The sequence below is a fragment of the Mesorhizobium sp. IMUNJ 23232 genome (genome assembly GCF_044326205.1).
Taxonomy (GTDB): Bacteria; Pseudomonadota; Alphaproteobacteria; order Rhizobiales; family Rhizobiaceae; genus Kumtagia.
On record NZ_JBIRCY010000025.1, the window covers coordinates 1 to 108,822 of the forward strand.

The 108,822-nt window shown below is 63.9% G+C and carries 88 protein-coding genes, 1 tRNA gene and 1 pseudogene; 52 read left to right on the top strand and 38 right to left on the bottom strand.

Features of this window, described 5'->3' with window-relative positions; translation table 11 throughout:
- Positions 1-17 precede the first annotated feature (17 nt).
- The 3 genes from ACH196_RS18500 to dnaJ form a co-directional block, all read right to left on the bottom strand.
- Positions 18-769, bottom strand: a protein-coding gene (locus ACH196_RS18500) for an IS5 family transposase (protein WP_396648393.1) whose coding sequence is annotated in 2 segments (ribosomal slippage) — positions 18-448 and positions 448-769 — 753 coding nt in all. Because the reading frame shifts where the segments join, the coding sequence is not laid out codon by codon here.
- A gap of 44 nt (positions 770-813) precedes the next feature.
- Positions 814-1,473 carry an IS1595 family transposase gene (locus ACH196_RS18505; RefSeq protein ID WP_396648394.1) on the bottom strand — a complete coding sequence of 220 codons (660 nt, stop codon included), beginning with the start codon at positions 1,471-1,473 and terminating at the stop codon, positions 814-816.
- A gap of 581 nt (positions 1,474-2,054) precedes the next feature.
- Positions 2,055-3,188 (bottom strand): molecular chaperone DnaJ, encoded by a 1,134-nt coding sequence (gene dnaJ / locus ACH196_RS18510; protein WP_396648395.1) that lies wholly within the window; start codon positions 3,186-3,188, stop codon positions 2,055-2,057.
- A gap of 472 nt (positions 3,189-3,660) precedes the next feature.
- Between dnaJ and ACH196_RS18515 the strand changes: the two genes are divergently transcribed.
- Positions 3,661-5,733: a WecB/TagA/CpsF family glycosyltransferase gene (locus ACH196_RS18515; RefSeq protein ID WP_396648396.1), complete on the top strand. Its 2,073-nt coding sequence runs from the start codon at positions 3,661-3,663 to the stop codon at positions 5,731-5,733.
- A gap of 125 nt (positions 5,734-5,858) precedes the next feature.
- Here the strand turns inward: ACH196_RS18515 and ACH196_RS18520 are convergent, their stop codons facing one another.
- The 3 genes from ACH196_RS18520 to dnaK form a co-directional block, all read right to left on the bottom strand.
- Positions 5,859-6,806 carry a hypothetical protein gene (locus ACH196_RS18520; protein ID WP_396648397.1) on the bottom strand — a complete coding sequence of 316 codons (948 nt, stop codon included), beginning with the start codon at positions 6,804-6,806 and terminating at the stop codon, positions 5,859-5,861.
- Positions 6,807-7,441: 635 nt separating this feature from the next.
- Positions 7,442-7,825: a hypothetical protein gene (locus ACH196_RS18525; RefSeq protein WP_396648398.1), complete on the bottom strand. Its 384-nt coding sequence runs from the start codon at positions 7,823-7,825 to the stop codon at positions 7,442-7,444.
- A 73-nt stretch (positions 7,826-7,898) separates the two neighbouring features.
- Positions 7,899-9,812, bottom strand: a complete 1,914-nt coding sequence (gene dnaK, locus ACH196_RS18530) for a molecular chaperone DnaK (protein ID WP_396648399.1) — start codon at positions 9,810-9,812, stop codon at positions 7,899-7,901.
- A gap of 216 nt (positions 9,813-10,028) precedes the next feature.
- Here dnaK and ACH196_RS18535 point away from each other — a divergent pair, with 216 nt between their 5' ends.
- Complete coding sequence (locus ACH196_RS18535) at positions 10,029-11,147, top strand: zinc metalloprotease HtpX (protein ID WP_396648400.1); 1,119 nt, start codon at positions 10,029-10,031, stop codon at positions 11,145-11,147.
- Between the two features lie 479 nt (positions 11,148-11,626).
- Here the strand turns inward: ACH196_RS18535 and ACH196_RS18540 are convergent, their stop codons facing one another.
- From ACH196_RS18540 to ACH196_RS18560, 5 genes are all read right to left on the bottom strand, one after another.
- Positions 11,627-13,183 carry an ATP-binding protein gene (locus ACH196_RS18540; protein WP_396648401.1) on the bottom strand — a complete coding sequence of 519 codons (1,557 nt, stop codon included), beginning with the start codon at positions 13,181-13,183 and terminating at the stop codon, positions 11,627-11,629.
- The gene (locus tag ACH196_RS18545) at positions 13,180-13,872 is read right to left on the bottom strand and encodes a response regulator transcription factor (protein WP_396648402.1); all 693 of its coding nucleotides are present in this window, start codon (positions 13,870-13,872) and stop codon (positions 13,180-13,182) included. Before ACH196_RS18545 ends, ACH196_RS18540 begins: the two co-directional genes overlap by 4 nt.
- 10 nt (positions 13,873-13,882) lie before the next feature.
- Complete coding sequence (locus ACH196_RS18550; RefSeq protein ID WP_396648403.1) at positions 13,883-15,409, bottom strand: DUF4173 domain-containing protein; 1,527 nt, start codon at positions 15,407-15,409, stop codon at positions 13,883-13,885.
- Positions 15,410-15,834: 425 nt separating this feature from the next.
- Positions 15,835-16,059, bottom strand: a complete 225-nt coding sequence (locus tag ACH196_RS18555) for a hypothetical protein (protein WP_396648404.1) — start codon at positions 16,057-16,059, stop codon at positions 15,835-15,837.
- Positions 16,060-16,295: 236 nt separating this feature from the next.
- Entirely contained in the window at positions 16,296-16,865 is a 570-nt protein-coding gene (locus tag ACH196_RS18560) for a FadR/GntR family transcriptional regulator (protein WP_396648405.1), read from the bottom strand.
- Between ACH196_RS18560 and ACH196_RS18565 the strand changes: the two genes are divergently transcribed.
- Genes ACH196_RS18565 through ACH196_RS18575 form a run of 3 tightly spaced genes read left to right on the top strand, consistent with a single transcriptional unit; the run spans position 16,864 to position 19,259 of the window.
- Positions 16,864-17,751 carry a carbohydrate ABC transporter permease gene (locus ACH196_RS18565; protein ID WP_396648406.1) on the top strand — a complete coding sequence of 296 codons (888 nt, stop codon included), beginning with the start codon at positions 16,864-16,866 and terminating at the stop codon, positions 17,749-17,751. The two genes, ACH196_RS18560 and ACH196_RS18565, sit on opposite strands and share 2 nt — an antisense overlap.
- A 4-nt stretch (positions 17,752-17,755) precedes the next feature.
- Positions 17,756-18,166, top strand: coding sequence for a RidA family protein (locus ACH196_RS18570; RefSeq protein ID WP_396648407.1), 411 nt, complete (start codon positions 17,756-17,758; stop codon positions 18,164-18,166).
- Between the two features lie 4 nt (positions 18,167-18,170).
- Positions 18,171-19,259, top strand: coding sequence for an ABC transporter ATP-binding protein (locus ACH196_RS18575; RefSeq protein WP_396648408.1), 1,089 nt, complete (start codon positions 18,171-18,173; stop codon positions 19,257-19,259).
- 34 nt (positions 19,260-19,293) lie between these two features.
- Here the strand turns inward: ACH196_RS18575 and ACH196_RS18580 are convergent, their stop codons facing one another.
- The gene (locus tag ACH196_RS18580) at positions 19,294-19,686 is read right to left on the bottom strand and encodes a DUF3307 domain-containing protein (RefSeq protein ID WP_396648409.1); all 393 of its coding nucleotides are present in this window, start codon (positions 19,684-19,686) and stop codon (positions 19,294-19,296) included.
- Between the two features lie 821 nt (positions 19,687-20,507).
- Here ACH196_RS18580 and ACH196_RS18585 point away from each other — a divergent pair.
- From ACH196_RS18585 to ACH196_RS18600, 4 genes are all read left to right on the top strand, one after another.
- Positions 20,508-26,324: an FG-GAP-like repeat-containing protein gene (locus ACH196_RS18585; protein WP_396648410.1), complete on the top strand. Its 5,817-nt coding sequence runs from the start codon at positions 20,508-20,510 to the stop codon at positions 26,322-26,324.
- Positions 26,325-26,553: 229 nt separating this feature from the next.
- Positions 26,554-30,282, top strand: coding sequence for a FecR domain-containing protein (locus tag ACH196_RS18590; RefSeq protein ID WP_396648411.1), 3,729 nt, complete (start codon positions 26,554-26,556; stop codon positions 30,280-30,282).
- Position 30,283: 1 nt separating this feature from the next.
- Entirely contained in the window at positions 30,284-32,236 is a 1,953-nt protein-coding gene (locus ACH196_RS18595; protein ID WP_396648412.1) for a CHASE2 domain-containing protein, read from the top strand.
- Between the two features lie 99 nt (positions 32,237-32,335).
- Complete coding sequence (locus ACH196_RS18600) at positions 32,336-33,523, top strand: M24 family metallopeptidase (RefSeq protein WP_396648413.1); 1,188 nt, start codon at positions 32,336-32,338, stop codon at positions 33,521-33,523.
- Between the two features lie 7 nt (positions 33,524-33,530).
- Here the strand turns inward: ACH196_RS18600 and ACH196_RS18605 are convergent, their stop codons facing one another.
- The 3 genes from ACH196_RS18605 to ACH196_RS18615 form a co-directional block, all read right to left on the bottom strand.
- Positions 33,531-34,421, bottom strand: coding sequence for a DMT family transporter (locus ACH196_RS18605; protein ID WP_396648414.1), 891 nt, complete (start codon positions 34,419-34,421; stop codon positions 33,531-33,533).
- Between the two features lie 124 nt (positions 34,422-34,545).
- On the bottom strand, positions 34,546-34,965 hold the full coding sequence (locus ACH196_RS18610) for a cupin domain-containing protein (RefSeq protein ID WP_396648415.1): 420 nt from the start codon (positions 34,963-34,965) through the stop codon (positions 34,546-34,548).
- A 4-nt stretch (positions 34,966-34,969) separates the two neighbouring features.
- The gene (locus ACH196_RS18615) at positions 34,970-35,836 is read right to left on the bottom strand and encodes a phosphoenolpyruvate hydrolase family protein (protein ID WP_396648416.1); all 867 of its coding nucleotides are present in this window, start codon (positions 35,834-35,836) and stop codon (positions 34,970-34,972) included.
- 52 nt (positions 35,837-35,888) lie between these two features.
- Here ACH196_RS18615 and ACH196_RS18620 point away from each other — a divergent pair, with 52 nt between their 5' ends.
- From ACH196_RS18620 to ACH196_RS18655, 8 genes are all read left to right on the top strand, one after another.
- On the top strand, positions 35,889-36,515 hold the full coding sequence (locus tag ACH196_RS18620; protein ID WP_396648417.1) for a TetR/AcrR family transcriptional regulator: 627 nt from the start codon (positions 35,889-35,891) through the stop codon (positions 36,513-36,515).
- Between the two features lie 365 nt (positions 36,516-36,880).
- Positions 36,881-38,191 carry an extracellular solute-binding protein gene (locus tag ACH196_RS18625; protein ID WP_396648418.1) on the top strand — a complete coding sequence of 437 codons (1,311 nt, stop codon included), beginning with the start codon at positions 36,881-36,883 and terminating at the stop codon, positions 38,189-38,191.
- A 74-nt stretch (positions 38,192-38,265) separates the two neighbouring features.
- On the top strand, positions 38,266-39,171 hold the full coding sequence (locus tag ACH196_RS18630; RefSeq protein WP_396648419.1) for a carbohydrate ABC transporter permease: 906 nt from the start codon (positions 38,266-38,268) through the stop codon (positions 39,169-39,171).
- Position 39,172: 1 nt separating this feature from the next.
- The gene (locus ACH196_RS18635) at positions 39,173-40,132 is read left to right on the top strand and encodes a carbohydrate ABC transporter permease (protein WP_396648420.1); all 960 of its coding nucleotides are present in this window, start codon (positions 39,173-39,175) and stop codon (positions 40,130-40,132) included.
- Positions 40,129-40,335 (top strand): hypothetical protein, encoded by a 207-nt coding sequence (locus ACH196_RS18640; RefSeq protein ID WP_396648421.1) that lies wholly within the window; start codon positions 40,129-40,131, stop codon positions 40,333-40,335. The genes ACH196_RS18635 and ACH196_RS18640 overlap by 4 nt, the downstream gene beginning before the upstream one ends.
- Positions 40,335-41,441: an ABC transporter ATP-binding protein gene (locus tag ACH196_RS18645; protein ID WP_396648422.1), complete on the top strand. Its 1,107-nt coding sequence runs from the start codon at positions 40,335-40,337 to the stop codon at positions 41,439-41,441. Before ACH196_RS18640 ends, ACH196_RS18645 begins: the two co-directional genes overlap by 1 nt.
- 250 nt (positions 41,442-41,691) lie before the next feature.
- On the top strand, positions 41,692-42,777 hold the full coding sequence (locus tag ACH196_RS18650) for an ABC transporter ATP-binding protein (protein WP_396648423.1): 1,086 nt from the start codon (positions 41,692-41,694) through the stop codon (positions 42,775-42,777).
- A gap of 110 nt (positions 42,778-42,887) precedes the next feature.
- Positions 42,888-43,274 (top strand): MAPEG family protein, encoded by a 387-nt coding sequence (locus tag ACH196_RS18655; protein WP_396648424.1) that lies wholly within the window; start codon positions 42,888-42,890, stop codon positions 43,272-43,274.
- A 6-nt stretch (positions 43,275-43,280) separates the two neighbouring features.
- Here ACH196_RS18655 and ACH196_RS18660 read toward each other — a convergent pair whose 3' ends face one another.
- Together ACH196_RS18660 and ACH196_RS18665 are read right to left on the bottom strand one after the other, a co-directional pair.
- Positions 43,281-44,552 carry an RNA polymerase sigma factor gene (locus ACH196_RS18660; RefSeq protein WP_396648425.1) on the bottom strand — a complete coding sequence of 424 codons (1,272 nt, stop codon included), beginning with the start codon at positions 44,550-44,552 and terminating at the stop codon, positions 43,281-43,283.
- A 3-nt stretch (positions 44,553-44,555) separates the two neighbouring features.
- A complete protein-coding gene (locus ACH196_RS18665; RefSeq protein ID WP_396648426.1) occupies positions 44,556-44,906 on the bottom strand; it encodes a YciI family protein in 351 nt (116 codons plus the stop codon).
- A 269-nt stretch (positions 44,907-45,175) separates the two neighbouring features.
- On the opposite strand from ACH196_RS18665, the gene ACH196_RS18670 reads away from it, so the two are divergent.
- Positions 45,176-46,066 carry an NAD-dependent epimerase/dehydratase family protein gene (locus tag ACH196_RS18670; protein WP_396648427.1) on the top strand — a complete coding sequence of 297 codons (891 nt, stop codon included), beginning with the start codon at positions 45,176-45,178 and terminating at the stop codon, positions 46,064-46,066.
- Between the two features lie 63 nt (positions 46,067-46,129).
- Positions 46,130-46,384, top strand: a complete 255-nt coding sequence (locus tag ACH196_RS18675; RefSeq protein WP_396648428.1) for a DUF2087 domain-containing protein — start codon at positions 46,130-46,132, stop codon at positions 46,382-46,384.
- A 50-nt stretch (positions 46,385-46,434) separates the two neighbouring features.
- Here ACH196_RS18675 and ACH196_RS18680 read toward each other — a convergent pair whose 3' ends face one another.
- The 6 genes from ACH196_RS18680 to ACH196_RS18705 form a co-directional block, all read right to left on the bottom strand.
- Positions 46,435-47,532 carry an NADH:flavin oxidoreductase/NADH oxidase gene (locus ACH196_RS18680; RefSeq protein ID WP_396648429.1) on the bottom strand — a complete coding sequence of 366 codons (1,098 nt, stop codon included), beginning with the start codon at positions 47,530-47,532 and terminating at the stop codon, positions 46,435-46,437.
- A 223-nt stretch (positions 47,533-47,755) separates the two neighbouring features.
- Positions 47,756-49,696 (bottom strand): C1 family peptidase, encoded by a 1,941-nt coding sequence (locus tag ACH196_RS18685; protein ID WP_396648430.1) that lies wholly within the window; start codon positions 49,694-49,696, stop codon positions 47,756-47,758.
- 84 nt (positions 49,697-49,780) lie between these two features.
- Positions 49,781-50,764: an NAD(P)-dependent oxidoreductase gene (locus tag ACH196_RS18690; RefSeq protein WP_396648431.1), complete on the bottom strand. Its 984-nt coding sequence runs from the start codon at positions 50,762-50,764 to the stop codon at positions 49,781-49,783.
- A gap of 63 nt (positions 50,765-50,827) precedes the next feature.
- Complete coding sequence (locus tag ACH196_RS18695; protein WP_396648432.1) at positions 50,828-51,538, bottom strand: FadR/GntR family transcriptional regulator; 711 nt, start codon at positions 51,536-51,538, stop codon at positions 50,828-50,830.
- A gap of 1 nt (position 51,539) precedes the next feature.
- The gene (locus ACH196_RS18700) at positions 51,540-52,709 is read right to left on the bottom strand and encodes a mandelate racemase/muconate lactonizing enzyme family protein (protein ID WP_396648433.1); all 1,170 of its coding nucleotides are present in this window, start codon (positions 52,707-52,709) and stop codon (positions 51,540-51,542) included.
- A gap of 79 nt (positions 52,710-52,788) precedes the next feature.
- Positions 52,789-53,676: a sugar phosphate isomerase/epimerase family protein gene (locus tag ACH196_RS18705; protein ID WP_396648434.1), complete on the bottom strand. Its 888-nt coding sequence runs from the start codon at positions 53,674-53,676 to the stop codon at positions 52,789-52,791.
- Between the two features lie 374 nt (positions 53,677-54,050).
- Between ACH196_RS18705 and ACH196_RS18710 the strand changes: the two genes are divergently transcribed.
- The 6 genes from ACH196_RS18710 to ACH196_RS18735 all read left to right on the top strand — a co-directional run bounded on the left by ACH196_RS18710 (position 54,051) and on the right by ACH196_RS18735 (position 59,524).
- Entirely contained in the window at positions 54,051-55,109 is a 1,059-nt protein-coding gene (locus ACH196_RS18710) for a sugar phosphate isomerase/epimerase family protein (protein ID WP_396648435.1), read from the top strand.
- 1 nt (position 55,110) lies between these two features.
- Positions 55,111-55,881, top strand: a complete 771-nt coding sequence (locus ACH196_RS18715) for a hypothetical protein (RefSeq protein ID WP_396648436.1) — start codon at positions 55,111-55,113, stop codon at positions 55,879-55,881.
- Positions 55,875-57,062 (top strand): Gfo/Idh/MocA family protein, encoded by a 1,188-nt coding sequence (locus tag ACH196_RS18720; RefSeq protein ID WP_396648437.1) that lies wholly within the window; start codon positions 55,875-55,877, stop codon positions 57,060-57,062. Before ACH196_RS18715 ends, ACH196_RS18720 begins: the two co-directional genes overlap by 7 nt.
- 211 nt (positions 57,063-57,273) lie before the next feature.
- The gene (locus ACH196_RS18725; protein ID WP_396648438.1) at positions 57,274-57,627 is read left to right on the top strand and encodes a septal ring lytic transglycosylase RlpA family protein; all 354 of its coding nucleotides are present in this window, start codon (positions 57,274-57,276) and stop codon (positions 57,625-57,627) included.
- Between the two features lie 132 nt (positions 57,628-57,759).
- The gene (locus ACH196_RS18730; RefSeq protein ID WP_396648439.1) at positions 57,760-58,734 is read left to right on the top strand and encodes a complex I NDUFA9 subunit family protein; all 975 of its coding nucleotides are present in this window, start codon (positions 57,760-57,762) and stop codon (positions 58,732-58,734) included.
- Between the two features lie 19 nt (positions 58,735-58,753).
- Positions 58,754-59,524 carry a sulfite exporter TauE/SafE family protein gene (locus tag ACH196_RS18735; protein WP_396648440.1) on the top strand — a complete coding sequence of 257 codons (771 nt, stop codon included), beginning with the start codon at positions 58,754-58,756 and terminating at the stop codon, positions 59,522-59,524.
- Positions 59,525-59,529: 5 nt separating this feature from the next.
- Here ACH196_RS18735 and ACH196_RS18740 read toward each other — a convergent pair whose 3' ends face one another.
- The gene (locus ACH196_RS18740) at positions 59,530-60,336 is read right to left on the bottom strand and encodes an undecaprenyl-diphosphate phosphatase (protein ID WP_396648441.1); all 807 of its coding nucleotides are present in this window, start codon (positions 60,334-60,336) and stop codon (positions 59,530-59,532) included.
- 246 nt (positions 60,337-60,582) lie between these two features.
- On the opposite strand from ACH196_RS18740, the gene ACH196_RS18745 reads away from it, so the two are divergent.
- The 10 genes and pseudogenes from ACH196_RS18745 to ACH196_RS18790 all read left to right on the top strand — a co-directional run bounded on the left by ACH196_RS18745 (position 60,583) and on the right by ACH196_RS18790 (position 70,973).
- Complete coding sequence (locus ACH196_RS18745) at positions 60,583-61,275, top strand: glutathione S-transferase family protein (protein ID WP_396648442.1); 693 nt, start codon at positions 60,583-60,585, stop codon at positions 61,273-61,275.
- Complete coding sequence (queG, locus tag ACH196_RS18750; RefSeq protein WP_396648443.1) at positions 61,256-62,455, top strand: tRNA epoxyqueuosine(34) reductase QueG; 1,200 nt, start codon at positions 61,256-61,258, stop codon at positions 62,453-62,455. The genes ACH196_RS18745 and queG overlap by 20 nt, the downstream gene beginning before the upstream one ends.
- Positions 62,456-62,527: 72 nt before the next feature.
- A complete protein-coding gene (locus ACH196_RS18755) occupies positions 62,528-63,436 on the top strand; it encodes an SDR family oxidoreductase (RefSeq protein ID WP_396648444.1) in 909 nt (302 codons plus the stop codon).
- 105 nt (positions 63,437-63,541) lie between these two features.
- Entirely contained in the window at positions 63,542-64,633 is a 1,092-nt protein-coding gene (gene mepA / locus ACH196_RS18760; RefSeq protein ID WP_396648445.1) for a penicillin-insensitive murein endopeptidase, read from the top strand.
- A gap of 37 nt (positions 64,634-64,670) precedes the next feature.
- Positions 64,671-64,922 (top strand): annotated as a pseudogene (locus ACH196_RS18765) (methylglyoxal synthase); the annotation flags it as partial.
- Positions 64,912-65,928 (top strand): glucokinase, encoded by a 1,017-nt coding sequence (locus ACH196_RS18770; protein ID WP_396648446.1) that lies wholly within the window; start codon positions 64,912-64,914, stop codon positions 65,926-65,928. The pseudogene ACH196_RS18765 and the gene ACH196_RS18770, both read left to right, overlap by 11 nt.
- A 92-nt stretch (positions 65,929-66,020) precedes the next feature.
- The gene (locus ACH196_RS18775) at positions 66,021-67,907 is read left to right on the top strand and encodes an ABC transporter ATP-binding protein (protein ID WP_396648447.1); all 1,887 of its coding nucleotides are present in this window, start codon (positions 66,021-66,023) and stop codon (positions 67,905-67,907) included.
- Entirely contained in the window at positions 67,904-68,716 is an 813-nt protein-coding gene (gene dapB / locus ACH196_RS18780) for a 4-hydroxy-tetrahydrodipicolinate reductase (protein ID WP_396648448.1), read from the top strand. Before ACH196_RS18775 ends, dapB begins: the two co-directional genes overlap by 4 nt.
- A gap of 33 nt (positions 68,717-68,749) precedes the next feature.
- Complete coding sequence (locus ACH196_RS18785) at positions 68,750-69,370, top strand: 2,3-bisphosphoglycerate-dependent phosphoglycerate mutase (protein ID WP_396648449.1); 621 nt, start codon at positions 68,750-68,752, stop codon at positions 69,368-69,370.
- A 400-nt stretch (positions 69,371-69,770) separates the two neighbouring features.
- On the top strand, positions 69,771-70,973 hold the full coding sequence (locus tag ACH196_RS18790; RefSeq protein WP_396648450.1) for a polysaccharide biosynthesis/export family protein: 1,203 nt from the start codon (positions 69,771-69,773) through the stop codon (positions 70,971-70,973).
- A 346-nt stretch (positions 70,974-71,319) separates the two neighbouring features.
- On the opposite strand, the gene ACH196_RS18795 is transcribed toward ACH196_RS18790, so the two are convergent.
- On the bottom strand, positions 71,320-72,639 hold the full coding sequence (locus tag ACH196_RS18795) for an HlyD family type I secretion periplasmic adaptor subunit (protein ID WP_396648451.1): 1,320 nt from the start codon (positions 72,637-72,639) through the stop codon (positions 71,320-71,322).
- A 98-nt stretch (positions 72,640-72,737) separates the two neighbouring features.
- Positions 72,738-74,456 (bottom strand): type I secretion system permease/ATPase, encoded by a 1,719-nt coding sequence (locus ACH196_RS18800; protein WP_396648452.1) that lies wholly within the window; start codon positions 74,454-74,456, stop codon positions 72,738-72,740.
- Between the two features lie 295 nt (positions 74,457-74,751).
- Here ACH196_RS18800 and ACH196_RS18805 point away from each other — a divergent pair.
- A tRNA-Leu gene (locus ACH196_RS18805) sits at positions 74,752-74,836 on the top strand.
- Positions 74,837-75,273: 437 nt separating this feature from the next.
- Here ACH196_RS18805 and ACH196_RS18810 read toward each other — a convergent pair.
- The 5 genes from ACH196_RS18810 to ACH196_RS18830 form a co-directional block, all read right to left on the bottom strand.
- Positions 75,274-75,702 carry a DUF2721 domain-containing protein gene (locus ACH196_RS18810; protein WP_396648453.1) on the bottom strand — a complete coding sequence of 143 codons (429 nt, stop codon included), beginning with the start codon at positions 75,700-75,702 and terminating at the stop codon, positions 75,274-75,276.
- Positions 75,703-75,784: 82 nt separating this feature from the next.
- Entirely contained in the window at positions 75,785-76,444 is a 660-nt protein-coding gene (locus tag ACH196_RS18815) for a hypothetical protein (RefSeq protein ID WP_396648454.1), read from the bottom strand.
- Positions 76,445-76,533: 89 nt separating this feature from the next.
- Complete coding sequence (locus ACH196_RS18820; protein WP_396648455.1) at positions 76,534-77,541, bottom strand: HAD family hydrolase; 1,008 nt, start codon at positions 77,539-77,541, stop codon at positions 76,534-76,536.
- A 129-nt stretch (positions 77,542-77,670) separates the two neighbouring features.
- Entirely contained in the window at positions 77,671-79,161 is a 1,491-nt protein-coding gene (locus ACH196_RS18825) for a sulfatase-like hydrolase/transferase (protein WP_396648456.1), read from the bottom strand.
- Positions 79,162-79,264: 103 nt separating this feature from the next.
- Positions 79,265-80,974: an arylsulfatase gene (locus ACH196_RS18830; protein ID WP_396648457.1), complete on the bottom strand. Its 1,710-nt coding sequence runs from the start codon at positions 80,972-80,974 to the stop codon at positions 79,265-79,267.
- Between the two features lie 228 nt (positions 80,975-81,202).
- Between ACH196_RS18830 and ACH196_RS18835 the strand changes: the two genes are divergently transcribed.
- The 3 genes from ACH196_RS18835 to ACH196_RS18845 all read left to right on the top strand — a co-directional run bounded on the left by ACH196_RS18835 (position 81,203) and on the right by ACH196_RS18845 (position 84,199).
- Positions 81,203-83,086: an ATP-binding protein gene (locus tag ACH196_RS18835; RefSeq protein WP_396648458.1), complete on the top strand. Its 1,884-nt coding sequence runs from the start codon at positions 81,203-81,205 to the stop codon at positions 83,084-83,086.
- Between the two features lie 5 nt (positions 83,087-83,091).
- A complete protein-coding gene (locus ACH196_RS18840) occupies positions 83,092-83,763 on the top strand; it encodes a response regulator transcription factor (protein WP_396648459.1) in 672 nt (223 codons plus the stop codon).
- 61 nt (positions 83,764-83,824) lie between these two features.
- Positions 83,825-84,199 (top strand): response regulator transcription factor, encoded by a 375-nt coding sequence (locus tag ACH196_RS18845; RefSeq protein ID WP_396648460.1) that lies wholly within the window; start codon positions 83,825-83,827, stop codon positions 84,197-84,199.
- 51 nt (positions 84,200-84,250) lie between these two features.
- Here ACH196_RS18845 and ACH196_RS18850 read toward each other — a convergent pair whose 3' ends face one another.
- Together ACH196_RS18850 and ACH196_RS18855 are read right to left on the bottom strand one after the other, a co-directional pair.
- Complete coding sequence (locus tag ACH196_RS18850; RefSeq protein WP_396648461.1) at positions 84,251-86,884, bottom strand: DNA-binding protein; 2,634 nt, start codon at positions 86,882-86,884, stop codon at positions 84,251-84,253.
- On the bottom strand, positions 86,881-88,005 hold the full coding sequence (locus ACH196_RS18855; protein ID WP_396648462.1) for an exonuclease SbcCD subunit D: 1,125 nt from the start codon (positions 88,003-88,005) through the stop codon (positions 86,881-86,883). Before ACH196_RS18855 ends, ACH196_RS18850 begins: the two co-directional genes overlap by 4 nt.
- 212 nt (positions 88,006-88,217) lie before the next feature.
- Here ACH196_RS18855 and ACH196_RS18860 point away from each other — a divergent pair, with 212 nt between their 5' ends.
- The 7 genes from ACH196_RS18860 to ACH196_RS18890 all read left to right on the top strand — a co-directional run bounded on the left by ACH196_RS18860 (position 88,218) and on the right by ACH196_RS18890 (position 95,719).
- A complete protein-coding gene (locus tag ACH196_RS18860) occupies positions 88,218-89,258 on the top strand; it encodes a PotD/PotF family extracellular solute-binding protein (RefSeq protein WP_396648463.1) in 1,041 nt (346 codons plus the stop codon).
- 88 nt (positions 89,259-89,346) lie between these two features.
- On the top strand, positions 89,347-90,171 hold the full coding sequence (locus tag ACH196_RS18865) for an ABC transporter permease (RefSeq protein WP_396648464.1): 825 nt from the start codon (positions 89,347-89,349) through the stop codon (positions 90,169-90,171).
- On the top strand, positions 90,171-90,959 hold the full coding sequence (locus ACH196_RS18870; RefSeq protein ID WP_396648480.1) for an ABC transporter permease: 789 nt from the start codon (positions 90,171-90,173) through the stop codon (positions 90,957-90,959). Before ACH196_RS18865 ends, ACH196_RS18870 begins: the two co-directional genes overlap by 1 nt.
- A complete protein-coding gene (locus ACH196_RS18875) occupies positions 90,960-92,021 on the top strand; it encodes an ABC transporter ATP-binding protein (protein WP_396648465.1) in 1,062 nt (353 codons plus the stop codon).
- Positions 92,022-92,037: 16 nt separating this feature from the next.
- Entirely contained in the window at positions 92,038-93,360 is a 1,323-nt protein-coding gene (locus ACH196_RS18880; protein WP_396648466.1) for an amidohydrolase family protein, read from the top strand.
- 11 nt (positions 93,361-93,371) lie between these two features.
- Entirely contained in the window at positions 93,372-94,760 is a 1,389-nt protein-coding gene (locus ACH196_RS18885) for a M20/M25/M40 family metallo-hydrolase (RefSeq protein WP_396648467.1), read from the top strand.
- A gap of 41 nt (positions 94,761-94,801) precedes the next feature.
- The gene (locus ACH196_RS18890; protein WP_396648468.1) at positions 94,802-95,719 is read left to right on the top strand and encodes a nucleoside hydrolase; all 918 of its coding nucleotides are present in this window, start codon (positions 94,802-94,804) and stop codon (positions 95,717-95,719) included.
- Positions 95,720-96,009: 290 nt separating this feature from the next.
- Here ACH196_RS18890 and ACH196_RS18895 read toward each other — a convergent pair whose 3' ends face one another.
- The 3 genes from ACH196_RS18895 to ACH196_RS18905 all read right to left on the bottom strand — a co-directional run bounded on the left by ACH196_RS18895 (position 96,010) and on the right by ACH196_RS18905 (position 99,516).
- Positions 96,010-96,648 (bottom strand): NrsF family protein, encoded by a 639-nt coding sequence (locus ACH196_RS18895; protein WP_396648469.1) that lies wholly within the window; start codon positions 96,646-96,648, stop codon positions 96,010-96,012.
- Positions 96,648-97,175 (bottom strand): sigma-70 family RNA polymerase sigma factor, encoded by a 528-nt coding sequence (locus tag ACH196_RS18900; protein ID WP_396648470.1) that lies wholly within the window; start codon positions 97,173-97,175, stop codon positions 96,648-96,650. The genes ACH196_RS18895 and ACH196_RS18900 overlap by 1 nt, the downstream gene beginning before the upstream one ends.
- 697 nt (positions 97,176-97,872) lie before the next feature.
- Entirely contained in the window at positions 97,873-99,516 is a 1,644-nt protein-coding gene (locus ACH196_RS18905; RefSeq protein ID WP_396648471.1) for an ABC transporter substrate-binding protein, read from the bottom strand.
- Between the two features lie 97 nt (positions 99,517-99,613).
- Between ACH196_RS18905 and ACH196_RS18910 the strand changes: the two genes are divergently transcribed.
- Positions 99,614-100,510, top strand: a complete 897-nt coding sequence (locus tag ACH196_RS18910) for a LysR family transcriptional regulator (protein ID WP_396648472.1) — start codon at positions 99,614-99,616, stop codon at positions 100,508-100,510.
- Between the two features lie 335 nt (positions 100,511-100,845).
- Here ACH196_RS18910 and ACH196_RS18915 read toward each other — a convergent pair whose 3' ends face one another.
- Positions 100,846-101,718, bottom strand: a complete 873-nt coding sequence (locus tag ACH196_RS18915) for a phytanoyl-CoA dioxygenase family protein (RefSeq protein ID WP_396648473.1) — start codon at positions 101,716-101,718, stop codon at positions 100,846-100,848.
- A gap of 216 nt (positions 101,719-101,934) precedes the next feature.
- On the opposite strand from ACH196_RS18915, the gene ACH196_RS18920 reads away from it, so the two are divergent.
- The 3 genes from ACH196_RS18920 to ACH196_RS18930 are packed head-to-tail and all read left to right on the top strand — an operon-like array spanning position 101,935 to position 105,187.
- Positions 101,935-102,411 carry a MarR family winged helix-turn-helix transcriptional regulator gene (locus ACH196_RS18920; RefSeq protein ID WP_396648474.1) on the top strand — a complete coding sequence of 159 codons (477 nt, stop codon included), beginning with the start codon at positions 101,935-101,937 and terminating at the stop codon, positions 102,409-102,411.
- A 5-nt stretch (positions 102,412-102,416) separates the two neighbouring features.
- Positions 102,417-103,604, top strand: a complete 1,188-nt coding sequence (locus ACH196_RS18925) for an HlyD family secretion protein (protein ID WP_396648475.1) — start codon at positions 102,417-102,419, stop codon at positions 103,602-103,604.
- A gap of 47 nt (positions 103,605-103,651) precedes the next feature.
- On the top strand, positions 103,652-105,187 hold the full coding sequence (locus ACH196_RS18930) for a DHA2 family efflux MFS transporter permease subunit (RefSeq protein WP_396648476.1): 1,536 nt from the start codon (positions 103,652-103,654) through the stop codon (positions 105,185-105,187).
- A gap of 319 nt (positions 105,188-105,506) precedes the next feature.
- Here the strand turns inward: ACH196_RS18930 and ACH196_RS18935 are convergent, their stop codons facing one another.
- Positions 105,507-105,659 (bottom strand): hypothetical protein, encoded by a 153-nt coding sequence (locus tag ACH196_RS18935; RefSeq protein WP_396648477.1) that lies wholly within the window; start codon positions 105,657-105,659, stop codon positions 105,507-105,509.
- Here ACH196_RS18935 and ACH196_RS18940 point away from each other — a divergent pair.
- Together ACH196_RS18940 and ACH196_RS18945 are read left to right on the top strand one after the other, a co-directional pair.
- A complete protein-coding gene (locus ACH196_RS18940) occupies positions 105,645-107,555 on the top strand; it encodes a PatA/PatG family cyanobactin maturation protease (protein ID WP_396648478.1) in 1,911 nt (636 codons plus the stop codon). The two genes, ACH196_RS18935 and ACH196_RS18940, sit on opposite strands and share 15 nt — an antisense overlap.
- A 1,015-nt stretch (positions 107,556-108,570) precedes the next feature.
- Positions 108,571-108,747: a hypothetical protein gene (locus ACH196_RS18945; protein WP_396648479.1), complete on the top strand. Its 177-nt coding sequence runs from the start codon at positions 108,571-108,573 to the stop codon at positions 108,745-108,747.
- The last annotated feature ends 75 nt before the right edge of the window (positions 108,748-108,822 follow it).

Consider the following 108,822-nt stretch of genomic DNA (forward strand, 5'->3'; position numbering starts at 1 on the left):
CTAAGGCCTGTTGAGATTCATCGCGAGTTTAAGACTGCGGCGGCGAGATGGATGATTGCGGCGAAGGAGATGTCGGTTTTGTCAGCGCGCATGGCGATGCGCTTGAACTCCTTGAGCTTGCAGAAGAAGTTCTCGATGAGATGACGCCATTTGTACATCTCGGCATCGAGCGGCAGTGGCTTGGTCCGGCGCGGATGCTGGGAGATGACGATCTTGGCGCCACGCTCGTCGAGGTCGGCTACGATGGTGTTGCTGTCGAAGGCCTTGTCGGCGATCAGCGCACCGAAATCGATGCCGTCGAACAGCGTCGGCACGCCGACGGTATCGAAGCGGTGGCCGGGCAGGAGAACGAAGCGGACCAGATTGCCGAGCGCGTCGGTGAGTGCGAGGATCTTGGTGGTCATTCCGCCCTTGGAGCGGCCTATGGCCTGGCTCTGAGTCCCCCCTTTGCGCCCTGGCCATGGCGGTGGACCTTGACGATGGTGGCGTCGATCATGGCGTACTCCATGTCGGGCGCGTCCGAGCAGGCTTCGAAAAGCCGAATGAAAACATCGGCCTTCACCCAGTCGCGGTATCGCTTGAAGACTGTGTTCCAGTTGCCGAAGAAGGCTGGAAGGTCACGCCACGGGCTGCCCGTGCGCACCACCCACAGGACCGCCTCAATGAAGCGTCGGTTGTCGCCACCGCTGCGTCCCGGGTCCGTCGGCTTGCCCAGACAATGCGGTTCCATCCTCGCCCATTGGGCGTCCGTCAGTACGAATCGTTCCATCCGAGGCTTGAATCACGATCAAGCCTCAGACGGAATCCTGAATCTCAACAGGCCTTAGAGATTGAGAGTTTGATCCAGGTTCTGAGGATCTTCAAGAGCTCGGCTGGGCTCCCATAGTTGAAGCGCCATTCACATTCCTTGAGGAACAGATGGAAGTGATGGCGCGGGATTCCGTTGTAGCGGCGCATATGGCGTTTGGTCTGGCTCCAGAAGTTCTCGATGCCGTTGATATGGCTTCCTGGCCCGATCACGAATGACTTCTGGTGGTTGATCCGATGATGGCGCAAGCCGGCAACGTCGAGCACGTCATAGGCTGGGAAAGAGTCTGAAAAGACAATGGAATCTGGCTCGACCTTGGCCTTGATGATGGGAATGAGGGCGGTTTGCCGGGAGTTGAGGATCATCTTCGTGTAGACCCGGCCGCCGCGCTTAAGGATGCCGAAGACCGCGACCTTGCCTGCCGCGCCACGTCCGCGCTTGCCCTTCCGATGGCCGCCAAAATAGCTCTCGTCGCCCTCGATCGGCGACCCGTCCTCGATCTGCGCGGCAATGATCTCGCGAAGCCGATGATAGAAGAGGGCAGCAGAGTTTTTGTTCACACCGACCAGTTCGGCAGCGGTTCGCGCCGGTGTTCCCGCCACGAAATGTTCGCACAGCCGAGCCGTCTGAATTGTCGAGAGCTTTGAATACTTTAGACGCATCATGCCATCCTAGGAGCCTCAATCTCCTAGGACAGCCCCTTTATTTAACCCCCGACGGTGAGACGGAAATTGAAGGCTACAGATATGAACAGGCCGACTTTGGACGACCCCCCGCTGGAATTTCTCCTCGTCTCGTAGGTTTATCATTCATCATGTCGATCGGAGCGGCAGTAGCATCCTGGCTCGCCTCGGCGCAGGACGCAATCGCACCGGACACTGACAAGATTCTTGCAGCGATGACCGACAATCTCAAAAGCGCAACCGATGCTCAGCGCCGACTATGATGTTGACCACGAGATCGTCAACCTGGAGGGTCAGAAGATCGAGTACAATGCATCGGGCTCTCTCGCGCTTGAGCATGGCAAGGGGTTCCGCGTTACGCGTCGTGGGTCGCGAGGGATTCGAACTGGACCTCGAAAAGCTAGCCCGCTAACCGCGTAACAGACCCCTCGACCAATCGCCGGAATCGGGTGTTGCGTGCCCCCGCAACCAATCTTGCCGCAATCCTCCCCGCTATCGCCCGCCTCCCGCGCGCTTCTTGTTGTTTTGCGATCCTCTCGTGCCGAGGCGGATCGGCCTTAAAATCAATTGTCGCCGAACGACTCGAAGAAATCCTTCATGCGCGCGAAGAAGCCGCTCGACTGCGGCGAATTCTCCTTCGAGGAGAGTTTTTCGAATTCCTCCAGCAGTTCGCGCTGGCGCTTCGTCAGGTTCTGTGGCGTCTCGACCGCGGTCTGGATGTAGAGGTCGCCGATGGTGGGCTGGCGCAGCACCGGCATGCCCTTGCCCTTCATGCGGAACTGCCGGCCGTTCTGGGTGCCTTCCGGCACTTTTACGCGGGTCTGCGACCCGTCGAGGGTGGTCACCTCGAAGGAGCCGCCGAGGGCGGCCGTCGTCATCGAGATCGGCACCTTGCAATAGAGGTCGGCGCCGTCGCGCTGGAAGAATTCGTGCGGTTTGACCGACAGGAAAATGTAGAGGTCGCCGGGCGGCCCGCCGCGCAGGCCGGCCTCACCTTCGTTGGCGAGGCGGATGCGGGTGCCGTCCTCGATGCCGGCCGGAATGTTGACCGACAGCGAACGCTCCTCGGTGACGCGGCCCTGGCCGGCGCATTTCGGGCAGGGGTCCTTGATGGTCTGGCCGCGGCCGTGACATTGCGGGCAGGTGCGCTCTATCGAGAAGAAGCCTTGCGCGGCGCGCACGCGGCCCGAGCCGGAGCACAGCGAACAGGTCACCGGCTGGGTGCCGGGTTTTGCGCCGGAGCCCGAACATTCCGTGCAGGAGATGGAGGTCGGCACGCGCACCTGCGCGGTCTTGCCAGCATAGGCCTCCTCCAGCAGGATCTCCATGTTGAAGCGCAAATCGGCGCCGCGCTCGCGCCCGCTGGACGAGCGGCGGCGTCCGCCGCCCATCATCTCGCCGAAAATGTCCTCGAAGATGTCGGAGAAGCCGCCGCCGCCGCCGGCAAAACCGGCGCCGCCGCCCATGCCGCCATTCTCGAAGGCAGCGTGGCCGAAGCGGTCATAGGCCGCGCGCTTCTGCGGGTCCTTCAGCGTCTCGTAGGCTTCGTTGATTTCCTTGAACTTGTGCTCGCAGGCCGCGTCGCCGGGATTGCGATCGGGATGGAACTGCATGGCGAGCTTGCGAAACGCGCCTTTCAGTTCCTTTTCATCGGCGCCTTTTTGCACACCGAGCGTTTCGTAAAAATCAGCTTTCATTGTCGCTCAAGGCACATCTTCCTCGCGTTGCCCGCTATCGTCTCCGATGCACGCACAAAGCCCGATTTAGTAAGCCGAAGGGCAATTTGCTATAGGCATCTGCGGTATTGCCGAGTTTTTCCGTTTGAGCGTTGCTTTCCAGTCATTTTCCTACATGCGGTCTCGATCGCGATGAGACCACCTCCGGAGGACGATTGGGCCGTCCTTTCGCCAGGCAGTGCGCCGGCCAGCAAGCGCACAAGCCGTGCGAGAGCGGCCGCGGGATGGGAACCCTTGTCGACATGCCCGGGCAAAAAGGACTTGCGCTGGCCCGCTGCTTGGTCAGGCGCAGCACGCCTGAACCGCCACTCTTGCGGCCTTCAACGGAACCCTTTGAAGCGAATGTATAATTTACCATGCCCCCGAATGTTAAACATTCTTGATGGCCGGGAAGGTATGGTACCGTGAAACGATGATGGCCGCCGAGCGCACGATGACGTCAACCATCGATTACCTGGGATTCCGCTTGCTCGACGCCGACCTTTCCGGCGTTCGCGCTGCTCTGTCGGAAGAATTGAGCGGCAGTTCGTATGGCTATGTCGTAACGCCGAACGTCGACCATGTCGTATCCTATCATCGCGGTGGCAATCCCGAGCTTGTCGCCGCATATGACCGTGCCAGATTCCAGATTTGTGACAGCCGCATACTTGCGATCCTGGCCAGGCTGAGCAATCGCCGCCTGAAGCCATGTCCCGGATCCGACCTGACGGAGAGCCTGCTGCGAAAACCGCTTGCCAATGGCCGGCGGATAGCGGTGATCGGACCCGGTCTGGCGGATTTCGAGGTTTTGCGGCAAGGATTCCCAGACGCTTCCCTCAGCCATATCGAATCCGCCGCAAGGCTCGTGGTTGGCTCGGCCGAATGGCACGAAACCGTCAGCCGCGCCCGGGACGCGGAGTGGGATCTGCTCCTCATCTGCCTTTCATTTCCGAAGCAGGAGTTCTTCGCGCTTGAACTCGCAAGGCAAGGCCGCCAGTCGGGCCTTGCTCTGTGTGTCGGCGCCAGCGTCGATTTCCTCACCGGACGCCAGACGCGGGCGCCGTCGATCATGCGGCGGACGGGGCTCGAATGGCTGTATCGCCTGGCGAGCGATCCGAAGCGCATGGTCGATCGCTACCTGGTTCGCGGCCCGGCAATCTTTCCGATCGTCGCGAATGACCTGTTCAACCCGCTGCCGCCTGCTCCCCCGCGCGACGAGGGGCAACAGCAGACGCGCATCCTGTACCTTTCCACCGTCCTTCCGCATCGGCTGCAAGGCGGCGGCGAGATATGCTCGATGAATTTCATCGAGGCCCTGAAGCAGGCCGGCTGCGAGGTTGAAGTGGTGGCCTATCAGCGCTCCGGTGAAGGAAACGCGGGAGCTTTGCCGCCAGGCTTCCACTCGCCGCGCCCGCTGGTGATCGAGAGCGGCCAATCGCGGATGCGCACGGGCTACTGGATGCTGCGGTCGATCCTGCATCGCCGCGCGTTCTCCGTCGACAAATACGTCACGCGCGCCATGCGGAGCTTCGTGCAGGCATGTCTTCGCCGCAGCCGATGGGACCTTGTCGTGATCGATCACGCGCAGGCGGGCTGGCTGCTGCCTTTGGTGCCGGAAAGTCTTCCCGTGGTTCTCGTCGCCCACAATGTCGAGCATCGCCTGTACGATTCCTATGGCGCGATGCCGTCCGGCGCCGCACCGGGCGGATTGCGGGAGCGCGTCAGGAGCGCCGTCTACAGGCGCGAGGCCCGCAGGCTGCTGGCGATCGAGAGTGAGGCGGCGCGGCGTTGCCGGGAAATCTGGAGCCTGTCCGAAAGCGACGGCGCGGAGCTTCGCTCGCTGGCGCCGGCATCCAGGGTTCGGGTCTTCGGGGTTCCCGGCCAATCCTTTCCGGAGGCGGACCGGTTGCCGGCGCCGGCCGTCGATGTCGGGCTGCTCGGCAACTGGGCCTGGGATGTCAACCGGGCAGGATTGGACTGGTTCCTGCACAGCGTAGCACCCTTGCTTCCGTCCGGACTGGAGATCGTCGTGGGCGGCAAGAGCAACGTTGCTCCGGGCACGCGGCAGGCGAACGTCCGTTTTGAAGGATTCGTGCCGGACGCCGGCGATTTTCTGCGACAGTGCCGGGTCGTGGCGATCCCGAGCACGGTGGGATCGGGCATCCAGATCAAGACGATCGAGACTCTGGCGCTCGGCGTTCCCACGGTGGCGACGCCGGTGGCGATGAGGGGGATCGACGATCCGCCATCGACGGTCCGGATCGCTTCGGATGCAAAGGAGATGGCGACCGCCATCCAGGAAGCGCTTCGCGCCGAGCGTCCGGATGGCTCTGAGGGACGGCGATGGTGGGAACAGCGCCGCGACCGGTTTCGGGCGGATATCGCTTCAGCGGTCGAGCAGATCTTTTCAGCGCATCTGCCCTCTGAAATGCCGGCCAAACCTTCTTCGGCGAGCCCAGTGACGACGAAGAGTGCGTCTGTGGCTGCCGCCCCTATCAAGCCGGAGGCATCGCTTCTTTACGACTGAGCAGGTTGTGCCGGCATCGCCAACGAGCGGCAACGGCGCTTTCCGACAGCACGGATCGTCGCCGAGGGGCGGAAAAATCTGCGCCGGCCGCCGATGCTTCGATTATCGCGTCCGTCAGGCGGATGTCATGACGTGTCGCGTCGCGGGTGATCCAGCGCGTAGTGCGCCATCGCATTGGCATGCGCCAGAATCTCGTCGACCTCGCGGATGTTTTTTCGCCGCGGCGCGTCCGGGTCGAAGCACCGCAGCCGGCAACCGGGCGCAGGCCCGCGCCGGAGTGGGGAAAAACGCCGGAACCGCACCGGGCCATGCTTGCCGCCTGCCGCCGCCGCGTCGCGGGCCGCTTTGTCGCGTTGAAGCGCGGCGTCATTGCGCGCCTTCCATCGGGCGAAACGTTGCGCCTGGCCGGAAAGATCGTCGAGTACCCGGCCGAGTGCGTCCAGCCGCAAGGTCAGCTTCGCCGCACCGATTGGATCGTCGCGCGATGGCGGCGGCGGCGGGCGGTGATAGGGCGCATCGTCGGCGAACGACCGGATGCGCGGGGCGGCATGGGCCGGCACATACTTGCGGCGGATGCGGAACGGATATTTCAGAGGATCGAGCAGCGAAAGGTTTTGTCCACGCGACCTGGCGGCGCGCCGTTCGGCGGCCTTCCGCTCGGCTTCGTAGCGGGCAAAGTCCTGCTTCGACAGATTGACGGCAAGGCCGAGGCGACGCATGGCGGCCACCGTGTCGGATATCTTCAACTTCGGCTTTCGCGGGCGGAACCGCGGCAGCGTCACCACGATGCCGCGCGACGCCGCGATGATCAGGCGGCGGGCGGCGGATTCGGCGGGGCGCAGCAGCAGAAGAATAGCGCGGTAGAGGTGGCGGGGCAGGCAGAGGGCTGGGGACGGCTTTTTCCGCCCCGTCTTTCCCGGCCGTCCCGGTCTTGGCGCGACAGCGGCTTCCCCGAGCACCAGCGACAGCGGCCTGCCGAACCCCATCTCGGCCATGCCGACGAGCATCAGCAGGATATGCTTCAGCGCTTCCCGGTATCGCTCAATCGTTGCACTTCCGTCCATCAGGTCCATCGCCGCTTCCTTTCCAGCCGGCGAGGATTATCGCACCGATCGGGAGGGCGGGGATGAACTCCCGCAAAATTCCTGGCGCGCGGCAGTGGGTGGCCGGCCAAGGCATTGAAAAGACTGGAGCGGGATTCTCGGAAACAGAATATTTTGGGATGAAGCGGCTTTTTCCATCCCCGTTTTTTACGAAGTCTGATGACTCTTTCGCTCTCCAGGATGCTCACGTCGCACTCCGTCCAACACCCCTCATCCGACCTCGCTTCGCTCGGCCACCTTCTCCCACAAGGGGAGAAGGTGGGAGCGTTGCGCATCCGCCTCTGCCAATCGCTAACGTCGATGATTGGCGGTGAGGCCGACGCGAAACTCCACCTTCTCCCCTTGTGGGAGAAGGTGGCCAAGCGAAGCGAGGTCGGATGAGGGGTGTTGGACGGAGTACGATGCGGACTTTTTTGGTACACGGGCAGCTATCCGGTATGGAGCATACAGGGAGCACCTCCCAAAAGATAATCCTTGACGATGGCGGAAAGGCGAGGCTTCCGTTGCCGCCAACACAACACATTGGAAAAGCTTGATTTTTCGAGAAGTGGCCGGCGTGCTTCAAGGCCCTCCCGGCCTTCGTGAACGGCCGTTCGAAAAGCATGTCATGCTTGTAAAACCAAGCAGAACCAAAGAGTTGGTCGCAGCTCGCGTGGTTTTTTGCGAAACAAGCATGACCCAGGGACTGACAAGGCCGACAAAGCGGCGATCGGCACGATCATGACCCACTGATCAAAGCGGATAATGAGACCGACGCCTGCAATGGGCTCGGAGTGCCGGTGCCTAGCCATCGCCGACCCGGATGCCGACCATGGAAAAGGGCCGGAATCAGATCGCCTGATCAGCCTCACCGGCTGTTTCGATGTGATCTCCCGGTTTGCAGCGACGCGGTCCGCTCCGAAGCGGTCGAGGAAATAGTCGCAGACGCCGTTCAGCACCTGCTCCGAGACGTGGCGGGCGGATGATGCCGGCATTCCGTCGAGGATCATTCCACCTTGCCCCAAATGAAAAAGAGCCCGGCACGAGTGCCGGGCTCTTTGCTCAATTGATCTGTCGGGCTGATCAGGCCGACTTCTTCTTGTCGTCCTCGTCGATCTCTTCGAAGTCGGCGTCGACGACGTCGGACTCCTTGCCCATGTCGGCCTTGGCGTCGGCTTCCGCCGCTTCCTTCTGGGAAGCTTCGTACATGGCCTGGCCGAGCTTCATCGACACTTCGGCCAGCGTCTGCGACTTCGCCTGGATGGCATCGGCGTCGTCGCCCTCGGCAGCCGTCTTCAGGGCGGCGATGGCGTCGGCGATCGCGGTGCGATCGGCCTCCGAAACCTTCTCGCCATATTCCTTCAGCGACTTCTCGGACGAATGCACCAGAGCCTCGGCCTGGTTCTTCGCCTCGACCAAAGCACGCCGCTTCTTGTCAGCCTCGGCATTGGCCTCGGCGTCCTTCACCATCTTCTCGATGTCGGCGTCGGAAAGGCCGCCGGAAGCCTGGATGCGGATCTGGTGCTCCTTGCCGGTGCCCTTGTCCTTGGCCGTGACGTTGACGATGCCATTGGCATCGATGTCGAACGACACCTCGATCTGCGGCACGCCGCGCGGCGCGGGCGGGATGCCGACCAGGTCGAACTGGCCGAGCGCCTTGTTGTCAGCCGCCATCTCGCGCTCGCCCTGGAAGACGCGGATGGTGACCGCGCCCTGGTTGTCCTCGGCGGTGGAGAAGGTCTGGCTCTTCTTGGTCGGGATCGTCGTGTTGCGCTCGATGAGACGCGTGAACACGCCGCCCAGCGTCTCGATGCCCAGCGACAGCGGGGTCACGTCGAGCAGCAGCACGTCCTTGACGTCGCCCTGCAGCACGCCGGCCTGGATCGCCGCGCCCAGCGCCACCACCTCATCGGGGTTGACGCCCTTGTGCGGCTCCTTGCCGAAGAACTGCTTCACGATCTCCTGGACCTTGGGCATGCGGGTCATGCCGCCGACAAGCACCACCTCGTCGATCTCGCCTGCCTTGAGGCCGGCATCCTTGAGCGCCGCCTTGCAGGGCTCGACGGTGCGCTGGATCAGGTCGTCGACGAGCTGCTCGAACTTGGCACGCGTCAGCTTCATCGTCAGGTGTTTTGGACCGGTCTGGTCGGCGGTGATGAAGGGCAGGTTGATCTCGGTCTGCGAGGAGGACGACAGCTCGATCTTCGCCTTTTCCGCGGCCTCCTTGAGGCGCTGCAAGGCGAGCTTGTCGTTCTTCAGGTCGATGCCCTGTTCCTTCTTGAACTCGGCCGCCAGGTATTCGACCAGGCGCATGTCGAAATCCTCGCCGCCGAGGAAGGTGTCGCCATTGGTCGACTTCACCTCGAATACGCCGTCGCCGATCTCCAGCACCGAAATGTCGAAGGTGCCGCCGCCAAGGTCGTAGACGGCGATGGTCTTGCCGTCCTTCTTGTCGAGGCCATAGGCGAGGGCGGCCGCCGTCGGCTCGTTGATGATGCGCAGCACTTCGAGGCCGGCGATCTTGCCGGCGTCCTTGGTGGCCTGGCGCTGGGCGTCATTGAAATAGGCGGGAACGGTGATGACCGCCTTCTCGACCTTCTCGCCGAGATAGGCTTCCGCCGTCTCCTTCATCTTCTGCAGGATGGTCGCCGAAATCTGCGAGGGCGACTGCTTCTTGCCGGCGGCCTCGACCCAGGCGTCGCCATTGTCGCCCTTCACGATGTGATAGGGGACGAGCTTCTTGTCCTTCTCCGTCACCGGATCGTCGAAGCGGCGGCCGATGAGGCGCTTCACCGCGAAGATGGTGTTTTCCGGATTGGTCACCGCCTGGCGCTTTGCCGGCTGGCCGACCAGACGTTCGCCGTCGCCGGTGAAGGCGACGATGGAGGGCGTGGTGCGCGCGCCTTCCGCATTTTCAATGACCTTGGCGTCCTTGCCGTCCATGACGGCGACGCAGGAATTGGTCGTCCCCAGGTCGATGCCGATTACTTTTGCCATGTTCTAGTCTCTCCGTTTAGCAGGTTTTCAGGACCCATGAGGCGTTCCGACGAAAACCCCTGTCTTCAGGAAATTCGCCAAGCGGACCGTTGCAACGGCCGCCCGGCGGCTGTGGCGCGTATATAAGAAGAGCACTTTCGCCGCGCAAGCGTCGTCGGGGCGGCATGCGGTGGGAAAATATAGGCAAAACACCCTCGTGTTCCCCATATTGAGCGGATGACCGCAACCACCACGATCGATCCCGGCGCGCTGCGCCGGCACCGGCTGACCAACGCCCTGCACACCGGCCTGCTGGCGGGCGGCAGCCTGCTGCTGCTTGCCGTCACCGCCTGGGTTTTTGGCGGGTTTTTCGGCGTCGTGCTGGCGGTTGGCTTTGGTGCGGTGTCGCTGGCGGCGATGCGGCGCGTCAGCCCGCAGATGGTGCTTTCCATGTACAAGGCGCGGCCGGTCAGCGAGGCCGAATTCCCGGCCGGCCTGCGTATCGTTCGTGTGCTCGCCCAGCGAGCCAATCTGCCGGCAGTGCCAAAGCTCTATGTCATTCCGTCGCAGATGCTGAACGCTTTCGCGGTCGGTCGGCGCGACGATTCCGTCATCGCCATCACCGATGCGCTGGCGCGGCGGTTGACCACCCGCGAGCTTGCCGGCGTGCTCGCCCACGAGATCAGCCATATCGCGCATGAGGACATCAAGGTGATGGCGCTGGCCGATATCGTCTCGCGCTTCACCTCGGTGATGTCGACCGTCGGCCTGTTCACGCTGTTCATCAATCTCGGCGGCCTGTTCGGCGGTGTCGGCGAGCAGGTGCCATGGCTGGCCGTGCTCGTGCTTCTCGCCGCCCCCACCGTCGGCGGGCTGCTGCAGATGGCGTTGTCGCGCACCCGCGAGTTCGATGCGGATTTCGGCGCCGCGGTGCTGACCGGCGACCCCGATGGCCTGGCTTCGGCGCTGCAGAAGCTGGAACAAGCACGGGGCAGGCTGTGGGAGGGCATCCTGCTGCCTGGCGGCCGCATCCCCGACCCGTCGGTGCTGCGCACCCACCCGGCGACCAGGGACAGGCTGGAGCGGCTGGCGGCGCTGAAGGCCGAGATGGGCGCCCTGGCCGGCGAGGCGGCGATCGTCCTGCCTTCGTCATCCGAGCCGGCCAGGCCGATCCCGGTTCCGCGCCGCTCGATCGTTCCGCGCATCCATCAGCATGGCGGTCGCCACGGGCCGCTCTACAGTGCGCTGATGGCGCCGCTGGCGGTAATCGGCGACGGTCCGGGCTGCGAAAGCGCCCTGCATGCACCGGACGGCGCGCCACGCATTCGCCTGCTGCGCGGCGGCGTCTGGTGGTAGCGCGCCAACGCTCCGATCATCGCCTCGCATTATGCCAACGGCCGTTTAGACTGACCGTCTCGCCCCTCCGGCGCTTCGGGCCACCTCTCCCATCGCGCGGCTATCGGATTCACACATTTCAAGACGCCGGTTGCAGCCCACATCGGGATATTCTGCACCGGCTTTGGTGTCATCGAGTCCGAGGCATGGATTCCCGACACTCTCCGCTCGCTTCGCTCGCTCACGAGGCCAGGAATGACGACAATGATGGTCCGTCTTAGCTAATCTCCAGCTTTGACGACTAGCTGAAGCGGAACGTGAGTGTCGTCATTCCCGGCCTCGTGAGCGAGCGAAGCGAGCGGAGAGTGTCGGGAATCCATGCCTCGATAGTGGCGAAGCCAAAGCCGGCGAAGAACCGGCTGTGTCCGGCCGATCGGCAAGCCTGCGTCCAACATCCGAAATGTGTAAACACGATGGCATCAAGGGGGAGGAGAGTGGCGTTAACCGGCCCCCGGCAAGGTGATGACGAAGCGCGTACCGGATGGGCTGTCGGCGAGCGCGACGGCCCCGTCATGCGCCTTGACTAGTGCGGCGACGATGCCCAGCCCCATGCCGGTCCCGCCGCTGTCGCGCCGTGTCGTGAAGAACGGCTCGAAGATCCGCGTCCGGTTGTTCGGCGAGATGCCGCTGCCGTCGTCGTCGGCGAGGATCGTGACCGTGCCGGCGCCCGAGGCGGACAGCCAGAAATTCGCCGCGCCATGCCGCGCCGAATTGTCGGCGAGGTTCCTGAATACGATCGCGGCATTCTCCGCCGACATGCGGAAACGGATGTCCGGACCTGCTTCTACTTTGACCGCCAGCCGCTGCTCGGGACCAAGCGTTGCAAGCGCCTCGGTGAGCGAAGTCGTTTCGCCTGTCAGGACCGTGCTTTCGGCGCGCGCCAGTTCGATCAGCCGGCGCACCAGGCCTTTCAGCCTTTCCGTATCGGCGACGATATTGGCGTGAAAACGCGCCCGCGTCGCCTCGTCCATGCCTTCGCCCGCGTCCCTCAGCAATTCGGCGGCGCCCTGGATCGCCGTCAGTGGCGATTTCAGCTCGTGCGAGACATGGGTGGCGAAGGTACGGATCGTGTCGGAGCGCGCCTGCAGTTTTCGCGCCATGTCGAGGAAGGCGCCGGCAAGCTCGGCCATCTCGCGGGTGCCATGATGGCTGAGCGGACGGATCGCGTCACGGTCGCCGGCGGCGATGCGGGCGGTGCGGTCCATCAGCTCGTACATCGGCCGGCTGACGGTGCGGATGAAGACGAAGGCGATCATCAGCGTGGCGGCGAGGATGGTGACGGCCGCCAGCGCCAGCTTGCCGCGCTCGCCGTAGAGATGTTTTACGACATTGCTCGGCGTTCGCGACATGTAGACCACGCCGGCGACGCGGTCGTCGACCACGACCGGCATCGCGACGAAGATGCGCAGCATCGTGCCGCGGCTCACCGAATAGAGCGGCGGCGCCGGCCTGTCGCGGATGCGCGAGCGCAAGCGGCTGGCGTATTGGCCGGCGAGCGCGGCTCGAACCTCCTCGACATCGGACAGCGACCGACCGACCTCGCTGCCGCCGGCGATCACCACACCTGACGGATCGAGCAGCCGGAAGCCGGCCAGCGTCGATTGCTGCGCCGTATCGAGTATTCCCGAGAATTTCGGACCGAGCGCGGCGAGGAGGGGATAGGGGACGCCCGGCGCCGAGGCCGGCCGTGGCGGCAGGATGGGGTCGAGTGCCAGGTCGAGTTCCGGCTCGATCGGCCGCAGGCGTTCGGCGCGTTCGGATTCGGGTCTATCCGGCACCGCCGCCCCCAGCGACGAGGCCGGCACCGCCAGCCGCACCTCGGCGGCGAAGGCGGCGGCAATAACCGCGCCCTGCCCGATCAACTCGGCCTCGGTCTGGCGGATCAACTGGTTTTCATAAACCCGGAAGAAGAACAGCCCGGCCAGCGGCAGCGCCAGCACCGTCAGCAGGATGGCGAGCACCACGAACCCAAGACGCGGACGCCATTTGTCCCTCACGCCCCGCACCTGCCGAGCCGGAAGCCGACGCCGTGCACGGTCTCGACGGCATCGCTGCAGCCGGCGGCGGCGAACTTGGCGCGGATGTTGCGGATGTGGCTGTCGACGGTGCGGTCGGAGATGTGGATGTTGGCGGCGTGGCTGGCATCGACGATCTGGGCACGCGTCAGCACGTATGTCGGGCGGGCCATCAGCCGCTTGACGATGGCGAACTCGATCGCGGTGAAATCGAGGTCGATCTCGCCGAAGCGGACGGTACGCCGCGCCGGACGCAGCGTCAGCCGGCCAAACGCCATCGGCTCGTCGTCATCCGCCTCCGGTTCAGGGCGGGCGCGCCGCAGGATGACATTGACGCGGGCGATCAGCTCGCGCGGGCTGAACGGTTTCGTCACATAGTCGTCGCCGCCCATTTCGAGGCCGAGGATACGGTCGATCTCCTCGTCGCGGGCCGACAGGAACAGGATGGGCAGGCGCGAGGTCTTGCGCAACTCGCGGCAGACCTCAAGCCCGTCCATCTCCGGCATGCCAACGTCGAGGATCATCAGGTCGGCGGGCTTTAGCTGGGCCTGGCGCAGCGCCGCCGCGCCGTCGCCGACGGATTCGACGACCATGCCGGCTTTTTCCAGCGCGAAGCAGATGACCTCGCGGATATGGGGATCGTCGTCGGCGACAAGGATGCGATGGGCCATCGGCGGTCTCTCAGCGATCGAAACGGGGCGGCGGGTCCATTGGAAACGGCGACGCCGGGTTTCGTTCCAGATAGCGTGAAAGCCGCCAGCCGCGAAACGTCCATGCGCGCCATTCCGCGCTGCGCTCGCGATGACGGGCCGCCAGCGACCCGCGCTCGCGGCGAAGCCAAATCGCGTCGGCCACGCGCCCGAATTTAGCGTCCTTGAGCAACACGTCGATTGCCGGAACCGCCTCGGGACCGAGTGCGAAAAGATAGGATCGATCCAGTTGCTGCCCCCGACCGCTCATCTCGAAACTGTGGCGAACGTTGTAGTCCGCGATCAGCCCGGCGAAATTGACGAAACAGCACGCATAAAGCGTGAGAGAAAGCGTCAGAAGATTGGCGGCCATGAGCCATGAATTGGGCTTCTGCAGCGCGATGCGCGCCATGATCAGCGCGAGGCCGGCTGCGACCAGCATCATCCAGACGAACGCCGCCACGCGCCAGTAGGTCAGGGAGTAGATACCGACATAGAGATCGAGCCGCAGGATGGAGGACGCTACGAGCACGATGTTCTGCACGGTCCAGAGATAGACGAGGAGGCGGATCGGCCGATCGGCGGCGATCGTGCTGCCCGGACGCATTGCGGCAAGGACAAAACATGCGGCGAGAAGAGCGGTGACGATCAGCGGATAGGCGCCGCGATGTGCGTAGCCGGCATAGGTAAGCCCGTCCGGCAAGGCCACGCCGCCCCACAGATAGGCGCCATCGAGAACGGTCTGGACGGCGAAAATGAGATTGAAGACGAGCAAGGCGCGCAGGATCGCCTTCTTGCCGAAAAGCGCCTCATGCAATCGGTCCGGCGCAGCGACAGGTCTGGACAAGGGCGGCACTGTCATGAGCGAACGAACGCGGATATTCGGCGCGCGGGGCCGCAGGAAAGCCCAGATATAAAGAGCGGCAATGATCCAAAAGAGCGTTCGCCAGAACCCGAGCAGTTCAAGCAACGCCCAGGGATCGAGCAGCGACAGCCAGTGTTCGACGACCGGATTGGCGATGCCGAATAGCGCGACAAAGACGGCGGCGAGCGAAACCGGCATGATCCAGCCGATCATGCCGATCAGGCGTATCGTGGCGCGGCCCATGCGTTTCGATGCTCGTCGCCAGCGGCGGATGTCCATCGGGAAGCGGAACGGGGCGGCGAGCAGGAACGCCGGGATCTGCAACGTCCTATGCGCCAGGCCGGCGCGCAGCCGCCGTGCCGACGCGAGTGCGAACAAGGCGAGCGAAATCAGCGCCATTGACACGGACAATGCGCTTACATTCTCGGCCAAAGGCAGCAACCCGGCAGGGATAAGCAGGCACCTGAACAACAGCGACCGATCGTGATGTGGCGAATTGGCTACCGTGATCCCTGCAAACAGAAGCGCCGCGAAGAGCAGCAGCGACAGCCCGACCGGTCTATCGAACAGCAGAAAATCGGCAGCCGCCGTCAACAGCACGGCCAAGCCTGTGCGGACTCCAAAATTGGGAGCCATCGTGACCTGACGCATCATGATCAGGCCCTCGGTTCGGAAGGGACGTTGTATCCAGCGTTGGATCGCGAGGCTGGCTTTCGAAACGGCAATATTTTCGCATTCGGCCCGCGCCTCGACGGGGCGTCGAGCCACCAGCCGTCAAAGAGAATGGTGGTTGGAAGCCGTTCGGGCTGGACAGGATAAGAACTGTTTTTCATGCCACGTTTGTGGCCGCGGTTCATGGACAACCCGCGCCGCAAGCTGGCAGAGTCTCAGGGGTTGCGTGCAGAAATTGTGCAGTGCCCTTTGTCCACCTCCGTGGCGGAGGATGTCACGCTCCCTGACGGAGAATGTCGCAACGACAGGGCCATCATGAGCGGCGTGAGAAGCGAGCAAATCCCAACTCCGAACCGACCCCTCGCGAATCGAAACTTCGACCTGAGGATTAGCCGGTCGGGGGAAGGTTAGGTGGGCCTGCGCCTTATTTTCCCCTTGGCCGGGAGGGGGCTCTCCCCGGATCGCGATGGTCTAAGCCCTCGCAAAATATCGCCGGATTCAAGATAGGCCATGGCCAGCAGGTGGGTCAGCAGATCGCAGCGTTCCGCCTCCGCCAGATCCTTCAGTTCACGCAAAGCGGCATGGATGCGAGTCAATTGAGTTCGTGTGTGATCCTTGAGATGAATGTTCATCCGAGATCCCCCCGCTTCTGCGTTGCAGTTCCGCGGTCCTTAAATACCTCATGTACGCAGCGCAGGGTTCACCGGTTTCAGTCGGAGCGGGGCCTGTGCGGGCCAAACTGCTTCAATGGTGAAGATTGGCTTAATGCCCGCAAAGATCGGCACCATTCCCATGATGCGTTCAGCGCACCACCGCTGTTGCGAAGGGCTTTGCGGCGGGCGAGCCGGCCGCCCAAGGCCGTGGGTACCTATTGCCAGATATTGATGGTCGCCAGGGTCCGCATCAGGTGATCCGAGACCAGTTCCTCCGCGCGCTTGGCATTGCGCGCGTCGATGGCGTCGACGATGGCCTTCAGGTCCTTGTGCGTCTGCCGGCGCACCGCGTCAGGCGCCGGCTTATCCGTATCGTGGCCGTCGAACAGCACCGCGCGGCGGTCGTCAAGAATGCTCGCCATGATCTGCATCAGGAACTTGTTCTTGGTGCTGGCGAACATCTGCCGGTGCAGGGCGTAGATCTGCTCCTTGAAATCCTCCCAGGTCGGGGCCGTGAGGATCTGCTCGAGGATGCGCCGCATCTCGGCGATCTCTTCGTCCTGCACCCGCGTCACCACCAGATGCATCATCGCCGGCTCGAACAGCAGCCGGCCTTCGACGATCTCGGCGAAGGAGGGCACTGCCTCGTGGCTCCCAATGCTGGTCTGGTCCATGCGGTCGAAAACGAGGTCGGCGTCGTCGGTCAGATAGGTGCCGCTGCCGACGCGCCGCGACACCAGCCCACCCGCGCCCTGCACTCCGATCTGTTCGCGAGCGAATGACATGCAGGGTCGGCTCAATCCTTTCGCGACCTTCCTGTTTGCTTCGCTGATCCTGATCTTCACCGGCGGGCCGGTCATCCTGTCGCTGGTCGGCAGCCTTGTGCCGGACCGGGTGCTGCTGGATTCAAGCAAGCCGCTGTTCAGCGAAGGGCTGAATTTCGACACCTATCGCTACGTCTTCACCGGCCAGCTTCCCGATTCCTATCTGGCCGAGAACGCCAACCGCGCCATGATCTCGGATGCGGCGCGCCAGGTGCCGCGAAGCCTGCTCAACAGCGGCGTTATCGCGCTGTCCTCAATGCTGCTGAACCTGCTGCTCGGCGCGCCGGCCGCCTTCATCTTCGCCCGCTACCTGTTTCCGGGCAAGAAACTCACCTTCATGTTCCTGATCATGAGCCCGCTGGTGCCGGCGGTGGCGCTGGTCACCCCGATCTACATGATGCTCCAGGCATTCGGCCTAGTCGGCACGCAGGCCGGCATCATCCTGGTGCACACAGCCAAGGCTCTGCCCTTCACGGTGCTTATCCTGTCGGTGTTCTTCCGGAAAATGCCGGCGGAAATTTTCGAGGCGGCGGTGCTCGACCATTGCAGCCGGTTGCAAGCCTTTTTCCGCATAGCCCTGCCTCTGGCGCTGCCGTCGATCGGCGCGACGGGGCTGTTCGCCTTCATGCTCTCCTATTCGGAATACATGTTCTCCATGGTGCTTTCCGGCGACGCGGCGACACGGCCGGTGTCGGTGGTGATGGCGGCGCTCGCCCGCAACACCGACTTGTCCTGGAGCCTGCTCAACACCGCGATCTTCATCGCGATCGTGCCGACGCTGCTGCTGGTCGTCCTCGTCTGGCGGTTCGTCGTCGAAGGCCTGCTCAGCGGCGCCGTCAAGGGATAACATCATGGCTGACGGCGCATATCATCCGCTGAAGACCCGCCCGCGCGGCGCGACGCAGCATGTCACGGCCGGCCCCTATTCGCCGGTGCTCGAGGTCGATGCGACAAAGCTGGTCGTCATCTCCGGTCAGGTGGCGATCGACATGGACGGTGCGGTGCTCGGCGAGACCATCGAGGAGCAGACGCGTGCCACGCTCGGCAATTGCGCCCGGCAACTGGCGAGCGCCGACTGCTCGCTGGCGGATGTGTTCAAGGTCAACATCTACCTGACCGACCTCGGCCAGTGGTCGCGTTTCAATGCTGTCTACGACACGATGATGCCGGAACCGCTGCCGGTGCGCACCGCCGTGCAGGCCGTCCTGCTGCCGGGCTTCCTGGTCGAGATCGAGATGTGGGCGGTCAAGGCGAGGGACTGAGGAGTTGGCGTCTGTAGAACTCAGGAACCTCGTAAAATCCTTCGGCAAGGTCGAGGCCGTTCGCGACGTCTCGCTGACCGTCGAGGATCGAGAACTGGTCGTCTTCGTCGGCCCATCCGGTTGCGGAAAGTCGACGCTGCTGCGCATGATCGCCGGCCTCGAAGAAATCACTTCCGGTGAGCTTTTCATCGGCGGCAAGCCGATGAGCAAGGTCGCGGCCGCCGATCGCGGCATTGCCATGGTGTTCCAGTCCTACGCGCTCTATCCGCACATGAGCGTTGCCGAGAACATGGGTTTCGCGCTGAAGATGCTCGGCACCGACAAGGCCGAGATTAATCGCAAGGTCGCTGAGGCAGCCGCCATCCTGCAACTTGGCGAGCTGCTGGCCCGCAAGCCGAGGGAACTCTCCGGCGGCCAGCGCCAGCGCGTCGCCATCGGCCGCGCCATCGTCCGTAAGCCGGATGTCTTCCTGTTCGACGAGCCGCTGTCCAATCTCGACGCCGGCCTGCGCGCCCAGATGCGGGTGGAGATTGCGCGGCTGCACGAGCAGTTGCAGACGACGATGATCTACGTCACGCATGACCAGGTCGAAGCGATGACGTTGGCAGACCGCATCGTCATCCTCAACCAGGGCAGGATCGAGCAACAGGGTTCGCCGCTCGAACTCTATGAGCGGCCGGCCAACCGCTTCGTCGCCGGTTTTCTCGGCCAGCCGAAGATGAATTTCATCCCCACCTTCGCCAAACCTTCCCCATCGGGACCTGTCCTGTCGATATTCTCGACCGACAAGGCGGTTCTTTCGCTCTCCGCAAGCCCAGCCATAGCTCCCGGCATGGCGATCGACCTCGGTATCCGCCCGGACGCGATCTCGGTATCCGCGACGAATGCCGCCGATGCGCTTCCAGGCCGGATCGTCGTGGTCGAACATCTCGGCGGCTCAAGCCTCCTTTATGTCCAGGCCGCAGGCGTCGACGAACTGGTCACCGTCGAACAGCACGGTAAGACGCATTATGCTGTCGGTCAGACGGTGCATCTCGCCTTCGACCGCGGCGACGTGCACCTGTTCGGTTCGGACGGACGCCGCATCCCGTGACCGGCCTTCGCGGGTAAACCTCGCCGAGGCTTTCTCAAACGGCATTGCGCAAGACCATCGCGGCGTAGAGCATGGCGATGTAGGTGAGCTGGTGCAGCAACTGGTCGCCGCCATGCATGGCCCAGTAGAGCTGCGTCGTCGGATCGCAACGCATGCGCGCCGACAGCGCCGATTTGCCGTAGTCGATAACGTAATGCACCACGAGTTCAGCCGCGGCCAGCAGCAGCATGGGAAGCAGGCCGAGGCCGGCGATCGCCAGCACCGGAAGCGAGCACACCGCATGGATGCCGGCATGGACGTAGCCGCCGGGTGACCGGATGCTGCCCTTGCCGCGCAGTATCCATGTCGGCTGGAACAGATAGTCGGCGATGTAGTGCTTCAACTCGAAGCAGATCATCACCACGATCATCAACGTTTCCGTCTTCATGACCATCCCTCATGGCCGCCCCGGCGGCTGGGCACGGAAGCCGCGACAGCCGGCCTTCATACGCATGGTAATGGGAAGCGGACGCCTGTCCATCCTTCCTTGGTCAATCGTGGTTACGGCAACGTGCACGAAAGCTCATATCCCGCAGAGCGGAAAGCCGGGCGTGAACACCGAGCAACGCACCCCGCGTCCGCCGCCGCACCCTGCGAGGGCGACAACGACAACGATGACGAAAACGATCGGAACGGCTTTCACGGTCACCTCCCTGTCGCGTGGCCATCCGATCCCGCGCCGCGGCGTCCGGCCTTTTCGTCCGATCACGTTTCAGTCGGATGTCGTTCAGGCCATCGATGCTGTCCTTGGCGGTCATCTTTCATTTACCGCCGGGTGAAAAATTTTTGCCATGTCGGCTGTCGGTGCCTTGCGGAATCGACTACAACCCTTCCGGGCAGTTTCGGCCGGTTGGACCGGCCGACGAGGACGGGGCGGGCTCGGTCGGGCCGATGGGGCAGGAAATCCGGCGGGAGACCGGATTGTCTCATGGACAAAGCCGCAAGACCCCGCCGCATGTCCGGGCGCCGCGTTGCGTGAAAGCCGCGGTGCCCCGAGCTGTTTCTGTGGGAGGATTCAGTGAGCGAGCCGATCGTTTGTCATGCGCACGCCGGGCGACCGGCGCAAGTCCGGCTGTTCGCCGGCCGGCGTGCAGGCCGGCGCCGTGATGGCGCGGCTCCGCGATGCCTTCCGCACCATCACATTGCTGAACGCCGGCGATGAGCCGCACGCCGGCGTCGCTGGCCCATTAACCTCCGGAAGCAAACGACATGCCCCTGCTGACCGATCTGGAACCCAGCGTCACCTTCGGTGAGAACACCGTCAACGCGACGCCGCAGTTGCTCGATGTCGATGTCGCCTTCAGCGATCCCGAAGGCGATTTCGCCGGCGGCACCCTCGTCGTCTCGGGCCTGTTGGCGGAAGACATCGTGTCGATCCGCAACCAGGGCACCGGGGCTGGCGAGATTGCCTTGACCGGCGGCACTGTATTCTTCGAAAACACGGCCATCGGCACCGTGTCGGGCGGGTCCGGCAGCAGCCTCACGGTAACGTTCAACGCGTCGGCGACGTCGGCTGCGATCGAAGCGCTGATCGAGAACCTGACCTACGCCAATAGTTCGGACAACCCGACGGCCAGCCGCACGCTAAGCATTGCCGTTACCGACGCCGCCGGCGAGGTGACCGCGGTTCTAGCCGAACAGACCTGGAGCGAGGTGGTCGGTGCCGGCAGTCCGACCGCCGGGATCGACACCGGCGACGGCCGCAGCGCGCCGGCGGCCACCGACCTCAACGGCGACGGCCTGATCGATCTCGTGGTCGGCAGCCTCAACGGTGTGCGGGTCTATTACAACACCGGCACGGCCGCGGCCGCGCAGTTCACCGAACAGGTCGGCCCCGCCAATCCATTCTCCGGCATCGCCTTTCCGGGCTATCCGACCCCGACCTTCGGCGACATCAACGGCGATGGCACGACGGACCTCGTCTTCGGCGGCGGAACCGGCATAGCCCAGGCTTTCGTCAATCTGGGAACGGCGGCCAGCCCGAACTTCGTGGAACTGACTGGCGGCTCCAATCCTTTCGCGGGCATCGGGCTGACAGGCGGCACCGGTTCCGGGGCGGCACTCGGAGATCTCAATGGCGACGGGCTGCTCGATTTCGTTCTTGGCGGCGATCGCGGCGGCGAACAGATCCGCATCTTCCAGAACACCGGCACGGCGACCGCACCCGTCTTTACCGAACTCACCGGCGGTGCCGATCCGCTTGCTCCAGGCGGGCCGGCCGACGCGTTGCCAACGCTGGTCGACGTCAATGGCGACGGACGTCTCGACATCGTCAGCGGCGGTTTGAGCGGCATTCATACGTATCTGAACGTCGGCAGCGGCGGCACGATGCTGTTCGAGGAGGCGGTGGACAATCCGTTCGCGGGAATCGATGGTGGCCTTTACGTCGTTCCCGGCTTTGCCGATCTGAATGCCGACGGTCTGGCCGACCTCCTGCTGGGAAGCGAGAGCAACGTCGCCGGGCAGGTTCGCTTCTTCGAGAACACCACACCGCCACCCGAAATCGTCGTCAACGTCACGGCCGAAAACGACGCGCCGTCGCTCACGGCGACCGGCGGGACACCCACCTTCACGGAAGGCGGAACCGCCGTCGATCTGTTCTCGGGTGTCTCGGTCTCCACCGGCGAGGCCGGGCAGTCGATCGACCAGATCACGCTCACTGTTGAAAACCTCGCCGACGGAGCCGGCGAGCTTCTGGGCGTGGACGGCACCGCCGTGGCGCTGACCGAGGGCACGGCTGGAACGACGGTCGCGAACGGCATCGGCTACAGCGTTTCCGCCGTCGGCGGCGTGGCGACGGTCACCCTGTCGATGCCCGCGGGCATCCCGGCCGCGAGCGCCCAGACCCTGATCGACGGGCTGACCTATTCGAATACGAGCGAGGCCCCGGACACCACTGACCGCGTCGTCACGCTGACCGGCATCCGCGACAATGGCGGCACCGCTGGCGGCGGCGTGGACACGGCATCCGTCTCGATCGGCGCCACCGTGTCGATCGCCGGCGAAAACGACGCGCCGACGCTGTCGGGCGGACCGGTCGTGCTGCCGCCCACCGACGAGGATTTCCCCAACGCCGAAGTGACGGTCGCCGACCTGCTCGCCGGCACGAGTTTTGCCGACATCGATGGCGACGATGTCGGCATTGCCGTGACCGGCCTCACCGGCAACGGCGACTGGGAATATTCAACGGACGGCGGTTTCACTTGGCTCAGCTTCGGCTCGGTTTCGGACGGCCACGCGCTGCTTTTGTCTCCCGACACGCTGGTCAGCTACGCGCCCGACGGCATTGATGGCGAGACGGCGACGATCGATTTCCGCGCCTGGGACCAGACGACCGGCACGCCTTCCGACGATACGACGCGGCAATATGCCGACACGTCGGTGAACGGCGGCACGACTGCTTATTCGGGCGGTACGGCCCAGGCCTCGGTCGAGGTCGAGGCGGTCAACGACGCGCCGCTGTTCCGGCTCTCGCCCGGGCTCGATTTCGTCGTCACCTTCCCGGATGACGGCTTTGTCGACATCATCAGCGGCGACGGTGACGGCGATGCGGTCACCGGCTCCTCCGAAGACGGAGGCGACACTCCAACAAAGGTCGTGCTCGGCGACTTCGACAATGACGGCGACCTCGACGTGGCGGTCACCAACCCGACGACGAACACCGTCACTCTGCTGGAGAATGACGGCTGCGGCTGCATGACGCCGTTCGAATCATCGCCGATCCCGGTGATGCCGTCTCCCGTCTCGATGGTCAGCGGCGACTTCAACGGCGACGGAAACCTCGATCTGTTCGTCGGCAACACCAGCGGCATCATGGCCAACGTGCTGTTGGGCGCCGGGGACGGCTCGTTCACGACGAACTTCGTGCCCATGCCGTTCGCCCTCGGATTGACCGAAGTCGTGACAGGCGACTTCAACGGCGACAGCAAGCTCGACGTTGCAGCGGCCGTCGCGGGCAACGTGGTCATCGGCACCGGCAATGGCGCCGGCTTCGCCTTTGGCGGTTCGATTCCCACAATCGGCGTTCCCCAACCCGGCGCGCTTGCCGTCGGCGACATCGACGGGGTCAACGGCCTCGACCTTGTCGTCGCGGATGCGGCCACTGGTGTGCTGAGCCTGTTGGTGAACAACGGTCTGGGTGGTTTCACGTCCTCGATGCTGCCGGCGGGCATTGGGGCGCCGATCACGGATGTGCAGCTTGGCGACCTGAACGGCGACGGCAGGCTCGACATCGTCACCTCGAATTCCGGCCTCGACACTGTCGACTTCATGCTGGGCCTCGGCGGCGGCATGTTTCTGGCTCCGGCCGCTTATACGGTGGGACAGGATCCCGCGAGCCTGAAGCTCGCCGACATGAACGATGACGGGTCTCTTGACATCGTCGTCGTCAACAAGGGCAGCGAAGACATCCATGTCCTGCTCGGCAAGGGCGACGGCACGTTTTCGGCGGACGATACGCCGATCCCGACCTTCGGCGTGCCCGGCGACATCGCCATCGGCCAGATGGACACGGATGACGAGTGGCAATATCCGCGCTTCCTGACGTTCACCGAGGGCGACACGCTGGCGCTGGCGCCGCGCCTCGAACTTGAGGACGTCGATCCCGACGGTGGCACCGCCGTTGGCGCGACGGTCTTCCTCGACGATTCCGGCGGCCCCGGCGGGTTGCCGGGCGACGTGCTCTCGGCGGACACGACCGGAACCTCGATCGTCGCGGCCTACGATGCCGCCACCTTCACCCTGACGCTGACCGGCAACGACACGCTGGAGAATTACGAGAAGGTCCTGCGCACGGTCACCTTCACCTCCGGCGACGACCCGGACGGTTCGGTGGCCGACCCCGGCAACTACCTGCCGATTCGTGTTATCGGCATGACGGTCGACGACGGCAAGAAGGACGGCGTCGGCTTATCCGCGCCGATCTTCGTCCAGGTCATCGCCACCGGCGCGCAGGACGACGCCTTCGCCATCTGGGAAAATCGCACGCTCGGTCTCGGCGAAAACCTCTTCGACGACAATGGTGATGGCATCGACAGCGGCCCAGACTTCGATATTGCGGCCGTCAACGGCGACCCCGGCAATGTCGGCACGCAATTCACTTTGCCCTCCGGCGCGCTGCTCACGGTGAATACCGACGGCACCTTCAGCTACGATCCAAACGGCGCCTTCGATTATCTGCCGGGCGCCCTTTCCGGCGCGACCAATCTGACCGCGACCGACAGCTTCACCTACGCTCTCCTCGGCGGCTACACCGCGACGGTCACCATTACGATTACCGGCGTGGACAGCGACGGTGACGTGCTGATCGGTAACGCCTCCGACAACACGCTCAATGGCGGCTTCGGCGCGGACACGATGGAAGGCAAGGGCGGCAACGATACCTACATCGTCAACTCGTTGGGCGACGTGGTCGTCGAGGTCGCCGGCGAAGGCGCGGCCGACCGTGTCACCGCCCAGTCCAGCTATGCGCTGTCCGCCACCGCGGATATCGAATTGCTGACCACCACCAATTCCAAGGGCACCACCGCGATCGACCTGCAGGGCAACGCGCTCGCGCAGACCATCATCGGCAATGACGGCGATAACTTCCTCAACGACGGCGGCACGGCGGGGGTGGGCCTCGGGTCGTTGCCGGATATCCTGATCGGGCGTGGCGGCAACGACACCTACGCCGTCTACAATGCCGCGGACGTCATCGTCGAAGGCAAGGACGAGGGCACCGCCGACCGCGTTACCGCAGGTGTCGATTATGTGCTCGCCGCCGGTGTCTACGTCGAATATCTCAACACCACCTCCGGGCTGGCTACCACTTCGATCAATCTCACCGGCAACGCTTTTGCCCAGACCATCACCGGCAATGCGGGCAACAACGTTCTCGATAGCGGCAAGGGCGAGGCCGACATATTGAAGGGTCTCGGCGGCAACGACATCTACTACGTCCGCAACGCAGGCGACTACATCATCGAAAATGCCGGCGAAGGGTTCGACCGCGTGACGGTTTCGCTGAGCTACGTGCTGACGGCCGATGCCGAGGTCGAATCGCTGAACACCACCTCGCGCACCGCCACCTATGCGATCGACCTGACCGGCAACCGCCTGGCGCAGACGATCACCGGCAACCACGGCGACAACATCTTGAACGACGGCGGCAAGGGCGCGGCGGACAGGCTGGAAGGCCTGCTCGGCAACGACACCTACTACATCTACAATGCCGGCGATGTGGTGGTCGAGAACGCCGGCGAAGGAACCGACCGCGTCGCCGCCGGCGTCAGCTACAAGCTCACGGCGGGTTCGGAGGTCGAATATCTGCAAACGACTTCGGTCGGCGGCTCGACGGCGATCGACCTGACCGGCAACACACTCTCCCAAACCATCACCGGCAATGCCGGCGACAACGTCCTGCATGGCGGCGGCGTCGGTGGCGCCGATATCCTGCGCGGCTTCGGCGGCAACGACACCTACCGCGTGTTCAACAGTGGCGACCTGATCGTCGACGGCGCGCTGCAGGGAACCGACCGGGTCATGGCGGCGGTCGATTATACGCTCGGCAAGGGCGTCGAGATCGAACTGCTCACCACCAACGGTTCGGCGGGAACCACCGGCATAGACCTGACCGGCAATGCGTTCGGCCAGGAGATCGTTGGTAATGCCGGCGCAAACCGTCTCGACGGCAAGGACGGCAACGACACGCTGCGCGGCCTCGGCGGCAACGACATGTTCGTGTTTTCCACCGCGCTCGGCGCCGGCAATGTCGACACCATCGTCGACTTCAACCCGGCCGGCGACCGCGTCGAACTGCACAAGTCGGTGTTCGCGGCGCTGGCCGTGACCGGTCCGCTGCTATCCGGCTATTTCCGGGCAAATGCCGGCGGCACGGCGCAGGACGCCAACGACCACATCGTCTACGACACCATCACCGGCAATCTCTATTACGACGCGGATGCCAATGGCGCCGGCGCCGCGATCCAATTCGCGACGCTGACCGGACTGCCGTCGCTGTCGGCGAACGATTTCGTCGTGGTCTGAAGTCTGTCGGACGCCAGGCGGTCCCACGAGGTTCGCCCGGCTCGCCCACTTCTCCGAACTCGAATCAGCCATCTCGGGCAGTGCGGATGACCTAACGTAAGATTCCGCCCGAAAGCCTTCTGGAGGCGGCCGATGCGGCCGCTCCGGCGTCAAAACCGCGCTCGCAAGCTTGACACCGCTTTGCCTTTCTCACCATAACGCCTGGGGATTGGGGCGCGATAACGGTATCATGCGCAAGTTCGTGGGGGCACTGGCGGCAGGGTTGATGCTTGGCTGCGCCAGCATCGCAATCGCCGATCCGGTTCCCCGCAACGCCCCCGCCGCCGGGTCCGTCATCGCCCGCAAGACCGGCGAGGAAGTGCGTTTCATCGACGTCAGCTTGTGGCGCGGCGTCGACATTCATCAGGACCTGCTGGCCGGCGACGAACTGCGCACCAACGCACTGGGAAGCCTCGCCGTTCTCTTCGCCGACAACACCCAGGTCCGGCTCGGCCGCAACACCGTCATGGTGGTGAAGGAGATCAACCCCGGCGCAGACTCCCGCTTCAGCCTGGAGAGCGGCAGCATCTGGGCGCGCGCCGAGCGCGGCGGCGAGGGCCTCGTCATCGAGACGCCGGCGGCGGCAGCCGCTATCCGTGGCACCGACTGGACGATGACGGTCGTCGGCGACCGCACCTCGCTCACCGTGCTCGAGGGCAAGGTCGAACTGTCGAACGCGCTTGGCTCGGTCACTGTGGTGCCCGGCGAGGCGGCCTCGGCCAGGATCGGCCAGGCGCCGACCAAGACGGTGATCGTCGCGCCGGACGACCGCGAGCAGATGCTGTTTTATCTCTCGCTGCGCGACAGTTTTTTGATCCTCCCGGCCTCGCCGCTCTCCAGCCGCGAGATGCGGGAGGAGCGGTCGAAGATCGCCGAAATCCCGGAGGCGGCGCGCACGGGCGAGCAATGGCTGACGCTGGCCGAGGTGGCGCTGTCCTATGACGGCCGCGCCGCTGCAAAACGCGCCGCCGACCAGGCGCGGGCCTTCCGCCTGGCGCCAGCCCAGCGCGCCCGTCTCGACCTGGTCGACGCCATGATCGCGGCTTCGGAAAAGCGCTACGCCGACGCTATCCCATTGTTCTCCCGCGCCGCGCCAAGATTGTCCGGAAGCCGGCGAGCCATGGCAGACTATGGCGGCTATTTCTCGCGCGCGCTGGTCAATCCCGATCGCATCGAGCAGCCGCCGAGCGGTGAGGCCAGCGGCCCGGCCGGTGCCGTCGCCGCCGCCTGGACGGCGGGTTTCCTGCAGGACATTCCGGCCGCGATAAAGATCGTGCGCCGTGCCGAGCAGCGTTATCCCAACGACCCGACCCTGCCGGCGGTGCGCGCGCAGCTTGCTATCCTGGTCGACGACCGCCCGCAGACCGAGGAGGCGATCCAGCGCGCGCTGGCGCTCGACCCCGACGATCCGACCGCGCTGGAGGCCCGCGCCCGCTACCGCGTGGTGGTGCAGAGCGATCTCGAAGGCGCGCTGGCCGACGCCACCCGCGCCTCCGAACTCATGCCCGGCTCGACCTCTGCCTGGAACCTGCTCGGCCTTGTGCTGAGCGCCCGCGACGCCGAGCGTGAGGCCGAGGCAGCATTCCTGAAAGGTGTGGAACTCGACCCGCAGGACCCGTTGGCCCGCGCCAATCTTGCGCTGCTTTATCTCGACCAGGGCCGCGTTGCCGAAGCCAAGGCGGAGATCGACACGGCGATGGCGGAAGACCCATCCTTCGATATCGGGTTGGTGGCGCGCGGGCGCTACCACATTCAGACTGGCGAGATGGATAGGGCGGTGCAGGATTTGCTGGCTGCCTCGACCGCCAATCCAGCTTACGCGAATATCCTTCTCTTGCTAGCCGCCGCCTACTACGAGAAGGGTGACAAGGAACCCGCAGAACAGGCGCTGCAAAACGCCAACAGGCTCGACCCCAACGACCCGGTTACGGCGTCCGCCGAAGTTGCGATCGCGGCGAACGAATATGATTCCGACCGCGCCATCCGCGCCGCCCAGGAAGCGCTGAAGCGGGCACGGGCGCGCGGCGGCGACTACGCGGCGCTGAGCGCCAGCCGCGACCAGGGCTCGACACTGAATTCGGCCTATCGGCTGCAAGGGCTCGACGCTTGGGGCCGCTTTTATGGAGACGTGGTCTTCGATCCGTTTTCCGCCAGCGCGCTCGCCGATCAGGCGATCGCCGGCAGCCCGAATCCATTCACCACCAGCGGCGACTATGATGGGCAGACGGTCGGCGAGCCGGTCGTTGCCGATTCGGCGTTGTCCTCCTTATTTCAGGGCCTGTTGCTCGATCCGCAGATGCTTGCCGGCCGCTCCCGCGGCGCCAATTTGATCAACCGGCCTTTCATCGAAGGCGCGATCCAGGGCGGCGCTCTCGGGGGTGACGCCAGTGGCTGGACCGGCGAAGCCGAGGTGAAGGGCTATCTCGCCTACCCGTTCCCGATCAGCTTCTACGGCCAATTCACCAAGCGCGATACCGAGGAGTCGCGCGGCGAGATTCAGCCTGATGCGAGCCGAACTTCCACGGAGTTCGATCTGCTCGACAAGACGGTTGGCGGCTTCGGCTATCTGACGCTCAGCCCGACTCCAAACGACAACATCGTCCTCTTTGCCTCTGTCCAGGACAATGAGGATGATCTCAGTAACGGATTGACGGTCTATGTTCCGCCGATTGGGCTGCCAGTCACGCCCAACACATCCGGCTTGGATTCTCTCTCCTTACTCGGCTCCACATACGATCGCACCGTTGACGACCGCACTGGCGGCTATGGCGCTGCCTGGAGCCATACCTTTGGGTATCGGAATGTTGTGAGCGCAGGTGTGTTCGCGTCAGGCTTCAAACGTCGCAGCCTTGAGACGGCCAGGTTCCTTTTCCTTATCAACGACGAGTTCCTGCTATCTGGTCTCGGGGAGCAACAGGTTAAAACCGACAGCGATTCAGTACTCGGTAGCGTGAACCACACGCTGGGAATTGGCGACCTGACTTTGCGCTATGGCGCAGAGGGCGGAATGCTCAAGCAGAACCGCACTGTATCGGACCTGATATATATTCCGGGTGTATCGCGGGACCAGGTCACTACGGAAACCGATTACGACCTAACCACGGGCCGCATTTACGCCGACACTCTCTACGACATCACGCCCAACCTTAAGGTGGAAGCGGGTTTATTCGGTACAATGTTCGAGGGCGCGGCGCTCAACGAAATCCGCGCGGAGCCGCGCGTCGGTGCCGCCTGGGCGCCGTTCGAGGGTCACTGGCTGCGTGTCGGCTATATCGAGGAGAGCAGCGCGCTCAACGCCTTCACGCTGGCGCCGGTCGGGGTAATGGGTATGCAGGCGAACCAGGCGCCGCTGGACATCGGCGGCAAAAGCAGCACCTTCGCGGCGCGCTGGGAGGCGCAATGGTCGGATCATCTGTTCACCGCAGTCGACTACCAGCACCAGGAGCTCGACGATCTCGCCATTCCCGTCCCGCTCACGCTCGACCAGATCTCGCTCACCGAGGGTCGGATCGACCGCGTCAGCGCCACTGCAAACCTTTGGCTGACGCACGGCTTCGGCGCCTTTGCCACCTTCGCCTATGCGAATTCGGAGAACCGCGATCCGACGAGCCTGAGCTATGGCGGCCTGATACCGTACGTGCCGGAGCAGATGGCCAGGCTGGGCCTGACCTGGGTCAGCACGGCGGACGTCAAGGTCACCGTGGCAGCAAGCTATGTCGGTGAGCGCTCCGGCGGCGATTCCGGGATCATGCTCGATCCCTACTGGACCGCGGACGCCTTCCTCACCTGGGAACCGTTGGATAAGCGTTTCGAACTCGAGCTCGCCGCTTACAATCTGTTCGATGAGGAGTTCGAGGTGGCGCCCAATACGCCGGGCTGGGGCCGCGTCTTCACCGGCTCGCTGAAAATGCGGTTCTGAGATGGCGCCCGGCGACGCCAGGCGCCGGCTCCGGCAACTGGCCATCATCGTCCCGCTGGTCGCGGCGGTTGTCATCGCCGCTTCGTTCACCTCGCCCTGGCGGCTGATCGAACTGAAGATTTTTGACTATTTTTCCACGGTCGCCCCGCCGTCGCCGACCGAAAAGTCGCCCATCATCGTCGCCATCGACGAACCGTCCATGGCCGAGATCGGCCGCCGCTGGCCTTGGCCGCGCGACCTGCATGCAGCGCTGGTCCGGTCGCTGCGCGCGGCCGGCGCGAAGGCGGTCGGCCTCGACATCATCTTTGCCGAACCCTCGGCCGCGGCCGGTGATGCGGCGCTGGCCGCGGCGCTCGGGCCGGATGTCGTGCTGGCGGCCGACGAAACCATCATCCGCACGCCGCAGGCCGACCAGCGCATAAGGGTGGAACCGCTGCTTGCCCTTACCGAAGCCGGCGCAAGACCCGGCGTCGCCTCTGTCGTGCTGGACGGCGACGGCATCGTCCGTCGCATGCCGCCCTATGCCGACGGTTTTGCCACGCGCCTGCTGGCAGCAACGGGCGTGGCGCCCGGCCGTCCGCCGGCGGATGCGCTGATCCAGGCTTTCGGCCCAGCCCGCACTTTCCCAACGGTCTCCTACTACCAGGCGCTCGATCCGAAGAATTTTCTGCCGGAAAACATTTTTCGCGACCGCATCGTCATCGTCGGCCTCTCCATGCAGTCCGCCTCCGGCATCGATACCGGCGGCGCGGACGTCTTCGCCACCCCCTACACGGTGCGCAGCCGCACTCTGGTCGCCGGCGCCGAGCTGCAGGCGACCGTGCTCGACAATCTGGCGCGCGGCCTGTTCGTCGTGCCCGCCTCGGCCCTACTGGCTGGACTTGCAACCGGCCTCGCGGCGGTCCTTGCTGGCCTCGCCGTCTGGCGGGGCACCGGCTACGTCACGGGCGTGGTGTCCGTGGCGACGATCCTGTTGTTTTTCGGCTTGAGTTTCCTGGTCCTGCACTATGGCCGCTTCTATCTCGCTCCGCTGGCTCCCTCGCTCGCCTTTGCCGGCGTGGCCGCCATCCAGAGCGCGCGCGACTATGCCGCCGAGCGCCGCCGCCGCATGCGCGTCACCCGCGCCTTCTCGCAATATCTGTCGCCAGTGCTGGTCGAGCGGCTGGCGGAAGACTCCGCAAATCTGAAGCTGGGCGGCGAGCGGCGCGAACTCACCGTCCTGTTCTGCGACGTGCGCGGCTTCACCACCATTTCCGAAGAGATGAAGGACGATCCGGAAGGCCTGACGCGGCTGATGAACCGGCTGCTCAACCCGCTCTCGGACGTGATCCTCCAGGCCGGCGGCACCATCGACAAATACATCGGCGATGCCATCATGGCCTTCTGGAACGCCCCGCTCGACGATCCTGACCATGCTGTCCACGCCATAGAAGCCGCGCTCGCCATGCTGAAGGCGGTGGACGCGCTCAATGTCGAGCGCGAGGCCGAAGCCGACATTTTTGCCAAGAAGCCGCATCCGCTGAAGATCGGCATCGGCATCAACACCGGCGATTGCGTGGTTGGCAATATGGGCTCCGACTTCCGCTTCAACTATTCGGCGCTGGGCGACGCGGTGAACCTCGCCTCGCGGCTGGAGAGCGAGACCAAGGCGTTCGGCGTGTCGATCCTGGTTGGCGAGGAGACGGCGCGCCATGCCGGCGGAAAGATCGCGCTGGCCGAACTCGACAGTGTCCGTGTCAAGGGCAAGTCCGAGGCCGTCGGCGTCTCGACGCCGGTGCCCGAAGCCTCGCCCGAGGCGCTGGCCGAGCATGGGGCTTTTCTGGCCGATGTGCGCATGGGAAGGTCGACCAGCCTCGACCCGCGCTTCGAAAAACTGTCCAAAACCCTGCCGCGCGTGGAGGGGTTTTACCGGCTGTTGAAGCAGCGGTTTTCGGATCGAGGGGAAGTCGGATAAGGCGCGGCTGCAGTCGCCCGCATGAATCCCGCCGCCCGGCATCGCCGCCGTTGCGGACCACCGCCCCGCCGCGCTACGGTGAAGCCAGGGAGAGACATCATGAACATCAAATCGCAGACTGCCGGCGAAATCGCCATTCCGTTCGATCACGAAAAGCTCGACCGCCTGATGGAAGCAGCCGGGCTGGACATTCTGGTCGCCACCTCGAAGCACAACGTCCAGTATCTGCTTGGCGGCTACAAGTTCATCTTCTTCGCCGCCATGGACGCCATCGGCCACAGCCGTTACCTGCCGGTGCTGGTCTATGAAAAAGGCCGGCCGGAAAACGCCGCTTACATCGCCAACAAGATGGAAGGAGCGGAGCATGCCAACCGTCCGTTCTGGACGCCGACCTTCCAGCCCGCGACCTGGAGCAGCATCGACGCGGCCAACCTCGCGGCCGAGCACATCCGCAAACTGGCAAAACCCGGTGCACGCATCGGTATCGAGCCACCCTTCATGCCGTCGGACGCGCATGCCGTTTTAGAAAATCTCGGCAACAGCATTGCGCTGGTCGACGCCACGTCGACCTTCGAGCGCCTGCGCGCCGTGAAGACTCCCGAAGAACTGTCAAAGCTCAGAGCGGCCTCGGAACTGATCACGGATTCCATGCTGGCCACGATCGAATGGGCGAACGAGGGCTCGACCAAGACCGAGATCATCGAGCGGCTGCGCCGGGAAGAGACGAAGCGCGGCCTGCATTTCGAATATTGCCTGCTGACGCTGGGCTCCAGCCACAACCGCGCCGCCTCGCCGCAGGCGTGGAAGAAGGGCGAGGTGCTGTCGATCGATTCCGGCGGCAATTATCACGGCTATATCGGCGACCTCTGCCGCATGGGTGTGCTCGGCGAACCGGATGGCGAACTGGAGGACCTTCTGTCGGAAATCGACGGCGTGCAGCAGGCCGCCTTCGCGAAAATCCGTGCCGGTGCTTTCGGGGGCGACCTCGTCGCCGCTGGCGAGACGGCTCTCAAGGCTTCACCAAGTGCCGCCTTCACCGATTTTTTCGCCCATGGCATGGGTGTCATCACCCATGAAGCGCCGTTCCTGATGACCAATCATCCGGTCGCCTATGAAGGCGTCGACGCTGAAAAACCGCTGGAGGCCGGCATGGTGCTCTCGGTCGAGACCACTATGCTGCATCCCTCGCGCGGCTTCATCAAACTGGAGGACACTTTGGCCGTCACCGACACGGGCTACGAGATGTTCGGCGAGCGCGGCCGCGGCTGGAACAGGGGCGGCCGGTGACTCGCTCCTAAACCCGGTTCCGGTTCAAGGGATTCCACCGCACCTTGCCGAGGCGGATACGCTCGCGAGCAACCGTAAGCAGCCCCGATCCCGCGATCACGGCGAGCCCGGCCACCGCCCAGGCATCGGGCTCCTCACTGAATAGCAGCGCACCGATCACCACCGCCCAGACGATCTGGGAATACTGTGTGGAAGCGAGCTGGTTTGCGGGCGCAAAGCGCGTTGCCCGCAGCAGCACGATGTGGCCGCTCGCCGAAAACACGCCGGCAACCATCAGGACGGCCGCCTGCTGCAGTGTCGGCAGGGTGACGGAAGTGAAGGCCATCGCGGCAGCGTTGAACACGAGCACATAGACGATCAGGAAACCCAGCATCGTCGTCTGTTTCTCGTGGTTGGCGAGCGAACGCATCAGCACGACGGTGACAGCCCCGAGGAGCGCCAACACGATCGAGGCGAAATGCCCGAATTCCAGAGTGCGGAAACCGGGCCTCACGACCAGCAGCACCCCGGCGAAACCGGCGACAACGGCGAACCAGCGCCACGGGCCGACCTGCTCCTTGAGGAAGACGATCGACAGCACCGTCACGAACAGCGGAGCCAGGAAGATGATCGCATAGACCTCGGCCAGCGGGATCGAGGTGAATGCGACGACGCTTAGAACGCTGGAAGCCACGCCGAGAACGGCGCGCCCCTGCACCGCCCATGGGCGCCGCATCCGCCAGAACTCGGCCCATCGCTCATGTTTCGGCTTCGCGAGAAATATGCAGGTGCCGGACACGAGCGTCAGGAAGAAGCCGATCTCGAAGACGGAAAGCTTGCCGCCGAGCGCTTTGATCGCCGCATCGCTCCACGAATAGGTGGCGTAGGCGATGAGCGCCAGCAGAATACCATTGTTCACGGAGGTACTTTCGAGCGAACCGGCCACCGTCCGGAGGGGACAGGCCGAATCGAACTTTACAATCTCGCAACGTCCGGTGCTTGGTCCAGACGCAAACTTGTCCTTGAATTTCTGTTGCCGAGAGTCATTCGCCGCCGGGCGGCAGCAACCTGAAATCCGGCAGGTCGCGCAGCGCCAGTTCCGGGCCGACTGGCGAATACACGACGAAAAGCTGCATTGGCCCGTCGCCGGTGTTCAGCGTCGAGTGAAAACGGCTTTCCGGGACGAAGATTGTGCAGCCCGGACCGACCTTTTGCGTGACCGGATTGCCCTGTTCGTCCTCGACCATCTGTTCACCGTTTCCGGAGATAACGAAGATGATCTCCTCAGCGCCCGGATGGTTGTGACGGGAATGGCCCTGGCCGGACGGCAGGTCGACCACGCCGCCGGAGAAACGCTTTGCGCCATTGACCTCCGGCGCCACCGTCAGCGCCAATCTTCCCCAGTCGAAGCCGAATGCCGTCACGTCCTTCGGGTAGACGAACACCTTTGATCTATCGCTCATCGCCTCATCCCTTCTTTTTCTTTGCCGGCTTCGCGGCCTTGCCGACCGCTAGCGCCTTGAAGTCTGCGGTCTGCTTAGCAATCGCCGCCTCGGCCGGCAGGCGTTCCATGGAAGAAGCGCCGTAGAAGCCGTGCAGTCCCTCGACCCGCTCCAGCACGTAGCGCGCATCGTCAGGCATTGAGATCGGCCCGCCATGGCAAAGCAGGATCACGTCCTTCCGTACCGAGCGCGCGGCATCGGCGATAGCCTCGATCTCCCCGATGCAGTCGTCCAGCGATTTCGCCGACGTTGCGCCGATCGTGCCGCCGGTGGTGACGCCCATATGCGCCACTACGATGTCGGCGCCGGCCTTGGTCATCGCCTTCGCCTCGTCGGTGTTGAAGACGTAAGGCGTGGTCAGCAGATCAAGCTTGTGCGCCTCGGCGATCATGTCGACCTCCAGCCCAAAACCCATGCCGGTTTCCTCGAAACTCTGGCGCATGGTGCCGTCGAACAGGCCGATGGTCGGAAAGTTCTGCACGCCGGAAAAGCCGATGTCCTTCAGTTCCGCCAGGAAACGTGGCATCAGCACGAAGGGATCGGTGCCGTTGACGCCGGCAAGCACCGGCGTCTTCTTGACCACCGGCAACACCTCGACCGCCATCTCCTTCACGATCTCGTTGGCATTGCCGTAGGCGAGCAGGCCGGCGGCGGAGCCGCGGCCCGCCATGCGGTAACGGCCGGAATTGTAGATGATGATGAGGTCGATGCCACCGGCCTCCTCGGACTTGGCCGACAGGCCGGTGCCCGCGCCGCCGCCGACGATCGGCACGCCGTCGGCGATCATCTTGCGGAATTTTTCGAGGATCTTCTTGCGCGGGATGGCCGTCATTTTTCCCTCATACGACTGTTGTAATTTTTTGAGACGCACGTATCATATTGATATGGATATCTCGCGTCAATCGAGCGCCGAGGAGGTAGAGCGTGGTCCGCGCGCCCGCACGCGCCGGCTGATGCTGGAGACGGCAAGCCGGTTGATGCAGTCGGGCGTAACGCCCTCGGTGACCGAAGCGGCGGAGGCGGCTGGCGTGTCGCGCGCCACCGCGTATCGGTATTTTCCGAGCCAGGCCGCGCTGGTGCAGGCCGTGGTCGACGAGGGGCTCGGCCCGATCCTCACCTGGAAATCGGACGCAAAAGATGTCGAGACTCGCGTCGACGATCTCATCGGCACGTCGCTGCCGCGCATCGAGGCCTATGAGGCGACGTTCAAGGCGGCGCTGAAACTCTCGCTCGACCAGTGGGCGCGCCGCCAGGCCGGCACGCTCGGCGACGAGCCGCGCTTCACCCGCGGCCATCGCGTCGACCTGCTCAAGGACGCCATCGCGCCGCTGAAAGGCAGTCTGTCCGGGGCGCAGTTCGAGCGTTTGGCGCAGGCGCTCTCGCTGGTGTTCGGCGTGGAAGTGCTTATCGTGCTGAAGGACATTTGGGGGCTGGACGGGGAGGAAACGCAGTCCGTCGCCCGTTGGGCGGCGGCGGCGCTGGTGAAGGCGGCGATGGTCGCGGAAATGTGAGGGACGGACAACTCGGACGTCCAATCTGGTTCTACCAGATGGTCAGACTTATTGATAAGTCGGCATTGCTCTGACTTGCGTATTTCTGCGCTTTGATGGTGAAAATGAAGAAAATCGAATGGAAATGAAGAATTTTCGCGCGATGGTAGGGCGTTCAATGGTTTTAGGCCACTAAGAAAGCCCTTGACGACGAACTCTTGTTGGTACTACCAGATTGAGAGGAGGAGCAGCATCGGCCGGCAGGCCGTGCGGTTCGAAAACCGGCCGGGGAGGGTCGGCCCCGCGATGCGGCGGCGAAAAGGCAAACGGACCGGAGGGATCATCCGAGGGTCCGCGAAAATATATGCACAAGGGAGGAACTTGTAATGCGAAAGACACTGACCGGCATTCTTGCCGGTATCGGATTCTCGCTTGCCTGCGGAACGTCGGCGTTCGCGCAGGAACTGACGATCTTCTGGGCGGAATGGGATCCGGCGAACTATCTGCAGGAACTGGCCAACGAGTACGAGAAGGAGACGGGGGTCAAGGTCACCGTCGAGACGACGCCATGGTCGGATTTCCAGACCAAGGCCTTCACTGAATTCAACGCCAAGGGCAGCGCCTACGACATGGTCGTCGGCGATTCGCAATGGATCGGCGCGGCCTCCGAGGCCGGCCACTATGTCGACCTGACCGAATTCTTCGGCAAGCACAAGCTGGCCGAAACCATGGCTCCGGCTACAGTGAAATATTACGCCGAATATCCGGCCGCCTCCGGCAAATACTGGTCGGTTCCGGCGGAAGGCGACGCGGTCGGCTGGTCCTACCGCAAGGACTGGTTCGAGGACCCCAAGGAGATGGAGGCGTTCAAGGCCAAATACGGCTACGACCTCGCACCACCGAAGGACTTCAAGCAGTTGCGCGACATCGCCGAATTCTTCCATCGCCCCGATGAGAAGCGCTACGGCATCGCCATCTACACCGACAACTCGTACGACGCGCTGGTGATGGGCGTCGAGAACGCCATCTTCTCCTTCGGTGGCGAACTCGGCGACTACGCCACCTACAAGGTCGACGGCATCATCAACTCGGAAAAGAACATCCAGGCGCTGGAAGCCTACAAGGAACTCTACAAGTTCACGCCTCCCGGCTGGGCCAAGAGCTTCTTCATCGAGGACAACCAGGCGATCACCGAGAACCTGGCGGCGATGAGCATGAACTACTTCGCGTTCTTCCCGGCGCTGGTCAATGAATCGTCCAACCCCAACGCCAAGGGCACCGGCTTCTTCGCCAACCCGGCAGGGCCAAGCGGCGACCAGTATGCGGCGCTCGGCGGCCAGGGCATTTCGATCGTCAACTACTCGGAGAACAAGGAAGAGGCGTTCAAGTTCCTCGAATGGTTCGTCAAGGACGAGACCCAGAAGAAGTGGGCGGCGCTCGGCGGCTACACCTGCAACAAGGCCGTGCTTGAATCGGCCGAGTTCCAGAACGCCACACCGTACAACAAGGCCTTCTACGACACGATGTTCAAGGTAAAGGACTTCTGGGCGACGCCGGAGTATGCCGAGCTGCTGATCCAGATGAACCAGCGCGTCTATCCATACATCACCGGCGATCAGGGCACGTCCAAGGAGGTGCTCGACGCTCTCGCCGCCGACTGGAACGCGACCTTCAAGAAATATAACCGGATCAAATAAGCCGACTAATAAAAAGCTGGAGAGGGCGCAGCCCGCCCTCTCCATTTTCTTTTGAAAGCGAAGGAAACCCGGATTTGGCTACCGCCGTCATGACCCGGCTCGATCCGAGCACGCGCGCCGCCGCCCACGGCTGGAGCGACCTCACCATCCGCAATCTTTTCATCATCCCGACGATCTTGTTCCTGATCGTCTTCAACATATTCCCGCTGATCTATTCGCTGGGCTACTCCTTCACTGATTTCCGGGCCTCCACCAACGCGCCGGCGAATTTCGTCGGCTTGCAGAACTATCGCGAACTGTTGAACGACGATTTCATCTGGAGAAATTTCGCGATCACCGCTCAATATGTCATCGTCTCGGTGACTGGCCAGGTGCTGGTCGGTTTTGGCATGGCGATGCTGCTCAACCGCGACATTCCGCTGAAGGGCTTGCTGACCACTCTGCTGCTGCTGCCGATGATGCTGTCCATGGCGGTGGTCGGCCTGTTCTGGAAACTGCTCTACGACCCGTCCTTCGGCATCATCAACTATGCGCTCGGCCTTGGCACGTTCGAATGGCTGTCCAACCCCAACATGGCGCTCTACGCGGTGGCGCTGACCGACATCTGGATGTGGTCGCCCTTTGTCATGCTGCTGTCGCTCGCCGGCCTATCGGCCGTGCCGAAGCATCTTTACGAGGCGGCGGCGATCGACCGCGCCGGGCCGTTCTACACTTTCTTTCGCATCACACTGCCGCTGGTCGCGCCGATCCTGATGATCGCCATCATCTTCCGCACCATGGAGGCGTTCAAGACCTTCGACCTCGCCTACATCCTGACCAGCCAGCCGACCACCGAGGTGATCTCGATCCGCCTCTACAAGATGGCGTTCCAGGAATGGCAGACCGGTCGTTCCTGTGCGCTGGCCTACATCGTGCTGATCATGGTGCTCGCCATCACCAACATCTACGTGAAATATCTGAACAAGGTGAAGGAGCGCTGAGATGGCGGCCGTACGCACATCTTCCGAAGTCGCGCTCAACCGCGTCGCCATCGTCGCCGTCCTCATCATAACGCTGATCTTCCTGGCGCCGATCTACTGGATCGCTTCGACGGCCTTCAAGCCGCGCAACCTGTCGACGACTATCCCGCCGACGGTGCTGTTCCAACCGGAGGTTTCGCCCTGGGTGAAGCTGTTCACCAAGCGCTCGCAGCTAAGAGCGCAGCCGACGCCGGAGGAATATGCCGCGGCCCCCTGGTGGGAGCGCATCGTTTTCGACGGCGGCGAGAAGGTCGTGCGCGACGGCAAGGGCAACGTGCAGTGGTCGGCTTATCCGAGCCGCTTCATGAACTCGCTGATCGTGGCGATAACCTCGACCATCCTGGCGGTCGGCATGGGGACTTTCACCGCCTACGGCTTTTCCCGCTTCAAGATAAAGGGCGAGGCCGATCTGCTCTTCTTCATCCTGTCGACGCGCATGCTGCCGCCCGTGGTGGTGGCGATTCCGATGTTCCTGATGTACCGCGCCGTCGGGCTCAACGACACGCATTGGGGTCTGATCATCCTCTATACCGCCTTCAACCTCTCGTTCTCCGTCTGGCTGATGAAGGGTTTCATCGACGAGATCCCGAAGGAATATGAGGAGGCGGCACTCGTAGACGGCTACACGCGCATGCAGGCCTTCTTCAAGGTCGTGCTGCCGGAGGCTGCGACCGGCATCGCCGCCACCGCCGTGTTCTGCTTCATCACCGCCTGGAACGAGTATGCCTTCGCGCTGATCATGACCAACCGCCGTGCCCAGACGGCGCCGCCCTTCATCCCCAGCCAGGTCGGCTCCGGCCTGCCCGACTGGACGGTGATTGCCGCCGGCACGGTGCTGTTCCTGCTGCCGGTCGCGATCTTCACCTTCCTGCTCCGCAACCACCTGCTGCGCGGCATGTCCTTCGGAGCGATCCGCAAATGATCCGGCATGCGACCCTCCAGCGGACCGCCGAGATCGTCATGATTCTCGGCATCGTCGCGCTCTGCCAGCCCTGGAACCTGTTCTTGCACCGTTACGGGCTGACCATCGTGCTCGTCGGCCTGATCACTTTCATGCTGACCGGCTGGTTCGGCCCGAAAGGCGATGCAGCGCCGCCCGCACAGCCCAGCAAGGACGGTCACTGATGACCCAGATCGAGCTTCGCGGACTGCAGAAATTCTTCGGCGCGGTGCAGGTCATCAAGGATCTGAACCTGAAGATCGAGGACAACGAGTTCATCGTGCTGCTCGGCCAGTCCGGCTGCGGCAAGACGACGACACTGCGCGCCATCGCTGGCCTGGAGACGATCGACGAGGGCGACATTCTCATCGACGGCCAGCCGGTGCAGCATCTCAAATGCTCGGACCGTGACATCGCCATGGTGTTCCAGTCCTTCTCGCTCTATCCGCACATGACGGTGTACGAGAACATCGCCTTCCCGCTGAAGGCGACGCGAATGAGCAAGAGCGAGGTCGACAAGGAAGTGCGCGAGATCGCGCGTATCCTGAGAATCTCCGACCTGCTGAACCGGAAGCCATCAGCGCTGTCGGGCGGCGACATGCAGCGGGTGGCGATCGGCCGCGCGCTGGTGCGCCGGCCGAAGGCGATGCTGATGGACGAGCCGATCGGTGCGCTCGATGCAAAACTGCGCGAGGAGATGCGGGCCGAGATCAAGCGCCTGCACGTCAAGCAGGGCTCGACCACCATCTACGTCACCCACGACCAGATCGAGGCGATGGCGCTCGCCGACCGTATCGTCATCATGCATGAAGGCGTGCTGCAGCAGGTCGGCAGTCCGGATGAGGTCTACAAATATCCGGCCAACCTGTTCGTCGCGCAGTTTGTCGGCAGCCCGGTGATGAATGTTGCCAGTGCCGCGGTTTCAGAGGATAGGGCGGGCGCCTCGGTAACGGTGAGCGGCGCGCCGCAGGGTTTCGCCTTCCCGCGTGAGTTGCTGTCGAAGCTCAACGGCAAGGCGGCTTCCGGTGGTGTCTCGCTGGGCATCCGTCCGGAGGGCGTGCTGGTCCGTCAGGACGCCGCCGACGGCTACCTGCCGGTCGAGGCGCACATCATCGAGCCGCTCGGCTCCTACGACATCGTCGACCTCAAGGTCGGCGATGAGATGCTTCGCGCCCGCACAAGGGCCGGCTACGTCGCCAAGGCCGGCGACCGGGTCTTTGCCCGCATCGATCCCAGCCACGCACATTTCTTTGATACGGCGAGCGGCCAGTCGCTGGGGGTGAGACTGTGATGGCCGCAGGCCACACGAAGCCAACGATTTGGCTTCGTGAACAGCCGAACGCCCCGAGCCTTAGCGAGGGGCCGGCCAAGGCTGTGATGGTGGAGCGCCCCTTACCCTCCCCCTTGTGGGGAGGGTCGATCCGCACAGCGGATCGGGGTGGGGGTCAGAAGAATGACCATATCACCCCGTCTCGACCGTTTCGCTTCGCTCAACAATCTCGCCGACCCTCCCCACAAAGGGGAGGGTAAGGAGCGCACTGATGGCCCATATCCAGCTCAAGAACATTTCGAAAAAATTCGGTCACCATACCGCGCTGAGCGGCCTCGATCTTGAAATCCAGGACGGCGAGTTCTTCGTCCTGCTCGGCGAGACCGGGGCTGGCAAGACGACGACGCTGCGCCTCATCGCCGGCCTGGAAAAGCCGACCGAGGGCAAAATCTACATCGACGGCGCCGATGTCGGCGATTGGGGCGCCGCGGAGCGCGACGTTGCGCTGGTGCTCCAGCAATATTCGCTCTATCCGCGCTACACGGTGCGCGAAAACCTCGAATTCCCGTTGAAGTCGAAAATCCGCCTTGTGCCCGATGCCGAGATAAAGGAACGTGTCGCGCGCGTGGCGAAAACGCTGCGCATCGAGCATCTGCTCGAGCGTAAGACGGACCGCTTGTCCGGCGGCGAGATGCAGCGCGTCTCCATCGGCCGCGCCATCGTGCGCAAGCCGCGCGTCTTCCTGATGGACGAGCCGCTGTCTGCGCTCGACGCAAAGCTGCGCGAGGCATTGCGCACCGAGTTGAAGAACCTGCAGATGAATCTCGGCGCGACCTTCCTGTTCGTCACCCACGACCAGATCGAGGCGATGTCGATGGGCGATAAGATCGGCGTGCTCAACCACGGCCATCTCGTCCAGGTCGGTACGCCCAACGAGATCTACAACAACCCGCTCAACACCTTCGTGGCGCGCGCAGTCGGCTCGCCACCCATGAACCTGGTTGACGGAAGCCTGGTCGCCGGCCGCGCCGTCGTCGCCCCGAAGACTTTCGAACTGCCTTACGAGGGCGCCTTGCCCGTTGGCGCAAGCGCCGACGGCCGGCCGCTGACCTTCGGCATTCGCCCCGAGGACATCGTGCTCGAAAGCGACGCCCCGGTTTCCGCGACTGTCCACGACGTCGAGAATCATGGCGTCGAGAAGATCGTCACCTTGCGTGTCGGCGACACGATGCTGCATGCGACGGCGCCCGCCCGCGCCGAACTTGCCATGGAACAGACGGTGCGCTTCGGCTGGAACCCGAAAAAGGTCTCCCTGTTTGATCGCGGCACCGGCAGGAGCCTGCGCCACGGTGCATGATGCCGGACGCCCGGCTCGCCGGGCGGATAACAATAAAGTCGGCCCATGTCGATTTGCGGAAGCGCCGTTCGTCATAGCGGTGCAAACCTGTTTCGACATGGAGATTTCCGATGACCTTCGCCGTCACATCCCTCTACGCCTCGATCCTCACCATCGCGGTGATCGTTCTCGCCATCCTCGTCAGCGCCAAGCGTGGGCAGACCGGCATCTCGATCCTCGACGGTGGCAATTCCGATCTCGCCGTCTCGATGCGCCGGCATGGCAATTTTGTCGAGAACGTGCCGCTGGCGCTGCTGCTGATGGCGCTGTGCGAGGCGCGCGGGCTCGGGGCCGCCTGGCTGCACACCATCGGCGTCGTTCTGCTTGCCGGCCGCGCCTTGCACGTGATCGGCCTCGACGCGGTCCATCCCGCCGCGCCGCTCAGGATCATCGGTACGGTAGCCACGCAGCTTTCCATGCTGGGCGCCGTGGTCTTCCTGCTCTGGTCGCTGCTGTAGAAGCTGTCATCCTGCCGGACGTATGGGCGCCGGCAGGTCGATCATGCGTTTTTCGAGAAACGCTCTTTCGCGCGGATGGTCCGAAAGCCGGATCGCTTCCCGGTAGGCGGCGCGCGCCTCCTCGTGCGCACCCATCCGGCGCAGCATGTCGGCGCGGGCGGCATGGAATGGCTGGTAGGCTGCCAGAGGTTCGGCCAGTGCCGCGAGCATCGGCATTGCCGCCTCCGGCCCTTCGCCGAACGACACCGCCACCGCCTGGTTGAGCCGCACCACCGGGTTCGGCGTCATCCGGTAGAGCCGATCATAGATCAGGATGATCTCCTGCCATCCGGTCGTGCTATGGCTGGAAGCCTCGGCATGAATGGCGCTGATCGCCGCCTGCAATTGATAGGGTCCCGGCCTGCCGCGCCTCAGCGCCGTGTCGACCAGCGAAAGCCCCTCGCGGATGGCGTGCCGATCCCACCGCGAACGGTCTTGCTGTTCCAGCGGGACCAGCCCCTCGCCATCGGCATGGCGTGCCATGCGGCGCGAATGGTTGAGCAGCATCAGCGCCAGCAGTCCTTCGATCTCCGGTTCGCCCGGCTTCAGCGACAGCAACACCCGCGCCAGCCGGATCGCCTCGTCGCACAGGTCGACGCGGACCTGGCTCTCGCCGCTGCTGGCCGCATAACCTTCGTTGAAGATCAGATAAACGACGCCGAGTACCGACTGCAGCCGTTCGGGCCACGCTGTCTTATCCGGCACTTCGTATGGAATGCCGGCGCGTTTGATTTTTTCCCGTGCTCTTACCAGGCGCTGGGCCATGGCTTCTTTGCGGTCGAGGAAACACCGCGCGATCTCCTCGGTGGTCAGGCCGCCCAGCGTGCGCAAGGTCAGCGCCAGCCGTGTCTTCTCGTCAAGCGCGGGATGGCAGCAGGTGAAGATCAGCCGCAGCCGCTCGTCCGGAATGGCATCCGGCTCGCTTTCCGGCCGCTCGGCATCGAGTTCCAGCAGGATCGCATATTCGGTCTGTTTCGCCTTGAAGTTTGCGTCGCGGCGGATGCGGTCGATCGCCTTGCGCCGAGCGGTCTGGATCAGCCATCCGGCGGGTGAGGCCGGAAGCCCGTTGCGCTGCCAGTGAACCATGGCCGATGCCAGAGCGTCCTGCAGACAGTCCTCGGCGAGCTGGAAATCGCGCAGGCCGCGGATGAGGTAGGATAGAAGCCGCCCCCACTCTTCGCGCGCGATCTTTTCGATGGCGGCGCGCGCTGGCTGCGAAGCGGCTTCCGTCGAGGCCAAATGTCAGCCGAACGTCATGACGGGACGGACCTCGACCGAGCCGTGCTTGGCGGTCGGGATCATCGCCGCGTATCTGATTGCGTCGTCGAGATTCTCGCAATCGAGCAGGTAGAAGCCGCCGAGCTGTTCCTTGGTTTCGGCGAACGGCCCGTCCATGGTCTCCACTTTGCCGTTGCGGACACGAACCGTCGTCGCGGTCGCGACATCGGTCAGCGCCTCGCCGACGACCATCACCTTGTCTCGCGCGTAGGTTTCGTTCGTTGCCCGATAAGCCGCCATATAGGCGTCGAACTCCGGCGATCCATAAGGCGGTTCGTCGCTCTCGGCGGAATAGATAAGTGCAAGATATTTCATAGCAATGCTCCTTCCTGGCCCAGTTCGGGCGATGATGCCTTTTCGGTCAAGGCGTGCAACCGAAAACGAATGGCCGGACGCCGGATCGACATTGGCGCTCCATTTGCGCAAACTTTTTATGACGGTCGCTGCGCAGCGTCCCGCAGCCTCTGGAAAAGCAGCCTGGCACGGCACCTGCGCGTGGACTGGCGTACACAGCCGTTGCATAGTCGCCCGCCATGCGGCCGGGACCGGCCTGTGCCAGGAATTTTCGGCAATCGGAGGATGAAATGACCAAACGCATCGTGTTCACCGGCGGGTCCGGCAAGGCGGGAAAACATGTCGTGCCCTGGCTGAAGGAGCGGGGCGATTACGAGATCCTCAATGTCGACCTGAAGCCGCTCGACTGTCCCGGCGTCAACACGCTGATCACCGACGTTACCGACAGCGGCCAGGTGTTCAACGCGCTGTCGATGCATTTCGGCTTCGATGGTTATGAAGAGCCCGGCGGCCCGAAAAAGGTCGACGCGGTCGTGCATTTCGCCGCTGTCCCGCGTGTGCTGATCAATCCGGACAACGTCACCTTCCAGGCCAACGTCATCAGCACCTACAACGTCATCGAGGCGGCGGTGAAGCTTGGCATCCGCAAGGTGATCATCGCCTCCAGCGAGACCACCTACGGCGTCTGCTTCACCGAAGGCGACAAGGATTTTCATCAGTTTCCGCTGGAGGAAGACTACCCGATCGACCCGATGGACAGCTATGGCCTGTCAAAGCAGGTCAATGAGCAGACGGCGCGAGCCTTCGCCGCGCGCACCGGCGCCGACATCTACGCGCTGCGCATCGGCAACGTCATCGAGCCGCATGAGTACGGGCCGTTCAAGACCTATGCGGAAAACCCGCCGATGCGAAAGCGCAACGCCTGGAGCTACATCGACGCGCGCGACCTCGGCCAGATCGTGCATCTGTGCCTCGAAAAGGACGGGCTGGGCTTCCAGGTCTTCAACGCCACCAACGACACCATCACCGCCAACCAGCCGACGGAAGAGTTCTTGAAGCACTGGGCGCCGAACACGCCGGTCACCCGGCCGATGAAGGGCTTCGAGGCGCCGCTGTCGAACCGGAAAATCCGAGAAGTGTTGGGTTTCAAGGAAGAGCACGACTGGCGAAAATATGTGTGAGTGACGCTGGCGCGGCAGCACGCCGCTGCCGCGCCACTGTCACCGATGAGGAAGGTTGACAGAGTGACCGCCCTGTTCGATCGCGACGGCGTCATCACCCGCTGGCCACGCAAGGCTAGGGAACGGGACGAGGTGCTCGACTATCTCGCCTCGAAATTCGAGCGCGGACGCATCTATAGGGAAAGCGAGGTCACCGGTGTGCTCGCCGATTGGCACAGCTTCGGCGACCATGCCTTGCTGCGGCGCGAACTGTTCGAATCCGGGCGACTCGGCCGCGATCCGCGCAGCGGAACGTATTGGCTGATCGAAAACGGCTGATCGGCCTCTGCCGACCAGCCCTCTGCTTCGACACTCCGGCTGGATGTGGCTTACGCCGCCTGTTCCCACTTGCGCGGCAGATGCGCGGCGCGGGCGAGTTGCGGCGCCACTGTCAACTGGTGGCCGAGCACGGCAGCCGCCCGCCACGGCCAGCGTGGATCGGCGAGCAGGGCGCGCGCCAGAGCCACCATGTCGGCGCGGCCGTTTGCCACGATCTGGTTCGCCTGAAGCGGCTCGTCGATCATGCCGACGGCGCGCACCGGGATGCCGGCGCCCTTGCGCACGGCCTCGGCCAGATGCACCTGGTATCCCGGACCGGTCGGGATTTTCTGAAGCGGCGAGTTGCCGCCACTGGAGCAGCAGATATAGGCGAGGCCCGCCGCCTTGTAGGCCTTGGCCACCTCGACCCCTTCCTCGACGCTCAGCCCGCCGTCGACCCAGTCGGTCACCGAGATGCGCGCTCCGATCATCAGGCCAGGCGCGGCTTCCCTCACGGCCTTTGCAACAGCCAGCGGAAAGCGAAGCCGGTTCTCCAGTGAGCCGCCATACGCGTCCTCGCGTCGGTTGGAGAGCGGCGAGATGAACTGGTGCAGCAGATAGCCATGGGCCGAATGCAGCTCGATGAAATCGAAGCCAGCGCGCACGGCGCGTCTGGCGGCGGCCGAAAAATGCTCGACCAGCGCCTCGATTTCGGCTTCCGTCAAAGCATGCGGCGTATGCCAGGTCGTATCGAACGGGATCGCCGAAGCGGAAACCGTCTGCCACGGATCCTCGCCGGGTTTCAGCGGTCCGCCGCCCTCCCATGGCCGCTGGCACGAGGCTTTTCTGCCGGCATGTGCAAGTTGGACGCCGAACTTCGTGCTCGGCGCCGCAACCCGTTTCGCCGCGTCCAGAGCCCGCTTCGCCGCCGCCTCGTTGTGGTCGGAGTAAAGTCCCATGCAGCCATGGCTGATACGACCGCGCCGCTCGACATCGGTCATCTCGATGGTGACCATGCCCGCGCCGGACATGGCGTAGGTCATCCATTGCTGGAGATGCCAATCGCTCGCCGAACCGTCGTCGGCCGAGTACTGGCACATCGGCGCGACGGCTATACGGTTCGGGATCTCAAGCCCGCCAAGCGTGATTGGGGAAAACAGATCGGTCATGTGGAGGCTCCGGGAAGGGTCCGGAGTTATGTAACCAATAGTGACCATGGCGCAATGGGTAACTGACAACCGATTGGCAACAGCCGTCCGTTTACAAGGGAGGTCAATGTCGGAAATGCGGAGGCAATTTCCCGAACTCCGACTATCCATCGTTGGGCGGCAACACCTATCCGGCGAAATCAAGTCAACGGTCGCGCCTCTCGCGCCGGCCGACCGCGTTACTTCACGGCCGCGCCGCGAGGGTCTTGTCCAGGTTCTCGCGGAAACGTGCCCGCGCCGCCGGCGATGCGGCGAGGTTTGTTGCCGGCTGGGCCTTCGGCAGACCTGACCCTGTTATTCGCTTCAGCGTCGTTCTTAATGTCGCTTCGTCATTGTCGAAGTCGCCATGGTGCACGGCGCGCGAAAATTCGCCGGGGCTGAGGATCCAGCGCCGCGTCTTTCCGGTGAACACCGGCTTCAGGCGTTCCTCGACGTCGCGCGCCAGGCCGAGCAGCGGTGTCCCGCGGGGACGAAAGAGCGGAATCCGGGGCTCAGCCTCAAATGCCCCGCTGACCAGATAGAGCAGCGACTTATGGTAGATGTTGGCGCAGTCGTCGTTGTTTTCCGTCGCGTCGTCGAGCGTGTAGAGATCGAAAGCGTCGATCCCCTTCTCCTGCTTGAGCAGCGGCAGGAAACTCTTCTCGAACAGGTCGACGGTGCAGGCCGGCGCCCACAGCGAAAGACTGGCGATCCGCACACCCTTCGACACCAGATGTTGCGCAAGCGGCGCCATCAGGATCGAGCCGGCGCTGTGTCCGGCAAGATGCACTTCCTCGACCTCGCCCGCCTTCACCGCCTCTACGAGGTGGTCGGCGGTCATGCGCGCGCCGCCCTTGGCCGACGCCGCGGCCAGGGTGGCGTTCTCCTTCATCTCGTCCCACAGCGTCTTGCCGCCGAGAAGGCGCGCCACCGGCTCGATCGTGTCGTCCAGGCGATCAAGCATGAAATCCTTGGCGGCATCGAGTATGCCTTCCGGCTTGCGACGGCGCAGCACTTCCTGAAGGACGTTCTTGAGCGTCGTCCAGGCGTCGGAGCGCCAGATGAAGGCGATCGGATAGACCTCCGCCGACAGGCAGAACTGCCTGTTGTTGGCGACGAACTGCAGGGCAGAATCCTCGCTGACCAGCCCGCCATGGGCGTAGAGCAGCACGCGCTTGGCCGACCATTGCGCGACGGTCCGCCTGACCTGCTCGCGCACCAGCTTGCCCAGCGCGGCGGGCGTGAGACCGTATGTGCCTGTTTCCCGCAGCCGTCCGTCATTGCCCATGGTCACGACATGCGGCTGCAACTCCGACGAGACGAAGCTCTCGTTGCTGCGCGGCGCGGCGGATCGCATTCTAGCCGTGGCTTCCGGTCGCGCCAGAAAGACCGGAACGCCCAGCCGCGCCACCCAGACATCGGTGCCATTCTCGAGCCAATCGGAATAGCTCAGGCGCGCAAGACCGCCCGACCCCCATTTGGGTCCCCAGGAATTCTGGATCCAGAAACCATATTGGTCATAGGCGACAATCGCGAAGGCATGCCCGCCCAGCATTTTGGTCGAGTAGGCGATTTCCGTGTCGCCGCTCTTCACGTTCATCCAGCCTTCATGGACCAGGCAGGTCCCGAACAGGATGCCGGCCTCGGTGATGGCTGAATGCATGCCGACCAGATCGCGATGGTTCACGCGGAAATAGGCGCCGAGCGGACGCTGCAGGGCATCCGCCTGGCGGAAATCGTCCAACTCGATGTCCTGGGTTTGCCGGCCTCGTGTCCAGAGTTTCTCCCCGCACACGCCGTGCTTGTGCCAGCCCTTCATGGCGCCCCGGGCGCTGGAGCCTTCGTAGTCTTCGCCCGGCCATTCGTCGTAACGCTTGGCCATCGCATAGAGCATCTGAGCGCTTACCGCGTCGTCAGCCAATCCGGTCCGCCCGGTGCGCAACAGATAGTTGACGACCGTTGCCAGTCCATAACCGGTGCAGGCGCCTTCGCGGCCCTGATCGAGGACGGGAATCTCGCGCGCCCGATAGTTCTCGACGTCAGTCTCCGACGGAACTTCGATCAGCGTGGGAATGTACATCTGGTCTCGAAAATCGACCGTATCGGGAAGTGCGTCGAATACTCGGTCCGTCTTCGATTTTGCCATTTCCATTCCCTCCGTGCCAAGTCTCCATTTCCAGTATGAGATCAGTTATATTTCGGATTACTTGATTCATCAAGCAGGATGTTGCTATCCGGCACTGCCGGCAAACCGCGTCCGATACCGCTCGACGGCTTCGGGATTGCGCAAATTCACCGGCAGTTCTCCCTTGAGCACCCGCAATGCCTCCTCGACCGCGCCGACGCCCATGCGCATCATGCTTTCCCCGGTTATGCCGGCCAGATGCGGCGTGACGATCACATTGTCGAAGCCGAGATAGAAGTGATCCGGCGCCAGCGGCTGCCTGGTGAACACGTCGAGCGCCGCGCCGCCGATCCGGCCTTCGCGCAAGGCATCGATCAGCGCCTCGTCATCGATCACCGGGCCACGCGAAACATTGACCAGGATCGCGCCCGGTTTCATGGAGAAAATCCTTTGCCGGCTCATCAGACCGACCGTGTCGGGATTCAGGGGACAGGCCAGTATGATGATGTCGCTTTCCGCGACGAGCGTGTCGAGCGGCACTGCGCGTGCGTGGTCAGGAAAATCCTTGCCGCTGCGGCTGGCGCCCAGCACTGTGAGGCCAAAACCGTGATGGCCGATCGCCGCTACCTCGCGGCCGATGGCGCCCATTCCGACGATGCCCAAGGTTTTGCCGGCGAGTTCGCGAGCCGCATTTGCGTGTTCGCGCCCGGCGAACCAGCCATTCGTCCGCAGGTCGCGGTCGATCCTGCGAAAGCCGCGCAGCAGCGCCAGCGCCCCGAAGATCACGTGCTCGGCAACAGAGCGGGCATTGGCGCCCGGCAGGTTGGCGACCAGAACGCCGGCTGCGGTGGCTTCCTCGACCGGTATCATATCCAGCCCGGCGCCGTGGCGGATCGCAGCGCGGATAAGATGTTCGCCGGCAAACATATCCGGCGGCAGCACCGCGCGCACGATCACCACATCGGCGTCGCGCGATTCCCGTTTCAGCGTCGCTGCATCCAGCGCCGAGGCGACGCGAAGTTCGCCCGCCTCGGCCAGCATTTTTTCCGCGCGAGGGTGAAGGGGATGGGTGGAGTAGATTACAGGCACGGCGCTATCCTGTCTGTGCATCCTTCAAGGCTCTCCCGCGAAGGACGCACGGGCACGTACCCATCAGACCTTTTCCGGAGTCCTGGCCGGCGTCTCCTCGCCCGATATGAGCCCCTTCCAATAACTCTCCGCGCCTTGCAGATGCGCGCTCATAAGCGCCTGCGCCAGATTGCCGTCGCGGCGCACCAGTGCGTCGAAAATCTGCAGATGCTCCGCATGCGAACGCTGGCCGCGCGCCGGGTCGCCGAAATAGATCGGCAGGCGCCGCTCGCCCAGCACGTAGTAGATGCTGCAGATCTTGTGGAACACGCTGTTCTGGGTCGCCCGCACGATCTCCAGGTGGAAATCCCGATCCTCTCGCGCCAGCGCCTCTCCGGCTGCCAGCCGCGCCTCGGAAGCGGCCAGAATCTCGCGCAGCCGCTCGAAATTCTCCTCAGTGGCTCTGCTGCATGCGAGTTCGGCGGCTTTGATCTCGTGGATCTTTCTTAGTTCCACTGTCTCGTAGATCTGGATCGGATCGAGCGGCACGCCCGCCTTGGCGAAAAGCGCCAGAGCCTCGACGCTCGCCTGGTTGGTGGTGAGATAGATGCCGGATTTCGCCCGCCTCTCGACGATGCGCATGGCCTCGAGGATCGCCAGGGTCTCGCGGATCTGGCCGCGGCTCACGGAAAAATGCTCGGCCAACTCGCGTTCCGAGGGTGTACGGCCCGTCTCGCCGTTGGAACAGGCGTAGAGATAGGCCGCGAGTTCGGCGAGGAGGTCCTTTTCCTTCATGTCAGCCGCCTTGCGCGTGAGCCTCCAGGAATTTTTCCGATATGGTGAAGCCGAGACCGGGTTTTTCGGGAATGGTGATCATCCCGTCCCTTGCCTCGACGGTCTCTTCGACGAGGTCGTGGATCATCGGATTGGCGCCGAGCGAATATTCGACAGTGAAACTCGCCGGCGACGCCGCGCATAGGTGCAGGCCGGAAAAAAAGCAAGGCGCGCCGGCCCACAGATGCGGTGCAAAGCGCAGGTTGAAGGCACTGGCGATGGTGCCGATCTTAACCGCTTCGGAGATGCCGCCGCAGAAGGCGGGGTCCGGCTGAAAAATGTCTGCGGCCTTCATCACTGCGAGATCGCGAAAATCATAGCGCGTCGCCTCGCTCTCGCCGGCGGCGACCGGCACGGGACCGGAGGCGCGCACCTCGGCCATACCCGCCTTGTCGTCACCGATCACCGGCTCCTCGAACCAGGCGAGGTCGCAATCTGAAACCAGCGTGACGAAACGTCTTGCTTCGGCGACCGTATAGGTGCCATGCGCGTCGACGCTTATGTCGACGCTGTCGCCGAGCGCCTTTCGAGCAGCACGGACGCGCGCTGCGGATATGTGCGGCGCACCGTCCATCGCCCCTACCCTCATCTTTACCGCCCTGAAGCCCCCGGCATCGATGTAGGATTGCAGTTGGTCGCCGATCGCCTCCACAGGCGCCCAGCCACCGGAGGCATAGGCGGGCAGGCGGTCGGCCTTGCGGCCGCCAAGCAATTGCCACACCGGTTGGCCGAGATGTTTTCCCAGAATGTCCCACAGCGCGATGTCGATGGCGCTGATGGCGGCGATCGACATGCCGCGGCGCGCGATCTGCGGCATCGCATGCCCATGCTTCACGGCGGACTCCGAGCGCACGCCGTTATAGAGCATTTCCCAGATCGGTCCGATGTCGCCGGCGTTGTGCCCGGCGATCATGGGCCCGACCTCGTGGTTGATCATATGAACCAGCGCGCCGTAGGAGCCGGCGCTGCCGGCGGCATTCTTGCCTTCGCCCCAACCGACCAGCCCGTCATCGGTCTCGATGCGGACGATCGCCGCGTCGAAGGTGCGAATCTGACCAAAATCGCTGCGGTGCTGGCGCGCGGTCTCGATGGGAACGCGGACCCACCAGGCCTGAACTGTCTTGATGCGCATCGACTGCCTGTCGTTCCTAGAAAAAGAGGCTGCGCCAGCCATCGCCCCCCGGAGACGGCCGGCGCAGCAAGACGCCGAGTTACTTGATCAGCGGCAGGATGGTCTCTGCGGTGATCCGCATCTGGTCGGCGTAGAACTTCTCCGTCAGCAGGCTCGATCCATGGTCCTGGATGAACTTCAACTGCTCGGGCGAAATGTCGACTGGGTTCTTCTCTACCATGTCGGCGTAGCGGTTGGCCGGCGTCCGGTCGACCGGCGCGACGAACTCGTTGGTGAGCGCGCCGTCATAGCCGATCTCCCTCAGCGTTCCGACGATCTTCTTCCAGTCGAGATGGCCGAGGCCGGCGGCGAAGCGGTCGTTGTCGGCGACATGGAAGTCGAACAAGCGCTTTCCGGCCAGTCGGATCGCCTCGTACATATCGGATTCCTCTATATTCAGATGGAAGGCATCGAGGCAGACGCCGCATTCCGGGCTCACCGCGTCGGCTAGCGCCAGCGCCTGCGAGGCGCGGTTGAACAGATAGGTCTCGAAACGGTTGAGCGGCTCGATCGCCACCTTGACCCCGACCTTCTGGGCGTGGGCGAAGCACTCCTTCGTCGCGTCGACCACCCACTTCCACTCTTCCTCGGGGGAGGCGTCCGGCACGACCTTGCCGACGGTGGCCGGAACCAGCGTGATGATCTCGCCTTCCAGTTCGCTGATCATGGTTAGCACGTCCTTGACGTATTGCACCGAGCGGGCGCGCTGTCCTTCGTCCTTGGCGGCGAGATTGCGTTCGCCCAGCGTCAGCGTCACGGCGCCCCAGCAGCGGATGCCGTGTTCCTTCAGCAGGCGGCGGGTGTCCTTGATGTCGTATTGCGTGGGCTCGCCGGAAATCTCGATCGACTCGTAGCCATACTGCTTGATGCGCCTGAGCGTCGTCTCAAGCGGCTCGGCGCGCATCCAGTTGTGCGTCGAAAGGTGCATCGTTTCCGTCTCCCAATTCGCCTTGCAATTGCTCCGCCGCATGCGGAACCGGTTTCCTCCCGCAAGGCGCTCCAGCGTTTTCAGCAAACTGGTTCTACCAATGGGGTATATCCGGTTTTCTAGCCCATTTGCCCTCCTGCTGCAAGAAGCCATGCGTGCCTTCGCTTTATTGATGGTAACCGGTTGCAATTATTAAATAAAAATCTGCAAAGCCGAAAAAGCCCGATTTGCCGGAGTGGCGCATCACGCCTTGACCTCATGGCGGGATTTGGTATGACCAGAATAAAGGAAGGCTCCAGCCGTGGGTTTTCCGGCGCCGCCTTGCGGCCGCGCCGGAATTGCCTAGGATGCGGCCGCAATTCGGGAGGAGACGAATGGCTAAGACAATGAAGGGGCCGGCGATATTCCTGGCCCAGTTCGCGGGCGACGCGGCCCCGTTCAACTCGCTTCCCAAGATCGCCAAATGGGCGGCAGGCTTGGGCTATAAGGGCGTGCAGATCCCGACTTGGGATGCGCGGCTCTTCGACCTGAAGAAGGCGGCTTCTTCGAAGACCTATTGCGACGAAGTGAAAGGCATCTGCGCCGACGCAGGTGTCGAGATTACCGAACTCTCCACCCATCTGCAGGGCCAACTCGTCGCCGTGCACCCCGCCTACGACGCGCAGTTCGACGGCTTCGCGCCGCCGGCGGTCCACAACAATCCCAAGGCGCGGCAGGCCTGGGCGGTCGAGCAGATGGAGTTCGGCGCAAAAGCTTCGCAGAACCTTGGATTGAAGGCCTCCGTCTCCTTCTCCGGTGCGCTCGCCTTCCCTTATCTCTATCCTTGGCCGCAGCGTCCTGCCGGCCTGATCGAGCAAGCCTTCGAGGAACTCGGAAAACGCTGGAAGCCGATCCTCGATAAATACGAGGATGCCGGCGTCGATGTCGGCTACGAGATCCATCCCGGCGAGGACGTGTTCGACGGCGCCACCTTCGAGATGTTCCTGGACGCCGTCGGCGGCCACACGCGCTGCAACATCAACTACGACCCGTCGCACTTCCTGCTGCAGCAGCTCGACTATCTCGACTTCATCGACATCTACCACGAGCGCATCAAGGCGTTCCACGTCAAGGACGCCGAGTTCAACCCGACCGGCCGCCAGGGCGTCTATTCCGGTTACCAGGGCTGGGTGAACCGCGCCGGCCGCTTCCGCTCGCTGGGCGATGGACAGGTGGATTTCTCCGGCATCTTCTCGAAGCTCGCTGCCTACGACTACGATTCCTGGGCAGTGCTGGAGTGGGAATGCTGCCTGAAACACCCGGAGGACGGCGCGGCCGAGGGCGCGCCCTTCATCCAGCACCACATCATCCGCGTCACCGAGCGCGCCTTCGACGATTTTGCCGAAGGCAGTTCGGACAAGGCGGCGCTCAGGAAGATGATGGGGATAGTATAGAATGCCTACGCTGGTCGATGCGCTTCGCGAGCGAAGCGTTCCAGTACCAGATTGGCTTCTCAATTTCCGGACGGGCGATTCTTTTCCCCGTGCAGATTTTTTTCGATCGCGTATCGTTTTCTACCCAGGCTCCGGGACAGACGGCCATCCTGTTAAGTTGTTTGGATCAAGCCATTCGGCTCATTGTTTTATTTATGCAGACTATGGTTGTACACGCGACCATTTAGTGCATGAGTTAGAAGACGCTGCTCGCGGGTTTAGCGGCTACCACTTTCTAGAGAGAGTAACTCTGGGCGAAATGGACCTCCGATCAGATAGTTGGATTCCGCATATCCTATCTGAAGAATTCTCCGCGCACCATTTTGCCGCGGTGCGTACGAACCCATTTGGATTCGTGGAGATACTGGAACGTGATCGGGCACTCGACGACAAGCATGGGCCTACGCGGCTTGCCATAATATTTCTCGGAGCAGATGGCATTGCCGCCTATGATACTTTGTTCTGCCAAGGAGACGGGACGCCGGCACCATTTGCGCTGATTGTTCAGGATCATGGCTCAGGCGGCGGCTATGCGCGCTTCGATGATCAAAGCCTGCTTTTTCGCGTAGCTGAGCGCTGTAACAGTTGGCCCGAGTATCTTCTTGTCGCCAAAAATTCGAAGGCGTGGCGAGGATATGATCGGGTGGAGGCTGATGGCGAGCCTGGTGGAATGCACGGACATGTGCGGCAACTCTACCGTGGAAAAAATCTGGGAGGAGGACACCAATGGTAACCGGCAGGCAGGTTGAATCGGGCAGTGGCCCCATCCGGTACGGTATGGTCGGCGGCGGTCAGGGTGCCTTCATCGGCGCGGTCCATCGCATCGCGGCGCGTATCGACGGCGAGTTCGAATTGGTCGCCGGCGCGCTGTCCTCCGATCCGGCGCGCGCAAAGGCGTCGGCAGCCGATCTCGGCCTCGACCCGGAGCGCAGCTACGGCACCTTCGCCGAGATGGCCAAGGCCGAGGCAAAGCGCCCTGACGGCATCGAGGCGGTTGCCATCGTCACCCCCAACCACATGCACTGGCCGGCGGCGAAAGCCTTTCTGGAGGCCGGCATCCACGTCATCTGCGACAAGCCGCTGACCTCGAACCTTGCCGATGCGAAAAAACTGGCGGCGCTGGTGGAAAAGAGCGGCAAGCTTTTCGTCCTGACCCACAACTACACTGGCTACCCGATGGTGCGGCAGGCGCGCGAGATGGTGGCTTCCGGCAAGCTAGGCGACATCCGCGTCGTGCAAGCTGAATATCCGCAGGACTGGCTGACCGAGAAGGCCGAGGACACCGGCTCGAAACAGGCGGCCTGGCGCGTCGACCCGAAACAGTCGGGCGTCGGCGGCTCGACCGGCGACATCGGCACTCACGCCTATAACCTCGCCCGTTTCGTTTCCGGGCTGGAACTCGACAGCCTCGCCGCCGACCTCGACTCCTTCGTGCCCGGTCGGCTGCTCGACGACAACGCGCATATCATGCTGCGCTTCAAGGCCAAGGGCAGTGAACATCCGGCCAAGGGCATGATCTGGGCGAGCCAAGTCGCGCCGGGCCACGAGAACGGGCTGAAGCTGCGCGTCTACGGCACCAAGGGTGGGCTGGAATGGGTGCAGGCCGACCCGAACTATCTATGGTATTCGCCGTTCGGCCAGCCGAAGCAGTTGATCACCCGCGGCGGCGCCGGTTCGGGTCCGGCTTCAGCGCGCGTCACCCGTGTGCCGCCCGGCCATCCGGAAGGCTATCTGGAAGGTTTCGCCAACATCTATGCCGAGGCAGCGCGCGCCATCCGCGCGGCGCGAAAGGGTGGCGGCAAGCTGCCCAAGGATGTGATCTTCCCGACGGTAGAGGACGGCGTCGAGGGTGTCGCTTTTGTCGAGGCCTGCGTGAAATCGTCGAAGAAGAACGGCGCCTGGACGAAGCTTTAGCCGGGGCCTGGCAGTGCGGATTCCAGCTTTCGTTTGCATTGCGCGCAAGAACCACAACGCGCATGCTACGCCTCTTGTTCGATAACGAAGTCTTGCGGAAAAACACGACTCGTTACCGCTTGCCCTTGAATCGCCCGAAACGCGCCGCATTCGCCGCCGCATTCGCCCCAAATTAGTCGCCCGTTAACGTTTTACGGAGCGATCCCCCCAGATGAAATTCAACACCGGAAGAACCGCGGCAATAGTCTTTGCCGCGGGCGCGATGCTTGTGTCTTCGAACATCGCCTACGCCCAGTGCGGCAAGGCGTCGTGGTATGCCCTCGGTTCCCGGACCGCGTCGGGCGAACGCATGAACCCCTCTGCCATGACCGCCGCTCACCGCAGCCTGCCCTTCGGCACGAAGGTGCGCGTCACCAACAGCCGTACCGGCAAAAGCGTCATCGTGCGCATAAACGACCGTGGCCCGTTCATCCGCGGCCGCATCATCGACCTGTCGCGCGCCGCAGCCCAGCGCATCGGCATGGTCAGCTCCGGTCATGCGCCCGTCTGCATGGTCCGTACCTGATGTTCGCGGCCCGGCGAGGCGTACCGGCCTGCCGGGTCCAGTTGCCCGATCCCCCGCTTTTGCCACGCCTCCGCCGCTTTGCCTTTTCATAGAAACCGATTATGAGACGGGCATCAGCCAGCGGAGCCAGCCATGACCGAGATCCTCCAGACACCGAAAATCGTCACGGTTTTCGGCGGTTCGGGTTTCGTCGGTCGGCATGTGGTGCGGGCGCTGGCCAGGCGCGGTTACCAGGTGCGCGTCGCCTGCCGCCGCCCCGATCTCGCCGGTCATCTCCAGCCGCTTGGCAATGTCGGCCAGATCCAGGCCGTTCAGGCCAATGTGCGGGTGCGCTGGTCGGTCGACCGCGCCGTGCAGGACGCCGCCCATGTCGTGAACCTCGTCGGCATCCTGCATGAATCGGGCCGCCAGAAATTCGCCGCCGTGCAGGATTTTGGCGCACGCGCCGTCGCGGAAGCGGCGCGTTCGGTCGGCGCCGGCCTCACCCACGGTTCGGCGATCGGCGCCAACAAGGCTTCCCAATCCGTCTATGCAACGACCAAGGCCCGCGGCGAGGCCGCCGTGCTGGAAACCGTGCCCGGCGCGGTCATCTACCGGCCGTCGATCATCTTCGGCCCCGAAGACGGTTTCTTCAACCGCTTCGCCAACATGGCCCGCTTCTCGCCGGTGCTGCCGCTGATCGGCGGCGGCGAGACAAAATTCCAGCCGGTCTTCGTCGGCGACGTGGCGGAAGCCATCGCGCGCTCGGTCGACGGCAAGGTCGAGGGCGGAAAAATCTACGAGCTCGGCGGGCCGCAGGTGCTGTCCTTCCGCCAGTGCATGGAAGAGATGCTGACGATCATCGACCGCAAACGCATGCTGGTTCCAGTGCCGTGGAGCATCGCCTACATGCAGGCGTCGATCCTCGGCATGCTGCCCAATCCGCTGCTCACCTCCGACCAGGTGACGCTGCTGAAGACCCACAATGTCGTTTCCGCGGAGGCCGAGAAGGCCGGCCGCAGCTTCGCCGGTCTCGGACTGCACCCGCAGTCGATTGCCTCCGTCCTGCCCTCCTATCTCTGGCGCTACCGCCCCGCCGGCCAGTTCACCCGCCGGACGGAGGCGTGAGGTTTAGGCGCCGGGCGGTATGTCGCTGCCCGACATAGCAACCCTCCTCCCAACCGGCATAGACTTCACAGCCGCGATCCTGCTGATCGTCGCCAGCGCCTTCACCTCGGCGCTGACCGCCTCCTTCGGCGTCGGCGGCGGTGTCGCCATGTTGGCGCTGATGGGCATGTATGTGCCGGTCGCAGCCCTCATCCCGCTGCATGGCGTGGTACAACTCGGCTCGAATGTCGGCCGCGCCATCCGCCAGCGCGAAAACATCCGCATGGCAGTGGCGAAACCATTCATAGCCGGCAGCGTCGTCGGCGCCTTTGCCGGTGCGTTTCTGGTCGTGCAACTGCCCGACGCGCTACTGAAGCTGGTGCTCGGCTCCTTCATCATTGCTATAACCTGGCTGAAGCTGCCTGGCATCGGCCGGCTGTCGCGTTCCGGCCTGGCCATGTTCAGCGTGATCCTCGCCGTTGTCACCATGTTCGTCGGCGCCACCGGCCCGCTGGTCTCGCCGGTGCTGGCAAAATTCCTGGAGAACGACCGCAAGGGGCTAGTGGCCACCCACGCCGCCGCCATGGTCGCCCAGCATGGACTGAAGATCGTGGTGTTCGGGCTGGCAGGCTTCGCATTTCGGGAGTGGCTGCCGTTGCTGGCGGCTATGATCCTGTCCGGTTTCCTCGGCACCCATTATGGCACGAAACTGCTCGACCGCATGCCGGAAAAGACGTTTCAGCTATGGTTCCGTATCGCGCTCACGCTGCTGGCGCTCGATATGCTGCGCCGGGGTCTCGCAGCCCTCTGACGCCCTTACCCCACGGTGTAGAGCGCGATCAGCCCCACTGCACCGACGAGCAGTCGCCACCAGGCAAACAGCGCAAAACCGTGGCGCGAGACATAGCCGAGCAGGAAGCGGACGACGATCACCGCCGCGACAAAGGCAGCGACGAAACCGGTTGCGATGATGCCCCAGTCGCCGGATGACAGCGCATCATGGTTCTTCAGAAGGTCCAGCGCGAAGGCCCCGGCCATGGTCGGCATGGCGAGGAAAAACGAAAACTCCGCCGCGGAGCGCTTGTCGGTGCCCATCAGCAGCGCGCCGACGATGGTCGCGCCCGAACGCGATGTGCCGGGGATCATGGCAAGACACTGGAAGAAGCCGATCCCAAGACAGAGCGGCAGCGGAAAATCCATCACGTCGTGGTAACGCGGATTGAGCCCCATGCGGTCGACGGCCAGCAGCACGAAGCCGCCGAGGATCAGCATGATGCAGATCAGCTTCGGCGTCTCGAACAGCACGGTCTTGATGAAATCATGCGCCAGCGCGCCGATGATTGCCGCCGGCAGGAAGGCGATGATGATGCCCGCGACGAACCGCCTGGTGCGCGGGTCACTGGGCAGGTCGGTGACGATCTTGAGCAGCCGCGCCGAATAGACCGACAGGATCGCCAGGATGGCGCCGAGCTGGATCAGCACCTCGAACGCCTTGCCGGTCGACTGGAAGCCGAGGAAATGCCCGGCGAGCAGGATGTGGCCGGTAGAGGATACCGGTATGAATTCCGTCAGCCCCTCGAGCAGGCCGAGCAACAGGGCTTCGACGATCGTCTGGTGTTCCATGGGAATCTCATGAAGCTTCGCGCCAAGCTGGAACAGCGCGGCACCGAACGGGAAAAGTTTGAATAGGAGGCCGGTCAGCCTACCCGTATCTGAGTCGCGCTCCCGGCATCAAGCCAACCGGCTTGCTTGTCACGGCGCCGGAACCCTCCTATAGGTCAAGCGCCTTAACCGCCCGTTGACGGTGGCCGGCCGTGGTTTTAGACGCGCGGCTCTGATTTGCCAGTGCCTTCGAATTCGCGCAGGACCATGCTGACGCTTTTCCACCACCCTATGCTCGCCTCCTGCCGCTTCGTCCGCCTCGCCTTCGGCGAGTATGGCGAGGAACTGGCGCTGATCGAGGAGAAGCCCTGGAACCGCCGCAAGGAATTTCTGGCGCTTAACGCTGCTGGCACGCTGCCCGTGCTGCTGGCCGAAGGCGACGTGCCGATCGTCGGCGCGCAGGTCATCGGCGAATATGTCGACGAGACGCGTGGCGTCCTGAAGCGCGAGCGCCGCCTGTTCGCCGAGGACCCGATGCAGCGCGCCGAGATCCGCCGCCTCGTCGACTGGTTTCTCACCAAGATGGAGAGCGAGGTGACGCGGCATCTGGTTCGCGAGCGCGTGCTGAAGCCGCTGATGCCGTCCGACCTCGGCGGCGGCGCGCCCGATTCGTCCGCCATCCGCGCCGCCCGCTCCAACATCCGCCAGCACCTCAAATACATCAACTGGCTGGCCGGTACCCGCCAATGGCTGGCCGGCGTACGCATCAGCTATGCCGACCTCGCCGCCGCCTCGGCGATTTCCGTGCTCGACTATCTCGGCGAGATCGACTGGCGCGAGCATGGCGCGGCGCGCGAGTGGTATGTGCGGGTGAAATCACGCCCCTCCTTCCGCCCGCTGCTCAACGATAGGGTGCGCGGCCTCTCGCCGGTCTCCCATTATGCGGACCTCGATTTCTGAGAATTTTTCGGCGGAGCGCCCGCCGGCGGCTGGCTCCGCGGGCGCCCGCCTCCGCGCCTTCCTTGATCGCGAGGCGAAAGCCGCCGGCTTCGATGCTGTCGCCGTGACCACTCCCGACGCCATTCCGCTCGCCGGCGAGCGGTTGGCTCAGTTCGTCGCCCAGAATTTTCACGGCTCGATGGCCTGGATGCGGGAGACGCTGGCGCGGCGCAGCGATCCCCGCACTCTCTGGCCGGAGGTGCGCTCAATCGTCGTGCTCGCCATGAACTACGGCCCGGCGCACGACCCGCGCATGATCCTGGAAAGGCCCGACCGCGCCGCCATCTCCGTCTACGCCCAGAACCGAGACTATCACGATCTGATCAAGGGCAGGCTCAAAGGTGTGGCCGGAAAGCTCGCCGCGAAAACCGGCTGCGACGTAAAAGTCTTCGTCGACACCGCCCCAGTCATGGAAAAGCCGCTGGCCGAGGCCGCCGGCATCGGCTGGCAGGGCAAGCACACCAATCTGGTCAGCCGCGAGCACGGTTCCTGGCTCTTTCTCGGCACGATCTTCACCACCGCCGAGTTGGACCCTGACCCGCCCGAAACCGACCATTGCGGCTCGTGCCGCGCCTGCCTCGATGCTTGTCCGACAAATGCCTTCCCGGCGCCCTACCGACTCGACGCCCGCCGCTGCATCTCCTACCTCACCATCGAGAACAAGGGTCCGATCCCACTGGAATTCCGCGAGAAGATCGGCAACCGCATTTATGGCTGCGACGACTGCCTCGCCGCCTGTCCCTGGAACAAATTTGCCAGGGAAGCCTCCGAGGTGAAGCTGAAGGCCCGCGACGATCTGCGCGAGCCGAAACTAGCCGATCTGCTCGACCTCGACGACGCGGCGTTCCGCGAAAAATTCTCCGGCTCGCCGATCAAGCGCATCGGCCGCGACCGGTTCCTGCGCAACGTGCTCATCGCCGCCGGCAATTCGTGCGAAGAATCGCTTGCCGGCGGATGCATCCGCTTGCTCGACGACCCCTCAGCGCTGGTGCGCGGTGCGGCCGTTTGGGCGCTGTCGAAACTGGTGGACCGCGCCAGGCTCATGTCGCTCCACAGTAGCGCAATGGAGGCTGACGATAGCGTTCTATCGGAGTGGCGGGCCGCCTTGTCAGGCTCGAAGCCTCCACTCCCCGTCGCTTGAGCCACGAGCTGTTGAAAACACATCCTCATGGACCCGAGCCGGTCCGAGACGTCAGACGGAGCCTTTTTCGCCATGCAGGTTTTCATCTTCGGCGCCGGCTATTCCGGGAAAGCTTTCGCCGCCGCCCGACCCGCCGGTGCCACCCGTATTGTCGGGACTACCCGCGATGAAGCGAAATTTCCAGCCCTTCAGGCGTCTGGCATCGCGCCGCTGACATTTGGCGGCAGAAGTGTCTCCGGCAATGTGATCAATGCTTTGGCCGACACCACCCACCTCATTGTCTCGGTCGCGCCGGACGATGCCGGCGATCCGGTGCTTGCCGCAGCCCGCGAAACGATCCTGGGCGCTATGCCTCGCCTCGGCTGGATCGGCTACCTTTCCACCGTCGGCGTTTATGGCGATCATCTTGGCGCCTGGATCGATGAGAGCACCGAATGCCGGCCAACCTCGGCGCGCTCCCGCCGGCGCGTCGAGGCGGAGCAGCAATGGCTGGAACTCGGCCGCGACGCCTCTCTGCCGGTAGCGGTGCTACGTCTCTCCGGCATCTATGGTCCGGGCCGCAACGCCTTTGTCAATCTGCGCGACGGCACCGCCAAGCGCTTGATAAAAAAGGATCAGGTATTCAACCGCATCCATGTTTCGGACATTGCCGGCGCGCTCTGGCATCTGGCGGAGCGTAATCTCGGCGGCGTCTTCAACGTCACCGACGATCTCCCTGCCCCGCCGCAGGACGTCGTCGCTTACGCGGCGCAAGTCATGGGTGTTGAGTCGCCGCCGGAAATTCCATTCGAGACTGCGGAACTGTCGCCGATGGCGCGCAGTTTCTACGGCGAAAATAAGCGTGTTTCCAATGCCTTGATCCGGAGAACTGGCTATTCCTTCCGCTATCCGGATTATCGCGCGGCGTTCGACGCCATGTGGGCGGACGGCAGTTGGGCGGGCGATGCGGCCGGCGCCAGGAGCCCGATCAGGGCTTCGTGATCGCCGGTTCCGTTCCTCGCGTGCTAAATTTCGCCACGCCGTTGATTCACCCTCCGTTAACCAGCCGGCGTCAGGCTGGCCGACGGGGTGTGCCGGGGATAGCGCATGAAGATATTTGCACGCGCGGCGCGCATCGCCGCCCTCATCACGGTGGCGTTGACCCTCGCCATACCGGCAGCCCAGCCGGTCCAGTCGGCGGAACTTGCCAAAAACCTGTTTGGATCCAAGAGGTTGCCGGCCGCCACCCAGCCGCAGTCGATCGGCTTCTATTCCAAGGGATGCTTCGCCGGCGGCGTCGCCATCGCCACCGACGGCCCGACCTGGCAGGCGATGCGCCTGTCGCGCAATCGTCGCTGGGGCCACCCGGCGATGATCAACCTGATCGAAAGATTGTCGCGCGACGCCACCGCCGACGGCTGGCCCGGCCTGCTCATCGGCGACATCTCGCAGCCGCGCGGCGGTCCGATGATGACCGGCCATGCCTCGCACCAGATTGGCCTCGACGCCGACATATGGTTCACGCCGATGCCCGACCGGAGGCTTACTCCCACCGAGCGAGAGAACATGAGCGCAACTTCGCTGGTCAACGAGAAAACCCATCTCGTCATCGATCAATTGTGGTCACCGGCCCATGCGCGCCTGCTAAAGCGCGCTGCCAGCTATCCGCAGGTCGAACGCATCCTGGTCAATCCCGGCATCAAGAAAAAACTCTGCGACACGGTCACCGGCGATCGGACCTGGCTGCGCAAGGTCAGGCCGTTCTGGGGCCATGACTATCATTTCCACATCCGTATCGGCTGTCAGCCCGGTTCGCCCGGCTGCAAGCGGCAGCAGGCGACAACACCCGGCGAGGGCTGCGACGAGTCGCTCGCCTGGTGGTTCACTGAGGAGCCGTGGCGCCCCAACAAGAACCCGGATGCGCCGAAGGCCCGCGACCTGATGACCATGGCCAGCCTGCCTAAGGAATGCCGCGCCGTGCTGCAAGCGCCCGCACCCGTCTCAGAAGCTTCCGTGACGGTTGGCCCCGGCATCGATGCCATGGCGGTCGCCCGCGCCGAGGCTACTGGGGCGACAGTCCCGGAGGTGGCAGCGTCCCAGCCGGCGACGGCCGAACCCGCCTTGCCGGAGTCCGCGCCTATCAGTGCCTTTGCTCCCACGCCGGAGATAGGCATCCCGTTGCCTCGCCCTCGCCCTTAGGAACCCCGGGCTTTTCGCCCGGCGGGATTTCCAGCCCATGCGGAGCGGCCCGCTCGGCGGCGACCGGCAGATCGGCGCGCTGATTGCAGAGGGAAAGGTCGACGCACTGATTTTCTTCGTTGATCCGCCGACGCCGATGCCGCATGACGTGGATGTGAAGGCTTTGATGCGGCTGGCCATCGTCTACGACATCCCGATGGCGCTCAACCGGGCGACCGCCGAAGTGTTGCTTCGCGACCAGGAGAACGGCAGAAGCCGCGGTTCGGGGACGAAAGAGAATGACGCCTGAGGAAGAAAGCCTGCGGTTTCCCATCCTGATCGGCGACGTGGGCGGCACGAACGCCCGCTTCGCCATCGTCGAATCGCCGGACAGGGAGGCCGGCGAGCCGCGAATCGTCCGTACCGCCGACTTCGAGACCATCGACGACGCCATCGCCGGATCGATCCTCCGCGACGCCCCCGTCCGTCCAAACTCCGCGGTCATCGCTGTCGCGGGCCCGGTCGACGGCGACGCCATCGCGCTCACCAATTGCCCCTGGGTGGTACGGCCGAAAGGCATGTTCGCCAGCCTCGGGCTGTCGGATGTCGTGGTGCTCAACGATTTCGAGGCGCAGGCGCTGGCCGTCATTGCGCTGGGCGAGGAGCATATGGAAAAGATCGGCGGCGGCGCGCCGGAGGAGGGTGCCGCCCGCGTCGTGCTCGGCCCTGGCACCGGCCTCGGCGTCGCCGGGCTGATCCATTCTCGCGGCCGCTGGATTCCAGTTCCGGGTGAGGGCGGGCACATGGATATCGGCCCGCGAACCCCGCGCGACTTCGAGATTTTTCCGCATATTGAGCGGCTGGAAGGCCGCGTGTCGGGTGAGCAGATTCTATGCGGCCGCGGTTTGGTGAACGCCTACCGGGCGGTCGCGGCCGCCGACGGCAAGTCGCCACGCTTCACGACACCGGCCGAAATCACCGCCGCCGCCCTGCAGCGGACCGACGAGATTGCAGATGAAACGCTCGCCTTCTTCGTTACCTGCCTGGGCCGCACCGCCGGCGACCTGGCGCTGGTGTTCAAGAGCCAGGGCGGCGTATTCCTGACGGGTGGCATCGCTCAAAAAATCGTACCGGCGCTGCGCGAGAAAAACTTCCGCGCCGCCTTCGAGGACAAGGCGCCGCATTCACAGATGATGGCGGGCATGCCGGTCTACGTCATCACCCATCCGCTCGCCGCGCTGAACGGCCTTGCCGCCTATGCGCGCAATCCCGACCAGTTCGGCGTTGAGACCCGTGGCCGCCGCTGGCGGGCCTAAATCCCTCGCGGCAACGATACCACACCCGCCACTGATCACACCGCAGGCATAGGCAAGCCCGCCCGATGTCGCTATGAGGAGCCGTGCCGGGAGTGCCGGCGACCGAACAGCAACGCGGACGGACTGATTTCGATTTGAAAGCCAAGGCCGAAAAGAAGCGGGCCGATCCCGGCGAGGTGATTGCCGTAATCCGGCGCGTCCTGGCCGAGAACGGCCGGGAATATATCTGGAGCTATGCCTGGGCGGCGGCCTGGCTGCTGGCGGTCGGAGCTACCATGGGCGGAATGGCCTGGGTCATGGGCAGCGTCGTCGACGAGATTTTCTACAAGCAGAGCGGCGGCCAGATTTTCTGGATCTGCACCTTCGTGATCGGAATTTTTGCGCTGCGTGGTTTTGGTTCCTACGCCCAGTCCGTAATCCTGGCCAGGGTCGGAAACAATCTGGTCGCGCGTTACCAGCAGCGCATTTTCGACCATCTGATGCGGCTTGGCGTCGACTTCCACACATCGGTCCGCTCCGGCCGGATCGCCGCCCAGGTCAATGCGAATGTCGGTGGTATCCGCGACCTGCTCAGCCAGACGCTCACCGCGGTCGTTCGCGATTTCGTGTCGTTGATCGGCCTTGTCGCCGTCATGGTGTATCAGGATCCGGTTCTTTCCATCTTCGCTTTCCTGATTGGGCCTCCCCTGATCTATGCCGTCAACCGGCTGATGCGGCGCCTGCGCAGCATCACCCGTTCGGCGGTCGAGGTGAATTCACGGCTGATCGGCGCCATGCAGGAGGCCACGCAAGGCATAGCGGTGGTCAAGGCCTTCACGATGGAGGATCAGCTTTCCCGCCGTATCGGCAAGCTGATCAAGGATGCCGAAGCGCGCAACAACAAGATGAACCGCATCTCGGAACGGCTGACGCCGATCTCGGAAATGCTGGCGGGCTTCGCCGTTGCGGGTGTCATCGCTTATGCCGGCTACCGCTCGGTTTACAGCCAAATGCCGCCAGGCGCGTTGGTTTCCTTCATAACGGCGTTGCTGCTCGCCTATGACCCGGCACGCCGGCTCGCGCGCACCCAGGTCGGCCTCGAGCGCTCGCTGGTCAATGCCCGCATGATCTACGAAATCCTCGATCTGAAGCCGCAGCAGGGCGACGCGCCCGATGCTTCTTCCCTTGATGTTCCGAGAGGGGAGATCAAATTCGAGGACGTCCATTTCGGCTACAGCGAGGAATTGCCCGTCCTGCACGGCGTCACCTTCACCGCAGAGGCCGGCAAGACCACGGCGATCGTCGGTGCCTCCGGCGCGGGCAAGTCGACGCTGACGGCGTTGCTCGAACGCTTCTACGACGTCGAAAGCGGAATGATCACGATCGACGGACAGGACATCGCTAAGGTCACAAAAAGCTCGCTACGCAAGCAGATCGCCTTCGTTTCGCAGCAGCCCTATCTGTTCGAGGGTTCGATTGCCGACAACATCCGCTATGGCCGCGAGGATGCGACCGACGCGGAGGTGCGGGCGGCCGCGGAACTGGCGGCTGCTGATGGCTTTATCCGAGAGCAGCCGCAAGGCTATGACACGCAGGTGGGTGAGAACGGCGTGACCTTGTCAGGCGGACAGCGCCAGCGCGTGTCGATCGCCCGTGCCATCGTTCGCAACGCGCCGATCCTGCTGCTCGACGAGGCGACATCGGCGCTCGACACCGAATCGGAAGCCCGCGTCCAGGATGCGCTGGCAGTCATCATGAAAGGCCGCACCGTCGTCGTTATCGCCCACCGCCTGTCGACCGTGGTGAATGCCGACAAGATCGTCGTGCTGGAAAGCGGCCGCGTCGTCGAGGAAGGCACGCACCAGTCGCTGCTCGCCGATCCGCATGGTGTCTATTCGCGATACCACCGCGTGCAGAGTTCCAAGGGCCTTGGCCTGGTCAACGACATCAAGCGTGCGCCGGCGGTGGCGAAGCGGACCAGGGAAGGGACGGCCGCATGAGCGACATGGGACTGGTCGTGGTCGGCGCGGCCGGGCGGATGGGGCAGACGCTGATCCGGACCGTCGCCGATATTCCCGGCGCCCAGATCGTCGGCGCGGTCGAGCGTGCGGGTTCGCCGATGCTCGGCCGAGACGCCGGCGAGGTCGCCGGCGTCGGGCCATCGGGTGTGATCATCAGCGACGATCCGCTTCCGGTTTTTGCCAAGGCCGATGGCGTGCTGGATTTCAGCACTCCCGCCGCCACCATCCAATTCGCGGGCTATGCCGCGCAGGCGCGTATTGTTCACGTCATCGGCACGACCGGCTGCACGCCCGACGATGATGCGAAGATCGCCGCCGCGGCGCGCCATGCCACCATCGTCAAGAGCGGAAACATGAGCCTTGGCGTCAACCTGCTCGCTGTGCTGGTCGAGCAGGCGGCCAGGGCGCTCGGCCCCGAGGATTTCGACATCGAGATCCTGGAAATGCACCACAAGCACAAGGTCGACGCGCCATCCGGCACGGCGCTGCTGCTCGGTGAGGCCGCCGCCAAGGGGCGCGGTGTTTCGCTTGCCGGCAACGACGTGCGCGTGCGCGACGGCCACACCGGCCCGCGCCGGGCAGGTTCCATCGGCTTCGCGACGCTGCGCGGCGGCTCGGTGGTCGGCGAGCATTCGGTCTTCCTTTCCGGCCTCGGCGAGCGCGTCACGCTCTCGCATCACGCCGAGGACCGCGCCATTTTCGCGCGCGGTGCCGTCAAGGCCGCGCTCTGGGCGCATGGCCGAAAGCCCGGCCTCTATTCGATGCGCGACGTTCTGGGACTGGCCTGACCGCCGCGTTCAGCTTCCAGCAAGGGGAAATTCATGTCGGGAACACTGGTACTGGTCCGCCACGGGCAGAGCGAATGGAATCTTGAAAACCTGTTCACGGGTTGGCGCGACGTCGACCTGACGGAACAGGGACATGCCGAGGCAAAAACCGCGGGCGCCAGGCTGAAGGCGCACGGGCTGAAGTTCGACATAGCCTTCACTTCCGTCCTTAAGCGCGCGCAAAAGACCTGTCAGCATATTCTGGACGCGGTTGGCCAGAGCGGGCTCGAAACCATCCGCGACCAGGCGTTGAACGAACGCGATTACGGTGACCTCTCCGGCCTTAACAAGGACGACGCCCGCAAGAAATGGGGCGAGGAACAGGTCCACATCTGGCGCCGCTCCTATGACGTCCAGCCGCCGGGAGGCGAGAGCCTGAAGGATACCGGCGCGCGCGTCTGGCCGTATTACCTGCACGACATGCAGCCGCATGTTCTGCGCGGCGGCACGGTGCTGGTGGCCGCCCACGGCAATTCGCTGCGGGCGCTCATCATGGCGCTCGATGGCCTTTCGGGTGACGCGATCGTCAAGATGGAACTCGGCACCGGCGTGCCGATCGTCTACCGGCTGAATGCCGACTCGACCGTCGCTTCGAAGGAAATCCTCGAAGAATAAAATGGAGCCGGCAAACAGGGCTTGATGTCTTCTCAACAACTCAGCCGGGTTCCGGATTGAGGCGAAAGCGCGACGTTCTTGGCCCCCACCGAGCGCCCGTTAGGGCTATATGGACCCCCAGCCGGTCCTTCGGCGGCAAGAAACTCGCGCGCTGTGCCCAATTCGCCACGGCCTGTGCAAAGCTTTTAAAAACAACAGGTTGGGAGAGCGTCATGTGGCCCGCCCCGGCCTGTCGGTTAGCAAAGCGTTTACGCTGCAGTTTCAATCCTAATGACCTCCGGCAGTTTGGCGTTGACGCCACCTGCCTAGTCCGTCATGAGTCCGCGTGCTGTCGGAGTGGAACCTGCGAGGGGAAGATTCGACACGCCATGGGGACTTTGATTTTGCAGGTAACGCAGTAATGCGGACATTTGAGGGTCGAGCCAGCCGCGCGCGCGTCGCGCTGCGCAAGGTGGTCGCTGTCGGCGCGGTTCCGCTTCTGATTTCGGGTTGCTTTCCGAGCAACGGGCCCGGCATGGAGGCAATCGTTTCCGCCTCGGCAAACAAGGCCCACACCTATCGCCAGCCGCAGAAGTCCGTCTTCGACATCGTCGATATGGACCAGAACGTCGCGTCGATCGTCTCGGCCTATCGCAGTCCGTCCTTCAACAAGACGTTCGGCTTGGGTCGCGGTGGCGGGAACCCGACCATTGGTGTCGGCGACGTCGTGCAGATCACCATCTTCGAAGCCGGTCCCGACGGCTTGTTCTCGACGCAGGACAACAAGGCGACCAACGTCACCGTCACGGTCCAGCCTGACGGGCGTGCGCCCGTGCCGTATATCGGCTCCGTGCAGTTCGCAGGCAACACACTGGAATCGGCGCGCGGTTCGATCGTCGAGGCGCTGAAAACGCGCGCGGTCGAGCCGGACGTCATCGTCAGCCTGGCCGAGAACGGTTCGCGCACGGTCGCGGTCAATGGTGTGGTCGGCAAACCTTCGGTCGTCCCGCTTGGCCTGTCGAACGAACGGCTGACGGACGTCATCGCCAAGGCGGGCGGCCCGAGCCAGCCGCCCTATGACACTTTCGTCACCCTTACGCGCGGCGGCAAGACCGGCAAGGCGCTGCTGCAGACGCTTATCGAGCAGCCTCGCGAGAATGTCTATGCACGGCCCGGCGACCAACTCTTCCTGACCCATGATCCGCAGACCTTCTCGGTGCTCGGCTCGACCGGCAAGTCCGCCAAGATACCGCTGGGTGCTGCCTCGATCAGTGTCATCGAGGCCGCAGCGCTCGCCGGGGGAGCCGATCCGACGCGGGCGAATCCGAAGGGCCTGTTCATCTTCCGCTACGAATATGGCGCGGTGCTTAAATCGGTGCTCGGCGAGGAACGTTTCAGGCAGCTTGCCTCGAAGGGCATGCAAGCCAATGCGTCCGACATGTACCCGATCGTCTACCGCATCGACCTGTCGCAGCCGGGCGCCTATCTGGTCGGCCAGAATTTCCCCGTTCGCAACAAGGATGTGCTCTTCCTGGCGCAGCACCCCACGGTTGAAATAACGCGGTTCTTGGCCTTGGTCGCGCAGACCTTTGTGATTGTGCGCGCGGTAAGCACGTTCGAATAGGACGACGGGCCCGCTGCCGCCGGCGGCAAAGGGCCTCATCCCGGATTGAAAGCGTTGTTCGTTGCTCGGCCCGGAGCGAAAGCGGGTCTCGCTACGCCCGCAAAGAGATCGCCTTAAGCAGTGCGGGATTTGTGAGGATCAACACACCCTCAAGGCCGGTACTGGCTTGAGGCAACGGCCCTGACCATCCGTTTCATACCGTCGGAGCGCAAGGAACAACCGTCAGCCGCTTGCACAGATCGGGCCTGATCGGGACGCACAAGAGAATCATCGGCGTCGGCAGTGCGGTCGTCATGCCGACGGCACTGCCCTGCCGGATCGTTCATTCCAAAGCGAAGAACGAAATCTACTCCTCCAGCATGCCTCTCGAGAAGGCATCCGTGAGCGGCTTGACCAGATACTGAACCATGGTGCGTTCGCCGCTGGAGACGATGACTTCCGCTGGCATGCCGGCCTGCAGGCGCCCGCGCAGGCTGTCGGGGATTTCCTTCTCGCTGACGGTGATGCGAGCGGTGTAATAGGGTTCGATCTGCGGGTTTTCCGGCTGGATGATGTCGGGCGACACCACGTCCACCGTGCCGAAGATCACCGGCGTGGTGCGGCTGGAGAAGGACGGGAAGCGGACTTCCGCCGCGCCGCCGACCATGACGAGGTCGACGTCGACCGGGCGGACGCGCGCATTGACGATGAACTCTTCGTCGAGCGGCACGATCTCCATGAGCGGCTCGGCCGGGCGGATGACGCCGGTCTTGGTGTGGACGCGAACGTCCTGGATCATGCCGCGCACCGGCGCGCGGATCACCGTGCGGTCGAGGATATCCTGCGCCTGCTTCACGCGCTCCGCGACTTCCGCGATCTGGTCGCGGGTCTCGCGAAGCTCGGTGCCGGCGCGTTCAACGAATTCCTGCCCGAGCTGGATGACGCGCAGCTTGGTCTCGGCGATGGACTGGTTGGCGCCCGCGGTATCGGCGATGACGCGGCCGAGATTGCCCTCCAGCTCCATCCGGCCGCGCATCAATTGAGCCACCTGGTTGGTGGAAACGTAACCGTTCCTCTGGCCTTCCTCCATGCGCTCGATCTGCTCGACCAGCGAATCGCGCTGACCCTCCAGCGATTTGCGCTGCGATTCCAGACCGCGCACCTGCTCCTCGAGCTGGCCGACCCGCGCGTTCAAGATGCCGGTCTGGCCATCGCGCGTGCCACGCCGGTCGCGGAACATGGTGCGCTGGAGCTTGATGTAGGGTGCTTCCTCGGCGCCTTGCTTGGCCAGCAGTTCCGGCGGGAAATCGATCGCGTCGGCGTTGACGCTCTCGGCCTGCAGCCGCGCCTCGGCGGCGCGCAACAGATCGTAGCGCTCGGTGAGCACGGCGTAATTGCCGACCGCCTGAGTGCGATCGAGGCGGATCAGCACGTCTCCGGCCTCGACGATGTCGCCTTCCTTGACCATGATCTCGGAGATGATGCCGCCTTCCAGGTGCTGGATAGTCTTGCGGTTGCCGGACACCACGACGACGCCGCTGGCGACCACGCCGCTGGCCAGCGGCGCGGTTGCAGCCCAGGTTCCGAAGACGCCGAAAGCGAGCGCGATCGTCGCATAGCCGGCGACCACGTAAGGGGTCGGCGAGAAACTCTTTTGCTTGGTTTCGGGCGTCTTCTTCGGTTTCATCGTTCTATCCTGTCGTTCGCCGACGCGAACCGCGCCGGCGCAAACATTCGACCTGAAATCGCGGCTCTTTGTTGAGCGCCCCGCCTGCGCTTTAGCTACTAGTTGACGAGTGCCCGCGGCCGCGACTGGTCCTCGATCGAGGGCAGTGTCGAGACCGCCTTCGGCTGCAGCACATCCTTGGTGGGGCCGAAGGCGCGCATGCGGCCTTCCGCCAGGATCAGCGCCTTGTCGCTGAGCGCCAACAGGCCGATCTTGTGACTGACGAAGATGACGGTGCGCTTGCGCTCCCTGAGATCGCGCAGCGCGCGCAGCAGCGCCTCTTCGCCTTCCATGTCGAGATTGGCGTTCGGCTCGTCGAGGATGATGATCGCCGGATCGTTGAACAGCGCGCGCGCCAGCCCGATGCGCTGCCGCTGGCCGCCGGAAAGCTGCCGCCCGCTGACGCCGATCTGGGTCTCGTAGCCGTCTGGCAGGTTCTGGATCATCTCGTGCACGCCCGCCCGCTTGGCGGCGAGAATGATCGTCTCCGCGTCAGCTTCCTTGAACCGCGCGATGTTCTCGGCGATCGTGCCGGCGAACAGTTCGACGGTCTGCGGCAGATAACCCAGATAATCGCCGAGTTCGTGCTTGTTCCAGTGGCTGAGCTCAGAACCGTCGAGCCGCACCGCGCCGGCCAGCGGCGTCCACACGCCGACCAGGGCCCGCACCAGGCTCGACTTGCCGGCACCGCTCGGGCCCACCAGCGCCATCGCCTCGCCGGGCTCGATCGAAAAATTGACGCCGGTGACGATCGGCGTACGCGACCCGGGAGGCGCAACCACGATCTGCTCGGCCGCGAGCGCGCCCTGCGGGCGCGGCAGCTTCGTGCGCTCCTCCTCGTCGGGGAGCCGGGTGAACATGTCCTTCAGCCGAGCATAAGCCTGGCGGGCACCGATGAACTGCTTCCACTGGCCGACGACCTGATCCACAGGCGCAAGCGCACGGCCCATCATGATCGAGGCAGCAATCATCATGCCGGGGGTGATCTGGCTCTCCAGCGCGAGATAAGCGCCGAGGCCCAGGATCGCCGTCTGCAGCACCATGCGCACGAATTTCGAGGTTGACATCAGCACGCCGGCGCGATCGCTGGCGGTGGCCTGCAATTCCAGCATCTTGCGATGCATGCCCGCCCAGCGTGTCCGCAGGCTCTGCTCCATGCCGAGTGCCCGGATGACCTCGACATTCTGCAGCGTGGTGTTGGCGAAATGCTGGGCCGACTGCGAGCTGGCGCTCGCCTCGTTGAGCGTCTTCTTGGTCAGCATCTCGTTGAGAAGCGTAAGCACGAAGATGATCAGCGCCCCGCCGGTGGCGAGCCAGCCGATCCACGGATGGAAGATGAAGCAGACGACAAGGAACACCGGCACCCACGGCACGTCGCAGAGCGCGATCAGCCCGGTACCGGTCAGGAATTCGCGCAGGCGATCGATGTCGCTGAGGGCGAATTCGGACTTGGCGTTGGGCTGCAGCAGCGTCGTGGTGACGACCCGCGAAAACAGCGGCTTGGCGACGATCTCGTCGAAGCGCAGGCCGGCGCGCACCAGCACGCGCGAGCGCAGCCATTCAAGGATCCCGTAGACACCGAGCATGGCGACGGCGATGCCGGTAAGCGCCAGCAGCGTCATCTCGCTGCGGCTCTGCAGCACCCGGTCGTAGACCTGCAGCATGTAGAGCGGGCCGACGAACATCAGCATGTTGATCGCAAAACTGAACACCACCACCGAGAACAGGATTGTCCGGTAGGTCCCAAGCGCATCGAAGAATGTATTCTTGGTCTTCATCGTCGGCCTGCGAGAGAACGTGAGGATGGCCAAGATGATACGCCAGACAATGAAAAAATTGCCTTGCGATATCCCAAGCCTTGGCTGTGCTTATAAAGCCGAATGCGTTTCACGGCAATGTCGCGGAGCGGCGCTTGCGTAACAGTCGTTTCTCCCGGACGTGCACTTCGAGGCAAAGATGGAAACCCGCCGGCATGCGGGGCCGTTTGGGCCGAGATCGTTTCTCGGCATAAGGAGGGGCTTCGCGAAAAACCGCGTTGACACCCGAGACTTCGCCGCTTACATCACCCGCGCTGCCCAGATGGCGGAATTGGTAGACGCGCACGGTTCAGGTCCGTGTTCCGCAAGGAGTGGAGGTTCGAGTCCTCTTCTGGGCACCAAATTCCCGTTTCAGACCGTCCGACAAGGTCCAGAAACTTCATAAAGAGCCCGGTTTTTCGGGCTTTTTGTTGCCTGAGGTCAGGCGTCGTCCGTCGGTATCCAGCAGCTTTGTCGGCACGATCGTTGGTCGCTGACCGTGCCGCTACGTGTTCCGCGATCGGATACCAACATTGCCGCTTCCGACACGCAAATCAGGAACTTGAAGCCCACCGGCCACCCGCGAAAGTCAGTGACGGCGGCGGACTGCATGTCATGGTCACACCGCAAAGCTAGAAGCTCTGGCGACAGGCAGCGCATTTCGTCTGATCGACAAACCCATCATGAATGGCAATCTGGGCGTCGGATGCGGGAAGACCTGTTTCCGATGCTGAAGCCTGTCCAAGGCTGGAGAGAGACGAAAGGCGCCTGCGTCAGTTGCAACTGCGCTTGGCGAGGCTCAGCCATGATGATCGTGTTCGCTCAGTGCGATCCTTATGTCCTGGAGGAAGCGCAGCAGGGAGCCCACGAGCAGAGCCAGGGCCACGACAAACAGGACACCCGCGCCGGGTTCGTGACGATAGCCCAAAAGGCTCACCACGAACCCGAACAGCAGAAGCACGGTGATGACGATGCCGCTGGTGACGACGAGATGCAGCGACTGGTTGAGGAGGAACTCCCGGCGCTTCAGCCTGGCGATGTCCGCTTTCAGCCAGGCGCGCGCCGCGTCATCGTCGGCGATCTGGTTCAGGTTGCGCAACCGGTCGGTAATGCGCGTCATCCGGGCAATCAGGATGGACACCAACGCGGCGACTGCCGTGAGCAGGAATGACGGCGCCAAGGCGTGCGAGATGACGGTCGAAAGCTGGTCCGCATTGATCTGAGGCATCTGCCACTACTCTTCCTGATGCGAGGCCCTGCCGTCGTACCATCCGCTCGGAGCGCGGTCCGCAAGCCGCCAGTTCCTGCTGCTAGGGAACGGCATTCACGGCCCGCGCGGCGACGATGACCAGGGTCAGCAACGAGATGGCGCTTTCGAGCATTGTCAGCATTTTGGCCCGCTGGCTTAGCGGCAGGACATCTGTTGGGCTGAAGGCGGTCGCCGTATTGTATGCCAGCGAGAGGTAGTCGAGGAAGAATGGCCGCCAGCCCGGCGAAGCGATATCCGGCGTCGCCGCCTGCGGAAAAAGCCAGTCCGGTGGGTTCTCTCCATTCTTGCGGGCAGCGGGACCCCCGCGATCGATCTGCCAGTAGAGCATCGCGAAGGCCAGGACATTGGTGACCCAGATGGCGAGCGAGGACGACAGCAGGGTGGCCGCGCGCGTTTCCGGGGGGCCGAGGCTCAGGATTCCGATCATGTCCGCAAGCTCGAGCGCGGTGTTGACGACATAGGCGCCGGCAAACAGGACGATCACCGTTCTCTCGGCGCGCAACCAAAAAAGGGTGTTGCCGGCAGAAAGGGTGATGGCCGCCATCGGCACCAGGATCGCCAAGACAACCACATACGAAACCCAGGCCGGCATGATCTGGATATGACGAGGCAAAACCGCCAGCAGCACCAGCACCGCGACTATCGCAAGCGCTGGGCCCCAGCGGGATTCGCCTTGAGGCAAGGGTATTGCATTCGCCATGGTCGTCTTCCCAGGGACGGCGGAATGGGCCACGAGTTGACCGACAGAATATTCCGTCTGCGGTGTCCGCTCGCGGCCAGACAATGGTCCTATTTCTCGGGAAAGATCTGCTTCCAGTCGTTCTTCATGTCCACCACGGTCCAGTTGTTCACGGCGGCGGCGTCGACTGCCTTGTCGAGACGTCCGAACTCGGTGTTCCGGTCGTAGGCGTATTCGCGTTCCGCATCGGTATGATGGACGATCAGCCCAAAGCGCGCGCCGGGAGCCATCGTCGTCCATTGCAGCATCTCGAGGTCGCCATCTGAATTTCCGAACGCGGCGATCGGCCTGCGGCCGATATGCTCATTGATGCCGACCGGCTTGCCGGCCTTGTCGTCGATGAAGTTGACCTGCGGCAGGCGAAAAAGCGTCGGCACCCCGTCTTTCATCTGGAATTCCGTCTTGATCGACGATCCCACGACCTGCTCGGGGGGCACTCCATAGACACGATCGGTCCACGGTCGCATCATCTCGATTCCGCCGCCCGAAACGATGAACGTCTTGAAGCCGTTGGCGCGCAGATAGGAGAGCAGTTCGAGCATCGGCTGATAGACGAGTTCGGTGTACGGCTTTTTGAAACGAGGGTCGCGTGCCGTTGCGATCCAATCCGTGACGGTCTTGTGGAACTCATCCACGGTCATCCCGGCATGGGTTGCCATGATCAACTCCACCAGGCCTTTTTCGCCGGCTGCGGCAAGAGCCTTCATGTCGCCTTCCAGCACCGCCTGGAACGGCTGTGTGGTCTTCCATTCCGGATGGTTCTGCGCCTCGGCCTTGACCCGGTCGAGCGCGAAGGCAAGCTGGACATACATCGGATGCTCGATCCACAGCGTGCCGTCATTGTCGAACACCGCGATGCGTTCGGCTTCCGGCACGAAGTCGGGCGTGCCGTCCTTGGTTACCTTCCCGACGAACTCGACGATCGCTGCCTTTGGCGCGGTGTCGTTCCAGGAAGGCAAGGGATCGGATTGGGCTAAGGCGACGGTTGTAGTGAGGGCAACCGTTACGAAAACAGCGACGGCACGCGCAGCCGTCTGGAGATCACGTGGCACGAACATTGTTTTCTCCTCAGTTTCGATGTGCGATGAGACGAGTCGGGCGCCCGGATAGCTTAGCCTCCTCCAGCAGAGATCGATCAATTCCGGTCTAAATGGATGAAATACAATCAACTACCCTCCATACGCGGCTCAAAACCTTGTCATGTTCGCGGCCGGCGGATTGGGCGATTGTTCAACGCTCGCCTTGTATTCCTCCACCACCTTCAACAGCGGCCCGAGTACCCAATTATACATCTCGCCGATGTTGTGCTCCTCCTGCGGGTCCGCCTCGATGTTGAACACCTTCGGATAGCCGTTCATCGGCGCAGCGCTGGTTCCAATCCCGCCCATCAACGTTGCGCCGCCAAAGCCACTTCGGCCGGGAGCTACATCCACGAAATAGGCCCGGAATTGTTTCCACCGCACCGCGACAAGTTCGAAACCCACGAAGGTCAGCAAACTCTCACGGTTTCCGCCATCATCGTCGCCAAGCAGAAGATCGCCTTGGTCGATACCGTCGAAGGGTCGGTCGTCTGGCACCTTGCCGCCCGCTAGCTGCGCGAAGGTCGGGAAGAAATCCATGATCGAGAACATGGCATAGGACGATCTTGGCTTTATCCGTTCCGGCCAGCGGACGATCGCGACGGTGCGGATAGCACCTTCGCTGATGTCGCCCAACGCTCCGCGATAGGGTCCGGTCGTGCCTACGTCTGGCATGTCGCCGCCGAAGGTGCGCGCGCCTGGACCGTCGGGACCGTTGTCTGAGGCGAAGACGACGATTGTGTCGCGCGCGAGATCGAGATCGTTAAGCGCATCGAGCAAGGTGCCGACGATGGCGTCACCCTCCATCAGAGAGTCGCCGAATTGTCCGATGCGGGATGCTCCCTCGAAGCGCTTGGAGGGCAGATTCGGAAAGTGCGTCCGGGAAATCGGCAGATAGAGGAAGAACGGCTTGCCCGCTGTCTTTTGCCGGGTCATGAAATCGACGCCGCGATCTACGAGTTCCCAATCGATTTCCCGTCGAACTTCCTCGGTATAGGGCTTTACAACCGCCAGCGTTTCTCCGCGCTTGGCCTCAACGATTTGCGGTCCCTTGTCGAGCGGCACATCTACGGTCTTAGTCTGGTGACCCTGCCGGATCATGCCGAATGCATCCCAAGTATCACCCGGAGGAATGCCATAGAACTCATCGAACCCTTGGTACTGCGGCTGGCTGTAGGTTTGCGACCCAAGATGCCATTTGCCGAAAATTGCAGTGGCGTACCCTGCAGCGTGAAGCATCTCGGCCATGGTTATCTCTTTGTCTGGCAGAGAGAAGGTTGAGCCAGCAACCGCGACCAGCGAAAGTCCTGAGCGAATGGAATAACGTCCTGTCATGAGTGCAGCGCGCGATGGTGTGCAGGAGGGCTCCACAAGGTACTGGGTTAGTCGCAGACTCTCGCGGGCGAGTTGGTCAATGCGAGGCGTTGGCGATCCGCGCAGTTCTCCACCGCCATAAACCCCGACGTCGCCGTAGCCGATGTTGTCTGCGAGTATGAAGAGAATGTTTGGCTTCGATTGCTGCGCTGATGCGGTGGCAACAAGCATTGATCCGATGGCCATCGCGCCGGATATCTGCAACAAACCCTTGAACCACTCCATGCTGTGCACCTTTGTTCAGGGTGATAAACCTCTCAGGACGGCATGATTACGAGCCACAAGGGCCGGACGCCCCTGTACGGGGCGTCCGGCATTGGCGTGTGCGTCAGTCGCTACCGGTCTTCATCGCCTTCACCTGCTCCATCACCTGCTCCAGATTGTAGCTCGCAGGGTCCTGAAGCGGCGGGAAGTCGATGTAGGTCTCGAGATGCTTCAGCCACAACTGCTGACCGATGGGCAGGATGTTCCAGTCATAGACGTAGGCGGTGGACGGTGACGCGATGGCGCCAGCCATACCGAAGAGTGTCTTGATCTGCTGTCCGACCGAGGTCTCGAACGGATCGCGCTTGATGTTGACGACCTGCGTCCACGAATACGGCATCACACCCGCAATGAAGCCCGCCGGATCGTCGGACACCATGGCGAAATACATCTTCCAGTTCTTGTAGCGGACTGCCGACGGCTCCTTGCCGGAATAGTACAAGAAGGAGTTGCGCGCGGATGGCGCCTTGCCTTCCAGAAAGTCACGCTGGTCGATCCCGTCGAGCGTGGTCTTCACGATCCCGGGATATTGGCCCGCTTCGATCTTTTTCTTCAGTTCGTCGCCCTTCGGGCCGCCGGCGATGTTCACGAATGTCGGCAGCCAGTCGAGCGAGGCGAACATGTCGTTCTTGACCGTGCCGGGCTCGATGTGTCCTGGCCAGCGAACCACAAGCGGCGCACGCATGCCGCCTTCCCAGGTGCTCAGCTTTCCGCCCTTGAACGGGGTTGTGCCGCCATCCGGGAAGGTGATCGTCTCGGCGCCGTTGTCGGTGGTGAAGACGACGATGGTGTTGTCGAGTTCGCCCATCTCCTCGAGCTTCTTCAAGACGTAGCCGATGTTGTCATCCATCTGCTTCATGCCGGCTTCGTTGACGCCCCAGTCCTTGCCGCCAGGCTCGCCAACCATGTTCAGATATTTGTCGGGCAACACCGTCGTGATGTGCATGCGCGCCGGATTGTACCAGACGAAGAACGGCTTCTTGGTCTTTTCCGGATCGTTCCTGTCGAGGAAGTCGATGACTTTGGCTGAAATCTCCTCGTCGATCGTCTTGGAGCGCTCCAGTGTCAGCGGACCCTCGTCCTTGCAGGATTGACTTGCCGGCGACCCGTCGGAGGACGTGCAGGCGAGCATCGGGCGCGGCGGCGTCAGGCAGGTTGTGGTCTTCGGGTCCACGGCCGCCGGGTCTTCCGTCAAGCCGGGGATCGGCGTGTTTCTGCAAGGCGGCGCGATCCCCTGCTCGGTCGGGGTCTTGTTGATGTCGGGGAAACTCACCCCTTGCATGGCGTCGAGGTGATAGAGGTAGCCCCAGAATTCCTGGAACCCGTGCGCCGTCGGCAGGGATTCGGTGGTATCGCCGAGGTGGTTCTTGCCGAACTCGCCTGTCGAGTAGCCGAGATCATTCAGGAACCTGGCGAGGTGGGGGGTGCCGGCCCGTAGATAGGATGGGCTTCCGGGAATTTCCGGCAGGACCATGCCGACACGCACCGGCTGCATGCCGGTGATGAAGGCGGTGCGACCAGCCGTGCAACTCTGCTCGGCATAGTAGGTCATGAATTTCGCACCCTCTTTGCCGATGCGATCGATGTTGGGCGTTTCGCCGACCATCAGGCCTCCGTGGTAGATGCTGGGCTGCATCCAGCCGATGTCATCACCCATGATGAACAGGATGTTGGGTCGTTGCGCTTCCTGGGCCCGTGACGGCGCATGCGCGCCGCAAAGGACCGTCGCAGCGGTCAAGACCCCAATGCTGCAATTAAGGATTCTACGACTCATTTTCCTCTCCTCTGGTTGCTGACGGATAGAAGCCCGGCTGCCGCCCACGGCACGATTTCGAGCTTGCGCGCGCCGCCCTTAACCAGTCGGCACGCTCAAGCTGACGCAACGGTAGTTCCGGAGAAGCCTTGGTGATATTGTCCTTTGGGGAAGTTGTTCGGCCGGATATCGTGAAGCTGTTCGATCTACTTTCCCGACTAAAGGCCTGGCTTGCGAGGGACATTGACCATGCAGCGCGATCCGCCTGTCCGGTCGCGCCGACACGTGCAGAACGCTGTCGGGTTTATTGTCGCTATTCTTGTCGCGATCCTTCTGGATTGTGGTTTTGCGGCGGCCGAAATCGCCGGCCGATCTCCCCGGGTGCTCATCCTGTACCCTTATGACGAGCGGCTGCCCGCGACGTCCATCGCCGGCGAAAGCGCCAGGCATCGGCTACAGGAGGAAACGGCAGGGAAGATCGACCTCTTCTCGGAGTTTCTGGACCTTTCCAGGTTTCCCGAGGATGTCCACATCGACCGTATGGCCCGGTATATGGCCGAGAAATACTCCGACCACCGCCCGGACGTAGTGATCGCGCTCGGCGAACCGTCGACCCGCTTCATCATCGATCATCGCGACGCAATCGCGCCCGATGCGAAGATCGTGTTCGGTGGTTTTGGGCGCGACACCGCTTCCAAACTCAACCTGCCGGCCGATGTCGTAGGGGCTTTCAGCGAGTTCGACATAGCTAGGACGCTTGAGCTTGCGCGCGCCCTCCAGCCTGACGCCAAACATCTTTTCGTCATCGGCGGCTCGGCGGCTTTCGATCGCTCTTGGCTGGCCAGCGCAAGAACCTCCCTGGCCGATGCCGCAAAAGACTACCAGACCACCTACCTGGAAAACCTGCCGATCGATGAGTTCGTGGAGCGCGCCGCCCGTTTCCCGGAGGACAGCATCGTCCTCTTCCTCACCATTTTGGCGGACAGCACCGGCCGCAACTTCTTGCCCAGGGATGCGGTGGGACTGGTCGCGGCCAAGGCCAGCGCGCCGGTCTACGGGCCATATGATACCTATATCGACCAAGGCATTGTCGGCGGGAATGCGGCCACCTTCGAGTCGATGGGGACCGCGGTTGCAGGCCTGGCCTTGGATGCGCTCGCGGGAAAGTCGATCGTCGATGTCGAGGTGCCTCACACTTTTTTCGCAGATGCGAGGCAGTTGAAGCGCTGGGGCCTTTCGGAAAGCGCACTTCCCCCGGGAACCGCTCTGAGCTTCAGGCAGCCGAACATCTGGGAAGAATACTGGCCGCTGATAGTCGGCGTTTTGGCGCTTGTCGCGCTTCAGGCCATGATCATCACAGGGCTGCTCGTCGAGCGCCGCCGGCGTCTTGCCGCCGAAAGCGAATCCCGGTTACGCCTGCTTGAACTGGTGCATCTCAACCAGTCCGCGACAGCCGGCGCGCTTTCGGCATCCATCGCTCATGAACTCAACCAGCCGCTGGGCGCCATCCTCAGCAACGCCGAGGCGGCGGAAGCCATCCTTCAAGGAACGGCACCCGACTTGAATCTCATTCAGCAGATTCTGGCCGACATCAGGGACGACGACCAGCGAGCGGGAGACATCATCCGCCGCCTTCGTGGGCTGCTCAAGAAAAGGAATGCCATCGATTGGCAGGAGTTCGACCTCAACGAGGTCGTCGACAGCGCCATCACGATCCTGCATGCCGAGGCTGCCAAGAAAAGCGTGGCGGTCAGCGCCGAGCAATCAAAGCGCAGGCTGCCGGTCCGAGCCGACATGGTTCATCTCCAGCAAGTCATCCTGAACCTCGCAACGAACGCGATGGACGCAATGGTCGACGCCGCGACGGGTGACCGGAAGCTGATCCTGCAAACCGCTTTGCACGACAATACGAAGGTCGAGATGTCGATTTCGGATACGGGCCGGGGCATTCCGAAAGAGCGCCTCGATAATATCTTCGACGCGTTCTATACGACCAAGCCGAACGGCACCGGGCTCGGACTTTCCATCGCCCGCGCGATCGTGGAAACCTATGGCGGGAAGATCTGGGCGGATAATCGTGCCGGTGGCGGCGCGGTGTTTCGTATTGTCCTGCCGCTCGTTCAGCCAATTTGAGCGCCATGGAACCGTGCGTCCACATCATCGATGACGACAAATCGTTTCGAACGGCGCTCGGCCGTGTTGTCGAAGCCTCCGGCTACCGCGCGAACTGCTACGAATCGGGTGAGGAATTTCTCGCGCGCCTGCCCGAATCCGAGGCCGGCTGCATCCTGCTCGACCTGCGGATGCCCGGACTGAGCGGGGCGGAGCTTCAGGCTAGGCTTGCGCAGGCGGTCCCGCTGCTGCCCATCGTCTTTCTGACAGGCCAAGGCACCATCGCGGCCGGCGTCCAGGCGATGAAGGCCGGCGCCGACGATTTTCTGGAGAAACCGATTTCCGCGAAAATCTTACGAGACGTGATCGATCACGCACTTGCCCGGAACGAAGAGCGGCGCGCCGGGCGGGATCAGATTCAAGCGCTCCGGGCCAGGGTATCGAGGCTGACGCCTCGCGAAATCGAGGTTTTCGATCTCGTCGTCCGCGGCAAGCGGAACAAGCAGGTTGCGTATGACCTGAACACCTCCGAACGAACGATCAAGGCGCACCGGCACAGCATCATGGAAAAATTGAACCTGACCTCGCTGGCGGAGATGGTGTCCATCGCCGAGAGGTTGGGACGCCTCGAACCAACCCACGCGGTTCTCGACCCTCGCCCGGCTTCTTCCCCAAAGGCCAATATCCGCTACCGTTAACGCGGCTCACAATCCCGAAGTCGTGAAACCGGACGGTCATCAGCTCTTCGAGGAGCGGAATTTGGAAAACCTGCCACGCACAGTGGCTGTCGTGGAAGACGATCCGAGCATGCGAAGGAGCATCGAGCGGCTGCTGAACGCGCACGGTTATCAGACCCAGGGATATGCGTCGGCAGAGACATTTCTGGAGGTGGATTTCACCGGCACAATCGGCTGTCTGGTGCTCGACATCCATCTGGGCGACATGTCTGGAATCCTGTTGCGGCGGCGGCTGTCGAGCATCGGTTCAGCCCTGCCGGTCATCTTCATCACCGCCGTCGACGACGAAGCTGTCGAAGCCGAAGCCCTTGAGGCCGGCTGTCTCGCATATTTGCGCAAGCCTTTCGCAGCCAAGCTTCTGCTATCCGCTGTCGGCCAGGCCATGTCAGGGCCATAGGGTTCGAAGAACGAGTATTTATCGCTGCATCACGCGATATTCTCGCAACGTTCAGGATCGGTCCGGCTGCCAGTCGGTCATCTGCAAAATGTTGCCGCCGAGTTTGGTGAAGGCGCGTTGGCGGCAGGAGAAGACGAGGATTTGCTGGTCGCGCGACTGGCGGTGCAGGGCGTCGAACATGCGCTCGATGCGGTCGTCGTCGGAATAGACCAGCGCGTCGTCGAGGATGACCGGCGCGGGCCGGCCGTCGCGGGCGAGCAGGCGAGCGAAGGCCAGCCGGGTCAGCACTGAAAGCTGCTCCCGCATGCCGCCGCTCAAGCGCTCGACATCCTCGTCCTGGCCGTTGCGGCGAACGGTCTGCGGCAGCAATGTATGCTCGTCGAATTCGATCGCAATGTCGTCAAACAGCAGTCCGAGCAGCGGGCGCAATTCGGACATGACCGGCTTCAGATAAAGATCGCGGGCCGACGACCGCGCGGTGGTCAGCGCCGTGCGCAACCGGTCGAGGACGGCGATCTCGGTCTCGAAGCGCTTGACCCGTTCTCCCGCAGCCGCCAGTTTTTCCGCGGCCTCGCGCCAGGCTTCCTCTACCGCATCGTCCGACCGGGTGCGGATATGGCTGTTGAGATCGGCCAGTGTCTCGCGCAACTGGCTTTTTTCCTGCGTGACGCTGTCCTGCACCGAGCGGGTGCGGCGCAGGGCGGCTTCGGCGCCGGCGAGATCGTGGGCGGCGTTGTGCAGGGGAGCGGCATGGCTCTCGGCCGTATCGCGCAAAACCTGCCGCGCGGCGGCTTCCGCGGCCAGCATGTGCTGCTTCTCCTCGCGCGCCGCCTCGGGTCCCAACAGGATTTCGAGACCGGACAGTTCCGCCTCGATGGTGGCGCACGCCTTCTCCGCGGCCGTCACGGCGGCGTCGGCCTGGCTGCGCAGCGGCGATGCCTCGCGTGCGCTGTTGCGTGTCGTCGCCACGCGCTGCTCCGCCTCGGTAAGATGCTGCCGGACCTGTCCGGGATCGGCCTTGAGTTCGAGGTCGCCGGCTCCGAGCGCGGCCAACCGGGCAATCTCCCCGTGCAGATGCTGTATGCCCTTGGGGGCGAGATCGCCGAGCCGCTGACGCGCCAGATCCAGTTCAGCGGCCTTGTCGCGCGCTGCCGCTAGGCGCCGGCGCGCGGCGATCAGGCTGCCCACGCCGAGGGACGCAAGCAGGCCGCGGTGCTTTGCTTCGGCCTCGTCGAGGGCCCGGTCAGCCTGTGGCGGGCGATTCGAGCGAAGAGTCAACGCTCCGACGCCGGCAATATCCAGGCGCACGGCGCCGGCAAAGCTCTGGTCCTCGGCATGCGGAAGGGGCTTTGCATCGATGGTCACCAGATCGGACACGCCGTCCCGGTACTCCATGCGAAACGTCGGCAAGGTCGCCATCTGGGCCGCGCGAAGACCGGCGATCTCGATTTCGAGCGCTTGCAGCCGCTCCACGGCCTGTTCCGGCAACGCCAGCAGGGCCAACCCTGCCTCTCCGTCCTCGATCCGGGCTCTCGCGGCTTCGGCCTGTTCCAGCCGGTCGCGCAGGCCGGCAAGCTGTTCGCCGGCGTCTCGGGCCGTGAGAGCCGCATCCAGCCGCGCCAGCAATTCGCGTGTTTCGCGTTCTTCCTGCTCCGCGGCATGGACGTCGGCCAAGGCCTGATCGTTTTCGGCTATCGCCGAGGCGCGACGGTCGAGAGCCTCGGCGCGGCGACGCTGCGCCTCGGTCAATTGTGCGAGCAAATCCGCGGCGCGCCGGAGCGCCGCCCGAAAATCGTCGAGGGTCTTTTTTGCCGCGTCATGGTGGTTGGCGGCCAGCGCGGCTTGCGCCTCCGCGGCTTTCCAGACCTCGCCATGCGACTTGGCGGCCTCGACGGCAGCTTCGGCGGCGGCGATGGCGTTGCGCCGAGCGGCTTCTTCTTCCGGATTTTCAAGTTCCGAAAGACGCGCCAGCGCCAGGCGTCGCTTGTCGAGGGCGCCGCGCAGGCCGGTGACCTCGGCGTTCAGGCGCCGTTCTTCCGTTAGCAACTTCTCGTGCTCGTCAAGCGCCGCCGCATAAAGGCCGCCGCTCTTGGGACGCAGCATCGGAGTGACGAGGCGGTACAGTTCTTCCTCGCATCGGGCTGAAATCTCGGCCATGCGCCGTCCGCCGGTCAGGGCTTCGACCTCGCCCTGAACCGAGGACAGCAGGCTTTCGCGCACCCGCTTCTCGCCGTCCTCCTCGCTCCTGCTGCGCCGTTCGATGCCGGTGACGCCCTGGCGGACCCACAGCAGGCCCGCCGGGCCGGCCGTTCCGCCACGGATCAGATTGCCTATGAAGGCCTCGGCCTCGTCGGCCTGCGCCACCAGCCGCCCGCTGTCGGCATGCGTCACGCTGGCGCGCCGGCCGCCGTAAAACTGCTTGGCGAGCCGGTATCGGCCCTCGGCGGTGACGATGTCCGCCTCGATCAGCGGATTGCCGCCGCTGTAGGGCCTGAGCAGTCGCACCGCTTCCGGCGTCCCCGTATGGGGCTGGAAGAACAGCGCATGCAGCGCCTCGAAGAAGGTCGATTTGCCGAACTCGTTGACCGCGCACAGCACGTTGACGCCGTCGCCGATGTTTTCGATGGCGACGCCGCGCCCGGCGAAGCGTTTGACGTTGTGCAGCCGGAGGCCCGTGAGTTTCATGACCCCGTCGCCTCGCAATAGCTGAACAGCCGGACCAGCGCTTCCCGCGATATGGCGCGTTCGGCGGTCAAGCGCGTTTCGTCGCTGCTTTCATCCAGCAGCGCCTGCGCCGCCTCGCGCAAGGCGCCGGCGCGGTCGATCCGGTCGAGGTCGTCGCTTTCGCAGTCGGTCGCCAACGCGTCTTCCAGCAGTTCCAGATGCGCGAATTCGGGCGCCGCGGCGTCGGCGGCGGCTGCAAGCGCCGTTCGTCCGCCCAGCCGGACCCGGCCGGAAGCCGCGATGCGCAGCAAGGTTTTTCGCCTGACATGGCCGGGCGGGAGCAGGGTTTCCAACGCCGCCACACTATCGTCGCCGGCCAGCAGATGCAGCGGAACGGTGCACCACGCAAAGCTTCCCGTTTCGACGGCCGCGATCTCCGGCAGGGCGCCTGGCCCGGCGATGGAAACGACGAGGGCCTCGCCTGGCCTGTCGTGCTTGAAGCGGTCCGGTTCGGGCGTGCCGCTGTAGCGCGTGCGCTCGCTGACGGCGACGGGTCCATGCCAGTCGCCCAGCGCCAGGTAGTCGAGCCCGGCACGGGCCGCGCGATCCGGTGGAATCACGTCGGACGCGGCCGATTCCTCCGAAAAGTCCCGGATGGCGCCGTGGGCAAGACCGAGCCGGATGGCGCTTTCGGGCGTTGCGGCGCCGGTCATCCATTCGGTGAGGTCGCGGCCGGGGCGGCGCGACGTGCAGGGCGCTGGCAGCAGGGCCACGTCCTCGGCCAGCATCAGGATCTCGGGCTGGGTTGCAAGCACGACATTGTCCGGCGCCGCGCTGCGGGCTGCGTTCCACAATTGATCCGCGAGAAGGGAATCATGGTTGCCGGGCAGAAGTATCCAGCGCAAAGGCGCGCTCTGGCCCAACTCGGCCAGCGCCTGCCGCAGCATCGCCGGCGTCGGCGTCTCGGTATCGAAAGTGTCGCCGGCCAAAAATATCGTCGATGCCTGGTGGGTCCGCGCCAGTTCCGCCAGCCGCCCGATGGCGGCGTGGCGCGCCTCGCGCAGCCGGCCGCGCAAATCCTCCGGCATGTTGCCGAAGCGCTTGCCGATATGCAGGTCGGAGCTGTGGACGAAACGAAACATGGGGTCTCCGATCTCACTGCCGATCCCGGATATTGCCGGGCGCGGCCGATGGCTTGATTCGATCGAGAACGCGATACTGCCGCCGCTCTAGCAGGTGTGAAAGGTCTGGGGCAGGGTCAAACGCGGCTGCACAGGATTTGGGCTTGCCGCCAGGCCGCTCGAAAAATAAGCTTCGCCGCGAGTCACCATCAACCCCCCAAAACGAGGCGCATATGAAGCTCGGGTCGTTTCTTTCCATTCTGGGCACAGCCGGCATGGCCGCGCTGCTGTCGGCGGCGCCGGCGCGGGCCGAGGGCAAGACGCTGACGATTTCCTGGTGGGGGTTCAACGGCGAGAAGCTGACGCAATTCCAGGTCGATCCGTTCAAGAAGAAATGCGGCTGCGAGATCGTGTTCGAGACCGGCAACAATGCCGACCGACTGAACAAGGTGAAGATCCGCGACGGCGCGGGCGTGGACCTGATCTATCTGACCGACGCCTATTCGCAGCTCGGCATCGATGACGGGCTGTTCCAGAAATTCGACGCCTCGAAAGTGCCGAACCTCGCTGGCGCCTATGATCTCGGCAAAGATCCGCAGGGCGGCTACGGCCCGGCCTACACGATCGGCCGCGTCGGCATCATCTACGACCCTGCCAAGATCAAGACGCCGATCACCTCGTGGAACGATATCTGGCGCGACGATTTGAAGGGCCAGCTTTCGCTGCCGGGCATCACTACGACTGCCGGGCCGATGATGGTGCTGATCGCCGGGGCGCATGCCGGCGTTGACGCCTATGCCGACGAGGACGGGGCGTTCAAGGCGGTGGAGGAGTTGAAGCCGAGCGTGGTCAAGAGCTACAACAACGGCTCGGAACTGGTGAACCTGTTCTCCACCGGCGAGATTTCCGTCGCGGTGGCGCAGGATTTTACCCTCAAGCAGATCCAGGCGGCCGTGCCGACGGCGGTGTGGGCCGACATTTCCGACGGCGCCTATGCGACGCTGAACACCGTCAACATCCCGAAGGGCGCGGCCAATCCCGATCTCGCCTATGAGTGGATCAACTTTCTGCTGTCGCCCGAAATCCAGCAGATCAGCGCCGAGAACGGCATCGACGCGCCGATCGGCAAGGACGTCAAGCTGACGCCGGACCAGGCCAAGCAATGGACCTATGGCGCGGACATGATCGCCTCGCTGCGGCAGGTCGACTACACCAAGCTGAACGCCGCCAAGCAGGGCTGGATCGACCGCTGGAACGAAGTCTTCGGCCAGTGATTTTTAAGGAAACGGGCGCGCGGCCGGAGGCGATTTCGCACTTCCGGCTGAGGCGGGTTGGCCGCGCTTGTTGCATGGTCCAGGCATCATGAAGCGTTTTGCAGGCTGGCTGCTCGCGGCACCGGCGACGGCCTTGGTCGTGCTGTGCCTGCTCGTGCCGGTGGCGGCCACGATCGCGACGACGTTCGGCGAGGCCAAGGGCGTGTTCTCGCCCTACATCGCCTTCTTCGGCAGCGGCTTCCGCCGCAACGTGCTGTGGCGCACGCTGGAGATCTCGCTGGCGACCACGGCGATTTCGGTGGTGGTGGGTTTCCTCACGGCGTATGTCGTCGCCCGCTCACCGGGGCGCATCAAGAGCATTTTGATCATCGCAGCCGTGTTCCCGCTGCTGACTGGCGTCGTGGTGCGCTCCTTCGCCTGGCTGATTCTTCTGGGCAAGAACGGCATCATCAACGATTTCTTGACCTGGATCGGTGTTATCGCCGAGCCGCTGTCGATGCTCTACACGCAAGGCGCGGTGATCGTCGCGATGGTCTATCTGTTCGTGCCGCTGATGATCCTGACGCTGGTCGGCGTGCTGGAGAACATCCCGGACGACGTGGTGCAGGCCTCCGCCTCGCTCGGCGCGACGCCGGCGGCGACGTTCCGCCAGGTGATATTTCCGCTCGCTGTGCCCGGGCTGATCGTCGGCGCCGTTCTGGTGTTCACCGGCAGCTTCACCTCCTACGCCACGCCGCAGCTTCTCGGAGGCGAGCGCCAGATGATGATGGGCACGCTGATGTACCAGCGCGCCATGGTGTCGTTCGACTGGGTCGGCGCCTCGACGGTGGCGGCGATCATGGTGGTCGTCACCATCGCCGTCGTGCTGGTGATGACGCGCATCGCGCGGCGGCTGAACCCGATGGCGACATGATGAAGCCGCGCACCAGCCCCCTGCTCATCGCCTTCGCCGCGCTGGTCTACATCTTCCTGGTCGGGCCACTGGTCATCGTGCTGGGCGCCGCGCTCAGCGACACGACCTACCTGACCTTCCCGCCGCGAGGCCTGTCGCTGCGCTGGTTCGAGAAGATTTTCGAGGTCGGCGTTTTCCGCACCACCTTCGTCACCAGCTTCCAGCTCGCTTTCCTGTCGACCGCGCTGGCGCTGCTGATCGGCATTCCCGCCGCCTATGCGCTGAACCGCTATCGGATCGCGCTGCCCTCCTGGCTTTCGACGGTCTTCGTCCTGCCGATCCTGGTGCCCGAGATCGTGCTGGGCTTCTCGCTGTTGAAGTCGGTCGCGGTCGGCGCCAGCGCGCCGATCTTCCTGACGCTGCTGATCGGCCATACGCTGATCGTGCTGCCCTATGCGGTGCGCGTGGTCAGCGCCAGCCTCGCCTCGTTCGACTTTTCCGTGGAGGAGGCCGCCATCAGCCTCGGCAGCCCGCCGGTGAAGACGTTTCTGACGATCGTGCTGCCCAATATCCGCTCCGGCGTGATCGCCGCCTTCATCCTCGCCTTCATCACCTCGATCAACGACGTGTCGACCTCGCTCTTCCTCACCGGGCCGGGCATCAGCACGCTGCCCATCGCCATCCTTGCCTATGTCGAGCAGTATTTTGACCCCACCGTCGCCTCGGTCTCGGTGCTCTTGATGCTGCTCACCGTCGCCGTGATGGCTGTCGTCGAGCGCACGCTCGGCCTGACCTTTTTGACCAAATAGATGACCCAAGCGCTTTCCATCGAAAACCTGACCGCCCATTACGGCACGACGAAAGTGCTGGAAGACCTCACCATGCACATCGCGGCGGGGGAACTCGTCTCGCTGCTCGGCGCCAGCGGCTGCGGCAAGACGACGACGCTGCGGCTGATCGCTGGTTTTCTTGACCCGACCGCCGGAAAAATCACGCTGGGCGGACGCGACCTGACGAGACTGCCGGCCTATAGACGCGACATCGGCCTGGTATTCCAGAATTACGCCCTGTTTCCGCATCTATCGGTGCGCGACAATGTCGCCTTCGGTCCGAAGCAGCGCGGCGTCGCGGTCGCGGAGCGCGAGAGGCGGGCCGATGCGATGCTTCAGCGGGTCGGGCTGGAGGGGCTGGCCGACAGACTGCCGGCAGCGCTTTCCGGCGGACAGAAGCAGCGCGTGGCGCTGGCGCGCGCGCTGGTGATCGAGCCGCCGCTGCTGATGTTCGACGAGCCGCTGTCGAACCTCGACGCCAAGCTGCGCATCGACATGCGCGTCGAAATCAGACAGTTGCAGCGGGCGAACGGCACCACCTCGGTCTATGTCACGCACGACCAGGAGGAGGCGTTCTCGATCTCCGACCGGGTGGCGATCATGAATGCCGGCCGCATCATGCAGTTCGACACGCCGGAAAAACTCTACCAGCGGCCGGAGAATGCGTTTGTCGCCCGCTTCGTCGGCTTCGAGAATTTGATCTCGATGCGGGTGACGGCGCGCGACGGCGGCAAGGTTCTGGCGGAAGCGCCGGGCGGCACGCTGCTTGCGCTGGACGAACAGCGGCTCGGTCCGATCCCCGACCTTTTCGTGCTGGCGACCCGCGCCGACGGGCTGGAGGTCAGCGCCGATCCGGCCGCACCCAGCCTGCCCGCGACGCTCGGCTTGCGCACCTATCTCGGCCGCGCCTATCAGTACCAGTGCGACACGCTGGCTGGCGCGCTGATTGCCAATGGAGCGCTGTCCACTCCCTTGCCTTCAGGGAGTTCTGCGCGGCTTGTGCCGGTGCTCGACCAGTGCTGCGTGCTGAAACCCGAATAACCGACCGCAGGCCCCAATGACCATCCTGATCACCAACGCCACCCTGCTGCCGTGTACTAAGGACATGCCGGTCGTTGAGAACGGCTATGTCCAGATCGAGGGCGACGCCATCAAGGCAGTCGGCGCTGGGCCGCCGCCTGCTGTCGAGGGCGCGGAGATCGTCGACGCGGGCGGCGATGTGGTCATGCCAGGCATGGTCAACCCGCATTGCCACATGGCGATGACGCTGTTCCGGGGGCTCGGCGAAGACGTCGACGACCGGCTGTTCCGCTACGTGCTGCCGATGGAGCGGAAATTCGTGACGCCGAAAATGGTCGAGGTAGGCACGCGGCTCGCCGCGCTTGAACTGATCGAGGCCGGCGTCACCACGGTCGCCGACATGTATTATTACGAGACCGAGGTCGGCCGCGTCGTCGACGAGGCGGGGTTTCGCGGCGTGGTCGGCCAGACGATCGCTGATTTCGATCCGCCGGACCACGCCAGCATCGACGCCGGCTTTGCGCTGACGGAGGAACTCGTCGCCGAATTCTCCGGCCACGACCGAGTCATCCCCTCGATCGCCCCGCACGCGCCCTATTCGACCGACATCGCCGTGATGAACCGCGTCGCCCGCTGGGCCGACGATCATCCGGACGTGCCGGTGCAGATCCACCTCGCCGAGATGACCAGCGAGATGGAGTGGTGCGAGAAGCACCACCGCATGACGCCGGTCGAGGTGGTGGAGAAGGCCGGCCTGCTGCGGAAAGGCCTCATCTGCGCGCATTGCCTCTATCTCAGCGGCGGCGACATCGAAAAAATGGCGGCGGCGGAAGTCTGCGTCGCGCACAATGCGCGCTCCAACGCCAAGGCGGGGCGCGGCATCGCGCCGGTGGAAGCGCTGCGGGCGGCCGGCATTCCGGTCGGCGTGGCGACCGACGGCCCGATGAGCGGCAACACGCTCGACCTGTTCTCGCAGTTCGGCCCGGTCTCGATGTTCCAGAAGCTTTTGGGTAAGAGCCGCAAGCCCATGCCGGCGCGCGAGGTGATCCGCATGGCGACGATCGAGGGCGCCCGCGTGCTCGGCCTGGACAAGAAGATCGGCTCGCTCGAGCCGGACAAAAAGGCCGACCTGATCCGCATCGACCTGTCGGCGCCGCGCACGCAGCCGGCCTATGATGTCTACGCCACGCTGGTCTTCGCGGTGATCGCGGTCGACGTGCGCGACATGATGGTCGCTGGCCGCTGGCTGATGCGCGGCCGCGAGGTGCTCACCGTCGAGCGCAAGAAGGCGCTGCGCGACGCACTTCAGATCGCGACGGCGTTCAAGGCCGAAATGGCCCGTATCGATTCTCAAGCCTAGGTTTTTTCACGATGACCGCTTCAAAACTCGACGCCGTGCTCGCCCATGCCGATGCGCATCTGCAGGACAGCCTTGACCGGTTGTTCGAGCTGATCCGCATCGAATCGATCTCGACCGATCCGGCCTATGCCGCCGAATGCCGGCGCGCCGCCGAATGGCTGTCCGGCTCGCTGTCCGCGATCGGTTTCGACGCTACCGTCCGCGACACGACCGGCCATCCGATGGTCGTCGGGCACGATAAAACCGGCGCCGGCCCGCATGTGTTGTTCTACGGCCACTACGACGTGCAGCCGGTCGATCCGCTGGCGCTGTGGAACACGCCGCCCTTCGAGCCGACGCTGATGCCGCAGCCGGATGGCGACACGCATATCGTCGGGCGCGGCGCCTCGGACGACAAGGGGCAGTTGCTGACCTTCGTCGAGGCCTGCCGCTTCTGGAAGGAAGTGGCCGGCGCGCTGCCGGTACGCGTCTCGATGCTGTTCGAGGGCGAGGAAGAGTCCGGCAGCCCGAGCCTTCCAGGCTTCCTCAAGACGGCCGACGCCGAGCTCAAGGCCGACATGGCGCTGATCTGCGACACCGACATGTGGGACGCCAAGACGCCGGCGATCACCACGATGATGCGCGGCATCGTCAAGGAGGAGTTCGAGATCACCTGCGCCAACCGCGACCTGCATTCCGGCATTTACGGCAACGCCGCGCGCAACCCGTTGCAGATTTTGGCCGACATCATCGCGGGACTGCGCTCGGCGGACGGCGGCGTCACCCTGCCGGGTTTCTACGATGGCGTCAGGGAATTGCCGGAGCAGGTCGCCGCACTATGGAAAAAATTGCCTTTTGACGAGGAGGGGATGCTTTCGGGCGTCGGTCTGAAGATACCGGCGGGCGAAAAGGACCGCTCCATCCTGCAGCAGGTGTGGGCGCGGCCGAGCTTTGAGGTGAACGGCATCACCGGTGGCTATTCGGGGGAGGGGTTCAAGACGGTCATCCCGTCGAAGGCGAGCGCAAAAATCTCGTTCCGGCTGGTGGAGGGGCAGGACCCGGCGCGTATCCGCGAGGCGTTCCGGGCCTATGTGCGCGGGCATATTCCTCAGGATTGCAGCGTCGCGTTCCGTGACCACGGCGCGGGGGCGGCAACCGTCATGCCGGTGGACGGCGAATTGCTGCGGCGCGCGCTGAGAGCGCTGGAGGACGAGTGGGACGGGCGCGCCGCCGTCGCGGGGTCGGGCGGCTCGATCCCGATCGCAACGGAGTTCAAGCAGAAGCTCGGCATGGACGCGCTGCTGGTCGGCTTCGCGCGCTTCGACAACCGCATCCACAGCCCGAACGAGAAATACGACCTGTCCAGCTACCGCAAGGGTATACGGTCGTGGATACGCATTCTCGCAGCCTTTGCCGGCTAAAGTCCGGCTCCGGCTGATCTGCATTCAACGCATCAAACGCCATGTCCCGCATCACCATCATCGACACCGATCCGGGCATCGACGACGCCGTCGCTATCCTGCTGGCACTTGTCTCGCCGAAGTTCGACATCGCCGGCGTCACCACCGTTGCCGGCAACATCGGCATCAAGACGGTGACGCGCAACGCCGGCCGCATCCTGGCGCTCGCAGGGCGCGGCGACATCCCGGTGATCCCGGGCGCCGCCGCGCCTTTATCGCGAAAAGGCTTCGACACCGCCGACATCCATGGCCGCGACGGCCTTGGCGGGGTTGCGTTTCCCGAACCGGTGTCGGACCCGCTTGCCGGTCCCGCCTGGACATGGATCGCCGACATGCTCGACCGGCACCCCGAAGGTACGGTCGACATACTGGCGCTTGGCCCGTTGACCAACATCGCCAAGCTGGTGCGGGAGCGCCCACAATCGGCGTGCCGCATCGGCCGGCTGATCGCCATGGGCGGCGCCGTGCATGAGCGGGGCAATGTCGGGCCGCGCGCCGAATTCAACATCGCCGACGACCCGGAGGCTGCCGACATCGTCTTCCGCGCCGGCCTGCCGCTGGTGCTGATCCCGCTCGACGTCACCCGCCGTGTGCGCGCGACGAAAGCCGATACGGCGCTCCTGCGGGGGAGCGGCGCGCCGGCCGGAAAAGCTTCCGCCGATCTCGTCGATGCCTATTTCCAGTCGACCGGCTCCGGCGAAAGCCGGCCGCTGCACGATCCCTGCGTGATGCTGATCGCGATGCGTCCCGACCTGTTCGGCCTTTCGCCGCTGACGCTTGCAGTCGATACTGGATACGGCGAAGACGCCGGCGCGCTCAGCCTTGTTGGAGAGGGAGCGGCGGTTTCCGTGGCGATGAAAGTGCAGGGTCCGGAAGCGCTCGCGGTGCTCATCGATAGGTTGGGCGGCTCGGGCGGCTGATCCAGCGGCTGTTTTGTCCGGTCCGCCTGGAGAGCCGAAAACCGTCCGGAACATGCGCAGCCGAACCGGCGCAAGTGCCGGGAACAGTTTACTTTTTTCGGCCCGCGCGACTTCTGGCCTGCTGCGGCCTTTCTGCCGAAAGAAAGCAAACTGTCCCCTGCGGTTCCTTTTCGAACATCGACCTCGCGTTGACGGTTTTCGAGTTTCCAGGTGACGCACGCAAAGCAGCCGCCGGTATGATACGACCGCACTTTGGCGTTTCGTGTCTTTCCGCTACCCTTGCCGAGTACCTACCACCTGAGCAGCCGCCCGCCCGCCCCCGCCCCGATTGCCGCCAGCAAGGCGATGGCCAGCGTGTACCAGGTGGCGACGAAGAGCGGCGAATCGTCGGCGCAGTGTGCGGCGTAGAAACTCGCCGCGATGCCGCCGGCAAGCAGGCCGGCCAAAGCGCCTGCGGCACGCGGTTTGGTCGGCGCGCCGAGGCGCATCGCCCATAGAAGGATGGCCAAGGGGGCGATCCCGATCAGCGGAATGAAGGTCAGGCACAGCATCGAATTGGTGCCGATCCACCGCGCCTCCCACTGGCCGGGAGGCAGCATGAAGAGTTCGACGGCGACGGCGGCCAGCAACAGCAACGGCGCGACGGCGAGCAGGCGCGCCGCCCGTGCGACCGGCGCACCGGGGCGCGACAGCGCGGCGAAGGCCAGTGCGGCCGTCAACGTCAGCGCAAGGGTCAGTACGAACTTGAACAAGAAACGCGGCGCCTGCACCGCCAGCGCGATATCGGGTCTCGGGCCGAGCATGGCGAAGAACACCACACCACCGGCAATGGCGGAGGCGGCCAGGGCGCCCGCTAATACAAGGGAAAAGCGCGGCGCGGAAGGCGACGTGTCCCTCGCCAGTCCCCTGATGAGGCTCTCCGTATCCATCAATTCCGTCCCTTGGCGATCGCCGCCAGTCCGCGATGCAGCGCGACGCGAACCGCCGTCTCGTTCATGCCGAATGCCCGCGCCGTTTCGGCGATTGATCGGCCCTCGACCGAGATGGAGGATACCACCTGCCGCTGGCCGGGCGGCAGCCTGTCCAAGGCACGCTCCACCTCGCGCGGGCTGGCGCTTTCGCGTTCCGGCTCGGCCAGCGTCTCGGCGAAATCGGCAATGTCGACCTCGATATGCCGGCCGCGGCGGCGGAAAGCGTCGATGATCTTGTATTTGGCGATGGCGAATATCCACGGCCGCACCGGCGCGTCGTCGCGCCAAGTGTGGCGTTTGGTGTGGATAGCCAGCAAGGTCTCCTGCACGATATCCTCGGGCTCTACGCCATGGTCGATCCTGCGGCGCGCGAAACCGCGCACCAAGGCTGCGACGCGCGACAAGAAGGCGGCATAGGCCTTCTCGTCGCCCGCCAGCGCCGCACGGAACAGATTTGCCAGTTCGGCTTCCTCGGCTGCCGTCACAGCGCTCTCTCTGCACTTCGCGGCGCACACGGAATTGTTACACCGCCGGCTATTGAAAACGGGAACGGAGCGGACGCGGTCATCACGAAACCATTGAGGGGTCCAGGCAGCGCGGTCTGAAGCGACGGCTTCGCACTCCACCGATACTCCGTCAACCCGACAATGACGCCGGCCGGCCTTGGTGCCCTTGGACATGCGTAGCTCCGAGCCAGGCAGGCAGTGCGGCTGGCGGTCGACGTCGGCAATGGCGCCGGCAGCACTGTCCCGCAAAACGGGAAAGTCGTTCCCCAAGCATGTGGCTTATCGTGGAGCATGGTCCCGTTAGGCTGCCGACCGCACAGCACGGGAGCGCGTTATGGACTTTTCGAATCCGGAAATTGCGGACGCAGGCGTCGAACACGGCGTCCGGAGGGCGTATGGCCGCCTGCCCGATGATGGCAGCCGAGCGGCCGAGGCAGTGTCGCGATGCGGCGGCGATTGCGCGACGTGCCCCAGGTGGGTGCTGCATGGAATGGGCATTCAACCGTCGCCGCCCCATGACGGTTGAATGCCTGCCGGCACGGCCCGGCGGTGACGCCGCCCCTCAAGACCCCGCCGGCACTTCCGCCCCGCGTGCGGGGCGGAAGCTCGGGATATCTCGTACACCGGCCGCGTCGCGGTCAGCTTACCCGCGTGGCAGTTCAGAGTGTTGCGCGGCTCAGGCCTGCTCCGCCAGCCAGGTTTCTGCAAAATGCTGCTCGTAGGCCTGGTGCATCTGGTAGCCCATGACCGTCGGCTTCATGTGGCAGAAAAGCTTTCGCCAGAAGGGCTGCACGATGACGCCGGAATCCTGCAGGATGCGCTCGAGATCCTTCATCAGCACGCGGCGCTTGTCGGCGTCGGCAATCGCGTTGGCCTCGCGCAGCTTGGCGTCGAACTCGGCGTCGGAGAAGGCGCTCTCGTTCCAGGCGCTGCCGGTCTGGTAGGCGAGCGCCAGCGTCTGGATGCCGAGCGGGCGGGCGTTCCAGTTGGTGGTGGCGAAGGGATATTTCGTCCAGTCGTTCCAGAAGGTGGATTCCGGATAGATGGTGCGCTTCACCTTGAAGCCGGCGTTGCGCATCTGCTGGGCGATCACGTCGGACGATTCTTTTCGATAGTCGGCGTCGACGGAGATCAGCTCGAACTCGAAATCGGACTGGCCGGCCTCCGCCAGCAGCGCCCTGGCCTTCTCGGGATCGCGGCGGATCGGCGGCAGCTCGGCATAGTCGGGATGCATCGGCCCGACATGGTGGTTCTCGGCCGGCATGCCCATGCCGTCGGCGCCGAGCTTCAGCACCACCTCGTTGTCGACGGCGAGCTGGATGGCGTTGCGCACGCGCTTGTCGTCATAAGGCTTGTTGGCGACGTTGCAGCGCGCGACGATGGTGGTGGCGGTGACGATCTCCGACTTCTTCAGGCCGAAACCGTCGAGGATGCCGACATCCGCCGTCTGGGTCTGGCCGTTGAGGTCGATCTCGCCGGATTCGAAGGCGTTGACCGTGGCGGCGGAATCGGTGCCGTAGTCGGTCCAGTCGATGCCGTCCAAAAACACATCGCCGCCCCACCACGAGCCTTCCGGCCGGCGGCGCACCGAGGCCTTGACGCCGACATCGAAGGCGGTGAGCTCGAACGGGCCGGTACCGATTGGCTGCTCGGCCAGCGTCTTGCTGGCGGCGTCGAAGCCGCGATGCACGATGAGGGCCGGATAGTCGGTCATGGCCGGCACGATGGTGATGTCCGGGCGCGACAGGGTCAGCACCACAGTGTGGTCGTCCTTGATGGTGATGGCGTCTTCGGCCGCTTTCTTGGTATCAGGGTCGATCAGCGCGCCCATGCGCCCGGCCATGGAATTGCCGGCGGCGTCCTTGTCGCACCAGCGCGTGATGTTGAAGGCGACGTCCTCGGCGGTGAAGGCATCGCCATTCGACCATTTTACGCCCGGGCGGACCTTCAACACATATTGCTTGGCGTCCTCGCTGATCTCCCAGCCTTCCAGCAGCATCGGCTTGAAGGTGAAATCGGAATTCCAGCGCACCAGCGGCTCGATGAACTGCATTGCGACATTGCCCATCTGCGAGACGCTGAACTTTCGCGGGTCGTCGATGGCCATGACCTGCATGCTGACCTTCAGCACGCCACCCTTCCTCGGCGTGCCGGCATCCTGCGCTGCCGCCGGGCGCGGCATGCCGATCATGCCATAGGCGGCTGCAGCGCTTGCGCCAAAAATGCTGGCCAGCGCCAGGAATTCGCGGCGGTCGAGTTTTCCGTCGCGCGCAGCTCTGGCGTAGCCAGTGATGGCTGGATGCAGGTCCCTGGATTTCATGTCTTTTTCTCCCATTGTTTTAAGGTTCGAGGACAGGCTTGATGCAGGCGGGCGCGGCTGGCAGGGCGGCCGACGTGATCCTTGGTGAGGAGCAGCGATGAATCTTCTGGTGGCGATGAAGGTGTTCGACCGCACCTGCGCGCTGGGCAGCCTGTCGGCGGCGGCGCGCGACCTCAACATGTCGACCACGGCGGTTAGCCGGCTGATCAAGGAACTGGAGGACGATCTCGGCGTCAGGCTGATCAACCGCACGACGCGCCGCCTGGGTCTCACCGAGGCCGGCCGCGAATACAGCGAGCGCACGCGCATCCTGCTCAACGAAATCGCCGAATTGCAGGATTCGACGCGCGGCCTGCACAGCGCCACGCGCGGACTGCTGCGCATCTCCTGTTCCAACGTACTCGCCCACACGCGCATCACAAGGCTGCTGCCGAAATTCCTGGAGGAGAACCCGCAGGCCTCGATCGAATTCAACCTGACCTCGCGCTACGTCGTCGGCATCGTCGAGGAGGGTTACGACGTGGCGATCCGCTTCGAGGCGCAGACGGATTCGGCGCTGATCGCCCGCCAGCTCGGGCAGGTGCGCAACTATGTCTGCGCAACGCCGGCGTATCTCGACAGGCATAGGCGGCCAAGCCATCCGCACGAGCTTGCCGCGCATTCCTGCGTGCTCAGCAATTTCGCCAGGCGCATCGGCACCTGGCCGTTCGTCGGACCGGATGGGCCGTTCAACGCCGCCGTGGGCGGGCGCGTGTCGACCAACAGCGTCGAGGCCGCTTACCAGATGACGCTGGCCGGCTTCGGCATCGGCAATCTGCCCAGCCTGCTGGTCGACAAGGCGATCGCGGCGGGCGAGCTGGACGTGCTGCTCGACGAGTTCCGCCCGGGCTCCAGCCCGATCTACGCCATCTATCCGCACCGGACGTATGTGGCGGCCAAGGTGCGGGCTTTCGTGGAATTTCTGACGCGCGAGCTGTCGCCGGATCTGGTGTAGGGGACTTGGGTTGAAAGGGAGACTACGCCGCTGACGACCCCCTCCCCCTTGTGGGGAGGGATACAGGGTGGGGGTCGAAACCACGCCGGCTATGCCGGCACGGTTTCCCGTTACGGCAAAATTCGACGGATGGTGTGTTGCGATACCCCCACCCTGTATCCCTCCCCACAAGGGGGAGGGGGTCGTCAGCGGCGCGCTTCGGTCACCGAGGTTGGCGCTGGCAGTACAACAACGGAAATGCTGGCTAATTTCGGCGCAGTACAAACACCTAAAACCGGTGGGCGCCGAACAGCACCCACCGTCACGATTTGCGAATTGAGGCAGACTGGCCGGCACTACTTCCACCACTGCCGCGTGTCGTAGAGCGGGCCAGGCTCCTCATAGAGCTTTTCGTATTTGCAGAGTTTCGGCGTGTCCCCGAGCGGCGTCGAGACGCCATCGCGAAAAGCCCATTCGCCGCGCTGGGTAGTGTCGGCGCGCACGTAGCTTGACAGGGCGAAGGCGCGGTCGTGCTCGGACCTGTTCGGCGCCGAGCCGTGGACGGTGAGCAGGCCCCACATTGCGAGGTCGCCGGGTTCCAGTTCGAGGCTGACGATCGTGCCGGGATCAATGCCGACGGACTTCAACTCGTCCTCGGCGGTTAGACCTTTCATCAACTCGCCGGTGCCTTCGTCCGACAGGCCGAGATAGCCGAGCTTGTGGCTGCCGGGCACGACTTGCAGGCAGCCGTTCTCCTTCGTCGCCCGGTCGACGGCCAACCCGGTTGTGACGGTCGCCTCGGCGATGTTGTCGAATGCGCTCTGCTTGCGGAAGCGCAGGTCCTGGTGGAAACGGTAGCCGGTAAGATTGGCTCCCGGCGGCTTCCAGTGCAATTGCTGGGCGATCTGCTTGATGTCGCGGCCGATCAGCCCTTCGAGCAGCGTCAGGTAGCGCCCGTCACGGCGGAAACGCTCGAAATAGGCATTGATCCACGAGAACCAGTAGGCCTGCAACACATAACGCTTGCCGAAGTCGGCTTCCGGCAGGATCTGGAAGTTGAGGTTGCCGTGCCGGTAGGTGGCATGATGCTTCAATCCTTCCTCGTAGACAGCCTGCGTCTCCTGCTTCAACTGCTCCAGTTCGTCGCCGTCGACGAAGCCACGGACGATGGCGAAACCCTCCTCGCGGTATTGCTCGACGGCGTCGCGCGCCTTGTCAGCGGTGATCATCGGCCAAGTCCCTGCCTGTCTCGTTGGCGCCGACAATAACCACGCGCGCAAAACCGATAAGGCGCGGAATGCGGGAACGACTTTCCCGGAAATCGGCAAAATCTCGATCCGCCGCCGTGGCCCAGTCGTCGATGAATTATGGTGCAGTGCGAAAAATCTTTGCCGGCAACGGTCGCGCTTCTTGTTTCATGAGCATGCTTATAATATATAGCGCTCATGAATTACGGCATCGACAGGCTCGGCTTCCTGATCCACGACGCGGCGCGTGTTCTGCGCAAGCGTTTCGAGGAGCGTGCCGGCAGCGTCGGCGTCTCCGCCGCACACTGGCGGTTGCTGGTGCGCGTCGTCAAGGAAGAAGGCATCACCCAGGCGCGTCTGGCCGAGCTGCTCGAAATCGAGCCGATCAGCGTGTCGCGCCTGCTGGACCGCATGGAGGAAAGCGGCTGGATCGAGCGCCGCGCCGACGCCAATGACCGGCGGGTGCGCACCATCTTCCCGACCGCCAAGGCGCTCGAAGCCTACCATGTCGTCAAGGGCATGGCCGGCGATGTCTATGAGGAAGCGCTGGCCGGCGTGTCGCCGCAAGAGCGCCGCGACCTGATCCGCGCGCTGGAAGCGATCACCGTCAATCTTGCCGACGGCGACACCGCCGCCGCAGCCGCGACGACCACGGACAATCGGAAATACGGATAATCGACATGAACGCGATGGCGAAAGCGGACGGCGACGCCCGGAAGGTTGAACTCGCGCCGGGACAGGCGATGCCCGCCCTCCCGGCGTCCCTCAGCCCGGTTGCCGCCCCGCAGCCCAAGAAGCGCCGCAGCCCGCGGCTGGTGCTGATGCTGGCGCTGCCGCTGCTGCTTGCGGCCGGCGGTGGCTATGTCTGGGTGACCGGCGGCCGCTACCAGGAGACCGACAACGCCAATCTGCAGCAGGCGGTGGTCACCATCGCCGCGCAGGTCGCGGGCCGCGTCGTCGAGACCAATGTCGTCGACAACGGTATGGTCAAGGCCGGCGACGTGCTGTTCGTCGTCGACCCGCAGCCCTCGAAGATTGCACTGGAGCAGGCGGACGCCGCGCTTGCGGCCGCGCGCATCGCGGTCGAGCAGTTGCGCGCCAATTACAGCCAGGCGGTCGCGCAGCAGCACATGGCGGCGAACGACGTCACCTTCATGCAGGCCGAATACGACCGGCAGAAAGACCTTTCGTCGAAGGGCATCAGCTCGCGCGCCCTGCTCGACGAGGCGCAGCGCAACATCGCCAAGGCACAGGACCAGGAACAGGCGGCGCAAGAGGCGGTGACCGGCGCGCTGGCCGCGCTCGGCGGCAAGGCCGATATCGAGACCAGCAGCCATCCGAGCGTGATGGCCGCGCAGGCGGCACGTGACAAGGCCGCCTATGACCTCGCGCAGACCACGGTGCGCGCGCCGGCCGACGGCGTGATCTCGCAGGCCGCGTCGTTCAAGCTCGGCGAGCTTGTCAGCGAGAACACGCCGCTGTTCAGCCTGGTCGAGACCGATGAAGCCTGGGTCGAGGCGAATTTCAAGGAGACCCAGCTCACCAACATGAAGCCCGGCCAGACCGCCGAGATCGAGCTCGACACCTATCCCGGCAGGCCGATCAAGGCGACGGTGGAGGCTATCGGCGCCGGCACCGGCGCGGAGTTCTCGCTGCTGCCGGCGCAGAATGCCACCGGCAACTGGGTGAAGGTCACCCAACGCATCCCGGTGCGGCTGAAGGTCGATCCCACGACCGATCTGGCGCTGCGCACCGGCATGAGCGCCGACGTCACCGTCGACACCGGCGTGAGCCGCGGTCTGCCCAATTTCGCCGGCCTGACGGGCAGCGTGGCCGGCCTGTTCGGAACGGCCAGCGCGGCGGAGTAACCGCCGCACAAAATTCGAATGAGGCTCCCCCGGGGGAGCGTCCTGTCATGTCTCACGCACCCTTCCAGGAAGTCCCGCATCGCGGCCTGATCACCATCTCGATCATGCTGGCGACGATCATGCAGGTGCTGGACACCACGATTGCCAACGTCGCGCTGCCGAATATGACGGGCGACCTCGACGCCTCGCGCGACACGATCAATTGGGTGCTGACCTCCTACATCGTCGCCGCCGCCATCATGACGCCGGTAACCGGTTGGCTCGCCGACCGGTTCGGCCGGCGTGAACTGTTCCTGACCACCATCGTCGGATTCACGATGATGTCGACGATGTGCGGCGTCGCCTGGAGCCTGGAGAGCATGGTGCTGTTCCGGCTGCTGCAGGGCGTGTTCGGCGCGGCGATCGTGCCGCTGTCGCAGACTTTTCTGCTCGACATCAACCCCAAGGAACGCCACGGCCAGGCGATGGCCGTCTGGGGCGCCGGCATCATGGTCGGCCCGATCATCGGCCCTACCCTCGGCGGCTGGCTGACCGACACGATGAGCTGGCGCTGGGTGTTCTTCATCAATCTGCCGGTCGGCATCTTCGCCTTCCTCGGCTGCGCCGCCTATCTGCCGCGCATCGCGCGGCGGCTGCGCGGCTTCGACTTCTTCGGCTTCGCCATGCTGTCGCTGGGCGTCGGCGCGCTGCAACTGATGCTCGACCGCGGCGGCGAGGTCGACTGGTTCTCCTCGCCCGAGATATGGATCGAGCTGGGGTTGGCGATCACCGGGTTCTGGGTGTTCATCGTGCATCTGGCGACCGGCAAGGACACGTTCATCGACCCAGCGATTTTCAAGGACCGAAACTTCGTCACCGGGCTGGTGTTCATCTTCATCGTCGGCATCATCCTGCTGGCCAGCCTGGCGCTGCTGCCGCCGATGCTATCCAACCTGTTCAACCACTCGACCATCCTTACCGGTCTGGTGATGGCGCCGCGCGGCGTCGGCACGATGATTTCGATGCTGCTGGTCGGACGGCTTGTGCGCCTGGTCGACGCCCGCATCCTGGTCGTTACCGGACTGCTGCTGACGTCGTGGTCGCTTTACGACATGACCGGCTTCTCGCCGCAGATGGACGACAACCTGATCATCTTCTCGGGCGTGATCCAGGGCCTCGGGCTCGGCCTGGTGTTCGTGCCGCTGTCCACTGTCGCCTTCGCCACGCTGGAGCCGCGCTTCCGCACCGACGCGGCTGCGCTGTTCAGCCTGGTGCGCAACCTCGGCTCGGCCATCGGCATATCGGTTGTCACCGTGCTGCTGACCCACAATGTGCAGGTCAACCACAGCGAACTGTCGGCGGCGATCACGCCATTCAACCCCATGCTCCGGACGCTGTCGCCGGCGGCGGCGAACGGCGACCCGACCGCCCTGATGCAGGTCGATCTGCTGGTCAACGCACAGGCGATGCTGATCTCCTACGTCGACGACTTCAAGCTGATGATGATGGTGACGCTCTGCGCCATCCCGCTGGCGCTGCTGCTGCGCAAGCCGAAGGCTACCGTCGCCGGGGCCGCGGCGGCTCCGGCAGCGCATATGGATTGAAAGTCTTGCCGGCCGCGCTCGCCACCCGCGGCGGCGGCGGGACGGCAGTGACGGCTGGCGAGAACGCCAGGGCGTATTTCGGAACGCCGACGAGGCGATGGCGCCGGCCGACGTGACCGCAACCAGGGTGCAATCCTCAACCACGTGGATCGACTTGGAGGAATTCTACGCCGGTTCGGCCGAATGCATCCGCACAGGACCGGAAACCGGTCGGTTATCTTCCGATACTTGCTCGATAATTGACCCGCCGAAAATATAATCTTCAATTATCAGCGCCTCTCATGCAATTTCAGATTGACTTTGTCTCCAGGAAGACAAATTATGCGATCGCAGGTTGCAGCGTCTCGGTGTGTCCGGGGGTGAAGAAATGGGGGGGTCCGGAGGAATCGGTCGTCACGACGCCGCGCAGCGGGGCGGAGGCGACGAGCGCATCCGGATCGCGGTCCTCGATGGGCCGGTGGATCTTGACCATCCCTGTTTCGCGGGCGCGCTGCTCAGCGTCGTCGAGACCCAGGCGGGCAATGCCGGCGATGGCGCCGCGCTTGCGCACGGTACCCACGTCGCGAGCATCATCTTCGGCCAGCCGGCCAGTCCGGTTGCGGGCATCGCACCGCGATGCAGCGGGTTGATCGTCCCGATCTTCTCCGCCCGGGACAGCGGCGGGCTCGGCTGCTCGCAACTCGATCTGGCCCGAGCGATCATGCTCTCGCTGGAGCATGGCGCTCACATTATCAACATCAGCGGTGGCCAACTGACGCCGTCAGGAGAGCCGGACCTGTTGCTGGCGAGTGCCATCGAGACCTGCGCGCGGCGCAATGTGCTGATCGTCGCCGCTGCCGGAAACGACGGCTGCGCATGCCTGCATGTGCCGGCCGCAGCACCCTCGGTGCTGGCGGTAGGCGCGATGGACGCCGAGGGCATGCCGCTCGAATCCAGTAACTGGGGCCTGGCCTACCGGGACAAGGGCATTCTGGCACCGGGAATGGACGTGCTCGGTGCCGCGCCAGGCGGCGGCACTGTGCGCCGCAGCGGGACGAGCTTCGCCACGCCGTTCGTGTCCGGACTGGCCGGCGTTCTGGCGGGCCTGCAACTGGCGCGGGGCCGCCCGCCCGATCCGCATGCCATCAGGGCGGCGCTCTTGAAACATGCGCTGCCCTGCGTTCCCGGCACATCCGACGACTGCCGCAAAATGCTCGCCGGCCGTTTGAACATCGCAGACACGATCAAAGCCATCACAGGGGGAGATACCATGACCGAAGACATCGACATGCCGAACCTGCGCGATGCGTCGTCCTGGACGCATTCCGAAACGATACCGGCTCCGGCGGCCCCGGCGGGAACCGCCTCCTATGCGGTGCTCTCCAGCAGAGCGTCGCACGAAGGGATACGCCCCTCCGGCGAGGATAACGCAGCGGTTACCGTGCAGACGGAACCGCCGGTTGGAGCCGGACAGATCACCCCGTCAGACTGCGGCTGCGGCTGTGGCGGAAAGGGCAAGAATGGCGGCGGCGACGATCACAAGGGCGGGTGCAGTTGCGGTGGCGGCGAAGCGAAGAAGCCGCAGCTCGTCTACGCGCTCGGCCAGCTCGGCTACGATTTCGGCTCCGAGGCGCGCCACGACTCGCTGGTGCAGACTATGCATGGCACGGCCAACAACCCGACGCTGCCGGACCAGTGGCTGGCCCATCTCGACACTGATCCGGAAGATGCGACGGCAGTCATCTGGACGCTCAATCTCGACGCCACGCCGATCTATGCGGTCCAGCCGGTCGGCGCCTATGCCGATGTCGGCTACAAGAAGCTCCGCGAGGCGCTGGCCGCGCAACAGTCGAACGCACCTGACCGCGCCGATCTGATCTCGGTGCCGGGGGTCATAGGCGGATCGACGCGGCTGCAGTCCGGCCAGGTCGTGCCGATCATCGTGCCCGCCATTCGCGGCATCTATAGCTGGGCGACCGAACCACTGGTAAAGCAGTTCCTGGCCGCAAGGCCCGAAGGTGCCGACGCGCAGGACGTGTTCGACCGCTTCTCGGCGGGCCTTACCAACTATCTCGACCGCGTCTACTACGACCTGCGCAATCTCGGCCTGACAGGTGAGGAACGTGCCCTCAACTATTCCGCTACGAACGCGGTACAGGTCGCCAACGTCATAGAAGCGACGAGCAAGGACAAACTCGACCTCGATCGGATCGCAGTGAAGAAGAGCCCCGTCTGCCGGCCGGACTCCGAGTGTTACGACGTCGAGATTTCATTTTTCCAACCGGTAGACACCAGGGTGTCAAACCGAATCTACCGCTTCACGGTCGACGTCAGCGACGTTGTTCCCGTGACGGTCGGCACGGTCCGCAGTTGGCACCGGAGGGTGTGATGGCGGCCAAGGCTGCGAAGGCCAGGAAACCGCGCCGGCAGGGTCGGCGGCGGCCCGCCGCCGCGGTAGCGGCGTCCGCCATTCGTCTAAGCCTGCCGCCCCAGATGGCGCCGGTCATGCGCGGCGTGACCACCGCGCAATGGCGGGCGCCGCTCCAATCGGCGTCCGGGCCGCTATGCGACGCCTGTCTCCAGGCGTGTCGGCAGGCCGGCATGCCGCCAAGCGTCTGCGGCAGAGTCTGCGCGGAGCTGTGTTCACACTAAAGGCGACCCGAACAGTTTTTCATCAACAAGGAGAACCGAAATGCGACTTCCCCTCCAACCGCGGCCCGTCATGCGCGGGATCTCCGCACACCCCACCTCGAACTGTATAATCCCCTCCGGCTGCGACATTTTCAAAAAGATAGCGTGCGGGACAGCGCTGGTCGCATGCGGCGCGGTTTGCGTTGGCAGTCTCGGAACGGCCTGCGTTCAGTGTCTCGCCGGCATCGGCGCCGCAGGATGTATCGACTGCGTTTAATGCAGTTGCGCATCGGCGCGGGGACGATGCCATGAGCCGTCTCGCTGGAGACGATGTATCAGACCTGGCGTCCCGGGCCGGTCGACCGAGAGGAGACTGAGATGAAGTTCCCGATACAATCCAAACCCGTTGCGCGGGGCTACAGCCAGACACGCGATGAATCGTCGAATGTCGCGGCTTCCGATTGCTGCGGGGCCGGCAGGTGCTGCGTTGGCGCATGCCTGCCCTTTGGCGGTGGCTGCGCCGGCGTCTGCGTGCCGAATATCGGGCAATGCTGATTTAGCGCACGCGGGTGCGAAGGTGTTGCCGGCCTCCGCCAGTGCCGGCGACTAGGACTTCGGATCGCCTGTTTCGGGCGCTCGCCATGAGTTCGTGCCTGGACTGCATCTGAACTCGTTCGCACCGCCGCGGGAGCGATGCGACCACAGTGGCGCGCCAACACGGCGCCCACATTGCGGACCGAGCGTCCCGGGCCGGTCGATCAAGGAGAGAAGCCATGAAGTTTCCAAACCAGGCCCGGCCGGTGGCGCGCGGGTACAACCGGTCGCTCGACCGCTCGGCAGGCGTGAATGCGTCTGGCATCGCCTGCGACATTTGCAGGATCGGCTGCCAGGCATTGCCAGAGCCTGCCAAGTCGCTTTGCCTGCTGGCCTGCAACAACACGGTCTGCTGACCGGAGGACGTCGGACAGGCAATGCCTGCCCGGCGTCCCGCAATTCGTTGCCTGCCTGGCCGCGTCGCGCTCGTG

Excerpts from the sequence above, each read along its gene's own strand:
- ACH196_RS18795 (WP_396648451.1), bottom strand. The coding sequence starts at position 72,639 with ATGAAACCGAAGAAGACGCCCGAAACCAAGCAAAAGAGTTTCTCGCCG.
- ACH196_RS18700 (WP_396648433.1), bottom strand. The coding sequence starts at position 52,709 with ATGCGCATCAAGACAGTTCAGGCCTGGTGGGTCCGCGTTCCCATCGAG.
- ACH196_RS18505 (WP_396648394.1), bottom strand. The coding sequence starts at position 1,473 with ATGATGCGTCTAAAGTATTCAAAGCTCTCGACAATTCAGACGGCTCGG.
- ACH196_RS18545 (WP_396648402.1), bottom strand. The coding sequence starts at position 13,872 with ATGGCCCATCGCATCCTTGTCGCCGACGACGATCCCCATATCCGCGAG.
- ACH196_RS18705 (WP_396648434.1), bottom strand. The coding sequence starts at position 53,676 with ATGCACCTTTCGACGCACAACTGGATGCGCGCCGAGCCGCTTGAGACG.
- dnaK (WP_396648399.1), bottom strand. The coding sequence starts at position 9,812 with ATGGCAAAAGTAATCGGCATCGACCTGGGGACGACCAATTCCTGCGTC.
- ACH196_RS18565 (WP_396648406.1), top strand. The coding sequence starts at position 16,864 with ATGCAGGGTCGGCTCAATCCTTTCGCGACCTTCCTGTTTGCTTCGCTG.
- ACH196_RS18935 (WP_396648477.1), bottom strand. The coding sequence starts at position 105,659 with ATGGTCAAGATCCACCGGCCCATCGAGGACCGCGATCCGGATGCGCTC.
- ACH196_RS18595 (WP_396648412.1), top strand. The coding sequence starts at position 30,284 with ATGGCGCCCGGCGACGCCAGGCGCCGGCTCCGGCAACTGGCCATCATC.
- ACH196_RS18815 (WP_396648454.1), bottom strand. The coding sequence starts at position 76,444 with ATGGCGAATGCAATACCCTTGCCTCAAGGCGAATCCCGCTGGGGCCCA.
- ACH196_RS18855 (WP_396648462.1), bottom strand. The coding sequence starts at position 88,005 with ATGTTTCGTTTCGTCCACAGCTCCGACCTGCATATCGGCAAGCGCTTC.
- ACH196_RS18535 (WP_396648400.1), top strand. The coding sequence starts at position 10,029 with ATGACCGCAACCACCACGATCGATCCCGGCGCGCTGCGCCGGCACCGG.
- ACH196_RS18720 (WP_396648437.1), top strand. The coding sequence starts at position 55,875 with ATGGTAACCGGCAGGCAGGTTGAATCGGGCAGTGGCCCCATCCGGTAC.
- ACH196_RS18910 (WP_396648472.1), top strand. The coding sequence starts at position 99,614 with ATGAATCTTCTGGTGGCGATGAAGGTGTTCGACCGCACCTGCGCGCTG.
- ACH196_RS18865 (WP_396648464.1), top strand. The coding sequence starts at position 89,347 with ATGAAGCGTTTTGCAGGCTGGCTGCTCGCGGCACCGGCGACGGCCTTG.
- ACH196_RS18920 (WP_396648474.1), top strand. The coding sequence starts at position 101,935 with ATGAATTACGGCATCGACAGGCTCGGCTTCCTGATCCACGACGCGGCG.
- ACH196_RS18885 (WP_396648467.1), top strand. The coding sequence starts at position 93,372 with ATGACCGCTTCAAAACTCGACGCCGTGCTCGCCCATGCCGATGCGCAT.
- ACH196_RS18790 (WP_396648450.1), top strand. The coding sequence starts at position 69,771 with ATGCGGACATTTGAGGGTCGAGCCAGCCGCGCGCGCGTCGCGCTGCGC.
- ACH196_RS18915 (WP_396648473.1), bottom strand. The coding sequence starts at position 101,718 with ATGATCACCGCTGACAAGGCGCGCGACGCCGTCGAGCAATACCGCGAG.
- ACH196_RS18620 (WP_396648417.1), top strand. The coding sequence starts at position 35,889 with ATGGATATCTCGCGTCAATCGAGCGCCGAGGAGGTAGAGCGTGGTCCG.
- ACH196_RS18770 (WP_396648446.1), top strand. The coding sequence starts at position 64,912 with ATGACGCCTGAGGAAGAAAGCCTGCGGTTTCCCATCCTGATCGGCGAC.
- ACH196_RS18810 (WP_396648453.1), bottom strand. The coding sequence starts at position 75,702 with ATGCCTCAGATCAATGCGGACCAGCTTTCGACCGTCATCTCGCACGCC.
- ACH196_RS18520 (WP_396648397.1), bottom strand. The coding sequence starts at position 6,806 with ATGGACCTGATGGACGGAAGTGCAACGATTGAGCGATACCGGGAAGCG.
- ACH196_RS18860 (WP_396648463.1), top strand. The coding sequence starts at position 88,218 with ATGAAGCTCGGGTCGTTTCTTTCCATTCTGGGCACAGCCGGCATGGCC.
- ACH196_RS18870 (WP_396648480.1), top strand. The coding sequence starts at position 90,171 with ATGAAGCCGCGCACCAGCCCCCTGCTCATCGCCTTCGCCGCGCTGGTC.
- ACH196_RS18895 (WP_396648469.1), bottom strand. The coding sequence starts at position 96,648 with ATGGATACGGAGAGCCTCATCAGGGGACTGGCGAGGGACACGTCGCCT.
- ACH196_RS18650 (WP_396648423.1), top strand. The coding sequence starts at position 41,692 with ATGGCCCATATCCAGCTCAAGAACATTTCGAAAAAATTCGGTCACCAT.
- ACH196_RS18755 (WP_396648444.1), top strand. The coding sequence starts at position 62,528 with ATGCAGGTTTTCATCTTCGGCGCCGGCTATTCCGGGAAAGCTTTCGCC.
- dnaJ (WP_396648395.1), bottom strand. The coding sequence starts at position 3,188 with ATGAAAGCTGATTTTTACGAAACGCTCGGTGTGCAAAAAGGCGCCGAT.
- ACH196_RS18725 (WP_396648438.1), top strand. The coding sequence starts at position 57,274 with ATGAAATTCAACACCGGAAGAACCGCGGCAATAGTCTTTGCCGCGGGC.
- ACH196_RS18680 (WP_396648429.1), bottom strand. The coding sequence starts at position 47,532 with ATGACCGATCTGTTTTCCCCAATCACGCTTGGCGGGCTTGAGATCCCG.
- ACH196_RS18785 (WP_396648449.1), top strand. The coding sequence starts at position 68,750 with ATGTCGGGAACACTGGTACTGGTCCGCCACGGGCAGAGCGAATGGAAT.
- ACH196_RS18840 (WP_396648459.1), top strand. The coding sequence starts at position 83,092 with ATGGAACCGTGCGTCCACATCATCGATGACGACAAATCGTTTCGAACG.
- ACH196_RS18740 (WP_396648441.1), bottom strand. The coding sequence starts at position 60,336 with ATGGAACACCAGACGATCGTCGAAGCCCTGTTGCTCGGCCTGCTCGAG.
- ACH196_RS18925 (WP_396648475.1), top strand. The coding sequence starts at position 102,417 with ATGAACGCGATGGCGAAAGCGGACGGCGACGCCCGGAAGGTTGAACTC.
- ACH196_RS18905 (WP_396648471.1), bottom strand. The coding sequence starts at position 99,516 with ATGAAATCCAGGGACCTGCATCCAGCCATCACTGGCTACGCCAGAGCT.
- ACH196_RS18820 (WP_396648455.1), bottom strand. The coding sequence starts at position 77,541 with ATGTTCGTGCCACGTGATCTCCAGACGGCTGCGCGTGCCGTCGCTGTT.
- ACH196_RS18585 (WP_396648410.1), top strand. The coding sequence starts at position 20,508 with ATGCCCCTGCTGACCGATCTGGAACCCAGCGTCACCTTCGGTGAGAAC.
- ACH196_RS18730 (WP_396648439.1), top strand. The coding sequence starts at position 57,760 with ATGACCGAGATCCTCCAGACACCGAAAATCGTCACGGTTTTCGGCGGT.
- ACH196_RS18880 (WP_396648466.1), top strand. The coding sequence starts at position 92,038 with ATGACCATCCTGATCACCAACGCCACCCTGCTGCCGTGTACTAAGGAC.
- ACH196_RS18685 (WP_396648430.1), bottom strand. The coding sequence starts at position 49,696 with ATGGCAAAATCGAAGACGGACCGAGTATTCGACGCACTTCCCGATACG.
- ACH196_RS18610 (WP_396648415.1), bottom strand. The coding sequence starts at position 34,965 with ATGAGCGATAGATCAAAGGTGTTCGTCTACCCGAAGGACGTGACGGCA.
- ACH196_RS18600 (WP_396648413.1), top strand. The coding sequence starts at position 32,336 with ATGAACATCAAATCGCAGACTGCCGGCGAAATCGCCATTCCGTTCGAT.
- ACH196_RS18800 (WP_396648452.1), bottom strand. The coding sequence starts at position 74,456 with ATGAAGACCAAGAATACATTCTTCGATGCGCTTGGGACCTACCGGACA.
- ACH196_RS18930 (WP_396648476.1), top strand. The coding sequence starts at position 103,652 with ATGTCTCACGCACCCTTCCAGGAAGTCCCGCATCGCGGCCTGATCACC.
- ACH196_RS18890 (WP_396648468.1), top strand. The coding sequence starts at position 94,802 with ATGTCCCGCATCACCATCATCGACACCGATCCGGGCATCGACGACGCC.
- ACH196_RS18875 (WP_396648465.1), top strand. The coding sequence starts at position 90,960 with ATGACCCAAGCGCTTTCCATCGAAAACCTGACCGCCCATTACGGCACG.
- ACH196_RS18560 (WP_396648405.1), bottom strand. The coding sequence starts at position 16,865 with ATGTCATTCGCTCGCGAACAGATCGGAGTGCAGGGCGCGGGTGGGCTG.
- ACH196_RS18850 (WP_396648461.1), bottom strand. The coding sequence starts at position 86,884 with ATGAAACTCACGGGCCTCCGGCTGCACAACGTCAAACGCTTCGCCGGG.
- ACH196_RS18735 (WP_396648440.1), top strand. The coding sequence starts at position 58,754 with ATGTCGCTGCCCGACATAGCAACCCTCCTCCCAACCGGCATAGACTTC.
- ACH196_RS18570 (WP_396648407.1), top strand. The coding sequence starts at position 17,756 with ATGGCTGACGGCGCATATCATCCGCTGAAGACCCGCCCGCGCGGCGCG.
- ACH196_RS18525 (WP_396648398.1), bottom strand. The coding sequence starts at position 7,825 with ATGATCCTCGACGGAATGCCGGCATCATCCGCCCGCCACGTCTCGGAG.
- ACH196_RS18670 (WP_396648427.1), top strand. The coding sequence starts at position 45,176 with ATGACCAAACGCATCGTGTTCACCGGCGGGTCCGGCAAGGCGGGAAAA.
- ACH196_RS18580 (WP_396648409.1), bottom strand. The coding sequence starts at position 19,686 with ATGAAGACGGAAACGTTGATGATCGTGGTGATGATCTGCTTCGAGTTG.
- ACH196_RS18830 (WP_396648457.1), bottom strand. The coding sequence starts at position 80,974 with ATGAGTCGTAGAATCCTTAATTGCAGCATTGGGGTCTTGACCGCTGCG.
- dapB (WP_396648448.1), top strand. The coding sequence starts at position 67,904 with ATGAGCGACATGGGACTGGTCGTGGTCGGCGCGGCCGGGCGGATGGGG.
- ACH196_RS18625 (WP_396648418.1), top strand. The coding sequence starts at position 36,881 with ATGCGAAAGACACTGACCGGCATTCTTGCCGGTATCGGATTCTCGCTT.
- ACH196_RS18550 (WP_396648403.1), bottom strand. The coding sequence starts at position 15,409 with ATGATGCGTCAGGTCACGATGGCTCCCAATTTTGGAGTCCGCACAGGC.
- ACH196_RS18645 (WP_396648422.1), top strand. The coding sequence starts at position 40,335 with ATGACCCAGATCGAGCTTCGCGGACTGCAGAAATTCTTCGGCGCGGTG.
- ACH196_RS18695 (WP_396648432.1), bottom strand. The coding sequence starts at position 51,538 with ATGAAGGAAAAGGACCTCCTCGCCGAACTCGCGGCCTATCTCTACGCC.
- mepA (WP_396648445.1), top strand. The coding sequence starts at position 63,542 with ATGAAGATATTTGCACGCGCGGCGCGCATCGCCGCCCTCATCACGGTG.
- ACH196_RS18635 (WP_396648420.1), top strand. The coding sequence starts at position 39,173 with ATGGCGGCCGTACGCACATCTTCCGAAGTCGCGCTCAACCGCGTCGCC.
- ACH196_RS18655 (WP_396648424.1), top strand. The coding sequence starts at position 42,888 with ATGACCTTCGCCGTCACATCCCTCTACGCCTCGATCCTCACCATCGCG.
- ACH196_RS18615 (WP_396648416.1), bottom strand. The coding sequence starts at position 35,836 with ATGACGGCCATCCCGCGCAAGAAGATCCTCGAAAAATTCCGCAAGATG.
- ACH196_RS18825 (WP_396648456.1), bottom strand. The coding sequence starts at position 79,161 with ATGGAGTGGTTCAAGGGTTTGTTGCAGATATCCGGCGCGATGGCCATC.
- ACH196_RS18945 (WP_396648479.1), top strand. The coding sequence starts at position 108,571 with ATGAAGTTTCCAAACCAGGCCCGGCCGGTGGCGCGCGGGTACAACCGG.
- ACH196_RS18555 (WP_396648404.1), bottom strand. The coding sequence starts at position 16,059 with ATGAACATTCATCTCAAGGATCACACACGAACTCAATTGACTCGCATC.
- queG (WP_396648443.1), top strand. The coding sequence starts at position 61,256 with ATGCGGACCTCGATTTCTGAGAATTTTTCGGCGGAGCGCCCGCCGGCG.
- ACH196_RS18745 (WP_396648442.1), top strand. The coding sequence starts at position 60,583 with ATGCTGACGCTTTTCCACCACCCTATGCTCGCCTCCTGCCGCTTCGTC.
- ACH196_RS18665 (WP_396648426.1), bottom strand. The coding sequence starts at position 44,906 with ATGAAATATCTTGCACTTATCTATTCCGCCGAGAGCGACGAACCGCCT.
- ACH196_RS18715 (WP_396648436.1), top strand. The coding sequence starts at position 55,111 with ATGCCTACGCTGGTCGATGCGCTTCGCGAGCGAAGCGTTCCAGTACCA.
- ACH196_RS18710 (WP_396648435.1), top strand. The coding sequence starts at position 54,051 with ATGGCTAAGACAATGAAGGGGCCGGCGATATTCCTGGCCCAGTTCGCG.
- ACH196_RS18835 (WP_396648458.1), top strand. The coding sequence starts at position 81,203 with ATGCAGCGCGATCCGCCTGTCCGGTCGCGCCGACACGTGCAGAACGCT.
- ACH196_RS18590 (WP_396648411.1), top strand. The coding sequence starts at position 26,554 with ATGCGCAAGTTCGTGGGGGCACTGGCGGCAGGGTTGATGCTTGGCTGC.
- ACH196_RS18515 (WP_396648396.1), top strand. The coding sequence starts at position 3,661 with ATGACGTCAACCATCGATTACCTGGGATTCCGCTTGCTCGACGCCGAC.
- ACH196_RS18640 (WP_396648421.1), top strand. The coding sequence starts at position 40,129 with ATGATCCGGCATGCGACCCTCCAGCGGACCGCCGAGATCGTCATGATT.